Below are 110,426 nucleotides of genomic sequence, written 5' to 3'. Positions count from 1 at the left end.
GGATTGGCGACCGGAGAGATCGGGCGACAGATCGTCGGGAGGGTACGCCGGTCGCGCCGCGTCAGCGGACGATCCGCGAACAGGTGCCACAGAGGTTCTCCTCTTTCACGTCGACCTCGCGGACAGTCGGGGAAAACGACATCACGCACTTGCTGTTGTCACAGTGCTCCAGGCCGAGAGTGTGACCGATCTCGTGGACGACCTCCTTGCGGACGCGGTCGCCAAACACGTCGACCGCGGGCTTGGTGGAGACGCCGCCGTCGGAGGAGGTGCGGAGGCGGTGCGTGGAGATGACGGAGCCGCTGCCGTTGAGGTACGCGAGGCCGAACACGTAGTTTCGGCGGCGGTAGTAGAGGTCCTCGGGCGTGATGCCGATGTTCTTCTCGCCGCCGCCGACCCGAGTGACCGTCTCGATGAGGTCCTCGGCGCGGTACTGGTCCCTATCTGCCTCGAAGGCGGAGTCGGGGATCGGCTGATCGTCGTGGACCGTCACGTCGCAGTCGTATACGGAACGCAGCGCACCGGAGGCCTCCCGTTTCACTCGGGGGGTGACCTCCCCGACCGGGACGATGTCCACGAGCATGGAACCGCTTTTGAACGCCGCGGTCATAAAGGCCGCGCCGTGGTACGACCACCCCCGTCGGAGCGGGCACTCGTTGCCGCACTCGGGCGGTACGAACGATTGATCGAGGTCGGAGTCGGCCGCCGGCCGGGCGTCGCCCGTGCGCTCGCCGATCGGGGCCACGAGGTCGTCGCGATCGACGTCGAAGTGAGCGAGGCGGCGCAGGACGCGGCGGCGGGGAGGCAGGCGCCGAGCGGGGGAACGCTCCGCGTCGTCGCCGCGGACGTGACGGCGCTCGCGGCCGACGACGAGCGGGCGGCGCAGAGCGCGCTTGGGATCGGCGCGAGCGACGAGACCGCCGGTGAGGCTCCGGACGCGCCCGGCGGCGTCGACGCCGTGTACGCTCGGAACCTCCCGGCGGAGCTACAGCGGGCGACCGTCGCGCTCGCGGAGCGACTCGGCGCCGCCTGCCTGTTCACCACGCTCGGGTTCGAGGAGCCGGTCGTGGACGTCTCTCGGAAGTCGACGGAGTCGGGAACTGTCGTGTTCGTCGCGCGGTGACGGAACGGACCGGCGACCGGGACGCCGCACGGCTCGAACCGGCGACGCCGACCGCGAACCCGAACGTTCATTCGGGCGCCAGTCGGGGGTACCCGTATGCAGGTCGACGCAGTCGTCCTCGACATCGACGGGGTGTTGGTCGACGTGGCGGACTCCTACCGTCGGGCGATCCTCGAATCGGTCGACCGGGTCTGCGGCAAGCCGATCGACCCGGACGCGGTCCAGGCGTTCAAGGACGCCGGCGGGTTCAACAACGACTGGGAGCTGACCGACGCGGCGGCGTTGTTCGTGTTGGCCCGCCGCGAGGGGCTCCGGATGGACGTCGACGAGTTCACCGAGCGCGTCCGCGAGCTCGGGGGCGGGCTCGACGCCGCCAAGGAGGTCGTCGGCGACCTCCCGCGAGTCGCACAGGCCCGCGTCCGCGACCAGTGGGACCGGGACGCGCTCCGCGAGACGTTTCAGGCGCTGTACCTCGGCAGCGAGCTGTACCGCGAGTTAGAGGGGGGCGAGCCGCCGTTCGAGGCCGACGGGTACATCCACGACGAGCCGACGCTCGTCGACCCCGAGACGATCGCCGACCTCACCGGGCGGTTCGACGTGGGCGTCCTCACCGGGCGGCCGGCGGCCGAGGCCGACATCGCCTTGGACCGCGTCGGCCTCGACGTGCCCGAGGACCGGCGGTTCACGATGGACGACTGGGAAGAGGGGAAGCCGCACCCGCGGGCGCTCGTCGAGCTCGCCGAGCGGTTCGGCGCCGGGCGGGTCGCGTTCGCGGGCGACACCCTCGACGACGTGCGGACCGCACGCAACGCCGACGAGTCTGACGAGACGCGCGTCTACTACGGGGTTGGCGTCCTCACCGGCGGGCTCACCGGCGAGGCGGGGCGCGAGAAGTTCGCCGGTAACGGCGCGGACGCCGTGGTCGAAGACGTGAACGAACTGGTTGGGCTACTGGAGTAGTCGTCGTCGCGTCGGCTCGGGCACCGTGCGCCCCTCCCGCGTTAACCGCTCCGTGACGGATCTCGCCGGCGATCGCGGATACCGCCGGTATCCGGGACACGTCGGGTCCGGTGAGCGACGACCCCGCGAACGAGACCGCGACCGACGTGACGCTCCAGCAGGAGTAGACAGCCAGATACAGCGGGGAATCGGTGAAAAACCGGAATGGGCCTTGCCGGATTCGAACCGGCGATCAACTCGTTATGAGCGAGTCGCTTTAACCGGACTAAGCTAAAGGCCCGCCACGGATCGATTTGTCTCTCGGTTCCTCTTTATCCTATCGGGTTGGAACCAAGCGAAGCTAATGTTTCGTTGAGATGGTAATCCTCGTGCCAATTGATGTTTTTGATATGTTATGTTTGACCGCTCGTACCGGATAGTCATCTGTGTGTCACCAGCACCTTCGATAAGTATCAGTTACGATCGCTTCGGCCGCTTGGCCGCGCTTCTGTGGCTCCTCGAGTGAAGCAAATTGCTCGCTTCGATTCGGCATACTCAGTCAGAGCGGAAACGAGCAAAATAGGACTACGGTCTGGTGAGAGCATAGACGAGAAACGTACGAAGGGAGGCGCCGAAGCCAGGACTCGAACCTGGGACCGCCTCGTTAACAGCGAGGCGCTCTACCAACTGAGCTACTTCGGCCTGTTTTCGGGTACTCGCGTCCTTTTGATATGGCTTTCGTTTCCGCCCGACGGCGCGGAAGCCGCCGGGCCGGACCGCGGGACGGCGGCGGCGCTCCGTCGGCCCGCCGCGCCGCCGATCCGACCGACACGTTTTCAGCCGGACCGCGAGACCGTTCGGTATGGACGATCTGGAGGCGGTGCTGTCACGGGTCCGCGAGCGCGTCCTTCCCGAGCCGGAAGAGCGGGAGCGACTGCGAGCGGCGGCCACGGCACTGACCGACCGGACCCACGAGGCGATCGCCGACCTCCCCGTCGGCGCCGACGTGGTCCAAGTCGGGTCGACGGCGCGGGGCACGTGGGTCGCGGGCGACCGCGACATCGACCTGTTCGTCCGGTTCGACGCAGATCTCGACCGCGCCGAGCTGGAGGAGTACGGGCTGGCGGTCGGGCACGCGGTCCTCCCCGACGGCCACGAGGAGTACGCCGAACACCCGTACGTGAAGGGGAACTACGAGGGGTTCGACGTGGACCTCGTCCCCTGTCACGACGTGGAGACGGCGGGGGATCTGGTCTCCGCGGTCGACCGCACCCCGTTCCACGACGCGTACCTCTCTGCGCGGCTCGACGACGACCTCGCCGCGGACGTAGTCCTCGCGAAGGCGTTCCTGAAGGGGATCGGCGCGTACGGCAGCGACCTCCGCACCGAGGGGTTCTCGGGGTACCTCACGGAGCTGCTCGTCTTGGAGCTCGGCGGGTTCGTCCCGCTCGTCGAGTCGGCGCGGAGCTGGCACCCCCCGGTGGAGTTCGACCCAGAGGGGCACGCCGAGCGCACGTTCGAGGACCCCCTCGTCGTCGTCGATCCGACGGACCCGACGCGGAACGTCGCGGCGGTCCTGTCGGCGACGAACCTCGCACGCTTCCAGCACTACGCGCGGGAGCTGCTCGCGGCCCCGAGCGAGGCGCTCTTCGAGCCTGACGAACCGGAACCGCTCGACCCCGAGGAAGTGCGAGCGCATCTCGACCGACGGGGAACGACGCCGGTCGCGGTCGTGTTCGACGCGCCGGACGTGGTCGACGACCAGCTGTGGCCGCAGCTCCGCCGATCGCTGGACGGGATCGTCGGCGGGCTCAACGATCACGGGTTCGACGTGCTCCGAGCGCGCGCCATGACCGACGCAGCGGGAACGAGGAACGGCGGCGAGGGGAGCGACGCCGACGGGGGGAGCGGCGACCGGGAGGTGCCCGAGCGCGCCGCAGCCGTCGAGTCGACGCGGGCCGCGCTGTACGCGGAACTGGAGGTGACCGAGCGACCGGCGGTCGCGCGCCACGACGGGCCGCCGGTCGCGGTGCGGAAGCACGCCGCGAACTTCTACGAGTCGTACGTCGACGACGTCGACCCGGACACCTACGGGCCGTTCATCGACGGCGACCGGTACGTCGTCGAGCGCGAGCGGGAGTTCGTCACCGTCCGCGGGTACCTAGAGAGCGACGCCGCGGGCGACGTGGCGCTCGGCGCGCAGGTGGAACCGGCGTTCGCCGACCGCGACGTGTTGGTCGGCGAGGCGGTGGCGACGCTCGCCCCCGCGTTCGGTCGACCGCTCCGCGGGTTCTACGAGCCGCGGCCGTGAGACCGTCGAGGGGAGCCGTTCCCAATGAAACGGGCGAAAGCGATCCGGGCGAGGGGGCCGCTCAGCGGGAGAGGCGGTCGAGGAGCCAGTAGACGGCCGCGGCGACGACGACGACGATCAGCGCGATCGCGGTGAGGAGTCCGGCGGCGCCGGGGAACGACAGCCAGAACGCGGCGTAAAAGGCGAGCGCGAACACGAAGAGGCCGACGACCAGCAGCCCGCGCGAGGGGTTCTGCGCGGCGGCGACGAACCCGCGCTGGAGGATCGAGAGGTCGCCGAAGTCGGGGACGTCCTCGGGGGTAACGTCGTCAGCGGGACCACCCGAGTCGGCCGGAGCGGTCGACTCGCCGTCGACGGAGCGGTCGGTGTCGGTCACGCACTCGCATAGGAACCGGGGGAGCCTGTACTTGTCGCTTGTCGGGGAGGAACGGCCCGGCCGCCGTGAGCCTCCGTCAGCCGGCGACCGCGACGGCGAGAGACGAACCGAGGACAAACGCGGCCAGCGCGGCCGCGAGGTTCGAGGCCGCGAGCGTCGCGGCGGCGCGAACACCGGTCTCGCTCGCCGTCCGGACGGCCCCGACCGCGAACGAGGAGAACGTCGTGAACGCGCCACAGAAGCCGACGCCGAACAGCAGCGTCGCCGCCGATCCGATCGGCGCGGCGGAGACGGCTCCGAGGGCGAGGCTCCCGAGGGCGTTGACGAGGAGGACCGACCGGCGCCCCTCGATACGGAGCCCGACGGCGTGACGGCCGGCCGCGCCGAGCGCACCGCCGACGCCGACGAGCGCCGTCGCGAGGAGCGGCGAGACGCTCATCGCCGGCGCCTCCCGACGGCGAGCCCCAGTGCGGCCGCGGCGAATCCGGCCGCGTAGCTACCGGCGACGTATCCCGCGCCGGCGGTCGTTCCGAGCGCGACGGCGTCGGCGACGAACGTGCTGTACGTCGTGAACGAGGATAGCGCGCCCGTCCCGACGAGCAGCCGGACCCGGTCGCTCGACGCGCGAGTCAGGAGGAGACCGAGGGCGAACGAGCCGACGACGTTCGCGACCAGCGTCCCCGCGCCGGGCGGGACGCCGCCGAGAGCGATGAGGCGGTCGCCGGACGAGGCCGCGGTGAGGACGCCGGCGACCCCCGCGTCGACGGCGTGTCTGGCGACCGCACCGAGGAAGCCCCCGGCCGCGACGAGGAGAAATCCGTACGGCGTTCGGTCCATGCGCTAGCGTATTTCCGGGGCGGCTTGTGCGTTCTGGACCCGTCAGTGCGGTTCGGGGTCCGATAGCCGGCTCGCGCGCGGACTCTCGCCTTCGTGCGGCGTCCGGCGTTCCCGTATCCGGACCGTGTGGGCCGTCTCTGTGGCGTCGTCGACGACGAGCGCCTCGCCGACGCCCTCGGGAAGCCGCGATGCGAGGTCGCCGGCGAGGTACGTCGCCTCCGCCGCCGCCAGTCGCTCGACGTCGCGCGCCGCCGTGAGCCGGTGGGAGACGAGCAGGTCGGACTGCGAGACGGCGACGCTCGGGAGCGCGGCCGGACGCTGGGTCGCACAGACCAGCGAGACGCCCGGCGCGCGGCCCCGCGTGAGGAGCGTCCGGAGCGCGGGGTCGGCCACCCCGTCGAAGAAGGCGTGCGCCTCGTCGACGAGCAGCCACGGGAGCCGGGAGAGATCGCCCGCGATCCGCGCGTCGTAGAGCCCGCGAGCGACAGCGCGGACCACGGCCGCCGCGGCGGCGTCGGGCACGCCGGCGAGGTCGAGGACCGCGGGGTTGCCGTCGGCCGCCAGCGACGCGACCGGCGGCGCATCGGCGTCGAAGACTCCCCACGAGGCCGCCAGCCGGAGGTGGTTCGCGGCGGCGCGACGCGTCTCCGCCGGGGCGTCGGCCGCGTCGACCGTCTCGCGGAGCGCCGCGAGCGACGGCGAGGGGGTCGTTCCGCTCGCGGCGTTACGGTCCGTCGCCTCTCCAGATCCGTCGTCGACCGCGTCCGCGACGACTTGCCAGACGAGGGTTCCGGGGCCGCTCGCCGGGGCGAGGCCGAGGAGGTTCGGCCAAGCCGACGGCGGTATCGAGGCGGGACGGACCGCGGGGTCGACGGTCCGTCCGCCGGCCGCTTCGAGGCCGGCGAAGACGCCCATCGGGTCGACGACGACCGGGGCGACACCGCCTGCGTCCGCCAGCTCCTCGGCGAGGACGCCGAGGGTGTACGACTTCCCGGTGCCGCGCTTCCCGAACACGACGCCCGCGTGTGGGCGGTCGAGGTCGACGCCGACCGGAGCGCCGGCGCTGCCGTCGCGGGCGAGGAAAGAGCCGATCCGAGCGGTGTGAGGCGGACGGTCACCGTCGCGGTGAGCACTGTCACGGAGGTCGGCGCAGTCGCCGCGGTCAGCCCCCTCAGTACGGTCGGTCCCGTCGTCGCGGCCGAGTACGTACACGCGGCCGGGTGGCCTCGGCATCAGACAAAAAGCGCCGGGAGCCGGATCGGGTCCCGGTCGTCGGGCGCGTCTCTCGGGCGTCCGCCGCGGCGCCGCCCGGATCGTCCGATCGTTTATATCAGATACCGCGGCCAGCGCGGCGTATGTCCGATCGAACACACGACTCGCGCACCGCGAACCGCCGGACGTTCAGCACCGACACCCGCGCGATCGAGGGGCTTCCGGTCCGCCTCGTCATCGCGCTCGTCGTCGGCGTCGCCAGCCTCAGCGTGATGATGGGGATGATCGGCGACATCGACGGGCTGGCCGCGACGGAACTCGACGCGCAGCCCCAGCCGGAGGTGACCACGCCCGGCGAGCAGTCGGTCGACGTCGCCGTCGTCGACCCCGACGGCTCTCGGGTCGCGGACGCGACGGTCATCGTCCGGGGCGGCTCTGCGCAGATCGACGGCGTCGTCACCGCGAAGACGAACGAGGACGGGGTCGCGACCGTCGACGTCGAGCCGGAACTCGGGCCGAATCAGGCCGACGGGACGCTCGCGATCGACATCAAGCCGCCGGCGGAGGGCGACTACGTCGACGAGCGGGGGAACACCGAGGTGCTCGTCGTCGAGGAGTGACGCCGCGAGCGGCGGAGGAGAGTCGGTTAAAGCCGGCTGTCCCAGTCGATCCAGTCCTGTTCCCAGCCGTGCCGTCGCTGCCGGCTGCGCTCGGCGCGCTCCGCGTCCTCCCGCCGAGTTCGGTTCCGTTCCGTTCCGGGCTGTTCGCCGTCGACGAGCATCGGTTGGAGCCGCGCCGGCCCGTGCGTCTCGACCGTTTCGAAGCCGTCAGGCGCCGGATCGTCGTCCGTACCGGCGCCGGACGCGATGGCGTCGCCCGCGTCGGGACCCCCGGCGGACGGCTCGATCGCGGCGACCGTCTGGACGCCGGCGCCGCGCGGGTAGGCGATTCGCCCGTCGGGCGCGAGCTGGTCCCTGAGGGAACGCGGCGGCTCGACGACGGCGGCTTCGAGGAGGATCCGGTCGTACGGTGCGTACGCGGGGAGTCCGTCGGCGCCGTCCGCGCGGTCGACGAGGACCGCCCCGTAACCGGCCGCGTCGAGGTTCGACCGCGCGGCGGCGACGGCGGCGCGGTCGATGTCGACCGCGTGGACGCGCCGCGCGCCGGCGATCTCGGCGAGCATCGCGACCGAGTAGCCGATCCCCGCACCGACGACGAGGAGCGAGTCGCCCTCGGCGGCGTCGAGCGCGGTGACGAGACGGACCAGCGTCGGGAGCGAGAGCGAGTGCGGGTCGTCGCCGTCGACGGCGCCGCCGCGAGGCGAGTCGTCGACGAAGGGATCGCGCGGGACGCGCTGAAGCGCGGTCAGCACGGGCGGCTCGATCGGCTCGCCGATCTGGTGTTCGAGCCCCTCGATCATGTCCGCCCTGAGCGACGCGTCGTCCATGCGCAGTCTCGGGACTCGGTCCTCTAAAACCGTGCGTTCGGCGGGCCGACTATCGCATCGGGACGAACCGCACGCCGCCGTGGTCCTCGCGGTCGATGCCGCCCTCGCGGAGCGTCAGTCGGACGAGCCGCTGGCGACCACCCTCGCGAACGGGGGCGACCACGCGGCCGCCCGCCCGGACACGGTCGACGACCGCGTCCGGAACCTCCTCGGGCGCCGCGCAGGTGAGGTAAGCGGCGTCGAACGGAGCCTCGTCGAGGAACGCCTCTCGGCCGTCGGCGGCCGCGACGGCCACGTCGTAGCCGAGACGGGCAAGGCGCTCGCGGGCGGCGGCGGCCAGTTCCGGGACCCGCTCGGCGGAGAGGACGTTCCCCGGGCCGACGACCTCGGCGACGACCGCGGCGTGGTAGCCGCAGCCAGTCCCCACCTCGAAGACGCGGTCGCCGCGCTCGACGTCGAGGAGATCCGTCATCAGTGCGACCATGTGCGGCGCGCTGATCGTCTGGTCGTGGCCGATCGGGAGCGGCCGGTCGGCGTACGCCGACTCGCGATGCGCCTCGGGAACGAACTCGTGGCGGGGGACGGCTCCGATCGCCGAGAGCGTCTGCTCGCTCACGTCGAGACGCCGTCGGAGCGCGCTCACGAGGTCGCGTCGTTCGGCCGTGCGGTCGCCGTCGTTCATGTGAGTTGATAGCACAGTGTGCGTGGAGAAAGCATCGGCGGAGAGGCAGGGGTCGAGCCGGGCGGATCAGTTCACGTCGATCCGGCGTCCCTCGTCCGCGTCGAGGACATCGATCGGGACCGTTACAGTGAGGACACCGTGCCGGTACGTCGCGGTGGCGTCGTCGAGACGGGCGTTCGTCGGCAGGCCGACGGTCCGAGTGACGGACTCGTGGCGCCGCTCGCGTCGGATGTATCGCCGGTCTGCGTCCTCGCGTTCCGCGTCGCGCTCGGCGGCGATGGCGAGCCGGTCGTCGCGGGCTCGGACGTCGATCTCGTCGCGATCGAACCCCGGGAGGTCGGCCATCACGACGAACTCGTCGGCGTACTCGGCGACGTCGATGTCGGCGGTCCGGAGGTCGCGGCCCCGAGCCCGCTCGCCCCCGAAAGGGGTGCGGCCGAGGAACTGCTCAATCTCGTCGAAGGGATTCGTCGTGTTCATACCGACAGAGAGGAGCCGTGAGGTGTTAAATAGCGACTGACGCGTGCTATCTCGCGGCGGCGGATTCCGGTATCCCGGCCGCGGCGCACCCCCTGTCACACCCGACGACGCGAGCGCGGCTCAGCTGACGTCGATCGTGTGCCCGCGGTCGTCGTCGGGCGAGCGCTTGGGGAGCGTGACGGTGAGGACGCCGGCGTCGAAGGAGGCCGCCGCCGCGTCGGCCTCGACGGGTTCGGGGATCGGAACCCGACGGGAGACGGTGCTGCGCCGGCGCTCGCGCCGGTGGTAGCGGACGTCGGCCGGACCGCTCTCGCCGTCGTCCGGATCGTCGGCACCGTCCTCTTCGGCGATATCGAACTCGCTCGACTCCTCGCGGGACCCGCTGATAACGAGCGCGTCGTCGCGCAGTTCGACATCCACGTCGTCGGCGTCGAATCCGGGGAGGTCGGCGACGACGGTGATCGCCTCGTCGTCTTCGACCACGTCGACGTCGACGTCGCGGGCCCCCGGGAACCGCGGGACCTCGGGGCCGGTGCCCTCCAGCGTGCCGCCGAGTTCCTCGAACTCGCGGCCCATCCGCTCGAACAGTTCCTCTATCTCGTCGAAGGGATCGCGTCGGGTCATACAGGTCAGGATTCGTGACGGAGCGTCTTGAACGTACTGGCGGAGGCGGGGACGGCGGCGCGCCGAGACGCCGGCGACAGACACTATCCGCTGGCGCCCTTGGAGATCGTATGCGCCTGTTCTGGCACCGAGGAGACGCTCGAACGCGGGACAACGCCGGGCTCGCCGCCGCGGCTCGGGACGGTGAAGTCGTGCCGGTGTTCGTGTACGACGCCGACCTGCTCGGAACGGTCGGCGCGCGGCAGCGCGCGTTCTTCCTCCGCCACGTGAAGCGACTAGAGGAGCGGTACCGCGAACTCGGGAGCGACCTGATCGTCCGCGCCGGCGACCCGGAAGCGGTCCTCGTCGACCTCGCCGCGGAATACGACGCGGAGGCGGTGTTCTACAACGAACAGTACCGAGCGGCCCGTCGGAACCGACAGCGGGCGGTCGAGGACGCGCTCGCCGGCGAAGGCGTCGACACCGACTCGCGGACCGACATCGTGCTGGTCGACCCCGGTCGGCTGGAGGCGCGCTATCCGAACCACAGCCAGTTCCACGGCGACTGGGAGGCCGTGCCGAAGCGCGGGCCGTACGCGGAGCCGGATGCGGCCGCGCTGGCCGACGTGCGCGACGGGAAGACCGTCCCCGAGCCCGACGCCGACATCGACCTCCCCGACGCGGGGTACGAGGCCGCCCGCGAGCGGTTCGACGAGTTCCTCGACTACGGGATCACCTCGTACAACGACACCCGCGACGACCTCGCGCGGGCCGTCGAGGCCCCGACGCACGCGGTCTCGCGGATGTCTCCGTACCTCGCGACCGGCGCAATCGGGGTCCGCGAGCTGTGGGCGGGCGCGAGCGACGTGTACGACGCCGTGACCGGCGGGGAGCGCCGCAACGTCGACAAGTACCGGTACGAGCTGTCGTGGCGCGAGCAGATGTACCACCTGCTGTATTTCAACCCGGACCTCGCCGTGTCGAACTACAAGTCGTTCCCGAACGAGATCGCGTGGCGCGACGACGACGACGCCTTCGAGGCGTGGACGCGCGGCGAGACCGGCTACCCGCTCGTCGACGCCGGAATGCGACAGCTGAACGAGGAGGGGTACATCCACAACCGGCCGCGGCAGGTGGTCGCGAGCTTCCTCACGAAGCACCTCCTGATCGACTGGCGGCGCGGCGCGCGCTACTTCACGAAGCAGCTGATCGACCACGACTACGCCTCGAACCACGGCGCGTGGCAGTGGACCGCCTCCACCGGCACCGACTCCGTCGACGTGCGCATCTTCGACCCGGTGAGCCAAATGTCGAAGTACGACGACGGCGCCCGATTCGTGAAGGCGTACGTCCCGGAGCTCTCGGACGTGCCGTCCGGGAAGGTGGTCGACTGGCCGACCCTCTCGCGGGCGGAGCGCGAGGAGCTCGCGCCCGACTACGCGCACCCGATCGTCGACCGGAACGAAGGGTACGAGCGCGCGCAGCGCGTCTTCGAGGAGGCGCTCGGGAAGCGATAGCGGGCGCGGGTCGGCGCGGAGCGGTGCGGACCCGTGGGTGGTACCGGCGTTCCGTAACCGAGTCCTTTTCGTGGGGCCCCGAGAACGGCTCCGCTATGTCCCCAGTCGCGATCGACGACGTCGAGGCCGCCGCCGAGCGGCTCGCCGGCACCGACATCGTCCAGCGGACGCCCGTTGAGCGGAGTCGCTCGCTGAGCGATCGGTGCGGCGCCGACGTGCGTCTCAAGATGGAACACCTCCAGCGCACCGGCTCGTTCAAGACGCGCGGCGCGTACAACGCGATCTCGCTGGCGATAGACGGGTCCGGAGAGCGCGCCGCGGAGGTCCCGATCGAGCGCGTCGTGGCCGCGAGCGCGGGCAACCACGCACAGGGGGTCGCGCTCGCGGCGGCCGACGCCGGGATCGAAGCGACGATCGTGATGCCGGAGGCAGCGCCCGCGGCGAAGATCGAGGCGACCCGCGCCTACGGCGCCGAGGTCGTCCTCCGGGGCAGCGCGTTCCCCGAGGCGATGGCGCACGCTCGGACGCTGACCGACGACCCCGGGACGCGGTTCGTCCACGCGTTCGACGACCCCGACGTGGTCGCGGGACAGGGGACGCTCGGCCTGGAAGTGCTCGACCAGGTGCCCGACGTCGACACCGTCCTCGTCCCCGTAGGGGGCGGCGGGCTCGCGGGCGGGGTCGCAACCGCGGTCAAGGCCCGGTCGCCCGAGACGCGGGTCGTCGGCGTTCAGACCGAGGGCGCGTCGACGCTCTCGGAGAGCCTCGCGGCCGGCGAACTCGTGACGCGCGACGAACCCGACACGATCGCGGACGGGATCGCGACCGGCGGGCTGAGCGACCTCACCTTCGAACTCCTCGACGAACACCTCGACGAGGCGGTCGTCGTGAGCGACGACGACGTGGCGAACGCGATCCTCCTGCTCTTGGAGCGCGCGAAGCAGATGGTCGAGGGCGCGGGCGCGACCGCCGCGGCCGCCCTGTTGAACGACGAGGCGGTCGACGATCTCGACCTCGGCGGCGAGACCGTCGTCCCGCTTCTCTGCGGCGGCAACATCGACGTGACGACGCTGAAGGAGGTGGTGACGCACGCCCTCGTCGACCGCCACCAGCTGATCGAGCTCTCCGTCCGGATCGACGACACGCCCGGGACGATGGGGGAGATCAGCACCCTGATCGGCGCGGAGCGCGCGAACATCCGGACCGTGCGCCACGAGCGCAGCCGACCTGACCTGCCGGTCGGCGACGCCGACCTCGTCTTCGAGGTGGAGACGAACGGCCCTGCCCACGTCGACCGCGTCCTCAAGGCGGTACGCGAGGCGGGGTACGAGGTGGAGTGGACGACGCGGGAGGCGTGAGGGAGAATGTCGTCGATGTATAAATTGAACTACGGTGGCGCGCGCCTCCGAGCGGCCGCCTGCGGCGGCCGTGAGGAGCGCGTGCGAGGGAGTCGGCCGACCGCAGGGAGGCCGACGAGGCTGGGGAGGCGTGAGGTGCGGTTGCGGTGTGGGGCGGGATTCAAAGGGGCAGTCGCGAGGCCGCCGTAGGCGACGCAAGCACCGGAACGAGGGAGCGGAGCGACCGAGTGAGGAGCACAGCGAGCGTACTTCGGCCTCGCGACTGGGGCTTTGGAGGTGTTCACCGCCAAGTCACCGAAGGCGTCCACGATCGACCCGCCGACCGCGTCGGGCGGGTGGTCGTCGTCTCGCGCGATCCGACGATTTGAAACGCTCACCTCGGCAACCGTCTCGTAATGAGTCTCGTCGTTACCGACACCCTGGAAGACGAGCGCGTCGAGTTCACGGCCGACGGCGACGTCACGCTGTACGTCTGCGGCCTGACGGTGTCGGACGACCCGCACCTCGGGCACGCCCGCCTGTGGTTCCACGCGGACGTGCTCCACCGGTGGCTCGAACACCTCGGCTACGACGTACGCCACGTCGAGAACGTCACCGACGTCAACGAGAAGATCACGGCCCGCGTCGGCGAGCGCGACGACTGGACCGAGGAACGCGACGTGGCCGAGGCGTTCACCGCCACGACGTTCGACGCGATGCGCGGACTCAACCTCAGGCGGGCGGAGGTGTACCCCCGCGTCACCGAGCACGTGCCGGAGATCGTCGACCTCGTCGAGACCCTGATCGAGGAGGGGTACGCCTACGAGTCGAACGGCTCCGTCTACTTCGACGTGACCCGCTTCGACGAGTACGGGAAGCTCTCGAACCAGGAGTTAGACGCGCTCGAAGCGCAGGGCGAGCCGGACGAGCGCTCGGAGAAGCGGAATTCGGCCGACTTCGCGCTGTGGAAGGCCGACGGCGTGAGCGAGACCGCGGCGCGCGAACACGCGAAACACGACCACGGCGCGGAGACGCCCGAGGGCGAGACGTGGGCGTCGCCGTGGAGCGAGGGGCGACCCGGGTGGCACGTGGAGTGCTCGGCGATGTCGACGACGCACCTCGGGGACACCCTCGACATCCACATGGGCGGGCGCGACCTCGTCTTCCCGCACCACGAGAACGAGATCGCGCAGTCCGAGGCGGCGACCGGCGAGGCGTTCGCGCGCCACTGGCTCCACGTTGGCCTGCTGGAGATGGACGGCGAGAAGATGTCCTCGTCGATCGGCAACTTCTGGACCGTTCCGGACGCCCTCGACGAACTCGGCGTCAACGTCGTCCGCGCGTTCTACGCCGGCGCCGCCTACCGCTCCGAGCAGGCGCTCACCGAGGAGACGATCGCGGAGGCCGAGGAGCGCTGGGAGCGGCTCTCCCGCACGTACGACCGCGCCGTCGAGGCGCTCGACTCGACCGAGGCCCGAGCGAAAGCCGAGGACGCCGACCTCCGCGAGGCAGTTGCGACCGCCCGCGACGACTTCGCGGCCGCGATGAACGACGACCTCAATCTCCGAGAGGCGACCGCGGCGCTCCTCGATCTCACCGACGCGGTGAACCGACACGTGGACGCGGTCGACGAGGGGAACGATGACGGGAACGGGACCCGTGACGCAGACGCCGCCTACGACTACCGGGGCCTCCGCGAGGCGGTCGAAGCGTTCGAAGAGCTCGGCGGCGACGTGTTGGGCCTCCAGTTCGAGTCGCCGAGCGACGGCGACGTCGACCTCGCCGGCGAGCTGGTCGAACTCGTGTTGAACGTCCGTGAGGCCGAGCGCGAGGCGGGCAACTACGAGCGCGCGGACGAGCTCCGCGACGCGCTCGGCGAAGTCGGCGTCGAGATCGAGGACGGCCCGGACGGCGCGACGTACCGGTTCGAGTAATACGGAACCGCGCGTTTCACCGGGGGGATAGTCAATGTGGCGATAGCGGTGGGTGGCTCGGTCGCTCGTATATAAACAGCTGCCGACGGAACCGCGGATAACATCTCCAAAGCCCCAGTCGTGAGGGCTCGCGCGGCTCGCTGTGTTCCTCGGTCGGTCGCTACCGCCCCTTCGCTGCGGTGTCGCCGGTGGCTTCGCCGCCGGCTTCCCGCGGCGCGTAGCGCCCCGCTACTTGCGTCTCCGTGCTTCGCACTCAGGGCTGCCCCTTTGAGTCCCGCACCGCACAGCACCGCACCTCGCGCCTCCCCAGCCTCGTCGCTGGCGCCCTCCGCTTCGCTCCGGGAGCCAGCGACTCCAACGAGGGACCGAAGGTCCCTCTGGCAGCCGGCGCGTGGCGCCGGCGACCTCGCACGCGCTCCTCACGGCCGCCGTAGGCGGCCGCTCGGAGGCGCGCGCCACCGTACCGCCGCGTTCATCGATAAATAGTCGCCACCGTTAGGTCTGGTCGTTTAAATAACGGAGCAACGGGTCGCAGTCTTCCGAAGTTCAGGTCTCAGTCGAGCACGTGCTCGGTGTCGTACGATCCGAGCACCTTCACCCACCCCTTGTCCGCGATGGTCTCGACATCGTCGACCGCCTTCGCCATGTGGTCCTCGTAGAGCCCGGCGTCCACGTCGAAGTGGAACAGGTAGTCGCCGAGGCGCTCGCCGCTCGGGCGCGACTCGATCCGCGAGAGGTTGAGGTTGCGGTCGGCGAACGCCTCCAGCAGCTCCAGCAGGAGGCCGGGGTAGTTCGCGTTCGGGTAGACGATCAGCGTGGTCTTCCCGCCGGCGTCGGCCCTCGCGGACTCGGGCGCGACGACGAGGAACCGCGTCGCGTTCGACGTCCGGTCCTGGATGTCTTCCGCGAGGATAGAGAGGTCGTTGCCGGCGTTGTCCGGGTGCCCGATCCCGGCGACGCGGGCGTCCTCGCGGGCACGCTCGACGCCGCGGGCCGTGGAAGCGACCGCTTCGAGGCCGGCGTCCGGGTAGTTCGACTCCAGCCAGTTGCGACACTGCGCGAGCGCCTGCGAGTGGCTCGCGACGACCTCGAACGAGTCGTCCTGCGAGAGGAGGGCGTGGCGGATCGGCGTGACGACCTCGCGGGTGACGGACACGTCGTAGTCGGCGAGCGCGTCGAGGCTCTCCGTGACCGACCCCTCGATGCTGTTCTCGATGGGGACGACGCCGCGCTCGAACTCGCCGTCCGCGACGGCGTCGACGATGGCGGTGACCGATTCGCGGAACGACACCTCGGCGGCGACGGCGCGCGCGGCGCGGTGCGAGTACGTGCCGGCGGGACCCAACGTGACGGCGTTCATTGCCCCACCGTTTCAGGGGAGCCGAGAAAAGCCTGCGGGGCGCGGCGATGTTTCCGGTGCGTCCGATCGGGGTCGGGCTACGGAGCCGGTCACTCCTCGGCCGATTCGGTCGGCACGCGGCCGAGGTTCCCCTCGTCGTCGAACAGCTTGGCGCGGAGGAAGCGCGCCCGGTACCGGTTCGCCCCCTCCTTCGTGTCCGCCTCGCGGATCTCGTCGGTCCGGCCGTCCGCGACCGCGTCGATGATGTCCTCGACCTGCTCCTTCTCGCTCGGGGTCAGGTCGAACTCGTACGTCCGCGGCTGCTCGCTCTCCAGTCGCGTCCACTTCCGCGCGGCCGACACCACGACTGAACACGGCTCGCGGCAGGGGAACGCGCCGTCGCCGCCGTCGACGTCGAGGTCCGTCTCGTCGTCGTACTGCCACTCGCGGCGCTTGAGACACTGCGAGTCGTCGCAACAGGCCTCCGCCACCCAGTTGACGTGCTCGTACCCCTCGCCGCGGTCCCACGTCTTCACGACGCCGTAGATGCCCGACTGGCGCTCCATCGTCTCGCGCCAGTGAGTCACGTCGAGCTCCCCCTCGCGCTCGCGGTGCCAGTTGGCGACGGTCGCGGGGTAGATCGTCTCGACCGCCTCGTAGAGGTCGCGCGGGCCGAGGTCGGGGAACACCCAGCCGCCAGCGAGCGACGGGGCCGTCTTGAGCGGGCGGTACCGCCCCTGTTCGTCGAACGTCACCAGATCGCGGGCGTTGAGCGGGTCGTCGTACGCGTCCAGATCGTCGACCGGGACGCCGGCGTCGTCGGCGTGGCGCACGTCGTAGCGGCGCTCCCCGCGGTCGGTGACCGTCGCCGTGATCTTCAGTTCGCCCCACGCGCGTTCGATGCCCTCGGCGAGCGCGGCGTACCGGGTCGCGACGGTATCGCCGTCCGCGTCCTCGATCCAGCGGAGGAACGCGCGACGCGGCCCGAACTCGCCGACGACGCGCTCGAAGGTGTACCAGTCGGTGACGGCCGCGGCGCGCTCGGAGAGCGCCTCGTGGAGCTCGCGCTCGCTCAGCCCGACCGGGCGGTCGCCGTCGGCGAGGACGTACTCGCCGGGGGCGTCCTCGACGGGAGCGTCCTCGTCGTCTTCGTCGGCGCCGCGCGCCACGCTGAACCCCTCGAACCGGACGGGCTCTCCCGGCTCGCGGTCGGCGAGCGCGTCGAGGACCGCGTCGAACGCCTCGCTCGGGAGGTCGATCTCTGGCGCGTCGGGCTCGCCACCGGCGTCTTCGGATCCGTCGTCGGCCGCGTCAGCCTCCGCGGAGGTCGGGTCGCTCACGCTCAGTCCCCCGTGGCGACGCGGGTAGTCTCTCGCACGTCGTCGAGCGCCGTCCCAAGGTCGGCGCCGGCGTCGTCGGCGCGCTCTAAGACCACGTCGGCCATGAGTGGCTCCGTTCCCACCGCGCCCGCGTACCAGATCCGCGTGCCGTCGACCGTCTCGGGCACGTCGTATCCTTCGGTGTGGTCCTCACAGAGGCCCACGTCCTCCGGGATGTCCTCCTGCGTGTGGTAGCCGTCGGCGATGAAGAGGGGAACTAAGACGACGTCGTCGCTCTCGAAGTGCTCGGGGAGGTCGTCGACTTCCGGGTCCTCGTCCATGTACAGCGGCTTCACCTCGTCGAATCGGTCGCGCTCGGCGATCCGGTCGGCGTGGTACTCGATCGCCTTCGCCGAGTTCTCGTTGCGCTCGGTGCCGTGGCCGACGACCGCGAGGCCGAACCCGTCGCCCACGTCGGCGTCGTTCGTCACGGACTCCGCGCGGCGGACGATCACGTCGGTCATCGCGCGGTGGGTCCCCACCGGCCCGCAGTAGTGGACCTCCTTGTCGATGTCCTCGGCGACGAGCGTCGCCTGGTCCGCCGAGAGGCCGTCGGAGTCCCACTCCGAGACGTCCCAGCCGGCGAGGCGGAGTTCGCGGGGGATCACCTGCTCGGTGAAGTAGCCCTCCGAAATGAACAGCGGGACGACGTACACCTCGTCGCCCTCGACGGTGCGGAGCACCTCTCGGAAGTGCGGCTCCTCCTTCCAGAAGCCGGTGCGGACCTCGTCGAAGGCACCGGTGGCGCGGATCGTGTCGGCGTGGTCGTACGTCGGCGCGCTCGACTCGGGGTTGAGGTGCGAGCCGTGCGCGACGATGACGAGCGACTGCATACCCGTACTGGGGCCGCGCCGCTCTTAGGGACTTCGGAGGCTGCGGGAGTGCGAAAACGGTGCGACGCCGGGGTTCGGGGTCGACCCGCAAAGCGGCGTTGACCGCGCGACAGGCCGGAGCTGTCGTTGAACGCGCGTCAAGGCGGAGCCGGCCATCGACCGCGCGTCAAGGCGGAGCCGGCCATCGACCGCGCGTCAAGGCGGAGCCGGCCATCGACCGCGCGTCAGGTCGAGTCGGTCGTCGGCACCGCGTCGAGCGCGGCCTCGACGATCCGGACCGCGTCCGGACCGTCGCGCCGCCCGACGACGCAGACGAGCGTATTCTCCGCGACGCCGGCGGCCGGGACCTCGATGTCCCGAACGGCCAACCGGCGGAGCGACGCCCCTAGCGCCGCGGCGTCGACATCGCCGGTCGCGACGATCGCCGTGCGGTCGCCCTCCGGAGCGACGGCCGCGTCGCCGACGCGGAGGAGCGGCTCGCCGGCGTCGCCCTCGGCCGCGCCGTCGGCCGCCGAGAGCCCGACCCCGCTGCGCATCGAGACGGTCGTCCCTCGCGATTCCGTCGCGTACGCGGGCAGGTCCTCGCGGAAGCGCCGGAGAGCGGCCGCGACCGCGTCCGGCTCGCCGTCGAGGGCGGCGGCCTCGGCGAGCCACGCGGCCGCGGCGCTGTAGTTCAGGAGGCCGGCGCGGAGCGCGTCGAAGACGAACGGCCGCGAGCGGACGGCCTCGCGGGTGTCGGCTGCCAGCGACATGGACCGACTTGCGCGCGCGTCGATCAAGCCGGTTTCGATCGCCGCGTCGTCAGGGCCGGTCCGGCGTCGTCCGCGGGGGCCGGCGGTCCCGCGCGGTCAGTCGTCGTCCTCGGCGAGGCTCGCCGACGCGGGCGGCACCGGGTCGGACTCCGGCCGGGGATCGTCCGCGGCGACCGGCTCGTCGGACCGCGACAGCCAGCGCAGGAACCCGCCCATGGCGACGAGACAGACGAGCGCGAACGGGGCGCCCGTGACGATCACCGACGACCGGAGCGCGGTCGCGCCGCCGACGACCACGAGCACGGAGGCGATCGCACCCTGGAGGATCCCCCAGAAGACCCGGTTCGCGCCCGACGGCTTCCGGCTGCCGCCGGTCGTGAGCATGCCGACCGCGAGCGTCGAGGAGTCGGCGGAGGTGAGGAAGAACGTCGTCACCAGCACTAAGAACAGCAGCTGCCACAGCTCGCCGCCGGGGAACGCCCCGAAGATGACGTAGCCGGAGACGCCGTCGCCGAACTCGCCGACCGCGCCGAGCACGTCGGCCGCGCCGGACTGCTGGATCCGGATCGACGTCCCCCCGACGACGGTGAACCACAGCGCCGAGACCGCGGTCATCGTCCCGAAGGCGGTGCCGACCACCGACCGGATCGTCCGGCCGCGGGAGATCCGCGCGAGGAACAGCCCGACGAACGGCGCCCACGCGATCCACCACGACCAGTAGAAGACGGTCCACGCCGCCGTCCAGCTCGCGCCGCCCTCCACGCCGCTCCCCGTGAACAGGCTCATCTCGAAGAAGGAGGTCGCGTACGTGCCGAGCGCCGCCACGCCGATGTTCAACACGTCGACCGTCGGCCCGGCGAGGAGCGCCACGCCGAGGAGCAGGGCCATGACCGCGATGTTGAACACGGACAGCCGTCGGATGCCGCGGCTCACGCCCGCGACGAGCGAGAGCGTGAAGAGGACGGTGATGCCGACGATGACGGCGACCGTCTCGGCGTCGCCGAACGCGACTCCGGTCCGGAACGTGACGCCGGTGAGCACCTGGGTGGCGATGAAGCCGAGCCCGGTCGCGATCCCGCCGATGGTGGCGACGACAGCGAGGGTGTCGACCGTCCGGGCGACGAGGCCGTCGAGCCGGTCGGGGCCGAGGACGGGATACAGCGCGGTGGAGACGCGGAACGGAGCGTCGTGCCGGTAGGCGAAGTACGCGACCGGAATGCCGATCGCGAGGTACCCGCCCCAGGCGCTGACGCCGTAGTGGAAGACCGTGTACGCGACCGCGGGCACCGCCGCCGCGCTCGACTCCGCGGCCACCTCGCCCGCGAACAGCGGCGGGACGGTCTGGTAGTGTAACAGCGCCTCCACGGGACCGAAGAAGACGATGCCGGCCGACAGCCCGGCCGAGAAGAACATCGCCACGTACGACGCCGTCCCGTACTCGGGGTCGCCCTCGCCGAGGCGGACGCGTCCGTAGCGACTGACGAGGAGGTAGCCGGCGGCCCCGACCAGCGCGAGCACCGTGCCGAGGTAGAGCCACGCGAGCCCCTGGCCGAACGTGACGAACGCCGCGTCGATCGCGGCGGCGGCGCCTTCCGTGTCGGCCGCCGTGTACGCGAGGAACGCGAACGTTGCCAGCGCGCCGGCGGCGAAGGGCACGGGATCGACCTCGGATCTGAACGAGCGTATCGACTCGACGACGGAGCGTCCATTCATAAACGAGTGGGTATCGATCAGCAGGGCCTCAACCGGATTAAACCTGTTTCCGAGCGCTTTTACGTCCGTTTTCGTCCGCGCACCGTGGTCGGAAATCGACGGCGGACCGTCACCGTCGTCGGCCGCGCCGATCCGGCGGCGCGCGGGCGGCAGAGATTCGTGTTGCCAGCCCGTATCCGCGGCCGTGAACCACGTCCCGAACGAGGCGCTGGCCGCGATCGACGCGTTCGGCGAGGGGCACCTCCGCGGCGACCCGCCGCCGGTCCGCGAGCGGCTGCGCTCGGACCTCCGGGTCCGGATCGAGGTCAACGACGACGGGCGAACGGCGCGGTGTCGGTTCGAGACGGAGTACACCCGGACGCCGCCGACGCTCCGCGACCGGGATTCGTTCCTCGTCACGTATGTGGACGGCGTCGACGAGCGCCTCCGCGAGTGGGGGATCGAGCCCCCGCCCGCGTACGAGTACCGCGAGACTGTCGACGGCACGCACCGGTACGAGGGGACGCTGACGCTGCCGTGACGCGGAGCTCTCGGAACGCGACGGCGCGGCCTGATTATGCCGTCGTTAGCCGGACGGAACGGTGTGCTGCTCACGACCGCCTTCGTCTTCCACGTGGTCTCCGGCGCGCTGTGGACCGGCGCGACGCTGTACGTCGTCTACGCGACCCTGCCGCGGGCGACCGACGGGACGCTCGGCCGCGAGGCGTTCGTCGACGCCGCGTTGCTCGCCGGCGGGGTTCCGGGGTGACGCGGCGGCGAGAGCGAGATATATAAACGGCGTCGGATAGCCGAATTCGTCCCACCAGAGACCAATGCTAACTCTCCGCACGATCCGGAAAGAAACGGTCCGGTGTCGTGCGGTTTTCGACGGCGGCTCCCGACGGCGTCCGTCCGTGTCCGTCCGGCCGTCAACGAGACATTTATATAGAATCACAATCAATCAAACGCTGTATGAGTCAGCGAATGCAGCAGGGTCAGCCGATGATCATCATGGGCGATGACGCCCAGCGCGTCCAGGACAAGGACGCACAGGAGTACAACATCTCCGCGGCGCGCGGCGTCGCCGAGTCCGTCCGGTCGACGCTCGGACCGAAGGGGATGGACAAGATGCTCGTCAACTCGATGGGCGACGTCACCATCACCAACGACGGCGTCACCATCCTCCAGGAGATGGACATCGACAACCCGACCGCCGAGATGGTCGTCGAGGTCGCCGAGACCCAGGAGGACGAGGCCGGCGACGGGACGACCAGCGCGGTCGCCATCGCGGGCGAGCTGCTGAAGAACGCCGAGGACCTGCTTGAACAGGACATCCACCCGACAGCGGTGATCAAGGGGTTCAACCTCGCGAGCGAGTACGCCCGCGAGCAGGTCGACGAGGTCGCGACCGCGGTCGACCCCGACGACACTGAGACGCTCCAGAACGTCGCCGAGACGTCCATGACCGGCAAGGGCGCCGAGCTCGACAAGGACGTGCTCGCCGACCTCGTCGTCCGCGCCGTACAGGGCGTCACGGTCGAGGCCGACGACGGCTCCCACGTGGTCGACCTGGCGAACCTGAACATCGAGACGCGCACCGGTCGCGCGGCGGGCGAGTCCCGCCTGCTCACCGGTGCGGCGATCGACAAGGACCCGGTCCACGACGACATGCCGACCGACTTCGAGTCGGCGAACGTCCTGCTCCTCAACGACCCGATCGAGGTCGAGGAGGCCGACGTGGACACCTCCGTCAACGTCGACTCGCCGGACCAGCTCCAGAAGTTCCTCGATCAGGAGGAGGAGCAGCTCCGCGAGAAGGTCGACCAGATCGTCGACTCCGGCGCCGACGTCGTCTTCTGTCAGAAGGGCATCGACGACCTCGCGCAGCACTACCTCGCCAAGGAGGGCGTGCTGGCGGTCCGCCGCACGAAGAAGTCCGACCTGACGTTCCTGAAGAACGTCCTCGGCGCGCCGATCGTCACCGACCTCGACTCCCTCACCGCGGACGACCTCGCGGTCGGCTCGGTCGAGCGCGACGGCGACGAGGAGCTGTTCTACGTCGAGGGCGAGGACGCCCACGGCGTCACGCTCCTCCTGTACGGCACGACCGACCACGTTGTCGACGAGCTCGAACGCGGCATCCAGGACGCGCTCGACGTGGTCTCGACGACCGTCTCCGACGGGCGCACGCTGCCCGGCGGCGGCGCGGTCGAGGTCGAGATCGCGCGCCGCCTGCGCGACTACGCCGACTCCGTCGAGGGGCGCGAGCAACTCGCGGTCGAGGCGTTCGCCGACTCCCTCGAACTGATCCCGCGCGTGCTCGCCGAGAACGCGGGCCTCGACGCGATCGACCTGCTGGTCGACCTCCGCGCGGCCCACGAGGCGGGCGACCAGCACGCCGGGCTCGACGTGTTCGCCGGCGAGGTCGTCGACACGGCCGAGGCGGGCGTCGTCGAGACGGCCCACGCGAAGGAGCAGGCGATCGCCTCCGCGGCCGAGGCGGCGAACCTGGTCCTGAAAATCGACGACATCATTTCGGCGGGCGACCTCTCGACGGCGGGCGGCGACGACGAGGGCGGCGCCCCCGGCGGCGGCATGGGCGGCATGGGCGGCATGGGCGGCGCGATGTGAAGTCGGCCGAGAACTGACTTCCACCGTTCCCACCGTTTCGTCCGACGAACGCTCCGTTTTCCCCCGTTTCAACCGAGACCAGCCGAACGGCCGCCGAAGTCGGCTGGCGAGGGGCCGATCCCCGCCCGCTCGCCTTTTGCCCGCCCGTGCGCGCCGCGCACATCGGCGGCCGCACCTCTTTACGGATCCGCGCCCTACGGGGGGGCGATGGCAGATCTCACGCTCTACGAGCTCGAAGGCTGTCCGTACTGCGCGAAGGTGAAGACGAAGCTGTCCGACCTCGGCTTGGAGTACGACTCGATCATGGTCCCGCGCTCGCACAGCGACCGCACCGAGGTCGAGGAGGTCTCCGGACAGACCGGCGTGCCCGTCCTCGTCGACGAGGAGCACGGGATCGAGGGGATGCCCGAGAGCGACGACATCGTCGAGTACCTCGAAGAGACGTACGGCGGCGCGAGCTAACGCTCGGACGCGGGGACGCGAGCCACCGTCGAACGAGAGCCTATTTATTCGCCCGCGGCGAGGTGACCCGCGTGCGACTCGTACACCGTCCCGACGCGTCGGGCGACCGGACCGAGACCGTCCTCGCGAGCGACGTCGACGTCGCCCGCTCGACGCTCGAACAGGCCCGCGGGCTGATGTTCCGGCGGTCGGTCCCCGACGACTACGCCCTCGTCTTCCCCTTCGACGAGCCCGAGACGCAGTGGCTCCATATGCTGTTCGTGCCATTCGCGATCGACGCGGTGTGGCTCGTCGACGGCGAGGTGACGGCGGAGAAGCGGCTCGCGCCGTTCGTGGGACTGGGCCGCGGCCGCGCCGACACCGTCGTCGAGCTGCCGGCCGGCGCGGCGGAGTCGGTGACGGTGGGCGACGAGCTCCGGCTCGCGGAGTGAGGCGCGCGCCGTCTCGCGGAGTCGTGAGCGCCGGAGCGACCTCGGCGTCGACGGGGCGACCGCGTCACCCCCGTCCGGCTCAGTCGTCCGGGCTGAACAGTTCGGTGTCGTCGATCGGCGGCGCATCGGCGACGCGCAGGGACAGCTCGATCCGGCTTCCGCCGGCCTTGCTCTCGGCGATGTCGAGGCTCCCGCCGCCGGCGGTGGCGATCCAGTTCACGTACCAGAGCCCGAGCCCGCTCGCGTGTTCGAGCGGCGTCTCTTCGCCGGTGAGGACGGCGCGCTCGGCCGGGGGGATCCCCGGCCCGTCGTCCGCGACGACGAGGGAGGCCCACGACTCGCTCGGGAGCTCCGCGGCCGAGACCCGAACCCGCGGCTCGTCGGCGTCGTTGTGGCGGATCGCGTTGTCGACGAGCTCGGTGATCGCCTCCGGGAGGAACGCGACCGCCGAGACGACGATGTCGTCCGGGATGTCGACATCGACGGTGGCCCCGTCGAGGACCGCCGGGTCGACCGATTCGAGGGCGGCGTCGACCGCGGGCGCGAGCGCGATCGGTCGCGCCGACGGGCGCTGGGAGAGCAGCCGCTCGACCTTGCGAGAGGTCTCGCCGAGGCGCAACAGCCGCTCGGCGGTGGCGACGACCCGTTCGAGCTGCTCGGTGAGCTCGGGGTCGTCGACGGCCTCGATGGCCTGTCCGGTGAACCCCGTGACCACGTTGAGATCGTTCCGGAAGTTGTGCCGCAGCACGCGCGTCAACACGGCGAGCCGCTCCTCCCTGAGGGACGCCTCGGTGACGTCCTCGCCGACGCCGACGGCCCCCACGACGCGGTCGCCGTCGGTCACCGGACCGACGGAGAGCCGATAGGGGACGCGTTCGCCGGAGCGGGTGAGGAGGCGCGCCTCGCGGGAGACCGCCTCGCCGTCGCGATACACCCGAGTGAGGGCCTCGCTGATCGCGTCGCGCGTCGCCTCGTCGAACAGCGACGTGAGCGCCCGTCCGGAGAGCGCGTCGGGTGCGTACCCCGTGTCGGCCGCGAGCTCGTCGTTCCACCGCGAGAGCGTTCCCTCCTCGGTACAGCGGAACAGCGCGAGCGGGACGGTGTCGGCGAGCGCGTCGACCAGTCGGCGCTCGGTGTCCCGCTCGGACTCGGCGGCGACGCGGGCGGTGGCGTCGGAGAGTCCGACGACCAGCCACTCGGACCCGGCGATCGTCGCCGTGTGGAGCGCCGCGTCGACCCGGAGCCTCGGATCGCCGAGACGGAGGTCCCACTCGAACCACTTGGCCGCGTCGGTCGCGCCGTCGGAGCCGGGCGTCTGGGAGGCCGCCGCGGCGGCGACGTCAGCGATCGGCTCGCCGGAGACGGTGACATCGGTCTCGCCGAGGTCCGGGAGGCCCATCAGCGTCAGCGTGCCGCGGTCGTGGCCGACGAGGTCGGCCGCCGGCGCGTTCGCGGCGCGGACGGCCAGCGTGTCCGGATCGCAGGCGAGCGTCGGGGTCGGAACCGCCTCGACGAAGGCTCGGAGGATCCCCGACGGAGCGGCGTCGCCGCTCGACGGCGATCGGTCCTCGGCCGACGAGTCCGGGTCGCGGTCACCCATCTGTCGGTAATCGAGACACTCCGCGCATATGTGTTTGTGGATTTATGAATTGCGGCGGAATCGAACCGGGCGCGGCGCGCCGGCGGTCAGTCCGCTCTGGCCTGCCAGTCGCGAACGGTGTCGGGCCCAACACCGTCGACGTCGGCCGCCAGACTGTCGGGATCGGCGGACTTGAGCTCGTCGACGCCGTCGACGCCGGCGTCTTTCAGCTTCGCGGCGGTCTTCTCGCCGATCCCCTCGACGGCTTGGAGCTCCGACCCCTCCTGCCGGGCCGTGAACTCGCGGTAGTTACAGATCGGACAGCCCAACTCCCACGGCTCGTCGCCGGAGTGGACGCGGAGGTGCGGGAGGTCGTGTTCCTCGCAGGTCTCGTCGGTGACCTCGATCTCGCCGCGCCGGGGGAGCGGCAGCGAGTAGTCGCAGTCGGGGTAGCGCGTACAGCCCACGAGCCGCGAGCCGGAGCGGAGCCGCTTGACCGCGAGCTCGCCCCCGTGTTCCGCCCCGCAGTCGGGACACGTCCCGATCACCTCGTCCTCCTGCTCGTCGGCCTCGTCCGCCTTACACTGCGGGCAGCCGTGGACGAACGTCTTCCGGCCGGCGAGCATCTTCACGTGACGGAGGTCGTGTTCGTCGCAGGTCTCGTCCAAGAGGAGCGGCTTTCCGGTCGACGGGAGCGGGAGGGTGTACTCGCAGTCGGGATAGCCGTCGCAGCCGACGAAGTACGACCCCTGCCGCGACTTGCGGACGAGGAGATCGGACCCGCACTCCGGACACGGGCCGAGAGTCTTGTCCGCCTTCAGCGAGGTCTGGAGGTGGTCGCCGACCGCCTCGCGGGAGTCGGTGAGGTCGTCGAACACGCGCGAGAGCAGCTCGCGGGACTCCGCGGTCACCTCGTCGTACTCCTTCTCGCCGGCCGCGATGGCCGCCATGTCCTGTTCGAGCTGGGCGGTCATCTCCTCGCTCACGATCCGGTCGGCGAACTCCTCCGCGGCCTCGACGACCGCCTCGGCGAGCCGCGTCGGGCGGGGCGGGTCGCTCTCGACGTAGTTGCGGTCGTACAGCTTCTCGATCGTGCGGTGCCGGGTCGCCTTCGTGCCGAGCTGCCGCTTCTCCATCTCCTCGATGAGCCGGGACTGCCCGTAGCGGCGCGGGGGTTGGGTCTCCTTCCCCTCGGTGGAACGGTCCGACAGCGATAGCGTCTCGCCGACCTCGACGTCCGGGACGATCCGCTCGTCGCTGGAGCGGTACGGATACACCTCGTGGTAGCCCGCCTCCAGCAGCCGCTTCCCGTTGGCCTTCAGCCGCAGCCCGCCGTCGGCGGCGAGGTCGGCCGGCTTCGCCGCGTCGTCGGTGTCGCGGAGCGCGGCGAGCCCGTCGGCGCCCGCGGCGATCGGCGTCGCCTCGCCGTTCGCGAGCGCGACCACGCGCAACCGCTCCCACGTCGCGGGGTCGGCGCAGGTTGCCAGGAACCGGCGGACGATCAGCTCGTACACCTCCCACTCGTCGTCCGAGAGGTCGGCGGCGGCGGGCAGCTCACCCGTGGGGTGGATCGGCGGGTGGTCCGTCGTCTCCTCGTCGCCCTCGGTCGGTTCGATCTCGCGGTCCTCGTCGAGCAGACTCGCGGCGTCCTCGCCGAATGTCGGCGAGTCGCCGAGGTCCGCGATCAGCTCCTCGGGCTCCAAGTCCTCCGGGTACACCGTGTTGTCGGTCCGCGGGTAGGTGACGTAGCCGGCCGTGTAGAGGTCCTCCGCGAGCGACATGGCGCGCTGCGCGGAGTAGCCGAGCGACCCCGCGGCGCGGATGAACGCGGTGGTGTTGAACGGCGTCGGCGGGTCGTCGGTCTGTGTCCGCCGGGTGACGTCGTCGACGGTCGCCCCGTCGGCCGCGTCGAGCGCCTCGGTGAGCGTCTCCGCGACCGCCTCGTCCCAGACGCGCTCGCGCTCGTTGCCCTCGTCGTTCAGGTAGAAGTAGCGCGCCTCGAACGGGTCGCCGCTCGACTTCGCCAGCTCGCCCGTCAGCTCCCAGTACGACTCGGGGTCGAACGCCTGGATCTCCCGCTCGCGGTCGACGATCAGCTTGAGGGTCGGCCCCTGGACCCGACCGACGGAGATGAAGTCGTCTCCAAGCTGGCGCGCGGACAGCGAGAGGAACCGGGTGAGCGCCGCGCCCCAGGTGAGGTCGATTGTCTGTCGCGCCTCGCCCGCGGCCGCCAGCTCAAAGTCGAGGTCGTCGGGGTTCGCGAACGCCTCCTGCACCTCGTTCTCCGTGATCGAGGAGAAGCGGACGCGGTCGACGGGCACGTCCTCGTTCACCTCGCGGACGAGCTCGTACGCCTCCTTGCCGATCAGTTCGCCCTCGCGGTCGTAGTCGGTCGCGATGACGACCCGCGAGGCGTTGCGGGCGAGCCGGCGGAGCGCGGCGACGATCCCCTCCTGCGTCGGCGTCTTTGTGACGGGCGCGTCGATGAGTTCGACCGGCTCCACGTCGCGCCAGTCGTTGTACTCGGCGGGGAAGTCCACGCCGACGACGTGGCCGGAGAGCCCGATACACCGCTTGCCGCCCCACTCGTAGACGTTGACGTCGTTCATCCGCTCCGCGGTCGCGGACTCGCCGCTCAGGATGTCGGCGATACGCCGCGCCGCGTTGTCTTTCTCCGTGATGATTAGTTCGGGGCCGCGACTCATTGCGGCGAGATACGCCGCTCCCGGGTCTAAAGCTTTCGCGACGCGAAATCAGCGGCAGGCGAGGGGTCGAACGACCGGTGAGAAGGGATCGGGACGCGACCGGTCACCGGGCCGCGTCGTCGGACTCGGCGAGGAACTCCGCGTCTGTCGCCTCCCCGTACGGTTCCGGCGGTTCGTCGTCCGCGTCGAGTTCGCGCCGTGCGAGGTGGTTCTCGAGTTGGCGGCGCTTGTTCCTCCCTTTCCGCTCGCGACCCGATTTCGTGTCTGGCATCGTCACCCGTGTCAACAATACCCACACATATGAATCTTGTGTCGGTGTGCGGACGTGTCGAGGCGGGCCGAACCGGACGCTTTCGAAGCAGATTCGGCCGACAGCAGCGGTGTGATAATCAAACACCCACTATATCTGCCAGAGGCTCTCACGAGTTAGTTGCGGTGGCGCGTGCCGACGAGCGCCCGGAGGGCGCGATGTCGCACGCGCGAGGGACGCGGTGAGCGACGGGCGACCGAAGGGAGCCCGGAGTGAACCGCGAGGCTGGGGCGGTGTGAGGTGCGGTGCTGTGTGGTCGCGGCCGCCCCTGTGGAGGTAATCGTCGGCGAGCAATAGGTGTCTGCGTAGAGCCGAGCGGCTGGGGCTTTGGAGGTGATCGTCGCGGCCAGACCCGCCCGTCGCTGTCGCTCCTCGCTCGTTATTGCGACAGTGGAGCGCCAAGAGAGGGATTTGAACCTCAGTCGTTCCGCTCGCTGCGCTCGCTTCACTCCCTGGTTCAAATCCCTCCATCAGGCTTTTCGACGAACAGGTCGCTTCGCTCGCCGTGTCGTTCGTCGAAAACGCCAGGAGAGGGATTTGAACCCCCGATCCCGGATGGGAACACGCTTTCCAGGCGTGCGCCTTACCACTCGGCCATCCTGGCTCACTCCGTGCTACTCCGGTGCGACTGTTAAGTCCTTCTTTTCGCTCGCAGTCGGGCCTCGGCGAGGTAGGAGAGACCGGCCGACGCGGCCGCGACCCCGAGCGCGACGAGCGCCAGTCCGCCGATCCCGACCGGCAGCGACCCGGGGCCGACGAGCCGGTACCCCTGCGCGAGCACGAGGAAGGCGAACCCGCCGACGGCGCCCCACAGCGCCGCGGACCGCAGGCGAGCACGCAGCGTGGCCGGGGCGCCGGGCGCGCGGCCGCCGCCGCCGGAACCGGAGGGGTCGTCCCGGTCCGTCTCGGCCCCGCGCCCGCCCTCGCCGTCGGACATCTACTCGACGACGGCGACGGCCTCGATCTCGACGCCGGCCCCCTTGGGGAGCGCGCCCGCTTGGACCGCCGAGCGGGCGGGAGGCGCCTCGTCAAAGTAGTCGGCGTACGTCTCGTTCATCTCGTCGAAGTCGTCGATGTCGGCGAGGAACACCGTCGTCTTGAGCACGTCCTCGGGCCCGGCCCCCGCCTCGTCGAGCACCGCGAGGAGGTTGTCCAGCGCCTGCTCCGTCTGGTCCGCGATCGACGCGTCGGCGAGGAGTTCGCCGTCGGGCGTCAGGGGTATCTGCCCGGCCGTGAACACGAGGTCGCCGTCCGTCGTCGCCTGACTGTACGCGCCCACCGCCGCCGGGGCGTCGTCCGTGTGGATCGTCTCCTTCATGCGGGTGCGCCTTCGACCGGCGGCCTCAAGAGTACTCTGGAGCGGCCCGCCGACGGGCCCGTCGGAGCGCGGCCGGTGGACCCACCGTCAGACACAAGACTCCGGGATGGTAACATGACACGTATGACGGGTGATCAGCTCGTGCCCCTCGCCGCGATATTCGTCGGCGTGGCGGCGCTCAACCTCGCGGTGACGTGGCTGCTCGTCCGCCGGAACCGCGACCCCGCGGAGCTCTTCGGCTCGGTCGCGGCCCGTTCGTCGGAGCCCGACGGCGACGGGGAAGCGGCCGGTTCGGCGGTCGCACGCGACCGCGGCGCGGCCGGGGGTCCGACGGTCGAGTCAGCCGACGCCGGTGACCCGCCGCCGCTCGACGCCGACGGGGAGACGGTCGTCTGCCGGCACTGCGGCGCTGAGAACCGCGCCGGCTACCGGTACTGCCGGTGGTGCGTGCGGTCGGGATTCGTCGACGACGGCGCCGGCGTCACCGCGGGAACAGCGATGACCGACCGGTCGCTATAAGCTGTCGCGACGGGCGCCCCGACCGCGACGACGAGGAACGGGCCACGTAGACGGCGTCGATCCGGAGTGGACCGCTCAGGCCGCGTCGATCCGACAGCCAGCGGCGTAGTCGATCCCGTCAAGCGTGTCGATTCCGTCGTCGCCGCACACCGGGCAGTCCGGGTTACGCGCGTACGGGACCGTCTCGAACGAGAGGTCCATGGCGTCGTAAAACAGCATGCGACCGACGAGCGGGTCGCCGACGTCTATGATCAGTTTCACCGCCTCCGTCGCCTGGAGACACCCGACCGTCCCGGGGAGGACGCCGAGGACGCCGGTGCTGGCGCAGTCCGGTACCGTTCCCGGCTCCGGCGGCTCCGGGAACAGACAGCGGTAGCAGGGGCCGTCGGGCGAGAGCGTCGTCACCTGCCCCTCGAACTTGTAGATGGCACCGTGCGAGACGGGGACGCCCTCGATTCGGGCGGCGTCGTTCACCACGTACCGGGTTGCGAAGTTGTCCGAGCAGTCGACGACGACATCGTAGTCCGAGATCAGTTCGCGGGCGTTACCCGCGTCGAGTCGCAGGTGGTGGCGCTCGACATCCACGTCGGGGTTGAGGTCGGCGACGAAGTCGGCGGCCGAGTCGACCTTCTGGCGTCCCACGTCGCCGTCGCCGTGGATGACCTGTCGCTGGAGGTTCGAGCGCTCGACGGCGTCGTCGTCGGCGATCCCGATCGCGCCGACGCCCGCCGCCGCGAGGTACTGGACGACGGGCGCGCCGAGCCCGCCCGCGCCGACGACGAGGACACAGGCGTCGAGCAGTCGCTTCTGCCCCTCCGGACCGACGCCGTCCAAGATGACGTGTCTGGAGTAGCGGTCGAGTTGGGTCGCGTCGAGCGAGAGGCTCATGACTTCGACCAGTGCTGGCGCGAATATAATCGTGTTCCCGGCGGCGACAAAGACGCGACGCGGCCGACACTCGCTCCGTCGGCGACGGCTCTGGACCCGACGCCGACGCTTACTCCCCCGACGCGGTCACGGCGTCGGTCATCCAACAGTCGTCGACGCTGCCCAGCGAACTGTTCGTGGTCGCGCTCCCGCCGCCGACCCGGACGAGGCGGAACTCGTAGCGCCCGGTCACGGTGCCGTCCTCGCGCGTGACGACTTCGACTGCGGCGGTCCCGTCGGCGGTCTCCGGCACCGAGTACTCCGCGGTATCGTACGTGAGCATCGGGCCGTACCGGGCGGTCTCGAACAGCTCGACGTACTCGCCGACGGGTCCGACGACCTGCCTGTTCTCCGGCGACGCGAACGCCCGGAGGGTCCGGATGCCGTCGTTCGTCGCGTTGTCGTTGTACCGGAGCGCGTTCATCTGGATCTGGACGACCTGAAGCGCGGACCGCTCGCAGGTCGGGGACAACGCCGTGTTCCGCGCGGCCTCACCGGTCGGGTCGCCGTCGGCGGCCGACACGGTGTTCCCGCCGTCCGAGTCCGTGCCGCTCGCGTCGCTGCCGTCGTCCGTCGACCCTCCCGCGTCGGACGGCGAGTCGATCGCCCCGTCGTCGCCGGCGATCCCGCCCGGCCCGCCGATCCCGGCGGCGCCGGCGGCGAACCCGGCCCCGGCCGCCGCGACGAGGAGCGCGACGACCGCGATCGCGGCGACGACGGTCCGGCGGGACGGTCGATCGCTCGCGGCGTCGGCGGTCGAACCGTCGCCCGGCTCACCGCTCTGGGGTGGATCGGGGTCGGAGTCGCTCGGCCGGTCGTCAGCTCGCGACGCGCCGGGCGAGTCGGCGACGTTCCGATCGGTGCGATCGGCGTCGCTGCGGCCTACCGGTCCCGACGCGCCGGCGGCCGTCGCCCCGCCGGCGAGATCGCTCGCGTCGCCATCGCCCGAGGCGTCGTCGCCGCTCGCGCTGTCGACGGTCCGGACATCGTCGGTCGCCTCGTCGTCGGTGGCTAGCGATCCGTCGCCGGAATCGGTCGCAGCGCCGGGCTCGGGAGCGACCGCGTCGTACGATGCGGACCGAACGGGGACGCCGAGAATCCGGTCCGCGATCTCGTCCGCCGCCGCCGGCGGGACGGCGTACAGGAGCCGCCGTCGGAGGTCCGCCGGAGAGACGACCGTCGAGTCGTCGAGCGTCCCCTCGTCAAGCAGTGAGTCGCTCGCGACGACGACGGCGTCGGCCGGGCCGTCGGGGACGCGGCCGTCGGCGGCCGAGGCGACGAGCAGTTCGGTCCGCTGGTCCCCGTTTCGCACGGTCACTCGGGGCGGATCGGCGTCGGCCGCGTCGGCGGTCGCCGCGTACGCGTCGGCGACGAGCGTCGCGAGCGCGTCCGTGTCGAGCGACCTGAGCGCGGTCGCGAACGCGTCGGGCGGAATCGGGGTGGTCCCGGTCACGTGGCGATCGCCATGACTACAGTTGGTATGTGACGCGGTGTCTTTGCTCTTGCGCCGCCGGCGTCCGGGGCGCGACGGCGGAGAGCGTCGGGAGCGTTAGACGACGAGCCCGTCGGGGGACGGGGGCGACGAGCGGCGCGTCCGCTCGGCGACGCGGTCGGTGAAAAACGAGAACTGAACGTCGACGGCGGCGTTACTTGCCCTGCCGGTCGTTCGAGGTGACGCTCGGGCGCGTCTTCTCGGTGCCCTTGCCGCGCTTGCGCTGGCCGCGGCCCTTGGTGCCGGCGGAGGTGAGCCCGCGGTACGCGCGACCCTTGTGGTCGTCCGAGCAGATCCAGTTCAGGTCGTCGTCGTTCTCGATTGCGGGGTGGGCGGGGTCCACGAGGATGACCTCGTGCCACTTCTGCGAGCCGTCCTCACCGACCCAGTAGGAGTTGAGCACGCGGAGGTTGCGGTACTTCCGCGAGGCGCGCTCCTCGGCGATGCGCTGGATCGACTTGCGCCGCGAGACGCGGTTGACGCCCTGGCGCTTCGAGCGGCGGCCGGCCTTGAAGCGCTGCTTGCGCGAACCGCCCTTGCGGACGCTCACGCGGGCGACGATGACGCCCTGCTTGGCCTTGTAGCCCAGCTCGCGGGCCTTGTCCAGCCGGGTGGGGCGCTCGATGCGCTCGATGGCGCCCTGGTCGCGCCACTCCTGTTTGCGCTGCCACTGCAGCTCAGCTAGTTTCCCCTCCTTGGGGGACCGCCACGCCTCCTTGATGTGCGAGTAGAAGCTTCGTGCCATTGTTGTCCGCGGACGGTTGCGATTCAGCCGCGAGGGGCCACATGTCGTCTCGTCCCGGGGCGCGCGGCGGTCGGTCCGACCGCGGCCCCGGCGGCGAGTGCCCGCTGTGTCCGCACCAGCGAGTTGACGGAAATATCCGCGGTTCACTCTTAACCGCTTCGCTCCGCGGGTCGCGTGGGTTGCGGTCGCACGGGTTCGGCGAGACGTTCGGTCCGAACTGACGGGCGAGATATTCGGTCGGGACGCACAGTCGACGGGCGCGGTCGGAACGCTCGAACCGGCCGCCGCTCGTCGATCGATTAAAGTTCAATTGTATCGATGAACCGCTAGTGGTACACATCGACGCCGCGCCGGCGGCACGCGGGCGCGACGGAGGGAGGTACCGGTGGGAGGTATGAGACTCCTCGTCGTCGCGGGAACGACCGCGACCGCCGCCATCGACGGAATCAGCGCTGCGGGCGCCGACCCGGAGCTACGCGTTCACACGCCGAGCGCCGACCTCGAAATCGTCGAGGCGGGGCGCCCCGCGCCCGACTCGCCCGTGCCGATGAGTCCGACGGGCTGCGCGACGCCCGCGGTCGTCACCCGCGCGGTCCGCGAGCTGCTCGGCCCGGAGACCCTTCCCGTCGAGTTCGTCGACGCCGGACTCGGCGCGCCGACCGCGGCGAGCGTCCGCGAGGTCGGCGCGTCCCCGGGCGGCGACGTCCGCGACCCCGAGCCGGTCCCGGAGGCGGCAACCGTCTTCGAGCGCGCGCGCTCGCTGGCGCCCGACCTCGCCGTGTCCGGTGAGGGAGCCGGCCCCGAACGCGACGGCGACGGACCCGCCGAGCTGCTCGTCGCCGAGACGATTCCCGGCGGGACGACCACCGCGCTCGGAGTCCTGACCGCGCTCGGCGAGCGCGCCGCCGTCTCCTCGTCGCTACCGGCGAATCCGATCGAGCGCAAGCGGCGCGTCGTCGCCGAGGGGCTGGACGCGAGCGGCCTCGACCCGGGCGGCGCGGCGGACGACCCGATCGAGGCGGTCCGGCTGGCCGGCGACCCCGTCCTCGCCGCCGTTTCGGGGCTGATCGTCGGCGCGGCCGACGCCGGGATCGACGTGACCCTCGCGGACGGCACACAGCTCGCGGCCGCGGCGGCGCTCGCCCGGCACGCGGGCGTGGAGCGACCACTCCCGTTGGCGACCACGTCGCTCGTCGCGGACGACCCCACCGCGGATCTCCCGGCGCTCGCCGGCGACCTGGACCTGACGCTCGCGGCGGCCGACCCCGGGTTCGGCGAGAGCGACCACCCGGCGATGGCGGCGTACGCCCGCGGCGAGGCGAAGGAGGGCGTCGGCATGGGCGGGGCGCTCGCGCTCGCGGAGCGCGCCGGGGTCGGCGACGACGCCGTCCGCGAGCGGGTCGCCGCCGTGGCCGACCGCCTGCTCGCGGATCGGACGGAGTCCGACGGGGGAGACGGGACTACCCCCGCGAACGGAGGCGACCGACGGTGAGGGGACTCGTCCTCGCCGGCACGGCGTCGGGCGTCGGCAAGACGGTGGCGACCCTCGCGACGATCCGCGCGTTCGAGAACGCCGGCCGGACCGTCCGGCCCGCGAAAGCGGGGCCGGACTTCATCGACCCGAGCCACCACGCCCGGGTCGCCGGGCGGCCGTCGCGCACCCTCGACCCGTGGCTTCAGGGGAACGACGGCCTCCGGCGGAACTACGCCCGCGGCGACGGTGACGTCTGCGTCGTCGAGGGAATGATGGGGCTGTACGACGGCAGCGCCGCGAGCACGGCCGAGGTGGCCGCCGCGCTCGACCTCCCGGTCGTCCTCGTCGTCGACGCGAGCGCCGGGATGGAGAGCGTCGCGGCGACCGCGCTCGGCTTCGCGACGTACGCCGACCGGACCGACCACGACCTCGACGTGGCGGGCGTCGTCGCACAGCGCGCGCACGGCGGCCGTCACGAGTCGGGGATCCGCGAGGCGCTCCCAAACTCGCTCGCCTACTGCGGCCGGATCCCACCCCGCGAGGATCTGGAGATCCCCGACCGCCACCTCGGACTACGGATGGGCGAGGAGGCACCGCTCGACTCGGCGGCGCTCGACGCCGCCGCCGAGACGCTCCGGACCGACCGGCTGCTCGATGTCGCGGGCGAACCGACGCTCCCCGCGACCGGCCCGGAGGCGAGACCGGCGGGCGGCGACAGCCGAGCGAGCCCCGGAGACGGCGACGACCGCCCGCGGGTCGCGGTCGCGGACGACGCCGCCTTCCGGTTTGTCTACCCGGCCACCCGCGAGCGGCTCGCCGAGCGCGCGACCGTAGTCCCCTTCGCGCCCGCGGCCGGCGACGACCTCCCGCCCTGCGACGGCGTCTACCTCCCCGGCGGCTACCCGGAGCTCCACGCCGCGGCGCTCGCCGACGGGCCCGCGCTTGCGTCGGTCGCGGACGCCGCGGCCGAGGGGACGCCCGTCCTCGGCGAGTGCGGCGGGCTAATGGCCCTCGCGGAGACGCTGACGACGGCCGACGGCGACAGCCACGAGATGGCGGGCGTCCTCCCCGCGAGCGTCGAGCGCCGGGAGCGGTATCAGGCGCTCGACCACGTCGAACTCCGCGCCCGCCGCGGCGCGCTCACAGCGGCCGCCGGGGATCGGCTCCGCGGCCACGAGTTCCACTACTCCGCGGCCGAGGTCGCCCCCGACGCCCGGTTCGCGTTCGACGTGGAGCGCGGGACCGGCATCGACGGCGACCGGGAGGGGCTGACCGAACACCGCACGCTCGGGACGTACTGTCACGTCCACCCCGAGAGCGGGGCGTTCGACGCGTTCCTCGACGAGGTGACGGGATGACGGGAGCCGCCGCGCCCGTCGGGGCCACCGAGCCGGCCGTCGCCGCGCAGGTCGCTGAACCCGCCGCCGCGCTGATTGCTCCGGCTGCCACGCTCCTCGCGCCGGTCGCGCTCGCCCTCGCGCTGGATCTCGCGGCCGCGGAGCCGCCGCACCGCGTCCACCCGGTCGCGCTGTTCGGGACCCTCGTCGGCCGGTTCGACCGGGAGTGGGGCCGCCCTCGGCTCGTCGGCGTCGCGGTCGCGGCCGGCCTCCCTCTCGCCGCGGCCGCACTCTGCGGCGGGGTCGTCTGGCTGGCCGCCGCGCACGGCCCGCGACCCGGCGGCGTCCCGGTCGCCGCCGTCGCCGCTGCGGCGGGCGTCTGCTTCTCGGTCGCGAGCCTCCGCATGCTGCTCGACGTGACCGGCGAGGTCGTCGCCGAGACCGAGACCGATCCCGACGCCGCCCGGGAGTCGGTCCGGGCGCTCGTCGGGCGCGACCCGGCCGACCTCTCTCCGGCCGCGCTCCGTAGCGCTGCGGTCGAGAGCGCCGCGGAGAACCTCGCGGACGGGTTCGTCGCACCGCTCGTCTGGTTCGCCGCCGGCGCGACCGGCGCCGTCGCGGTCGCGGCGGTCGGTGGGAGTCCCGGGGCCGGCACGACCGGCGTGACGGCCACGGTCGCCGGGAGCGCCGCGACCGTCGAGAGCGCGCTGGCGGCGGGGGTCGCGGCCGCGGCCTGGGTGAAGGCGGTGAACACGCTCGACTCGATGCTCGGCTACCGGTCGAAGCCGGTCGGCTGGGCCAGCGCCCGGCTCGACGACGCCGCGATGTTCCTGCCGGCGCGGGTCGCGGCGTGCTGTCTCGCCGTCGCGGCCCGGTCGCCCGGGAGCCTGCGGCGCGCCCGGTCGCTGGCCCGCGAGCCGGCGTCGCCGAACTCGGGCTGGCCGATGGCGACGGCCGCCGCCGCGCTCGGCGTCCGCCTAGAGAAGCCGGGGGCGTACGTCCTCGACGGCGGTCCGGAGGCGCCGTCGCCCGCGGCCGCCCGCGACGCCGTGCGGCTCGTCGGCGTCGCCGGCGGGGTCACCGTCGCGGCCGCGGCGGCGTGGGTCCTCGCGCTCGCGGGGGTGGTCGCGTGGTCCTGACCAGACCGGTCGCGGCGCTCCGCGGCGCGCTCGGGTTCCTCTCCCGGATCCCCGTCGGCCGCACCGACCGCGCCTGGGAGGCGTTCCGGCGGACGCCAGCGGCGATGCCGGCGGTCGGGTACGCGATCGGGGCGCTCGTCTCGCTCCCGGTCGTCGCGGCCGCGCTGGTGCCGGTTCGGGTGCCGCCGCTCACGGTCGGCGTCGCGTCCGCCGCGTGGCTCCCCCTCGTCACCGGGATCACCCACCTCGACGGCGTCGCGGACCTCGGCGACGCGGCGGTCGTCCACGGCGACGCCGAGCGGCGGCGGGCGGTCCTGAAAGACTCCGCGCTCGGCGTGGGCGGGACGGTCGCGCTCGCGCTCGTCGTCGCCGGGCTCGTCGCCGCGGGGGCGGCGGTCACGGGCGTCGCGGCCCGCTCGCTCGGCGACGCGGTCGCCCTCGTCGTCCTCGCGGAGGTGGGCGCGAAGGCCGCGACGGCGGCGCTCGTCTGCGTCGGCGACGCCCCGCACGAAGGGCTCGGGTCGGCGCTGACGGCGGCCTCCGGCCCGCGGGCGCTCGCCGGCGTCGCACTCGTGACGACGCCCGCGGCGCTGGGCGCGCGGGCGGGCCTCAGCTCCGGGGGCGCCGGCGTCGTCGCGGCCGCGATCACCGCCGCGGTCGTCGTCGCCGCGCTCGCGTTCGCGTGGGCGCGCTCGCGGCTCGGCGGGGTCAGCGGCGACGTGCTCGGCGCGACGAACGAGCTCGCCCGCGTCGTCGGGCTACACGCGGGGGTGATCGCGTGGACGCTCTCGTGATGTGCGGCGGCCGCGGCACGCGACTCGACCGCGAGGGCGAGAAGCCGCTCGCGCCGGTGGCCGGGCGGTCGATGGTCGACCGGACGCTCGACACCCTCGCCGCGAGCCGGGTCGAGACCGCGTACGCGGCCGTCTCGCCACACACGCCGCGGACCCGCGAGCGACTGGGCGAGCGGGCGAGCGGGGGCGGACGGGTCGCCGACGGCGCCGAACGAGGGGCGGGCTCGGTCGAGGTGACCGTCGTCGACACGCCAGGCGACGGGTACGTCGCGGATCTTCAGGCGGCGCTGGCCGAGGGTCCGGAACCGCCGGTCCTCACGGTCGCGGTCGACCTCCCGCTGCTTGACGGGCCGGCGGTCGACGCCGTCCTCGACGCCCACGCCGCGGCCGGGGGGGAATCGTTGTCGATCCGCGTCCCCGCCGCACGCAAGCGCGAGTTAGGCGCGAGCGCCGACGCCGCGACGCGGTACGACGGAGCGGGAGGCGAGTGCGGAGGAGGCGACGAGGCGGCCGACGGAGACGCACCCGACGAGCGCGTCCCGGCCGGCGTCAACGTCGTCGGAGCGATCGACGGCGCGGGCGACGAGGCCGTCCGCGCGACCCGCGACGCCCGCCTCGCGCTCAACGTCAACCGCCCCGGAGACCGTCGGCTCGCCGAGCGGATCCTCGCCGGCGAGTGCGACGCCCCGACCCTCCCGACCGGCGGGGTCGAGTGGCTCGGCGAGCCGGGAGCCGCCGAGGGAGGTGACCGGTCGTGAATCGCGAGCGCGCGGCGGCGCTCGGACGCGAACCCCACGGAAGTACCGACGACCCGGACCTGCTGGACTTCAGCGCGAACACGAACCCGGTGGTCCCGGCAGGCGTCGAGCGCGTCTACCGTGCGGCCTTCGAGACGGCGCGGACGTACCCGCCGGAGCCCCCGGAAGCGTTCCGGGCGGCCGCGGCCGACTACGTCGGCTGCGACCCCGAGTGCGTGGTCCCGACGCCCGGCGGGCTGGCCGCGATCCGGACGGCGATCGCGCTCGCGGTCGACCCGGGCGACTCGGCCCTGCTCCCCGCGCCGAGTTTCGGCGAGTACGCCCGCGAGGTCCGACTTCGGGGCGGCGATCCCTCGTTCGTCGACGCCGAGCGCGTCCTCGACGCCGACCCGCGCGGCCACGCCCTGGCGGTCGTCTGTACGCCGAACAACCCGACCGGGGCCGGCTACGACCGCGAGGCGCTGCTCGCGTTCGCGGAGCGTTGCCGCGCGGCCGACACCGTGCTGCTCGTCGACGAGGCGTTCCTCGGGTTCACCGAGCGCGAGTCGCTCGCGGGCACCGACGGCGTCGTCGTCGCGCGGGCGCTCACCAAGCTGTTCGGGCTCCCCGGGATCCGGGCCGGATTCGCGGTCGCGACGGGCGACCTCGGCGCGGCGATGCGGGGCGCGCGCCGGGCGTGGAACGTGAGCGCCCCGGCGCTCGCGACCGGGGAGTACTGCCTCCGGCAGACGGAGTTCGTCCGCGAGACCCGCGACCGCGTCCGCCGCGAGCGCGGGCGGCTGCGGACCGGCCTCGGCGAGCGGTACGACGTGGCGCCCTCCGAGGCCCCGTTCCTGCTCGTCGACGTCGGCGACCGCGACGTGGACCGCGTCGTCGCGCGCGCCCGGGAGCGGGGCGTCGCCGTCCGCGACGCGCGGACGTTCCGGGGCCTCGACTCGCACGTCAGGGTCGCGGTCCGCCGCCCGGCGGAGAACGACCGACTCCTCGCGGCGCTCGGCGTCGACGGCGAGGAAGACGACGACGAAGCGGACGCCGAGACGGGAGACGGCGGCGGAGGTGGGGACGCCGATGTTTGAGGCGACCGTCAGCGAGGGCGTCCTCCGGCTCCGGCGGCCGGGGACGCGCTGGCTCTCGACCGGGTGGGACGGCGGGCGGTCGCGGGCGGCGACCGCGTACAACGTCACCGTCCCGAAGGGGTTCGCCCGGACCGACCTCGGGACCTACCGCGACGAGCGGCTGGCGCGAGCGGGGTTCGCCGCCGAAGCGGACGGGCGGAGCGCCGAGGGGAGCGACGGCGACCGCGACGCGCCGCCGACGCTGTTCACGGGCGTCTCGATGGAGCACGCCCGCGGCGCGCGGCTCGGGCCGGTCGTCGCGTACGCGACGGTCGGCCTCTCGAACCCCGCGATGCTGCCGATGGAGCCGACGGACGAGGGCGAGCCGGTCGATTCGGGCGCCGACGCCGCCGGCTCACCGGTCGACCCCCCCGGAACGGTGAACCTGATCGTCGGCGCGACGCGGCGGCTCGCCCCCGGGGCCGCGGCGAACCTCGTCGCGGTCGCGGCCGAGGCGAAGACGGCGACGCTGCTCGCGGGGGCGGGGATTCCGGGGACGACGAGCGACGCCGTCGTCGTCGCCGACGATCCGGAGGGCGAGCCGGCGGAGTTCTCCGGGAGCGCCACGGCGGTCGGCGGGGCGGCCCGCGCCTGCGTCCGGGACGCGGTCCGCGCGAGCCTGCGGTCGCGGTACCCGGACGGCGACGTGCCCGGACCGGCGGTCGACGCCGAACACGGCGTCGTCACCGGCGACCGGGCGGAGGTTTTCGACCCATGACCACGAACCACGACGACACCGACGACGAGGAACCGACCGACGCGCACGAGGAAACACCGACCGACGCCGGCGAGGGAGCCGCAGGCGACCGCGCCCGCACCCCGGGCGGCGGCGCGGCCCCGGAGCCGGAGCCGATCGAGCCGGCCGCCCCCGAGGAGTTCGGACTGGTCCAGGCGTTCTGGGGCGACGGCAAGGGGAAGACCACCGCGGCGATGGGGATGGGCTTCCGGGCCGCGGGCCACGGCTACCGCGTCCACATGCTCCAGTTCATGAAGGGCGGCGCGGACAGCGTCGAGGGCGTCAGGGGCGAATACAACGCGATCGCGGCCGTTCCGGGCTTCACCTACGAGAACGCCGGTCACTACGGCTGGCACGGCCTGCTCGACGGGTCGGCCGACGACGAGCACGAGGCGAAGGCGGCGGCCGCCTTCGACCGCGCGGAGGCGCTCGTCATGGGCGCTGCGGAGGCAGACCTGACCGAGCCGCTCGCACTCGACGGGGCGCCCGAGGCGGGCGTCCACCTGCTGATACTCGACGAGCTGCTGTACGCGGCCGACCGCGGGCTCGTCGCCCCCGACGAGGTTGTCCGCCTCGCCGAGTCGAAGCCCGAGGACCTCGAACTCGTCCTCACCGGAAGCCACGCCGAACCGGACTATCTTGACGGCGTCGCCGATCTGATCTCGAACGTCCGCAAGGTCGCCCACCCGTTCGACGACGGCCAGCGGGCGCGCAGGGGGACGGAGTACTGACGATGAGGGCCGCGCGACCGTGACCGACGCCGGCGCGGACGAGGGCGGCGGGGCCGAGGCGGACCCGGAGAGTAACGCCGACACGGTGCTGATCGCGGGTACCGCGAGCCACGTCGGCAAGAGCACGCTGGCGGCCGGGCTCTGCCGACTGCTCGCGCGGCGCGGCGTCTCGGTCGCACCGTACAAGGCCCAGAACATGAGCAACAACGCGCGGGTCGCGCTCGCCCCGGACGGCGAGTGGGGCGAGGTCGGCGTCTCCCAACACGTCCAGGCCCGGGCGGCCGAGACCGTGCCGACGACCGACGTGAACCCCGTCCTGCTCAAGCCGCGCGGCGGCGGCGAGAGCCAGGTGATCGTCGACGGCGAGGCGGTCGCGAACGCTCCGGCGTCGACGTACTACGACGACCACTGGGCGACCGCCCGCGACGCCGCGGTCGCCGCCCACGAGCGCCTCGCGGCCGACCACGACGTGATCGTCGCCGAAGGCGCGGGGAGCATCGCCGAGATCAACCTCCACGACCGCGACCTCGCGAACGTCGAGTGCGCGCGGTTCGCGGACGCGGCGATCCTGATCGCGGTCGACATCGAGCGCGGCGGCGCGTTCGCGAGCCTCTACGGGACCCTCGAACTGCTCCCCGACGACCTCCGCGAACGCGTGTGCGGCGCCGTGATCACGAAGTTCCGCGGCGACCCGGCCCTCCTCGAACCCGGGATCGACGAGATCGAGGCCCGAACCGGCGTGCCCGTCGTCGGCGTCGTCCCGCACGACGACCCGGGGCTCCCGGCGGAGGACAGCCTCTCGCTGCCCGACGCGGCGACCGCCGAGGACGGAAGCGGTGGCGGCGGGACCGGCAGCGGCGGCGTCCTCGGCACCGACGACGGCGTTCCGGACGACGAGGCCGTCCGGGTCGGGGTCCCGCGGCTGCCGCGCATCTCGAACTTCACCGACCTGGAGCCGCTCGCGCGCGTGCCGGGAGTCCGCGTCGCCTACCTCCCGCTCGACGCCGCGCTCGACGGGGTCGACGCGGTGGTCCTCCCGGGGTCGAAGAACACCGTCGACGACCTGCTCGCACTCCGCGAGGCCGGCTTCGACGGCGCGCTGCGCGCGTTCGACGCCCCCGTGGTCGGCGTCTGCGGCGGGTACCAGCTGCTCGGCGAACGCCTCCTCGACGCGGCCGTCGAGGGCGTCGGCGACCGCGAAGCGGTTCCGGGGGTCGGCCTCCTGCCAGTCGAGACGCGGTTCTCGACGGAGAAGCGCGTCGAGCGCGTCACCCGGGCGGTCGACGGCGTCGGCCCGATCGCCGGCGCCGAGGGGCGCGCGACGGGCTACGAGATCCGCGCCGGGCGGACGCGGGTCCTCGACGACGGGGAGCGGGACGCCGCGGCGACGCTGCTCGCGACCGAGCCGCTCGGTGCCGAGGGCGTCGCCACCGACCGCGTCCTCGGGACGTACCTCCACGGACTCTTCGAGACGGCGGCCGTGCGCGACGCCTTCGTCGAGACGGTCTTCGCGAGCGCGGGCCGGACGCGCCCGGACGCGACGACCGCCGACCGGTCGCCGTACGAGCGCGCGGCCGACCTCGTCGCGGACCACGTGGACCTGGCCGCCGCCGGGCTCGACGAGCTCCTCGGGTCCGCGGAGTGAGGCGACGGGGGATCCGAAGGCGGAAAGTATATTGTCCTAAATACCCAATACTGGCGCATGAGCGACGCAGCCGAAGCGAACGAATCGACGGGAGACGACGCGAAGACCGAGCGCGAGCGGATTCGCGAGCAGAAGCGCCGAGAGCTGGAAGCGCGCCTCGGCGACGGCGACGCGCTCGACGAGGGCGCCGGAACCGAGACGGGCGACGGCGGGGCGGCGACCCCGGACGAGCCGATCCACGTGAACGGACCGGACGAACTCCAGCGCACGGTCGACGAGCACGACGTCGTCCTCGTGGACTGTTACGCCGACTGGTGTGGCCCCTGTCAGATGATGGAGCCGACGATCGAGGCGCTCGCGGCCGAAAGCGATGCCGCGATCGCCAAGGTCGACGTCGACGCGAACCAGGCGGTCGCCCAGCAGCTGGGCGCGCGCAGCATCCCGACGCTCGTCCTGTTTGCCGGCGGCGAGGCGGTCGACCGGTTCGTCGGCGCGCAGGACCGGGCGACGCTCGAATCCGCGATCAACGAACACGCCGCCTGACGCGGCGGGGGAGCAGAGCCCTCAGTTCTCCGCCAGCGTCTCCTCCAAGAGCTTCCGCTGTGCGGTCGCGAGGTGCTCGGCGAACGTCGAGGGAGAGATGTCGAGCGCGTCGGCGACCGCGCTCGCGTTGGCGTCGCGGGGGCGTTCGAAGTAGCCCATGCGGTAGGCGGTCCGCAACACCTCGCACTGGCGATCGGTGAGGCGGCCGCGGTCGACGAGGGTCCGGTCCGACACCTCGTCGCCGCGCGCCGACCCCTCGACGAGGTAGCGGACCTCGACGCGCTCCGCCGTCCCGTCGAGCGCCGAGACGATGTCGCGCAGGCGTTCGAGGTCGGGGAGGTGGAGCGTCAGGAGGAGGACGCCGTCCTCGGCGCGGGCGTCCGCGATCGGGCAGTCGAGCTCCTCGATTATCCGGCAGGCGCACGCCCCGTCGCGCGGGCGGTCGTACCGGTACACCCGCTCGTCGCCGAGGTCGACGACCGAGGTGGGCGTCGGGACCCCCTCCGCGCGGTCGACCGCGTCCGGGTCGCGGGCGCGGAACTCCTCGGTGTGCGTGTCACCCACGTGCGTCCAGTTGACGCCGGTTATCGGTCCGTCGTGGACGGTCGACGCGGCGACGACCGGACACCCCTCGGTCCCGTGGATCGCGACGCCGGCGCGAACGCCCCCGTGCGCGGCCGCGACACCGTCGTCCGCCGGCTTCCCTCCGGTTCCCATCAGATCGGGGTTAGCACGACGGGTACAAATGCCTGATCCACGATACACCGGTCCCGTGACCGGGTCTCGCAGAGAACACCCGCAATACTGAGGGCCGGTCGGTATCGGTCCGCGCCCCGGAGTCGCAGCCGTGACACGAGCGATCCACGCACTCGGAGCGATCGCCCTGGCCGGCGCCGGGGGCGGAATGAGCGTCGCGGCGGCCGCGGGGTTGGCCGGCGGCGCCGCAGGCGGACCGAACCTGCTGGCCGGCGCGGTCGTCCTCGCGGTCGGCGCGGTGAGCCTCGGCGCCACCGTCGCGAGGGAGACCCGGGACGCGCTGCGGACGGACGACTTCGGCGTCACGCGGACCGACCTCGGCAACGCGACCGCCGTCGCCGCCGCGGCGCCGGTCACGTACGCCCTCTCCGTGCGGGTGGGCGTCGGCGCGGTCGTCGCGTCCGCGCTCGTTGGGCTCTGCGCGCACCTCCTGACCGAGACGTACGGCGCCCCCGCCTACTGCGGTTCGTTCGTCGGGATGGCGACCCCCGCGGCCGACGCCGAACTCGGGTCGGTGGCCGCCGCCGGCCTCGTCGCCGCCGGCGTCTTCGTCGCCGCCAAGCGCGCGTTCAACGGGTTCGGCGGGAAGCTCGGCACGACGGCGTTCGTCGGCTGCCTGTCGGTGGCGGCGCTCGGCGGGCTGACTCCCGGCGCGGGGACGGTCCCGGAGCCGGCCGTCGCGACGGGGCTCGTCGCCGCGGCGGCCGTCGCCGCGCCCGTCACGTACCTCGTGAGCGTTCAGCTCGACCACGGCCCGGTCGTCGCCTCCGCCGTCGTCGGGCTCGCGGCCGGCCTCGTCTGTCCGCCGCTGTTCGCCGCGGGCGACGCGGTCGCTGCGGCCGCCTTCTGCGCGTCGTTCGCCGGGATGGCCACCCCGGAGCGGATCCCAGGGCCCGGCGCGATGCTGTTGGCCGGCGGGACAGCCGGCGTGGCGTTCGTCGGCGCGGCGCCGTACTTCGTCGGCTTCGGCGGGAAGCTCGGCACGATCGCGTTTGCCGCCTGCCTCGTGACCGCGGGCGCCCTGTCGCTCGGCCGCCTGCTCGCGCCGGCGGAGAGCGACGCCGTGACCGGGTGACTCGCCGCCGCGTCGGGGGCGCGAAGACGGCGGACGAACACCGTCGACCGGCGCGAGAGGCGGGCGGACATCGAGGCGAGGGGACGGATACCGAGACGGGAGGGCCGGCACCGAGACGAGAGGGTAATTAAAACACCACGCTACGCCGGGGGTGTTCGGAGGGTGCTGGGGCTCCTACGTGGGACCGATGCCCGATCCGACCGAACGGAGCTTCGAGTCGAGCCCCACCGTCTGTCCGTTCTGCGGCGTCGGCTGCCAGATCGAGTACGCCGACCGCGGCGGCGCGACCGGCGTCGAGGGGGCGGTGAACGCCAAGGGAGAGATCTGCCCGAAGGGGGCGGCCGCGTTCGACGTGGTCGACCACGAGGACCGCCTGACGGAGCCGCTGGTCCGACACGACGGGCACTTCGTCACCGCGCCGTGGGGGGAGGCGCTCGACCGCGTCGCGAGCGGAATCGGGCGCGTGGTCGACGAGCACGGCCCCGACGCCGTCCAGTTCTTCGCGTCGTCGAACTGTACGAACGAGGAGAACTACGTCCTCCAGAAGCTCGCGCGCGTCCTCGGGACCAACAACGTCGACAACTGCGCGCGGCTCTGTCACTCCTCGACCGTCGCGGCGATGAGCGAGCGGTTCGGGGCCGGCGCGATGACGAACACGCTCGACGACCTCCGGGAGACGGACTGCCTGTTCGTCAACGGGGCCAACCCGGCCGAGCAACACCCCGTGGCGTTCCGGTCGTACCTCCTCCCGGCGATCCGCGACGGCGCGACGCTGGTCCACGTCGACCCGCGCGCGAACGACACCACCGAGGCGGCGGACGTCCACCTGCCGCTGCGCCCCGGCACCGACATCGAGGTGGCGAACGCGGTCGCGGCGGTCCTCGTCGAGGAGGACCTCGTCGACGAGTCGTTCCTCGACGAGCGCACGACCGGGTTCGACCGCCTTCGCGGCCACCTCGCCGGCGTGGACGTCGCCGCGAACGCCGAGGCGGCCGGCGTCGACCCGGAGGCGATCCGGGAGGCCGCCCGGGCGTACGGCGAGGCCGACCGCGCCGCGATCGTGACGGGGATGGGGACGAGCCAGCACCGCTGCGGCACCGACAACGTCCACGCCCTGCTCAACCTCGCGCTGCTGACCGGCAACGTCGGCCGCCCCGGGACGGGCGTGAACCCGCTGCGGGGCCAAAACAACGTTCAGGGCACGAGTGACGTTGGAGGACTGCCAGGCGTGCTCCCCGGGTACGAGCCCGTGACGGACGCGGCCGCCCGCGAGCGCGTCGCCGAGGTGTGGGGGGTCGAGCCGCCGGCGGAGCCCGGCCTCACCGAGGTGGAGGCGACCCACCGGTTCGGCGACGAGGTGCGCGCGGCGGTCGTCTTCGGCGAGAACCCGGCCGTCACCGAGCCGAACGCGACGGCGGTCGCGTCGGCGTTCGACGACCTCGACTTCTGCGTCGTCATCGACCTGTTCGAGACGGCGACGGCCAAGCACGCGGACGTGGTCCTCCCCGGGAGCGCGTGGGCCGAGAAGGCCGGGACCGTGACGAACACCGACCGGCGCGTGATGCGGATGCGGCCGAACGCGGACCTGCCGGGGAACGCGCGACGGGACTTCGAGATCCTCACCGACCTCGGCCAGCGGCTGACCGACCGGCCGGACGCGTTCGACCACGACGGCCCGGAGGCGGCCTTCGAGGAGCTGACCCGCGTCGCCCCGATCTACGAGGGGATGAGCTACGCGGAGATCGGCGGCGGCTACCAGCGGTGGCCGTTCTCGGCGAGCGACGGGGCCGGCACCGGCGTGTTACACGCGGAGACGTTCGCGACGGGCGAGCGCACCGCCCCGCTCGCGGTCGTCGACCCGGTCCCGCCCGCGGACGAACTCGACGCCGGCGAGCTGACGCTGACGACCGGTCGCGTGATGCAGCACTTCAACAGCGGGGCGCTCAGCCGGCGCTCCGACCGACTCGTGGCGATGCGGGGCGAGGACGCGCTCCAGATCCACCCGGCGGACGCCGCCGATCGCGAGATCGAGGACGGCGACCGAGTGACCGTCTCGAACGAGCGCGGGAGCGTCGAGGTCGCCGCCGAGGTCACGCCGGCGGTCCGCGAGGGCGTCGTGTTCTGTACGTTCCACTACCCGGACCCGCTCGCGAACGCGCTGACGGGCGACGCGCTCGACCCGGCGGCGAAGATCCCCGAGTTCAAGCACTCGGCGGTCGCGGTCGAGCCGGTCGCCGACGGGGACGCGCCCGCGGAAGGCGACGCGGCCGGCGCCGACTGAACGGGCGCCGACGCGGGGTCGGCCGTCCGTCGCGGATAGGCGGCACGAATCGCCGGTATCAGCCGTGAGACCTGGGGGTGGCCGTTTATATAACCCAAGCGGAGAGGTCTCAGCATGGCTACATCGGGAGAGTACGGCCGGCACGACTTCGGTCAGGGCGGCTTGAACGACGGGCTCGACGTGGGTGAGCTGGTCGACGAGATCGGTCTCGACGGGGACGAGATCGCGTGGCGAAAGGAGTTCGTCGGCTTCGACGCAGAAGACGAGCGGCGACTGAGCCGGTACGAGGACGCGTTCGCGGAGAACGCGGAGCAGATCGCGGACGACTTCTACGAGAATCTCACCGAGCACGAGCAGACGACCGCGGTGATCGGCCGGTCCGACAAGGGGCTCGAACAGCTCAAGCGGACCCAGTCGGCGTACCTCGTGACGCTCGCGGGGGGCGAGTACGGGACGGAGTACTTCGAGGACCGGGCGCGGATCGGCAAGATCCACGACATGCTGGAAATGCCGATGAAACACTACATCGGGCAGTACGGCGTCTACTACGACCTGATCCTCCCGCTTATCGGCGACCGGCTCGTCGACTCGCTCACCGACCGGCTGGCCCCCGACGACGGCGGGACGGTCGACGACGAGACCGCGGCGGCGGTCGAGGCGGAGGTCGACGACGCGATCGAGGACCTGCTCTCCGTCCTCCGGATCGTCAACCTCGACATGCAGGTCGTCACGGACACGTACATCCACTCGTACAGCGAGAAGCTCTCGGCGGCCGTCGAGCGGAACGAGGAGCTGATGGCGGAGGTGGAGGCGGAGGTCGAAGACCCGATCAGCGACCTCCGCGAGTCGGCGGGCGACGTCGCCGAGAGCGCCGCCGAGGTGGGCGACGCGGCCGAGGAACAGTCGCGGCGGGTCGCCGAGGTCTCCTCCGAGGTCGCGAACCTCTCGGCGACCGTCGAGGAGGTGGCGTCGACGGCCGACGAGGTCGATCGGACGAGCAGCCGGGCAGAGACCCTCGCGGAGGACGGCCGTGACGCGGCCGACGACGCCGCGTCGGCCATGGACGACATCGGCGACGCGGTCGACGAGGTGGCGGCCGACGTGGAGGCGCTTCAAGAGCGGGTCGAGGAGATCGACGAGTTCGTCGACGCGATCGACGGGATCGCCGACCAGACGAACCTGCTCGCGCTCAACGCCTCGATCGAGGCGGCCCGGGCCGGCGAGGCGGGTGCCGGGTTCGGCGTCGTCGCCGACGAGATCAAGTCGCTCGCGGAGGAGTCGCAGGGGCACGCGAGCGACATCGAGTCGATGGTCGACGGCATCCGCGCCGACACCGAGGAGACGGTCGAGAGCCTCTCGGAGACGACGGTGCGAGTCGACGAGGGGAGCGAGCGCGTCGGCGACGCGGCGGAGAGCCTCACCGACATCGCCGAGGCAGTCACCGAGACGGCCGACGGGATCGACGAGGTCTCCGACGTGACCGACGAGCAGGCCGCGGCCGCCGAGGAGATCGCCGCGACGATCGACGGGGTGGTCGAGCAGTCGAATCAGATCTCGGAGCGGATGGGAGAGCTCGCGGAGGAGAGCGAGTGCCAGTCCGCGGCGGTCGAGGAGGTCGAACGCAGCGTGCGCCGGCTGTCCGCCGACGGCGGCGACGACGGATTCCAAGCGGCGTCGGTGACGGACGGCGGCCGGTCGATCCCGGCGGGGCTACCGGAAGGGATGCCGGAGTTCGTGATCGACCGCCTCTCCGACGAGGAGTTACAGGCGATCGCGGCCGGCGACCTAGAGATGGACGACCTCCGGTGAGCCGGTCGGCGTGACCGGCGCGTCGGAGGCGCAGGAGTCGCGGCCCGAGCGGTCGGACTCATAGTGTTTAAGGAAGACATTTACCGATAGACGTAGTAGAGCCGGTAATGGGTCGGCTTGACGAGGTTGCGCTTGAGGAACTCTACGAAGTTAAAGAGGAGATTGACGAGGGAAAGCCGCGGGAACGTGTTCTCGCGGCGATAGGGCGCAAACAGGGCGATCACTTGGATACATTGGCTGAACGCCATGACGTCGTCGAGAAAACGATCCGCAACTGGCTCGATCGGTTCGAAGAAGAACCGATCGAGCAAGCCCCCTACGACGCTCCTCGACCAGGACACCCAGGAAAAATCAAGGGACAAGACCGCGAGCAGCTGTTCGAACAGCTACAACAGCCGCCAACCGAACTCGGCTACGATCAGCAAGCGTGGTCGGCGAAGCTCCTCCTTCACCACGTCAAAGAGGAGTACGGCGTCGAATACCACGAAAACTACGCCTACGAATTGCTGAGAGAGGCCGGGCTGTCCTTGCGGACAGCACGGCCTCAACACCACGAAGCTGACCCCGAAGAGAAGGCTGAGTTTCAGCAGACAGTCAAAAAAAACGAGCCGAACTGAGCGAGAAAACCGTCGTTGTCGTCGATCAATTCACCAAGCACGTCGGAACCGTTCAGCGGCGTGGCTGGTACCCGATCGGGTCAAATCCGACGATAGAGACAGCAACGTCTTGGGAGTCGGTGACAGTGCTTGGCGCTGTCACCGACGACGGTGACAGCTTCTACTGCTGGACAGAAGAGAACTTGACCAGATTCCACGGGATTCGGCTGTTAGAGGCATTGAAACACAAGTTTGGCGAGGAGTTAGTGGTGTTTCTGGATCGAGCGGGCTACTTCTACGCGAGGGATCTCTGGGAACACGTGAGCGGAGAACGCGAGACCGAAACTGTCGGAGACAGTTCGGTCTCGTGCGTGCGTGGGGACGATCTCGAAGTGTGGTACTTCCCATCGAAACTCCCCGAGTTGAACGCTGTCGAAGGGTGCTGGGACCAACTACAGGAGTGGTTCAAGTACCGCCTTATGCCAGATCTCTCGACGCTGAAAGATTACATTCTGCGAGGACTAAGCGCGATCACCGAACCGAACATCTGGCCGTATCTCACCGGTAAAGATTCGAATTAAACACTATCAGGGGACGAAGTACGCGTCCGGTCCTCGAACGCCGGAGAGCTCGCGGAGCGCGGGGGCGCCGCACCGGTCGCAGGCGTCCGGCTCCGCAGCGGCGTCGGCCCGGGCGAACACCGTCTCGCAGGCGTCGCAGGCGACGTAGCGGAGCGCGAGCGACGGGGTGTCGGTCATGGGCGGGGTAGGCGGCCGACGCACTTGAACCGACGCCCGGGGCGGGTCGGTCTTGCCCGGACCCGGCATCGCCGGTCGGGTCACTATTGCCCGGACCCGGCGTCGCCGGAGGACGCGATCCGCGCCTCGTACTTCGCCAGCGACTCGTCGAGCGCCTCGGCGGCGTCGGCGTCCGCCGCCTCGGCGAGCGCGAGCAGCGCGAACAGCGCGTCGCCGATCTCGTCGGTCGCGATCGCGGCGGCGTCCGGCTCGCTTCCGTAGTCGGTCGAGGTCGCCACCTCCTTGGCGATCTCGCCGACCTCGCTCTCGAGGTCGAGGACCCGGTGCGCGAGGTCGGTCTCTAACCCGTGCTCGGCGACGAAGGCGGCGACGCGGTCCTGCTCGTCCATACGCGTGGCCTCCCTCGCCTCGGTAAAGAATCCTCCCGCTTCGGTCGCCCCGAGACCGCGGGCTTCGGTGGTGGCGAGGACGGCCGGTCGCGCAACCCCTAAGACGCGAGCGACCCCAGTGTTCGTATGCGAATCGCGATACTCGGCGGCACCGGCGACATCGGCGAGGGGCTCGCGCTCCGGCTGGCGGCGGACACCCCGCACCGGATCGCGGTCGGGTCGCGGGAGGCCGAGAAGGCCGAGACCAAGGCCGAGGAGTACACGACCGAACTGGAGAGCCGCGGGCTCGACGCCGCGGTGACCGGCGGGGAGAACGCCGCTGTCGCCGCCGACGCCCGCGTCGTCGTCCTCGCGGTGCCGCCGTATCACGTCGGCGACACCGTGGAGGCGGTGGCGGGGTCGCTGGACGACGGCGACGTGCTCGTCTCGCCCGCCACGGGGATGAAACGCGACGACGAGGGGTTCCACTACCACAAGCCCGGCGCGGGCTCAGTGACCGCGATCGTCGCCGACGCGGCGCCGGAGGGCGTCGCCGTCGTCGGCGCGTTCCACAACCTCGCCGCCGCGCGGCTGGCGAACCTCGACGCCGACCTCGGCGTCGACACGCTCGTCATCGGCGACGACGGGGACGCGAAGCGAACGGTCGCGGACGTCGCCGAGGGGATCGAGGGGCTCCGCGCGCTCGACGCGGGCGGGATCGCCAACGCACCCGAGATCGAGGCGCTGACGCCGCTTCTGATCAACGTCGCCTCGAACAACGACGGGCTCAACGACCTAGGCGTTCGGTTCCAGTAGGACCGGAGGCGGACCGTCGCCGGGCGCTATGACGAACGGATGACCGCCCGCGGATCGGCGGCGAACGCCGCCGGAGTCCCGGCTCGGCGGTGAGGTTCCGGGGCCGCGAACCACGGGAGAGATCCCCGGGCGAGCGTCGGCGCAGTCGTCCGGATTTCCGCCGGCACGGCGTTCCGTTAGGCCTTTGCGCGCCGGGGCCCTCCGGTCGGTAGATGGAGTACTTGCAGCGTCGGGTCGGGCTGGTCGAAGACCGGATCGAGTCGGTCATCGACGACGTCGAGCCCGAGGAGCTGTCCGGTGAGGTGGGGCACGTCGTCCTCGCGGGCGGCAAGCGCGTCCGCCCCGCGGTGACCGTCCTCGCCTGCGAGGCGTTCGACGGCGACCCCGAGGAGGCGGTCGACTTCGCGGCCGGTATCGAGTTCGTCCACAACGCCTCGCTCGTGATCGACGACATCATCGACCGCTCCGAGGTCCGCCGCGGCACCCCCGCCGCGTGGGCGGAGTTCGGCTACGGCCCGGCGATCATCGCGAGTGACGGCCTGCTCGGCGAGGCGTTCGCGCTGTTCTCCGCCGAGCCGCGCGCGATGCGCACCGTCGCCGAGGCGATGGTCGAACTCGGCGAGGGCGAGGCGACCGAGCTCGCCGCGCGCCCGACCAACGAGGCCGAGTACATGGATCTAGCGCGCCGGAAGACGGGCGCGCTGTTCCGCGCCGCCGCCGAGTTGGGCGCGGTCGCGGGCGGCGCCGACCCCCACGCGATCGACTCGTTCGGCGAGTACGCGGAGCGCGTCGGCGTCGCCTTCCAGATGCGCGACGACGTGTTGGACGCCACCGCCGACGCTGACGACCTCGGCAAACCGACCGGACAGGACGCTGAGATGGACCGCCCGAGCGTCCTCCAGGTCACGTCGCTGTCGCCCGAGGAGATCAACGAGCGTGCCCGCGCCGAGTCGGAGCGCGCGCTCGCCGCCCTCGACGACGCCGATCCGCCCGAGACCGAGGCGATCGAGTACCTGCGCGACCTCGCAGAGTTCGTCGTCGTCCGCGAACGGTGATCGGAAGAGAGCGTTCGTGCGGTCAGATCCCGGCGCTCAGATCTCGTACTCCGCCTTCTCCATGAGGTCCGCGAACACCTCGGTCCCCATCGCCTCCTCGTAGACGATGGCAGTGAGCATCCCGCCGGGGTAGACGCCGCCGTTCTGGACGTGGTCCACCTTGTGGCAGTGCATCGGGTAGATGCCGGGGTCCGCGTCCGCCGCGAACTCGACGGTGTACCGCTCCGCGGGCGCGACGTTCACCACGTCCTCAGGTAATTGCAGTACCTCGGGGTACGGCGCGCCGTCCTTCTCCACCGTGCGGAACCGGTGGTTGTGCGTGTGCATCGGGTGCGACATGAACCCCGCGTTGACCAGGTGGAGCCGCACCGTGTCGCCCTCGCTGACGACGACCGGCGAGCCGTGGTCGGGGTTGAGCGTGTACGGCGCGACGCGGCCGTTGATCGTGAACGCGTCGGGGCGACGGTCCTGAACGTCGTAGCTGGCGTCCGCGCCGCCGTACGACCGGGAGAGCCGCGTGTCCCAGTCTTTCAGCGTCATGAACTGCTCGACGTCGGCTTCCTCGTACCCCTCGGGGTCGATCCGGAGGATCCCGTACATCCCCATGTCCATGTGCATCGGGGTGTTGAAGTGGCAGTGGTAGAGGTGGGTGCCGGGCACGTCCGCGCCGATCTGGTAGGTGTGCTCCTCGCCAGGCATCACGGTGATCCCCGTCGTGGACGGGACCCCGTCGTCCTTCCATGACTTCGAGACGCCGTGGAAGTGGAGCGTGTGCGGCATCTCCCCGCCGGTGTTGTCGAGGGTGATCGAGAGGTCGTCGCCCTCGGTCGCCCGGAGCACCGGGCCGGGGACGCTCGGCGTCCCGTCGTCGGCCTGGAACGCCCACGTCACCGGCATCTCGACCGGCCCGCCCAGCGATCTCCCGGGGTGGGCCGCGTGTCGGGCGTGGACCGAGCGCAGCGTCACCTCGCGGCCGCGCTCGTCGAGGTCGACGACCTCCGGCGACCCCGTCTCCGGGAGCGTCGGCCCGTCGTCGGTCGCCGGCGGGTCCGCGTCGTCGCCGGCGCTCGCGGTGGTGGTGGCCTCGTTCAGACAGCCCGCCAGCCCGGCGACGCCCGAGAGCCCCGCGGCCTGAAGGATCGTTCGTCGCGCGAAGCCGCCGTCGGAGACGGAGTCGTTCTGCGACATGTCTCAAGCGAGGGGGTGGGGAGAGATAACCCGGACGCGGCTTCCCGGTTCGAGACACGACGAGCGAACCAGTTCGTCCGCGAGCACATAAATGCGGCAGCGACCGCGGCGACCGGATCGCTCAGTCGTCCGCCGGCTCCTCGGCGGCCGCGTTCTCGCCGATGGGCTCGCTGTCCCAGTAGGCGTGGTCGTCGTCCGTCCGGAAGCAGGTCGCCGTGCGCTCCTCGCCGAGGTCGTACCCCGGGGGGGTCGACTCCCGGCAGGCGGCCCGCGCCTCCGGACATCGGGTGTGGAACCGACACCCGCTCGGCGGGTTCCGCGGCGAGGGCACGTCGCCGCGGAGCGTGGTGAACTCCTCGTCTCGCGCGTCCGTGCTCGCTCGCGGGACGCTCGACAGGAGCGCCTTCGTGTACGGGTGGGCGGGGTCGTCGAAGATCTCCTCGACCGGCCCGATCTCGACGATCTCGCCGAGGTACATCACCGCGACGCGGTCGCAGACGTGGCGGACCACGCCGAGGTTGTGCGCGATGAAGAGGAACGTGAGCCCGAAGTCGTCCTGAAGGTCTTCGAGCAGGTTCAGGATCTGGGCCTGAACGCTCACGTCGAGGGCGGACACCGGCTCGTCGAGGACGACGAAGTCGGGGTCCAAGGCGAGCGCGCGGGCGATCCCGATCCGCTGTCGCTGCCCGCCGGAGAATTCGTGGGGGTACCGGTCCATCTGGTCGGCGGACAGCCCGACGCGTTCGAGCAGGTCGCGGGCCGTCTCGCGCCGCTCAGCCCGGTCGGCCACGTCGTGGATCCGCAACCCCTCAGTGACGATGTCGCCGGTGGTCATCCGCGGGTCGAGACTGGAGAACGGGTCCTGGAACACGATCTGGGCGCGCCGGCGGAACTCCGTCAGCTCCCGCGACCCCATGCCCCGCACGTCCTCGCCGTCGAAGGTGATCTCGCCGGCGGTGGGCTCGCGGAGCCGCAACACCGTCTCGCCGGTCGTCGACTTCCCGCAGCCGGACTCGCCGACGAGCCCGAGCGTCTCGCCCTCGCGCACGTCGAAGGAGACGCCGTCGACCGCCTTCACGCTCTCCGACTCCTGTCCGAGCAGGCGGTCGACGAGCGACGGGTCGTCCGCGTAGTACTTTTTCAGCCCGTCGACGGAGAGCAGCGAGTCGCTCACTCGCCGTCACCTCCGTCGGCCGCGACCCCGTCGTCGGGATCGGCGGCGTCGCCCCCGTCGAAGTAGCCGTCGGGGAGCGCGTCGGCCGGGTCGTACTCGCGGTCCGCGAGGACGCACTTGGCGCCGTGGTCGGCGGCGGCGTCGACCGTCGCCTCGGGCGGCTTGTCGAGGCACGCCTCCATCGCCTTCGGGCACCGGTCCGCGAAGTAACACCGGTCGCCCATCTCGGCGTCGATCAGGCTCGGGACGTTGCCCGCGATCGGTTCGAGCCGCGCCCGCGGGTCGTCCACGTCCGGGATGGAGCCGAGCAGCCCCCGCGTGTACGGGTGAACGGTGTCCTCGAAGACGGAGTCGAGCGTGCCGCGCTCGACGATCTCGCCGGCGTACATCACGCAGACGCGGTCGCACATCTCGGCGATGACACCGAGATCGTGGGTGATGAGCACGATGCTCATCCCGCGGTCCGCCTGGATCTCTTTCAGCAGGTTCAGGATCTGCGCCTGGATCGTCACGTCGAGGGCGGTCGTCGGCTCGTCGGCGATCAGCACGTCCGGCTCGCCGGCGAGCGCCTGCGCGATCATCGCGCGCTGGAGCATCCCGCCCGAGAACTGGCCGGGGTACTCGTCGACGCGCTCCTCGGGGTCGGGGATCCCGACCTGCCCGAGCAGCTCGACCGCCCGGTCCATGCTCTCCTCGCTGGTGTAGTCGCGACCGGGGACGATCCCGTCGAGGAGGTACTTCCCGAGTCCGTACCCCTGCGTCCGCGAGCGGGTCGAGCGGGGGTTCGCCCGCGCCCGCCGCTGCACCTCGACCGCCTCGGCGATCTGTTCGCCGACGGTGATCGAGGGGTTGAAGCTGCTCATCGGGTCCTGGAAGATGACGCTGAACGAGGGGCCGCGCAGCGACCGCCGGACGCTGGGCGGCACGGTCCGGAGGTCGACGTGGTCGCCGTCGACCCCGACCCCCTCGGTCCCGCGGAACTCCTCGGCGAGGTCGGGGTCGCGGTACCACACCTCGCCGGCGGTGATCCGGCCCGGGGTCTCGACGAGGTCGACGAGCGACAGCGCCGTCACGGACTTGCCGGAGCCGGACTCGCCGACCACGCCGAGGATCTCGTCCTCGCGGAGGTCGAACGACGCCGACTCCACCGCGTTGATCTGCCCCTCTTCGGTGAAGAAGCGGGTCGAGAGGTCCCGGACCGACAGCACGTCGCCGGGCGCGGGCGCCCCGCTCGGCGTCGCCGCGCCGAGGCGTCCGGCGTCGGCGGTCGCGGCGGGGTCGCTCGCCCCGCCGTCGGTCGCCGCGGTCGGCTCGCTCCCCGCCGGGTCGTCGTCCGGCCGCTCGGCGTCGCTCATGCGGCACCCCCTTCGCCCTCGATACCGGGGTCCAAGGCGTCACGCAGCCAGTCGCCGAGCAGATTGATCCCGATCACCGACAGCATGATCGCGAGCCCGGGGATGGAGGCGATCCACCACTGGCCGGAGGAGACGTAGTCGCGCCCCTGCGCGATGTCGAAGCCCCACGACAGCGTGGTCCCGGAGAAGCCGAGGAACGACAGCGAGCTCTCCAAGAGGATGATCGCCGCCACCTGTACCGTCCCGAGGACGATGATCGGCGTGATCGCGTTCGGGAGGACGTGCCGGAGGATGATCGTGTTGTCGCCGGCGCCGAGCGCGCGCGACGCCTTCACGTACTCCTGCCCGCGCAAGGAGAGCGCCTCCCCGCGGGCGACGCGGGCGAACCACACCCAGTTGACGAGGCCGACGACGATCACCACCGTTATCGGCAATACGAAGCTGCTCGGCATCTCCGGCGCGAGGCCAGCGACGACGAACGGGTCGGGGACGTTCACCGCCGCGCGGCCCCACAGCCCGATCAGCGCGACCGCCAACACGAGCGAGGGGAACGCGAGGCTGATGTCCGCGATCCGCATCAGCGCGTCGTCGACCCGTCCGCGGTGGTAGCCGGCGAGCAGGCCGACCGGCACCCCGATCGACGCCGCCAAGAGCGTCCCGAGGACGCCGACGACGAGCGAGGTCCGGGCGCCGTACACCACTCGCGAGAACATGTCGCGACCGAGCCCGTCGGTGCCGAACACGTGGGCCGGGTCCGCGGTGATCTCGACCTCCTCGGTGACGGTCTGGATCTCGCCGTCGACCATCTGCGAGGAGGTCCGCTCCTCCGTCTGCGAAAAGCCGATCGGCGGCAGCTCGCTCTGGTTGAGCTGTTGGTCGTTCGGGTTGTGGGGCGCGATGAACGGGGCGAACACGGCGGCCAACACGATGATCACCACCAGCGCCAGCCCGAGCTTCGCGAGCCCGCTCTGTCTGAACTCCTTCTTGAGATTGCGAATGACACGTGAAGAGACCATGTTAGTCGGTCACCACCTCCGGGTCGAGGTAGGCGTACACAACGTCGACGAGGATGTTGACGAGGACGAAACTCGTCCCGATGACGATGAGGCTCCCCTGGAGCGCGGGCCAGTCCCGCTGGTTGATGCTCTCGATGACCAGCGTGCCGAGCCCGGGCCAGGAGAACACCGCCTCGGTGATCACGGCGCCGCCGATCAGCGTCCCGAGCTGGAGTCCGAGGACGGTGATCACGGGGATGAGGGTGTTCCGGAGCGCGTGTTTGTATCGGATCAGCGTCCGCGGGAGCCCCTTGGCGCGCGCGGCCTGGACGTAGCCCTGGCTGAGTTCGTCCAGCATCCCGGACCGCGTCAGCCGGGTGATGAGCGCCATGAAGTAGGTCCCCAAGGCGATCGCGGGCAGCGTGATGTACGCGAGCCACGTCAGCAGCGTCCCGACGAACGGCTCGGCGTTGACGACCGAGAGGGCGACGTCGCCGACGTCGACCCCGCGGCCGCTGGTGTTGAAGATGTTGAACTCCACCGCGAAGATCAGGATGAGCATGATCCCGAGCCAGAAGTTCGGCGTCGAGATGCCGCCGAGCGACAGCAGTGTCGCGCCGTAGTCGACCGGGTCGTTCCGGTTCGTGGCGCTGATCACGCCGAGCGGGATCGCCAAGACGATCGCCACGACGCTCGCGGCGACGGCGAGTTCCACGGTGGCGGGGAGGCGTTCGAAGACGAGGGTCGTGACCTCCTGTCCGCGGATGTAGGACCGGCCCATGTCGCCCTGGAGCAGCTCGAAGACGTACCGTCCGTACTGGACGTACAGCGGCTGGTCGAGCCCCAGTTCGGCGGCGATCGCCTGCCGCGTCTCCTGTGACGCGTCGAGCGGCGCGACCGCGTTGATCGGGCTCCCGGGGGTGACGAACCGGAGCGCGAACACGACCGTGATGACGCCCCAGACGACGCCGATCCCCTGGAGGCTTCTTTTGAGTGCGAATCTGCCGAGTGACATTACTAACGATATGGAGAGGTGAGTCGCGTTACTGCTGGGTCGCCGTGTCCGGGTCGATGAACTCGTCGGCCCGCGGTTCCCAGGAGATGTCGCTGGAGACGCCGTAGACGCTGAACTGCTGGTGCATGAACACCCACGGCGCGAGGTCGTGGGCGAGCTGGTTCGCCTCCTGGAGGATGTCGACGCGCTCGTCGGGGTCCTCGGTCGCCTCGGCGTCCGTGAGCAGCCCGTCGAGCTCGTCGTTTTTCAGCACCGTCAGCGCGCCCTCGGAGGAGAGCAGCGGCGTCAGCGTCTGGCTGCCGTCGAACTCCGCGTTCCCCCACCCGAGGAGGTTGAAGTGCGGGCGGTCCTCGATGTTCGGCGCAGTGACGTCCTGAACGAGCGAAGAGAACTCACGCTGTTCGACCTCACAGGAGACGTTCGACAGCGAGTCGATCTGGCTGGCGGCCGCCTGCGCGATCTGGACGTCGCGGAGGTACCGGCCGATCGGCGTCTCAAGCGTGATTTCGACGCCCGCGTGCCCCGACTCCTCGACGAGCCGCTCGGCCTCGTCGGGGTCGTACGGATACGGGTCGATGTCGGGGTTGTAGCCGACGTGGCCGTCGAGGGTCGGCTGGGAGGTGATGTTGCCGAAGCCGTTGAGCACGTTCTCGATGATACTCTCGACATCGACCGCGTGGTTCATCGCCTGCCGGAACTGCTGGCTGGAGAACGGCTCCACGTCGTAGCGCATCTGGAGGAAGATGATCCGCGCGCTCGCAACGGAGTTGATCGTCGCCACGTCGGAGCTGTTCACCCGCGACACCTCGTTCGGCGGTACGTTCGTCACGATGTCCGTCTCCTCCGCGAGCAGCTGGTTGACCCGCGTGCTCGACTCGCTGGAGGCGGTCATGGTGAGCTCGTCGACCTCGGGCGCGCCGTCCCAGTACTCCTCGTTGGGCTCGTAGACGACTTGGTTCCCCGACTCGTAGTTCGTGAGGCGGAACGGCCCCGTCCCGTTGGCGTTCCGGTTGATGTAGTCGCCGCCGTTCTCCTCGACCCACGACTGCTGCATGATCGGGCCGTTCGTCGCGAACAGCTGGAAGGCGATCGGGTTGAACCCCTCGAAGGAGACCGTCACCTGCCCGTCGCCGGTCGTCACCTCGTCGACCAGGCCGAGGTCGTTGGACTGCGGGCTGACGATCCCGACGTCCTCGAAGACGATCCGGCGGATGCTGTACCGGACGTCCTGCGGCGTGACCTCGTCGCCGTTGTGGAAGGTGATCCCGTCGCGCAGCATAAACTGGACGCTACCGTCCTCGGTGCGCTCCCACTCGTTGGCGAGGCCGGCGATGATGCCGCCCTCCTTGTCGCGGTCGAGGAGGCCCTCGTACAGCTGGCCGACGATGATCTCGGTGTTCGTCTCGGCGTGGTCCTGCGGGTCGAGCCCGGAGTCCATCTGGCCCATGGTGACGCCGAGTTCGAAGCTGTCGCCGCCGCCGTCGCCACCGTCACCGCCGTCGCCGCCACCGTCGCCGCCGTCGCCGCCGTCGCCGCCTCCGGAACAGCCTGCGAGACCGACAGCACCGGCCGTTCCGGCGTACTTGAGCACCGTCCGCCTGTCGACATGATCGTCGTTGTCAGTAGGCATAGGCGATCCCATACGATAGAGAGTTATGAACCTACCGGCAGACCCGGCCCCTTTCGGCCCGACTGCCAACGGTCCGTCGACGGTAGCGCAGACGGGTCGGGGGCGAGCGCGGGTACGCGGGACAGGCACGATACGAGTCGGAAACCGACGCTTATGTACGGACGTGGGCGGTAGCCGCGCGACATGGACGTACCCGATCCCGGACCGCGGTGGGGAGCGGTCGAGGAGGACGCGGAGTCGACGGCAGCGGCGTACCGAGAGCGCGGCTGGACCGCCGTCGCCGGACACCCCGGACAGGTGAACCCGGTCGCCGACGCGGCCCGCGTCGACGTGTTGTTACCGGAGTCGGAGTTCGAGGCGGCGCTCGAGGCGGTCGACGAGGCCGCGATCGACGGCGTCGACGTGTACGCGGGCGCCGCGGACGGCGTCGCGTACCGGCTGGTGGTCGCGACCGACGAGGCGGCGGAGGTGGCGCTCTGTATTCCGACGTACATCGGCGACGAAGACCTCGCCTCGCTGCGCGCGGCCGCGGCGGCGAACGGCGCGCTCACGGTCCGGCTGCGCCCGCTCGACGACCGCGACCACGTCGCGATCGCGATCGACGACCCCGCGGTGTTCTTCGACGCGCCCGAGTCGTGAGAACCACACTCGTGGGGTGTTCTCCCCGCGTGTGACTTCGACATGTTCATACTTGTGCGATCGCGATCATTAGTATGAACCGCGCAGAGAAGGCGGCCCTCCAGCTACAGGCGGTCGCCGTGTTGCGGATGCTGAAGGAGACGCGAACGTACGAGGAGCTGTCCGCGGTGACCAGGCTGCCCGCTGGCGACCTGAACCGGTACGTGAACGGGCACGTCCTGCCCGGCACCGACCGCGCGAGCGAGGTGGTCGAGTCGGTCGGGCGCGAGGCGCTCGCCGACGAGCTGGTCGCGCGCGTCGAGTTCGACGACGAAGGCTACGTCGACAACTCCGGCGTCGTCTTCGACCAGTCGTTCCTCGACCTCGTGGCGCCTGTGGCGGCGGAGACGTTCGAGTTCGAGTCGCCGGACGTGGTGTTGACGGCCGCGACGGACGGGATCACGCTCGGCGCGGCGATGGCCTCCTTCTTCGACGCGCGCCTAGCGTACGCGAAGAAGTCGAAGGAGACCGCCGTCGAGGAGTTCATCGAGTCGCGCCAGCGGCTCGCTTCGGGCATCGAGCTCACCTACTACCTCCCCGCGAGCGCCATCGACGCCGGCGACACGGTGTTGGTCGTCGACGACCTGATCCGGTCGGGCGAGACTCAAGAGCTCCTCTTGGACATCGCGCTCCAAGGCGACGCTGACGTTACCGGCGTGTTCGCGCTCATCGCCGTTGGCGACGAGGGGATGGACCGCGCGCGAGCGATCACCGACGCGCCGGTCGGCGCGCTGACCACGTTCGAGTAGCCACGTTCGCGCATACTCTTCGAGAATAAACAGGACTTTTTCGCGTTTTAATGCGCGTTTGTGTATATCTGAGCGCTTCGTTCAGCAAAGCTTATCACTCGATCCCGGGGAACATCTACCCGTTCAATGGGCCTTTCAGACACGCTCGCCGAGCGGTTCGACGTGGAGTCGCACGGGTCGGACGTCCGCACCGAACTGGTCGCCGGGCTCACGACGTTCCTCGCGATGTCGTACATCATCGTCGTGAACCCGTTCATCCTGGCCGACGCGATCCAGATCCCCGGGTACGAGTTCTTCGAGGTGGTCCAGATGATCGCCATCGCGACCGTCCTCTCGGCGGCGGTGGGGACGGCCGTGATGGCGCTGTACGCGAACCGGCCGTTCGGGCTCGCGCCCGGGCTCGGGCTCAACGCCTTCTTCGCGTACACCGTCGTGCTGGGGCTCGGCGTGCCGTGGCAGACGGCGCTGGCCGCCGTCTTCGTCGAGGGGGTCCTGTTCATACTCCTGACCCTCGTCGGCGCGCGCGAGTACGTCATCCGGCTGTTCCCGGAGCCGGTGAAGCGCTCGGTCGGGGCCGGCATCGGCCTGTTCCTGCTTTTCATCGGGCTTCAGGAGCTCCAGATCGTCGTGCCGGACGAGGCGACGCTGGTCACGCTCGGCGGCGTCTTCGCGAACCCGTGGGCGATCCTCGGGGTCTTGGGGCTGGTGCTGACGTTCGTGCTGTGGGCGCGGAACGTCACGGGCGCCATCGTCATCGGCATCGCGACCACATCGATTGCCGGCTGGGCGCTCACTCTCGGCGGCGTCTTCGCCCGCGGGACGGTCACGCCGGAGACGCTGCCGTCGGCGCAGTACGACATCACGCCGCTCGCGGGCGCGTTCGTCGACGGGCTGGCGAACATCGACCCGCTCACGTTCGTGCTGGTCGTGTTCACGTTCTTCTTCGTGGACTTCTTCGACACCGCGGGGACGCTCATCGGCGTCTCGCAGTTCGGCGACTTCCTCGACGATGACGGCGACCTCCCCGACATGGACAAGCCGCTGATGGCCGACGCCGTCGGGACCACCTTCGGCGCGATGGTCGGCACCTCGACGGTGACGACGTTCATCGAGTCGTCCGCGGGCGTCGAGGAGGGCGGTCGCACCGGGCTCACCGCCCTGGTCGTCGCCGCGCTGTTCCTCGCGTCGCTCGCCGTGATCCCCGTCGTCGCCGCGATCCCCGAGTACGCCTCCTTCATCGCGCTGATCGTCGTCGGCGTGATGATGCTTCAGGGGCTCGTCGAGGTCGACTGGGACGATCCCGCGTGGGCCGTCTCCGCCGGGCTCACGGTCACCGTGATGCCGTTCGCCTACTCCATCGCCGACGGGCTGGCGGCCGGTATCGTCGCGTACCCGATCATCAAGCTCGCGGTCGGCGAGGGCGACGAGGTCGCGCTCGGGCAGTACGCCATCGCCGCGCTGCTGGCGGTCTACTACGTCCTCTCGACCGCCGATCTCATCCTCTGAGCGGGGCCGGGCGGGGCTCCTCCGGGCGCCTCGGCGGAGTCCTCTTGAAGCGTCGGAACGCAGACGGGAATGAGCGATCCGACCCATGTCTGACGCACCCGACGACGCCGACCGTTCCGTGACCGTCGCGGACCGCGAGGGACACGCGGGCGATCCGGTCCGCGAACTCGCGCTCGACTGCGTCGTGGCCGGCATCGAGGCGGCGCACCCGGCCGGAGTGGTCGACGACGCCCTCGCGCTGGACGGCGACCGGCTGACGGTCGCGGGCGTCGAGGACGCGAACACGGCCCACGACGACGCGACGGCCGCCTACGACCTCGCCGCGTACGACCGCGTGCTGGTCGTCGGGGCGGGCAACGCGGCGGGCCACTTCGCGGCCGCGGTCGAGCGGCTCCTCGGCGGCCGGATAGCTGAGGGCGCGGTAGTCACGGACGACCCCGTCGAGACCGAGCGGGTCGCCGTCCTCCCCGGCGACCACCCGACGCCGAGCGAGACGGGCGTCGAGAGCGCCCGTCGGGTGCGGGCGCTCACGGCCGACGCCGGCGCCGACGACCTCGTGATTGGCCTGCTCACGGGCGGCGGGAGCGCGCTGCTGGCCGCGCCCGCCGACGGGATCGGGCTTGACGACCTGCGCGAGACGACCGAGGCGCTGCTGGCCAGCGGCGCGACTATCGACGAGATTAACGCGGTCCGCAAACACCTCTCGGCGGTGAAGGGGGGACGGCTGGCCCGGGCGGCCGCCCCCGCCGACGTCCTCGGCCTCGCGATCAGCGACGTGACCGGCGACGACCCGGCGGTGATCGCGAGCGGCCCGCTCTCGCCCGACCCGACGACCTACGCGGACGCGAACGCGGTCCTCGACCGGTACGGGGTCGACACCCCGGACGCCGTGACCGCGCGGCTCGACCGCGGCGCCGCAGGCGAGGTCGCGGAGACCCCCGAGACGGGCGACCCGGCGTTCGACGGCGTCGGGGTCCGGATCGTCGCGAGCGCGCGGACGGCCCTGAACGCGGCCCGGGAGGTCGCCGCGGCGCGGGGGTACGACCCGCTCGTGCTCTCCTCGCGGGTGCGCGGCGAGGCGCGGGAGGCGGCGAAGACCCACGCGGCGGTCGCCGAGGAGTGCCGGGCGGCGGGCGACCCGGTCGCTCCGCCCGCGGTCCTCCTCTCGGCCGGCGAGGTGACGGTGACGCTCGGGGCGGACCCCGGCGAGGGCGGGCCGAACGGGGAGTTCGCGCTGTCGGCGGCGGCCGAGCTCGACGCGTCGGGGCGCGACAGCGAGGGGATCGCCGTCGCGAGCGTCGACACCGACGGTATCGACGGCGCGACGGACGCGGCCGGCGCGCTGATCGACGACCGCCTCGTCGGCGACGGCCCCGAGGCCACCCTGAGCCGCGATGCGGCCGCGGCCGCGCTCGACGAGCACGACGCGTACCCGCTGCTCGACGGGGCGGACGCGCTGGTCCGCACGGGACCGACCGGGACGAACGTCAACGACCTGCGCGCGGTGGTGGTCGGCGGACGCGTTGCGGGGTCTGAGGCGAGCGGATCGCGTTCGGAAGGGACTAAGTGACGGCCGGCGAATTTTGCGGCATGCAGACGCTGCTCCTCAACGCAGACGACGTAGACGAGAACGCCGAGATGGACCGGGTAATCGACGCGGTCCGCGGCGCGTTCACCGCCTACGAGCGCGGCGACGCCAAGATGCCGGCGAAGTCGTACATCGACCTGCCCGAGTACAACGGCGACTTCCGGTCGATGCCCGCCTACCTCGACGTCCGCGAGGAGGACGTCGCCGAGGAGACGGCGACCGGCGACGGGTGGGACGCAGCCGGGATCAAGTGGGTGAACGTCCACACCGACAACCCCGCCGACCACGACCTCCCGACCGTGATGGGGACGATGATCTACTCCGACCCCGAGACGGCGTTCCCGCTGGCGGTCCTCGACGGGACGACGCTGACGATGAAACGCACCGGCGCGGCCGCCGCGGTCGCGACCGACCACCTCGCCGTCCCCGACGCGAGTTCGCTCGGGATCGTCGGCGCCGGCGTCCAGTCGTACACCCAACTCGAAGCGATCTCGACGGTGCGGGACATCGAGGAGGTCGTCGTGAGCGACCTCGACGAGGAGCGCGTCGCCGACTTCCTCGACGCCTTCGGGGGCCGGTTCGACGTGCGCGCGGGCTCGGTCTCGGAGGCGGGCCACTGCGATATCCTCTCGACGGTGACGCCGGTCGAGAGTCCGATCGTCGGTCCCGAGGACGTGGGCGACTACACGCACGTCAACGCGATGGGCGCGGACGCGGAGGGGAAACACGAGCTCGCGGACGACCTCCTCGTCGACGCCACGGTCGTCATCGACGACCACGAGCAGTGCACCCACTCGGGCGAGATCAACGTCCCCTACGCCGCGGGGACGCTCACCGACGACGACATCTACGGCGAGATCGGCGAGATAGTCGTCGGCCGTCGGGCGGGCCGTCCCGGGACGCCGGGGACCCCCGCCGACGCCGACGGCGTGAGCGGCGTCAGCGTCTTCGACTCGACGGGGCTCGCGATTCAGGACGTGGCGGCCGCGCGCGTCGTCTACGAGCGCGCCGACGAGCTGGACAACGGGTACCCGTTCGACCTGCTGGGCCTCGACGGCTGAACGACGGGCCGCTTTTGTCTCCTCGCCGCGTACGCCGGCCGTGAGACTCGTCAGCGTCGCGGCGCTCGCGGAGAACCGGGTGATCGGGAGAGACGGCGAGGTGCCGTGGCCGCACATCGAGGCGGACGTGCGGCAGTACCGCGAGCGCGTCGCGGAGTCACCGGTGATTCTCGGCCGACGCACGTTCGACTCGATGCGCGGCGACCTGCCCGGACGCCGCCAGATCGTCGTGAGCCGGAGCGTCGACGCGGTCGACGCGCCGACGGCGCTCGTCGCGAGCGGCGTCGAGGAGGCGCTCGCGGCGGCCCGCGACGTCGTCGGGGACGCCCCCGCCGAGCGGGAGCGCGTGCCCGCCGAGACCAGTCCGGCGTCGGGGCCGGTCGAGGCGTCGGACGAGGGGGACGAGACGGTCTACGTCCTCGGCGGCGGCGGCATCTACGAGCTGTTCCAGCCGCACCTCGACGGGATGGCCCTCAGCCACGTCGAGGGCGCGTTCGACGGGGACACGTACTACCCGGCGTGGGACGAGGCGGAGTGGGACGTTGCCGAAGAGACGGCGTACGACCGGTTCACGCTGCGCGAGTGGGTCCGTCGGGCGCGCTGAGCGGGTTTCTCTCGGCCTTTTCGATCGCCCGCGACAGCGACTACGCCCCGCCGTCGCGCTCGGCCGCGTAGCGTTCGAGCTGGACGGCGGTGCTGTCGGCGAGGCGCTCGACCGCGGACTCGACCCCGTGCTCGCGGGCGTCGACCGACGCCTCGGCGGCGAGCGTCCGGACCGTGTCGAACGGACCGATCCGCGCGCCCGTCGTGGCCGCCGCGTCCTCGGCGTCGAGCAGCTGGTCTATCGCGGTGCGGTAGCCGGGGTTCTCGTTGAACCACCCCTGGCGGTCGAGCCGGTCGATCGCGCCCTCGTGGACCGGGAAGTAGCCGGTCTCGCGGTGCCAGCGCGCCTGCCGTTCCGGGGCCGCGAGCCAGGCGAGGAACGCCGCGGCGGCGCGCTGCTCCGCCGGCGACGCGCCGTCCGCGACCCACAGCGATCCCCCGCCGACGACGACGCCGTGCCGCTCGTCGGCGACCGGGAAGTAGCCGACGCCGACCGGGAAGGAGGCGCCCTCCCGCACGTCGACCATCGCGGAGGTGGAGCCGATGAGCATTCCGGCGCGCCCCTCCTGGAACGCCTCGCGGGCCTGCCCGCGGGCCTCGATGCCGGGGTCGTGGTACAGGCCGTCGGCGGCCATCTCGGCGATCCAACGGTAGATCCGCTCGCCGACGGGTCCGTCGAACCGGCTCTCCTCCGGCGTGCCGCCCCGACCGTTGTCGGCGTCGACGAGGGGTTCGCCGGCCTCGGCGAACCACTGCTCGATAAACCACGAGTACGTCGCGAACGTGATCCCCGTCTCGGTCGCGCCGCGCTCGACGAGCCGCTCGGCGCAGCGCCGGACCTCGTCGAACGTCTCGGGCGGGTCGTCGGGGTCCAGTCCGGCCCGCTCGAACGCCGCCCGGTCGTAGTACAGCACGGGCGTCGACGCGTTGAACGGCATCGAGTGGAGCACCCCGTCCGTCCGGTAGTAGTTCGCTACGGGGTCGAGCAGGTCGTCGGCGCCGAGGGCGACGCCGGAACCGCTCGCGGCGGCGGGCCCGCCTCGGGCGACGCGCCCGGATTCGGCGTCGAGGAGGCGCTCGACGGGCGTGAACGCCCCGCTGTCGAGCGCGCGCTGGGTGCCGATCTCGTAGAGGTGGGCGATCGCCGGCGGCTCGCCCCGGTCCGCCGCCGCGAGCGTCGCCTGGAACGCGCCGCGGTAGCTTCCCTTCGAGGCGGGGCGGACCGCGACCCCGTCGGTCTGAGCGGCGAACTCGGCGGCGAACTCGTCGAGGAGCCGCGCCTTTCGGCCGCCGAACGCGTGCCAGAAGTCGAGGACGACCGCATCGTCGTCGGCGGTCCCGTCGGCGTCGTACGCGTCGAGCGCGTCGTCTAAGGTCCCGGTCCGGTCGGCGAGCGTCGACGCGCCGGCGGCCACCTCCGCCAGCGACGTCTTCTGCGCGTGCGCGACCGCGGTGGCGTCGCCCGCGTCCGCGGCCGTCTCCTCGGCGAGGTCGCCGACCGACTCGACGGCGTCGACCACCGCCTCGATCGAGGTCGCCTGGTCGTCGGTCGCGTCGCGGATCTCCGCGACGCCGCTCGTCGTCTCCGAGACGTCGTCGGCGAGGTCGGTGAACGCCTCCAGCGCCGCCTCGGCCGTGCGGATCCCCTCGTCGGCGCGCTCGCGCATCTCGGCCATCTCGTCGACGGTCGCGTCCGTCTCCGCGCGAACCGACCGTATCGACGACTCGATCTCGCCGGTCGCCTCTCGCGCCTCCTCCGCGAGGCCCTTGACCTCCTCGGCGACCACCTCGAAGCCGGCCCCGGCCTCGCCGGCGCGGGCGGCCTCGATCGAGGCGTTGAGCGCGAGGATGTTCGTCTCGTCGGCGATGTCCTGGATCAGGTCGGTGACGTCCTCGATCGCCGCGACCTCCGACTCCAGCGTTTCGACCCGTTCGAGGGCCTCCTCGGTCCGCTCGTCGACGACGCGGAGGTCCTCGATCGCGGCCGTCGCGGCGTCGGTCCCCTCGTCGGCCCGCTCGGCGACGTCGGCCGCGGTCTCGGCCACCTGGTCCGCGGAGGCGGCGACCTCCTCGGTGGCGGCCGAGACGGTCTGGAGCTCGCTCGTCGCGGCCGCGATGTCGTCGCGCTGGCGGGTCGCGGCCGACTCGATCTCGTCGACCGCGGCGTACACCTCTTCGCTCTGGTCTTTCGCCCGGTCGACGTTCGACCGGACGTGCTCGGTCGCGCCAGCGACCTCGTCGCCGAAGCCGTCGGCGTCGGACACCGTCTCCGCGACCCCCTCGACGAACTCGTTGAGCGTCGCCGCGAGCGCTGCCGCCTCGCCGTCGGTCTCCGCGGCCGGGAACCGGGCCCCGAGGTCGCCGTCGGCGAGCCGCTCCGCGACCTCCCGGAACGCCTCGGCCGGCACGTCGCAGTCGGACGTTCCCGACGGGTGCGCCGCCTCCGACGAGACGCCGCCGTCGGTGGTCGCGTCTGGCTCTGTCGTCGAGCGGTCTCCGTCGGCGGCACCGCGATCGGACGTGCCGCGAGCGGAGCCTGTGCGTGCGTCGTCACTGTTCATTTGTCGTCACTCTCCGGCCGGGGTACATAAGATCGAGAGTCAGATTATTCCGACTGATAGCGACCGCGCGGACGGGAGGGGCGGGCGGGAGCGAGCGCGACGGCGATGCCTGCTCAGGCCGACGGCTCCGCGTCGTCGACGGGCTCCGCGAAGCCGAACCGCGGCTTGACGTCGGTGACCTCGACCGCGAGCGTCTCGCCGACGTCGGCGTCGACGAACAGGGTGTAGCCGTCGACGTAGGCGATGCCGTCGCCCTCGTCGCCCTCCTCCTCGACGGTCACCTCGATCCGCTCGCCCTCGGCGACCGGCGAGGTGGTGTACCCCTTCGCGACGAGGTACACCTCCGAGGAGGCGTCCCGCGAGGCGGGCGGCGAGACGGTCCGGACGTACTGGAACGACTCGCTCACGTCGTCGCGGAAGGCGTCGAGGTCCTCGCCCTGGAACACCTTCACGACGAAGTCGCCGCCGGTCGCGAGCAGTTCGTCGGCGGTGTCGAGCGCCTGCCGCGCGAGGTGGACCGAGCGGGCGTGGTCGAGGGAGTACTCGCCGGTCATGTTCGGCGCCATGTCGCTCGCGACGACGTCGGCGCCGCGCTCGCCGACCGCCTCGCGCAGGTAGTGCCGGGTGCGCTCCTCAGTCATGTCACCGCGGATCGTCTCGACGTCGCCCTCGTCGAGGTCCTCGATGCGCTGGAGGTCGACGCCGACGACGGTGCCGCCCTCCCCGACCTCCTCGGCGGCGACCTGGAGCCACCCGCCGGGCGCGGCCCCGAGGTCGACCACGGTGTCGCCGGGGGCGAGCAGGTCCGCCTCCTCGTCGAGCTGTTTCAGCTTGTAGGCGGACCGGGCGCGGTACCCCTGCTGTTTGGATCGGTTGTAGTAATCGTCTTTCCCGCTCATGGCGTCATCACCGCAGGCGGACGCGGGGCCACCGAGATCGGGGTGGAGGTAGCGCTCATACCCGTAACGACGGGGGCGACCGGGAAATGAACGTCGGATGCGGGCGACGGCGGCACAGTGCGACTCGACCGAGATCCGCCGCGGCGTCTCCCCCGGAATTTCGCCGTGATGAGCGGAGACACATCGGTTGCGGGCGTCAATTGTTTTTTCAGCATCCGGTCTTTACGATGGCCGTTCAGATGACCACCGCAGGCGAGTCGACCGGCTCCACGGCCCGGCCGCGGGCGGACCTGCGCGCCGAGTTCGCCGACCGCGACCTCGACCGCCACCTCGCGCTGTTTTACGAGTCGGCGGCGACGCAGCTCGACACCGTGGCCGCGTTCCTCTCGTACGGGCTCGAGACCGGGCATCGGTGCGTGTACCTCGTCGACGCGAACCCCCGATCGCGGATCGAGAACGCGCTGCGCGCGGAGGGCGTGGACGTGGCGGCGAAGCTCGACGCCGGGGACCTCGCGATCCGCGACGCGTCGGAGGTGTATCTCGACGAGGGCTTCGAACGCGACGGAACCGTCGCCGAGCTGCGGTCGGAGGCGGAGCGGAGCGCCGCCGAGGGGTACGAGGGGTTGTGGGTCGCCGGCGAGAACACGTGGGCGTTCGACGGCGAGACATCGTTCGACGAGGTCGTCGACTTCGAGGTCGCGTTCGACGCCGCGTGTCCCGACTTCGCGGTGACTGCGCTGTGCCAGTACGACCTCCGTCGGTTCGACGAGGCGGCGGCCGCGAAGGCGCTTCGAACCCACCAGCAGATCGTTTACGACCGCACGCTGTGTGAGAACCCGTTCCACGTCTCCCCCGAGGAGTACCGCTCCGAGGAAGGGGGGGCCGACGCCCGGATCATGCTGAAGCAGGCTCGCGGGGTCGCGGAAAGCAACCGAGAGCTTCGTCGGCGCGAGCAGCGGCTCAGTGTGCTCAGCAGAGTGTTACGCCACAACATCCGGAACGACCTCAACGTCGTTCGTGGGGCACTCGAAGACTTGACGGGAAGCGAGTCGCTGACCGCCGCGGAGGCCGACCTCGTCGCCGCCGCCGCGAGACACGCGGACGCCGTCATCGAAACGGCCGAGAAGGCCCGGTACATCCAGCAGACCATCGGGAGTTCGGAGGTCGAGCCAACCCCTCTCGGGCCGGTGATCGAGCGGGCGGTCGAAGAGGTGCGGTCGGAGCACCCGAACGCACGGATCCGGACCCCCGACTCCTCGGATCAGGTCGTCCTCGCGGACGTGAACCTCGACATCGCCCTCGAAGAGGCGATCCGGAACGGAATCGTCCATCAGGACGATCCGGCGCCGACGGTCTCCGTCGCGGTGTCGACCCCAGCGAGCGAGCGGGTTCGCGTCGAGGTTCGGAACCCCGGGTCGATACCCGACCACGAGCTCCGGTGTTTCCGCGAGAGGGGTGAGACGCCGCTGGCCCACGGGAGCGGGCTGGGGCTCTGGCTCGTTCGATGGATCGTCGAGTCGGCTCACGGGACGGTCGAGTTCGCCAACGACGACGACCGAACGCGGGTCCGGTTCGACCTGTACCGGGTCGCCGACTGAACGCCGATCAGCCACCGTCGACCCGGGTCCGGCCGACTCGCCGCCCCTCGTCCGCGCCCGCGCCGTCGACCGCGAACCCCAACGCCGCGTAGAACTCGGCTAGGTCGGCGTCGAACCGGGCGGTGACGGTCTCGACCGCGGGGTCCGACTCGGCCCGATCGACCGCGGCCGCGACGAGCCGGGAGCCGATCCCCTCTCCTCGGCGCACCTGCCTGACCGCGACGGCGTCGACGTGGAGCCGGTCGGGATCGGGCCGCACGGCGACCAGCGCGCCGACGACTCCGCCGGTGCGCGTCGAGCGCGCGACGATGACGTCTCCGGCCGCGATGCGGTCGTCGACGGTGGCGGCGTCGGTCTCCAGCATCGCGGCGTCGAGGATCCGGAGGACGTCGAGCCGGTCGGCCGCGGTCGCCGGCTTCACGGTCACGTCCTCCGGCGCGGTCGGAAGGTCTCGGTCTTCGGTCACGCGTCGCCCGTCGCGCCGCCCTTGATCAGCCGGAGCACTCGGACCTCCTCGGCGTCGACGACGCGGTCGCCCGGGACCGGCGAGCCGTCGACGAGCGCCGACGCCTCCTGCGGGTGGTAGCCCGCGGCGCGGATCAGGTCGTTGTACGTCGCGTCGGCGGCGAGGCTGTACTCGTCGACCCCCTCGCCGACGACCTCGACGGTCACGTCCATGAGCGCGGTAGCGGGCGGGCGGGCGTCAATCGCACGGTTTCGGCGGGGCGCGTCGAACGCCTCAACCGGCGTCGGGGGCGCGGCCGTTCCACCTCCAGAGGAACCACCCGACTGCGGCGGCGATCGCGACCGTCGCCAGCGCGCCGGGGCGGGGGACCGCGCCGGTCCACGCGTTAACGACGATCAGGCCGCTCGCGGCCGCCGAGACGCTGAGGACCGCGGCCGCGTCGCGGGCGAGGTCCGCCTCGCGCTCCGGCGGGAGGTCGCCGTCGTAACCGGCGATCAGGTCCACGGCGCCGCGGCGACAGATCGCCCACGCGAGGAGGAGACAGAAGCCGGTGACGTGGCCGACGACGACGGTTTCGACGATTGCCATGGCGGAGGGAAATGCTGCGGCGTGGCGGGGGAGTTGATCCGGCGGGAGCGATTCGAGCGGTCCGGCCGGCTCAGCCGTCCAACTCTTCGCGGAGCAGCCCGTTCACCTGACCGGGGTCGGCGCTGCCGCCGGTCGCCTGCATCACCTGGCCGACGAGGAAGTTGATCGCGCCCTCGTCGCCGTCGTGGTAGTCGCTCACGGCGTCGGGGTTCTCGTCGATGGCGGCCGCGACGGCGGCCTCGACCTCGCCGCTCTCGGCCTTGCCGAGGTCCTCGCGGTCGATGACCGTCTCGGGGTCGTCGCCCTCGTCGAGCATCTCGCGGAGCACGACCTCCTCGGCGTTCTTCACCGTCAGCTCGTCGGCGGCGACGAGCTCGATCAGGCGGGTGAACTCGTCGAGCCGCCCCTCTACGTCCGTGATCGCCATCTCGCGGTAGTTGAGCTCGCCGAGCAGGTTGTCGGCGACCCACGTCGCGGCGAGGTCGGGGTCGAACTCGCTCGCCACGTCCTCGAAGAAGTCCGCGACCGCCTTCGTGGAGGTGAGCTTGGAGGCGGCCTCGCGGTCTAACCCGTACTCCTCGCGGAAGCGCTCGCGGCGGGCGTCGGGGAGCTCCGGGATCGCGATCTGTTCCTTCCAGTCGGCTACCTCAAGCGCGGGCAGGTCGCCCTCGCGGAAGTAGCGGTAGTCCTTCTCGGCCTCCTTCGACCGCATGCCGACGGTGACGCCGCGGTCCTCGTCCCAGTGACGCGTCTCCTGTTCGATCTCGCGGCCGCGCCGGAGGACGTTCTCCTGTCTGGTGACCTCGTAGGCGAGCGCCTGCTCCGCGCCCTTGTGGCTGGAGATGTTCTTCACCTCAGCGCGGTTCACGTCGTCGAGCGCGTCGCCCGTGATCGACCCGTCGTCGGCAACGTGCTCGGCGGGGACGAGCGAGACGTTAGCGTCGACGCGCAGGCTCCCGTCGCGGCCGGGGTCGAACACGCCGAGGTACTCCAGAACCTCCTCCAGCTTCGCGAGGAACGCGCGCGTCTCGGCCGGCGAGCGGAAGTCCGGCTCCGTGACGATCTCCATCAGCGGCGTGCCGGCGCGGTTGTAGTTCACCAGCGTGTGGGTGGCCGACTCGATGGAGCCGCCGGCGTGCTGGAGGCTGCCGGGGTCCTCTTCGAGGTGCGCGCGGGTGATCCCGATCGTCCGCGGGTCGCCGTCGACGCGGACCTCCAGCTCGCCGTCGGCGCAGATCGGCGCGTCGTACTGGGTGAGCTGGAAGTTCTTCGGGAGATCGGGGTAGTAGTAGTTCTTCCGGTGGAACGTGGTCGTCTCGGGGATGTCGGCGTCGATCGCCTTCCCGACCTTCACCGCGGCCTCGACGGCGGCCTCGTTGAGGACGGGGAGCGCGCCCGGTAGCCCGAGGCAGGTCGGACAGGTGCGCGTGTTCGGCGCCTCGTCGTCCTCGGGCTCCGTCGAACAGCCGCAGAAGATCTTCGTGTCGGTCTCGAGCTGGACGTGGACCTCCAACCCGATCACGACCGTCCGGTCCGTCGTCGCGGCCTGCGTACTCATTACCCGCCCGTTGTGAGCGGGTCGCCTAAATCGTGTCGGGACAACGGCCGCCGGGGCGAACGCCCGACGACGCTCTCAGATCCGAAAACCCGGTGGGAACGATTATCAGGAGGCCGCTCGTACCTTGCGCGATGAGTGAACCGACGACCTTCGCGGGCCCCGGCCGGGCCAGTGCGACGACGCGCCAGCGGCCGCCGCTCGGTCGCGCGAGACGAGCGGCCAACAGGGTGGATGGCCGCTGAGGGACCCGCCGGCCGCGGGCGACCGCCGCGGTGCCGTTCCGTAACGGATGTCTGCTGAGCCGACGCTCCACCTCGGCGAGCCGGTGGACGCGGCGTGGGGAGAGCTCCCCGCGGAGACGCGCGTCCGCCGAGCGAGCGAGGTCGCGAGCGACGCGGACCGGGACCCGGACCGGAGCGTCGATCCGGCGAGGGTCGTCGTCAGGCTGTTCGACGACGAGACCCGAGGTGACCGCGACGCGCCGGAACTGAACGGCGACGGGGCCGCGAGCCGGGGGATCTCGGTCGAGCGCGACGCGGCCGCGCTCGACCGCCTCGAATCGGTCCGCAACCGCTACCCGGACGCGGCCGTGCTCGCCTACTCGGCGGGCGACGACGCGGACGCGGCCATCGACGCGAGCCGGCTCGGGATCGAGTACGTGTCCGGGCGACGGCTCGCGGCCGATGGCGAGACGCTCGCCGACCGCGTGGAGGCGATCGATGGCGGACGCGACGACCGCGACGGAGCGGGGACAGAGCCGGCACACGACGGACCCGGACCGGAGTCACCGGACGCAGGCGGACCCGAACCGGAACCGACGACCGCGGGCGGGCCCGAACCGGAACCGACGACCGCGGGCGGGCCCGAACCGGAACCGACGACCGCGGGCGGGCGGGAGTTCCTCGAACCGTTCGTGCGGATCGTCTCGGACCGGTGCGCCGACCTCGACGAGCAGGTCGACGCCCTGCTCGACCTCGGGCGAGACTACCTCGACCTGTCGATCGGCTACTCGTCGCGGGTCGAGGGCGACTGGATCGAGATCCAGCGGTACCGGGACTCGACCGGGCTTGTGGAGTCGATCGCGGCGGACGAGCTCGACGACGACGGGACGCTCCCGCTGGAGCTGACCTACTGCCGGCGAACGGTTCGCGGCGGTGCCGGCGCGGGACCGGAAAGCGACGGGGCGCCCGGAAGCGGCGAGGAGAGCGGAGGCGACGGAGCGACCGAAGGCGGGTCGGAGACCGGAGGCGACGGCGCGGCCGAGGGCGACTCGGGCGTGGTCACGATCACCGACCCAGAGGCGGCGGGGCTGGCCGGCGATCCGGCGTACGAGCGGTCCGGCGTCGGCAGCTACGTCGGCGGTCGGGTCGTCGTCGACGGCGAGGTATACGGGACGCTCTGTTTCCTCGACGTCGGGCCCCGCGACCGCCCGTTCGACGCGTCGGAGCGGCTGTTCGTCGAACTGCTCGCGGAGTGGCTCGGCGGCGCGATCGAGCGCGAGGTGGTCCGCGAGGAGCGGGCTGCGGCCGTCGACCGGTTCGAGGAGACGCTCGACCGGATCGAGGACGGGTTCTTCGCGCTCGACGACGAGTTCCGGTTCACCTACGTGAACGAGGCCGCCGCGACGCTGCTCGACCGCGACGCCGACGAGCTGATCGGCGCCGACATCTGGGCGGAGTTCCCGGCGGCGCTCGGGCGGAAGTACGAGCGGAACTACCGACGGGCGATGGAGACCCAAGAGGTCGTCTCCTTCGAGGACCGGTACGAGCCGCTCGACCTGTGGACCGACGTGACCGCCTACCCCTCGCCCAACGGGCTCTCCGTGTTCTTCGCCGACGTCTCCGAGCGGAAGCGCCGCGAGCAGACGCTCGAACGGCTGCTCGGGACCGTCGAACGCGTCCAGCGGGAGAGCGACGCGGACGGGGTCGCCGAGCGGCTGGTCGAGGCCGCGGACCAGATCCTCGGCTACCAGATAAGCGGCGTGCGGCTCTTCGACGAGGACGCGGACCTGCTCCGCCTCGCCGCCACGAGCGAGGGGATCGGCGACGCGTTCGCCGCCAGCCGGGACCCGCGACCGCCGAGCGAGGGGATCACCGGTGCGGTGTTCCGAGACGGCGAGACGTGGGTGTGCGACGACCTCGCGACCGACGAGCGGCTCGCGTCGATCGGCGGCGGCCCGTCGAACGGCGACCGGACCGAGTACCACGGGATGCGGTCGTTCGTCGCGGTTCCGCTCGGGGACCACGGCGTGTTCATCGTCGGGTCCAGAGAGCCGGACGCCTTCGGCGAGAGCGACGTCAGCGTGCTCGAACTGCTGGCGACGAACGCCGTCGCCACGATGGACGCCAACGACCGGCGCCGGCGGCTCCGGACCTACGAGGACGCGCTGAAGAACGTCGACGACATGGTGTGCGTCCTCGACGGCGACGGCGCCGTCACCTACGCCACCGGGCCGTTCGCCGAGTGGGTCGGCGCCGGCGGCACCGGGGACATCGTCGGTCGGCGGCTCGACGCGCTCGTCGCCCCGGACGACGCGGAGCGCGTGGTAGACGCGGTCGGCGCGCTCACCGGCACACCGGCCGAGGTCGCGGGCGGTCGAGAGCCGACGAGGACGGTCGACCTGAGCGTCGAGCGCGACGGCGATCGCGGACCGCGGCACGGCCGACTCCGGCTGTCGTCGCTGTCCGACCGCGGGGGCGGCGTCGTCGGATCGCTGTCGGACACGACCGACCTCTTCCGGACGCGGACCGAGCTGTCGGCCGAGCGCGACCGCTTCCGGCGGCTGTTCGACCGCATTCCCGACCCGGTGATAGAGGTCGTCTTCGAAGACGACGAGACGGTGATCGACGGCGCCAACCCGGCGTTCGAGGCGCAGTTCGGCGTGGACGAGGCGGCGCTGCGCGGCCGGACGATCGAGGCGTTGGACATCCACGACTACCGGCTGGGAGACAGCGTCGAGGCGAGCGCCGTCGAGGCGGCGGACCTCGACGCGCTGGTCCGCGAACACGGCTTCGCCGCGGAGGAGATCAGACGACAGACCGTCGAGGGGCCGCGGGAGTTCCTCTTCCGCGGCTTCAGCTACGAGACCGAGGGCGACCGACGCGCCTTCGGCATCTACACCGACATCACCGACCGGAAGCGCCGCGAACGCTACGTGCGGATCGTCAACCGGATCCTCAGGCACAACCTGCGGAACGAGCTGAACGTCGTGTTCGGCTTCGCCGGCGAAATCGCCGATCGGACCGACGACGACCGGATCCGCGACTACGCCCGGCGGATCGAGACCACGGGCAAGCGGCTGACCGACGTCGCCGAGGGGGCCGGGACCCTCCGGGGGATCGTCGAGGAGGGGTACGCGACCGACCCCGAGCCGGTCGACGTGGGACCGATCGTCGAGGCGGTCACCGCGCGACACGCGGCCGATCGGCCGGACACGCGGATCACCGCCGACGTGCCGGCGGGGATCGCGGTGCGCGGCGACGACCGCCTCTCGGTCGCGATCGATCACCTCGTCGAGAACGCGGTCGAACACGGCGGCGACGCGCCGCGCGTCGCGGTGAGCGCCGAGCGCGACCTGGACGGCGGGGTCGTGCGTGTGAGCGTCGCGGACGACGGGCCGGGGGTGCCGACCGCGGTACGGGAGGTGATCACCGGCGTCCGCGAGGTGACCCAGCTACAGCACAACACCGGCGTCGGGCTGTGGATCGCCGCGTGGGTCGTGGAGGCGTACGGCGGCGAGATCCGGTTCGACGACGGCCTCGGCGGCGGGGGAACGACCGTGACGCTCGTCCTGCCGGCGGCGGAGTGAGCGGGGCGGGAGAGAGACGAGCCCCTCCGCGTTCCGACCCGTTTATTGTCGGCCGCGGCCCTTCTCGGCGTATGACCGACGACGACCGACGACGCGAGCTGATCGCGGCGCTCACCGCCGCCGACGCCGTCCGGTTCGGCGAGTTCGAGCTGTCCCACGGCGGGACGAGCGACTACTACGTCGACAAGTACCTCTTCGAGACCGACCCGGACGCGCTGACGCTCGTCGCCGAGGCGTTCGCTGACCGGCTGGCCGACGCCGACGCGAAGCTGGCGGGAGTCGCGCTGGGCGCGGTCCCGCTGGTGGCGGTGACGGCCGCCGAGCTCGGTCGTCCGTACGTCATCGCGCGCAAACAGGCGAAGGAGTACGGCACGGGCAACCGGATCGAGGGGCACCTCGGCGACGGCGAGGAGGTCGTCGTGATCGAGGACATCGCCACCACGGGGCAGTCCGCTGTCGACGCGGTCGAGGCGCTGCGGGAGGCGGGCGCGACGGTGGACCGCGTGCTGGTCGTCGTCGACCGCGAGGAGGGCGCGGAAGCGCTGCTCGCCGAGCACGACATCGAGCTGGAGTCGCTGCTCACGGCGACCGAACTGCTGGCGGAGCGGGACGAGAACGCGGAGTAGCGGCGATAGCGGCGGTCGTCGCGGGAGCTACGCCTCGGCCGCGTCCACCGTCGGCACCGCGACGCGGTCGAGCACGTCGGCGATCACGTCGCGCTCGTCGACGTCGTTGACGGCCGCGTCCGGCGTCAACACGAGCCGGTGGGCGAGCGTCGGCTGCGCGACCCGCTTCACGTCGTCGGGCGTGACGAACTCACGGCCGGCGATCACCGCCGCCGCGCGGGCGGTCTCGAAGAGGCGCTGTGTCCCCCGCGGGGAGACGCCGGCCTCGACGCGGCGGTCCTCCCGGGTCGCCCGCGCGAGCGCCGCCGCGTAGCGGAGCAGATCGTCCTCGACGCGGACGGACTCCGGCACCTCCCGCAGCGCCGCCACGGAGTCGGGATCGAGGACGCGCTCGACCGTCGGCGACTGCTCGACGCGGCCGGCACGCCGCCGGAGGAGCTCTAACTCGCCGTCCTCGTCCGGGTAGCCGATCGAGGTCTTGATCGTGAAGCGGTCGAGCTGGGCCTCCGGCAGCGGGAACGCGCCCTCGCTCTCGACCGGGTTCTGCGTCGCGATCACGTAGAACGGGCTCGGCAGGGCGTGCGTCTCGCCGTCGACGGTCACCTGCCCCTCCTCCATCGCTTCCAGGAGAGCGGCCTGCGTCTTCGGCGGGGCGCGGTTGATCTCGTCGGCGAGCACGACGTTCGCGAAGATCGGCCCCGGCGAGAAGCTGAAGGAGCCGTCGCGCTCGTCGAACACGTTTGTGCCGGTGACGTCGGCCGGCAGGAGGTCCGGGGTGAACTGAATCCGCGAGAACTCCAGACCGAGCGCGGTCGCGAACGAGCGCGCTGAGAGGGTCTTTCCGGTGCCCGGCACGTCCTCCAGGAGGACGTGGCCGCGGGCGAGGATGCCGAGGGTGACGCGGTCGAGGAACTCGCGGTCGGCGACGACCGCGCCGCCGACCTCGCTCACGACGCGGGCGCAGGCGTCGGCCGCTTCGGGGACGTCCATATCCACCGCACGGGAGCCGGGCCGAAAAGCGTTGTCGGCGGAACGGTGGGGTGACGGACCGGCGGTCCGAGACCGCGCCGCGACCGCGATCGAAACGCATAACAGCGGAACCGGCCAACGTCGAGTCGAGCCGAGGTAGCCTAGCCTGGCCAAGGCGGTAGATTCGAAATCTACTGTCCATTCGGACACCGGAGTTCAAATCTCCGCCTCGGCGCTTCTCTCAGTTTCGCCCGGCGAGCGACAGCGCCGCCGTTGCGCTCCGGGCGATGCGCCTACCCGATCAGCGCGGCCGCGAGGAACATGCCGCCGGCGGCCGCCGGCGGGATGGTGAGGTTGTCGTCGACCGCCACGCCGCGGATGAGCGGCGGGAGCCCGTCGGCGATCGCCGCGGGGATCGCCCCCGCGAGCGCGACGATCACGCCCGGATCGGGGCCGAACTCGGGGATCGCGTACGGGACGGCGATCCCGAAGCAGACGAACACCATCGCCGCCACCACCGGGAGGCGCTTCGGCTCCGTCGCCGCGTTCTCGCCGAGCCCGCCGCTTATCGGGTCGCCGACGGAGAGCATCCACATCGCGGGTACGGCGAAGACGGGCGCGAAGACGAGCGCGGTCGCCGCCATCCCGGCCTGATACAGCGCGTACCCAGCGATCCCGTCGGCCTCGTAGTCGCGGACGAGCGCGTCGTACAGCGGGGCGAGCGGGCCGACGGAGTCGGCGAGCCGCAGCGCTTCGAGAGCCCCGGCGATCGCGACGCTGAGGATCAGCAGTCGCCCGGTGGTCTCCCAAGAGATCCAGCCAAGTAAGAACGGGACCGGGTACAGCGTGCCGCTGGCGTGGACCAGCCGCCGCTCGAACTCCACGCGCTCGCGCCACGCGGCGGCCGGGAGACGCACGCCCTCAGTTCCCCGCCGTCTCGACGTCGGTGTCGACCGCGTCGTACCGGTCGGCGACGGACGCGAACGGCTCGCCCTCCCGGAGCGCCGTCAGCTCGTCGGCGAGGTGCGCGACCGGGATCCGGACCTGCGCCGCGGAGTCGCGCTCGCGGAGCGTGACGGTGTCGGGCCCGTCGCCCTCGATCCCGTCGCGGTCGACGGTGACGCAGAACGGGGTGCCGACCTCGTCCTGCCGGCGGTAGCGGCGGCCGATCGAGCCGGAGTCGTCGTACGCGACCGCGAGCCCGGCGGCCCGCAGGTCGGCCGCCACCTCGTCGGCGAGCCCGGTCAGGCGGTCGTCGTTGGTGACGAGCGGGAAGACGGCGGCGTCCTGCGGCGCGACCTCGGGTTCGAGCGAGAGGTAGGTGCGCTCCTCGCCGTCGACCTCGTCCTCGCTGTAGGCGTGCGCGAGCAGCGTCTGGACGGTCCGGCCGACGCCGAACGACGGCTCGACGACGTGGGGCGTGATGTGCTCGCCGCTCTCGGTCACCGCCTCGACCGAGAAGTCCGCGACGTCGACGTCGACCGCGTGCGTCTCGGCGTCGTCGCCCTCGCCGACCGTCACCTCGACCGTCTCGCCGTCGAACGCGTCGGGGTCGCGCTCCGCGAGGGCTTCGAGCGCCTCGGCGACCGCGGCGGCGTCGCCGCCGAACTCCGGGCCGAGGACGGACATGTCGGGGTCGACGGTCGCGCGCTCGACCGTCTTCGGCTCGTCGTACCGTTTGAACACTGTAAACGAGTCGTCGCCGTACTCGTCGTGCTTCGAGAGGTCGTAGTCGCCGCGGTACGCGAAGCCGGCGATCTCGATCCAGTCGCCGTCGACCTCGCTCTCGGCGTCCCAGCAGTCGGCGGCGTAGTGGGCGCGCTCGCCGGCGAGGTGCTGGCGGAAGCGGAACCGGTCGAGGTCGACGCCGACGCGCTCGTACCACTCCTGCGCGACGCCGAGGTAGTAGCCGACCCACGGGGAGCCGATGACGCCCTCGTCGACCGCCTCGCCGACCGTCGTGTCGAGGTAGTCGCCGTCGTCGGCCTCCTGCTCCGTCGCGGGGTAGAGGCAGACCTCCACGTCGCGCACGCGGTCGAGCGGCGGCTCGTCCGCCTCGGGGTCGATGAACTGCTCCAACTCGGCCTGCGTGAACTCGCGGAGGCGGAGGAGCCCGCCGCGCGGCGAGATCTCGTTGCGGTAGGCCGGGCCGATCTGGGTGATCCCGAACGGGAGGTTCCCGCGGGCGTACTCCTTCAGCCGCGGGAACTCCACGAAGATCCCCTGGGCCGTCTCCGGCCGGAGGTAGCCGGGTTGGGCGTCGCCGGGGCCGATGTCGGTCGCGAACATGAGGTTGAACGCCTCGACCGGCTGGCCGGCGAGTTCGGTGCCGCAGGCGGGACAGGCGATGTCGTTGTCGGCGATGAGCTCGGCGACCTCTTCGCCGGGCAGCGCCTCGGCGTCCTCGATCTCCGTGACGTCCTCGACGAGGTGGTCGGCGCGGTGGGACGCGCCGCACTCGGGGCACTCGACGAGCATGTCGTCGAACCCCTCCAGGTGGCCGGAGGCCTCGAACACGGCCTCTGGCATCACCGTCGGCGCCTCGATTTCGCGGTTCCCCTCGCGGATGGTAAACCGGTCGCGCCACGCGTCCTCGACGTTCCGCTTGAGCGCCGCGCCCTGCGGGCCGAACGTGTAGAAGCCGGCGGTGCCGCCGTAGGCGCCGTTCGATCCGAAGAAGAAGCCCCGGCGCTTCGCGAGCTCGGCGAGCACGTCCGCGGCCATTATAACCCCTCCAGCAGGTCGACGTCTCGGACGATCCCGTCCAGATCGGTGCCGGAGACGAGCGGGACCTGCTCGATGTCGTTGCTGATGAGCTCTTGAGCGACCTCCTTGGCCGTCCGCGTGGCGTTGACGGTGATGAGGTCCTCGGTCATGAAGTGGCGGACCGCCTCCGCGGGGATCTCGACGTTCCGGGTCGGGAGGTAGCGCGCGCCCGTCGCCTTGATCCCCTCCCACGACCAGTCGGAGTCCTGGTCGGCGATCGAGTCGCCGGTGCTCGCCTCGCCCTCGACGACGCGGGCGACCTCCAGGATGTCGACCTCGGTGAGCATCCCCGCGGTCGCGGCGTCGTCGTCGAGGACGACCGCGTACGGTACCCCCGAGAGCGCGATCTCGCGCTCGGCGACCGGCAGCGGCGTGTCGGTGTGGGTCGCGTTGACCGCCCGGGTCGCGAGCTCGCCCACGCGCGTCTCGCCGTCGACCTCGCCGCGGGCGATCGCCCGCACCACGTCGGTGACGGTGACGATACCAACGAGCTCGTCGCCGTCGACCACGGGGAGCCGGCGCGAGCCCTCGGCGGCCATCGTCCGGGCGGCGTCGACGATGTCGGCGGCGGCCCCGACGGTGGGGACCTCGCGCATCAGCAGCGCGAGCTGGTCCTCGTCCGGCTGTTCGATCAGGTCGTCGCGCGTGACGAGCCCGCGGTACACCTCGTCGCCGTCGACGTCCTTCACGACGGGCACGGACGAGAAGCCGTGCTCTTGGATGTACTCTAACACGTCGTTGCGGCTCCCGGGTATCTCGACGACGACGAGCTCCGAGCGGGGCGTCATGGCGTCTGCGACGTTCATGCCCGTCTTTCAGCGTGACACCTCTTGTATACTGCGAAGGTGTGCGGAGCCGGACCACCGGCACGCGAGGCCGGGCGGCGACACGCGGGAGCGGTCAGCGGCACGCAGGGTCTAGTCAGCGACACGCGGAGCTGGACCGCCAGCGCGCGGGGCCGGGTCAGCGGCGATCGGACCCGGTCAGGCGGGGCCCTACAGGATCCCGCGAGCCGATGTAGAAACCGACACGTTTCGGCGGATCGTCGTTCGGCGGGCGCTCCGCGGAAAGAACCGTCGGCAGAGCGTCCCCGGAATCTCCGATCCGACGGCCGAATTCGATCGCGTTCGCAACTCTTATACGTACTGTGAACTATTCACAACCATGTCACGGAGTTCCACTCCATGGGACGACCCGGACCCCGACCGCCGCCGGACTGCGCTCCCGACGGACCCGGCGCTCGACGCCGCCGACGCGCCGGACGTGATGGCGTCCGTCGACTCGTCGGCGTCGCGGCCGGAGTTCGTCATCGCGGACGTCTCGCGAGAGGACGCGTGGGTGTCGGTCGACGAGACCGACGCGACCGTCCTCAAGGAGTGGTGTTGAGCGCGTAGCCGTCGCCGAGCAGAGCCGCCGTCTCGTTTTCCCGAATCGGTCCCGCATTACCGGAGCCCGCGGGCCGCTTCCCAGCCGCGGATCAGTGACCCGACCGTCCGGCAGGTCGGCGCCGACACGCCGCGCCGGTCGCCCCGGTCGACGACCGCGCCGTAGATAGCGTCGACCTCTGTGCGGCGTCCGTTCGCCACGTCCTCGTACATGGACGACCGGTTCGCCGCGGTGTCGGTGGCGACGCGCTCGACGGCGTCGGCCGCCCGTTCGTCGGACAGGTCTACCCCGACCGCACGGGCGACGCGGGCCGTCTCGCGGGCGGCCTCGCGGGCGACCTCGCCGGCGGGGCCGTCGAGCGTCGGGCCGTTCGCCGTCCGCGCGAGCGCCGACGGTCCGTTGATCCCGGCGTTGACGGCGAGCTTCTCGAAGCGCCGGGCCGGCATGTCCTCGGCCACGACCGCCTCGACGCCCGCCGCGTCGAAGGCGGCGCCGACCCGCGCGGCCTCGGGGCTCGCGCCGCCGGAGAGCGCCCCGACGACGACCTCGCCGACGCCGGTACAGGTGACGCGGCCCGGCTCGGCGAACCGGGCACCGTAGCTCGCGGTGCCCGCGAGGACCGTCGCGTCGAGCGCGGCGACCAGGCGCTCCTCGGTGAGGCCGTTCTGGAGCGAGCAGACGGCGTCGTACTCGCCGGTCGCGAGCGCGCGAGCGGCCGCGTCAGTGTCGTACGCCTTCGTCGTGACCAAGGCGAGGTCGGCTCGCCGGTGCGTCGCGTCAGTGAGCGCGCGCGGCGCGACCCGGGCGTCGACCTCGCCGTCGATCCGGAGCCCGTCCTCCCGAATCTCCCGCATGTGCGGGTCGCGCCCGACGAGCGTCACGTCGTGTGTACGCGCCAGCAGCCCGCCCACGAGGCTTCCGAGCGCGCCGGCGCCGTAGACGAGCACCTCCATGCGCAAAGGGAGGGGCGCCGGTAGAATAGTGGTAACGGTGAGGTCGGTCCGCCTCGCCCGAGAGCCGACGACCCCGCTCGCCTCAGCCCTTCAACCCGCTCCCGGTCAGCGGGACGACCACGTCCTCGTCCGGGCGGATCTCGCCGCGCTCGCGGAGGGTCCGCAGCGCCGCGGGCGCGACCGCGCAGGTCGGCTCCGTGTAGAAGCCGGCGGCGTGGAGGCGGTCGAGTTCGCGCGTCGCGGCTGCCTCGGTGACCGCGAGCGCGTCGCCGCCGGTGGCGTCGATCGCCGCCCGGATCTGGCGGTCGCGGACCGGCTCGGCGATCTGGATCCCGTCGGCCGCGGCGTTGACCGTCCCGTCCGGGTCGGCGGCGTCGGGGCCGCGGAGCGCTCTGACGATCGGCGCGACGCCGGCCGCCTGCGCGCCGTAGAGGCGGGGGACCTCGTCGATCCAGCCGGCCCGTTCGAGCCGACGGAATCCGCGATAGGCGCCGAGGAAGAGCGTCCCGTGGCCGAGCGGCGTCACGACGGCGTCCGGGGCGTTCCAGTCGCGACGGAGCGCGATCTCGTACGCGACCGTGGCGGTGCCCTCGAAGAACGCCGGGTTCCAGGCGTGGCTGGCGTACCAGGCGCGTTCGCGGTCGTCGAGCGTCGCGACGCACGCGTCCGTCACGTCGCCTCGGCTCCCCTCGACCCAGACCGGCTCGGCGCCGGCGCGGCGGATCGCGCGGAGCTTCGACTCCTTGGCGTCGGCCGGGACGTAGATCTCGGCCGCCATTCCGGCCCGGGCGGCGTATGTCGCGATCGCGGCGCCCGCGTTGCCGGAGGAGTCCTCGACGACGCGCTCGACGCCCAGCTCGCGAGCCCGCGTCAGCGTCGCGGTCGCGCCGCGGTCCTTGAACGAGCCGGTCGGGAAGACGTACTCCAGCTTGAACGACGCGTTCCACGGTGCGACTTCGCTCCCCGCGTCTCCCGAGAGCTCGCGGCCCGCGTCCGCGTCGACGAGCGGGGTCATCCCCTCGCCGAGCGTCACCCGGTCGCGGGGGTCGTCCCCGGCGGCGAGCAGGTCGTCGAACGCCCACAGGCCGTCGCGCGCGTCGAACGATTGGGGGTCGGGCGCGGGACCGTCCGGAACCGGGGGATCGGCGAAATCGAGGGGTTCGCCGCACCGACAGCGCCAGCGGTCGCGGTACGTCTCGCCGCACGCGGAACAGCGGAGTCGCCGGGGGTCTCGCCCCCTCGGCGACGGAGCGTCGGGAGCGCCCATCAGTACGTGTCGACGTTCGTCCCGATCGAGCAGACGTACTCCCCCGCGGCCACCTGCGGGAGCCGGCGCGTCCGCCAGAAGATGCCGTCGGTGTCGGCCGTCACGCGCCCCTCCAGCGCGCCGAAGGTGTCGGTCACCTCGAAGAGGACGTCGCCCGCGGAGACGCGCTCGCCGAGCTCGCACTCGAAACGGACCAGGCCGCCGGCGGGCGAGCCGTACTGATCGAAGCCGCGCGCCCGAGTCTGCGATTCGAGCGCGGCGTCGCCGTCGAGGAAGCCGTAGTGGCGGAGCACGTTGAACACGCCCTCGACGCCGTATCGGATCGACTCCTCGTCCCAGCCGACGCAGCCGCCGAGCTCCGGGTCGACGGTCGGGATGCCGTGCTCCGGGCCGGCCCGCGCGAGCTGGCCGTCCGGGCCCTTGATGTCGAGGACGTGCCCGCAGCCGAACGCCTTCGCGAGCTCCAGGCAGTCGCCGTGGAGCCGGTGGCGGACGCCGCAGCGCACGCGCGTCTCGTTTATCATCCGGCTCGTCGACCCCTGGTGGAGGTCGAGGATGTAGTCCGCGCGCTTGGCGATCTGGAACGTCTCGTGGGCGATCCGCTCGCTCGTCGTCCCGTCGGCGTCGCCCGGGTACCCGCGGTTCATCTTGCGGTCGTCGACCGGGTTCCGGTGTTCGGCGGCCTGGAACGCGAAGTGGTTCACGATGCCGACGACGAGGACCGAGCCGGACAGCTCCGCCGGGTCGAGCCGCGGAACGACGCGGTTGACGACGCCCAACCCGTTCAGCTCGTCGCCGTCGCTCACCGCCTGGACGTACAGCGTCGGCCCGTCGGCCGCGCCGTTGATCGCGGCGACCGGCAGCCGGACGGGGCTCCCGTCTCGCATCTCCCCCACCTCGAGACGGCCCGTGTCCGTCTCGCCCGGAGAGGCGCGGGCCGTTCCCAGCGTTATCATTACGCGAAGGTGGGGCGGCCGGGACTTTATCCGTTCGGTCCGCGGCGATCCGACCGACACAACCTTTATCGCCGCTTTCGCTCAACGGACTGGTACCACCCCCGCGGCGTCGGTCGCCGTCTCCCCGACCGACGGCCGCGGTGAGCCCGCTAATGAGTATCGACATCGACCCGCTGCGCGAGACCGACGGGATAACCGTCACCGACCACATCGAGAACACCCAGTTCGAGGTGTACACCGACCGGCCGGTCGACCCGCGCCGGCGTCCGGAGTCGGACCACTACTTCCCGGTCGACGCCAGCGTCGCAGTCGAGACCGGGGCGATCGAGATCCCGCGGGTCGCGGTCGTTCAAGCTCGTGACGCTGACGGGGTACTGTTGACCCGGGGCGACTGCTACGAGATGCCACGGGACACGTACCACGTCGGGATCGACCCCGCCCCGACGAAACTGTACCTCACCTTCGATGCCGGGTTCTCCGTCTCCACGACCGACCGGACCACCCGGATCGATCTCGACACGCCGGGCACCGTCGGGCTCGGCTTCCGGTCGCTCCACCAGACGCCGGCGGGGACGATCACCACCCCCACGGACCCGGAGTCGCTGATGGACGCCGTCTCCCTGCTCGGCTCCGCGCTTCAGACGACGAGCCCGGAGCGGTCGTTCCCCACTCTGCGGGGTCACCCACCGCTGATCGAGCCCGCCGAGGAGTTCCGCGTCCCGGAACGTGTCGAACCCGTCGAAAGCGGCGTTCGGATCGTCGTCCCGCCCGAGTACCGGTTCCTCTACCCGGTCGTCTCGCTGGCGTACTACTTCGCGGCCGACGTGGTTCCCGGCGACGCCCCGCGGATCGAGGGCGACGGCTGGACCTACCCGCTCGAACCGGGGTTCGAGGAACGGACCGCGCGGGTGCTCCGACAGTCGTTCCACATGGACTGTCTCGCCCGCACGGAGGGATTTTACCCGGTCGACCTCCACGAGCGCGAGACGACGGGCCTCGACCTCGACTGGAAGCGGCTGTACAACCTGCCGCTCGCGGAGCGACTCGGCGAGTACCTCGAAGTCCCCTTCGAAGATATCAAGCCCGAACTGCCGCAGTGGACACTGACGACGGACGTCCGTCCCGACCCGGAGAACGTGGAGATGCTCCCGTTCGTCGCCGGCGAGCTGTCGATTGTCCGCTCGCCGGAGACCGTCACACCGGTTGACGACGACGGCGGTGTCGGCGTCGGCTTCTTCGGCGGCGCGGACCGAAGCCCGTCGGCGGCCACGAGGCGAGAGGTCCCGGTCGGCGGCGTCGCGCCCGACGGCGGCGCCCTCGGCGACGCCGAGTTCGTGCGCGGCGGCGCGAGCGCTGGCGCCGAGAGCACGGCCGACACGAGCGCGGGGACTACCCGCGGCGCCGACGCCTCCGCCGAACGCGGCGGCGTCTCGGCCCAGACAGAGTTCGTCCGACCGGAGCCCGTCGACACCGTCGAGCACGCGTGGGTCGGCGACGGCGTCCCGCTCGACGCGAACAAGGCGACGCTCGACGCGTACCACCGCCGGCTCGAAGCGGGTCAGGTCGAGCAGTCGCGCATCTCCGTCCTCGTCGTCTGTAACGACGAGCAGATGCGAGAGGAGGGGAACGTCGCCGACCTCTACGGGCTCCGCGACATGGTCCAGTTCGACATCGAGGTGCGCCACGACCTCACGCGCACGGAAATGCGCGAGACCCTCGAATCCGACGTGGACTTCCTTCACTACATTGGGCACGTCGACGACCGCGGGATGCAGTGCGCGGACAGCTACCTCGACCTGACGGACGAAGACCTCGAAATCGGCGTCAGCGCCTTCCTGCTCAACGCCTGCCAGTCCTACCAGCAGGGCGAGGCCTTGGTCCACCGCGGCTCGCGCGGCGGCATCGTCACCCTCTCCGACGTGGCGAACTCGCCCGCGACGACACTCGGTCGGATCATCGCCCGCCTGATGAACAGCGGGTTCAACCTCCGCACCGCGCTTCACGTGGCGAAGCGCGAGCTGATCACAGGGCACCAGTACATCGTCGTCGGCGACGGGGGAACGACGATTTGTCAGAGCCGGAGTGGAATTGCCGTTGTTATTGACATAAAATCGAATGATGAGTCATTGGACTTCAAGATGTGTGCCTTTCCGAATGGCCCCTACGGAGTTGGCAGTCTATATGTTCCAAATATAACTAACACGACAAAAAACTATGTCGTACCCTCAAACGCGGTGTTCAATTCTGTAAGTGACAATCAAGTCCGAGAGTCACTTGAGTTAGAGACAGTCCCTGTTTTTTATAATGGAGAACTTGACTGGAGTGACAATTTGAACTTTTTATAGGCTTCTATTACGGACCCGGGTCCGCTGCAGCGATATTCGCCGCCGCGGGCGCCGCCTGCGTCAGCAGCAGCAGCGCGGTGAACAGGACGCCGGCCATTTTCGGGTGCTCTGCCACGTATTCCGCCACACTTTCGTGCATATTCGAAAAGTATCAGGATAAATAAATATTAAGATTGTTCTGCGGTTGTATTATAGAGATATTTGAAGTATAAATAGTTTGTATTAAATTGACATGGCCGCTGAACGCCGAGAAATCGCTCGTTCTGCTCCGATCGACAGCGGCTGAGAACCGGCGCGGTCGCGGGATCCACCGAGGACCGCGTTTTTTCACCGCGCGGCGCGGAAAGGACGGTGCCATGACCGACATCGAAGCGGCGATCCAGGAGGCGTTCGAGCACACGGAGTACGACCTCGGAAACGTCGCGGTCAACCGCCGACAGGTCCGCGTACCGGTGATTCAGGAGGGCGCCGATCCCGACGCGCTCCGGGCGGTGATCGAGGAGGCGCTCGGGGCGGACGCGCTCGCGACCGTGACCGTCACGACGGAACGTATCGCCGGCGAGGACACCGTCGGCACCGTCGTCTCGTTCCGCCATCGGGACTGAGCCGACTGAGGGGCGATTCAAGGGCCAAACGGGGGATTCGGCTCGGACACTTCCGACCGCGACGCGGTACGGTTAACAGGGCGGTACCCGTACACACGGATCACACGATGAGGGCCGAGGACGGACACGACGGCGCACAGTACCTCGCCGGCTCGCCCGTTCGGGTCGCAATACTCCGGGCGCTGCGCGACGACCCGCGGCGCCCGGCGGAGTTGACCGACGCGGTCGACGCGACCCGAACGACGGTCCAACGGATCCTCGGCGGGTTCCGCGAGCGGGACTGGGTGGTGAAACGCGACGCCGCCTACCGGGTGACGCCGACCGGCGAGCGCGTCCACGACGCCTACGAGACGCTCCTGACGGAGGTCGAACGCGGCGAGCGGTACGGCGGGTTCGCCGAGACCCTCGAACGGGCCGGCGTCGACTTCCCGCCGGAAGGGATTCCCGACAGCGACATCACCGTCGCGTCCGAGAAGAACCCCCTCGCGGTCGTCGACCGGCTGACGGAGCTCCTCCACGAGAACCACGGCGGCGAGATCCGGGCCGTCTCCCCGGTCGTCATCCGGCAGTTCAACGACGCGGCGGCCGCGGCGCTCGACGACGGCGCGAACGTGGAGCTGATCATCGACCGCGACGCGGCCGACACGTCGGTCGCGGAGTTCGAACCCGCGACCGACCGCGCGCTGGACGACGACGCCGCGGAGGTGTACGTCAGCGCCGAGCCGATCGAGTACGGGCTCTTCCGCTGCGGTGACGTGGCCTGCGTGGCCGCGTACGACGAGCAGAACAACCCGCGATGCGTCATCGAGTCGACCGACGACGCAGTCGTGGACTGGGTCGACGACGCGTTCGCGTCGCTGCGAGCCGACGCGACGCGGCTCTCGACGGTCGTCGAGCGCGCCTGAGAAGAGACGCAGAGGTCGCTACGCGTCGTCGCCGTCCTCGGCCGCGTCGTCGGCGTCGTCGTCCGGGTCGAAGTTCGCGGGAACGACCGTCGGGTGGTCGATGCCGACGGAGGGCGTGGTGGCGCTCATGGCTCTATTAGATGCTAGGCGAACGACACCCTAAAAATTACCCATAGGCATAACGCATCCGTGTGCGGACGTCGGATGCGCTACAGTTATACAGCGTTACGCGATCTGTTCGTCGTACAGGTCCTGCGCGTGTTCGATGGCGTCCTTCGCGGCCTGTTTGTCCTCCCAGCCGAGCGTTTCGACCTCCTTGCCGGCCTCGAGGTTCTTGTAGGTCGCGAAGAACTCGTCTATCTCGTCGAGGGTCTGCTGGGGGATGTCGTCGAGGTCCTCGATGTGGTCGAATCGGGGGTCCTCGGTCGGCACCGCGATCACCTTGTCGTCCTGCTCGCCGTCGTCGTCCATCTTCATCAGCGCGACGGGGCGGGCCTCAACGACGCAGCCGGGGAACGTCTGGTCCTCGACGAGCACCATCACGTCGAAGGGGTCGTCGTCGTCGTAGTACGACTGCGGGATGAAGCCGTAATCGTACGGGTAGTGGACGTTCGAGTGGAGCACCCGGTCTAAGACGACGCCGGGAATGTCCTTGTCGTACTCGTACTTGTTCCGCTCGCCTTTGAGGCACTCGACGACGGCGTAGATCTCGTCCGGCGCGTTCGGTCCCGTCTCGAGATCTTCCCAGAGGTTGGCCATGTGCCTGATGATGGGTGGATGTCGGGCAAAGTCCTTTCGGGATCGCACGGGCGCACGCCGTCCGAAGCCGTCCGGAGTCGTCATCGGCGGATCGGGCATCACCGGCCCGGAGCGGGCCGAGCGCCGGATTTGGGGGTTTCGATCGGACGCCGAACACCAATTCTGGCTGACGGATCGTCGGCGTACCAGCGGACGCGGAATCGATCGGTCGAACGCCCCGAGCCGCCGGATCGAACGCGCATCCACCGAGAGAGCGCGCCTACCGACGCACTCGGATAAATCCGGGAAGTGACGCATCGCAATGATAGTGACTGTTGAGAAGGATTATAAGTTCGAGCGCCCTCCCTACTACCATGTCAGAGGCACAATCAGTCCCTGATGAGTCGACAGCCGCGAGCGATCTCACCGCGTTCCAGCAGAACATCCTCAGTATCCTGGCCGAGGAGCCCATGTACGGTCTCGCCATCAAGCGGGAGCTCGAGGCGTACTACGGCTCCGAAGTGAACCACGGTCGCCTGTACCCCAACCTCGACGACCTCGTCGACCACGGGCTCGTCGAGAAGAGCGAACTCGACAAGCGGACGAACCAATACGAGCTCACCGACGCGGGCCACGACGTCGTCCTCGACCAGATCGAGTGGGTCCTCGACCGGTTCGTCACCGACGAGGAACGCGCAGACGAGGTCCGGGCGCTGCTCGAGTAACGAGATCCGGACGCGACGCCGGCGCGACGAGCGGCACCGAACACCGAACGAACATTTTGGCACACGGCGCGGCGAAAGCCGCGTTCTCTTTCCGCTGAGTCGCCGCTACGTCGAATGGTCGTCTCCGCGACCGCCGGCCTCGTCGCCGCCGTCAGCGCCGTCGGGATCGGCGGCGCCCGCGTCCGCGGCGGGACCGTCGACCCCGGCCGCGACCGACTCGATCACCGACAGCGACTCGTCGACCGCGGCGAGCTGCTCGTCGGTCGGCCAGCCGTTGCGGACCAGATACTCCTCTCGGAACTCGGTACGCATCGCCGGCGTGGCGTCGTCGACGGGGCGGACGTAGTGGTTGCTCATGAACGCCGCGAACGTCTCGGCGGTCCGGGCGTGGACGTCCGCCTCCCGCTCGGCGACGGCCTCGGCGACCGCCTCGTTGTACGCAGCCACCTCGCGGTAGCGGTCGGCGTCGCCGGGGCCGGACAGCGACACTTCGACGGCGCGCTCGGTGTCCTCGACGCGGTCGAGCTGGACGGTCCCGTCGTCCATCCACTCGTCGGGGTACAACACGAGCGCGTCGTCCTCGTCGCGGACGCGCGCGGTGTAGCCGTACTCGGCAGCGAGGGCGTCGCGCCGCTCCCGGTACTGGTCGGCCGCCTGCTCGATCTCCGGCGTCGGCTCCGCGGACTCGGCCTCGCGGGCGAGCCGCGTGAGCCGCTCCGCCTCGTCGACCGCCTCGACCGGGACGTCCGGGACGCGCTCGTCGTCGGGTTCGGGCGTTTCCGCGGTCGCGGAGTCGTCCGCCCCCTCGCCCGCCGCCGCGTCCATCATCTCCCGCGCGCGCTCCTTCGCCCACTCCGGCGGTTCGTCGTCAGTTCGCGTCATCGAGTGCCTCGTTCGCCAGATCGTCGGCGCGTTCGTTTATCTCCCGCGGTACGTGCGCGATCGACCACCGGTCGAACCGCTCCAGCAGCTCCCGGGCCCGGACGCGACGCTCGCGGAGTTCCGGGTCGTTGGTGTTCCACTCGCCGCGGACCTGCCTGACGATCAGCTCCGAGTCGCCGCGGACGTCGATCGCGTCGAAGCCGTACTCGTCGGCCGCCTCCAGCGCACGGACCAGCGCGGCGTACTCGGCCTGGTTGTTCGTCGCGCGGCCGATCGGCTCGCCGCCCTCGGCGACGACCCCGTCGGACGTGACCAGACACCAGCCGACCGCGGCCGGACCGGGGTTGCCGCGGGAGGCGCCGTCGAAGTAGACGTGCGCGCGCCCGCCGCCGTCGCGCAGCAGGGCGGTCAGGCGGGTGGGGTCGCTCCCCTGGACGACGACCTTGTCGTCGTACGCGACCGCGACGGCCCCGTCGCGGTCGGCGCGCCACCGCTCGTGTGGCGTGTTGCCCTCGTCGATCCGAACGCCCGCGTCGGCGAGGCGCTCGCGCGCGGCGGCCGGGTCGCAGTCGATCGTCGGCATTCGGCCGGACTCCGCGCTCGCCGGACAAAGGGCTGTCCGTCCGCCGCCGGAAAAAAGCCCGAACGGATGAGGCGCAGCCGACACGGGCGGTGCGTCCCTCGATCACGACGCGATGACCGCGTCGGACGTCGAGTCAAACCTGCTGGCGTCGCTCGACGCCGTCCGAGAGCGGTGCGGCACGGTCGTCGTCACCTGTCGCTACCGGTGCGCGACCGGGTCCGAGTTCGGCGGCGAGTGGCGCGGCGTGCCGGTCGGGCCGCTCCTCGACGGGGCGCCGCCGGATACGACCCACCTCCGCGTCGAGTCCGCGGACGGGTACCGCGCGCACGTCGCGGTGCGAGAGGCGCTCGACGCCGTCGTCGCGACGGAGCGCCTCGACGGCCCGGCGGACGGCCTCCCGCGGCTCGTCGGCCCGGGATTCGACAGTTCGCAGGCCGTCAGGGACCTCGCGGCGCTCGCGCCGGTCGCGCTCCCGCCCGACGCCGACCCCGTGCCGGGGACCGTGGGCGGAGACGGGTCGGAGCCGGGCGGCGAGTGAAACGCGAGGGCATAGACCGGGTACCGACGCATGAGTCCCGCGACGCGAGACGCTGGCGCGACGGACGGGTCCGCGGCCGGAGAGTCGCGGGCGGCCGACGACGCGCGGGGAATCGACCGCACCCTCCTGACCGTCGTTGGCGTCGCGGGCCCGCGCGGGTCGGGGAAGACGTCGCTGATCGAGCGACTCGTCGACGCGTTCGCCGCGGTCCGCGAGGCGGTCGACGCGGTCGATCCGCCGGAGTCGCTTGACCGACTAGACGGGCCGGGGGGCGAACCCGCGGCGTCTGGGGGGCGTTCCGACGAATCCGCGTCCGACTGGACGTCGCACGAGGGTATGGCAACAACCCACACGGTAACGAACTTTTAAGTTAAACGGATTGGATAGCATATAAATGCGATGACACGGCCCACCCGGCAACGGGATCACGACCGGCAGCGCGTGGGGGACGAGGACGCCGAGGAAGACGAGATCGACGTCGAGGCGATCGAAGACATCGACGAACTGGACCCCGAGGACTTCGATCCGGAGGATCTCACTCGGACGGCCGACGGGGAGCTGATACACGAGGAGACGGGGATGATCATCGAAGACGAGCAGATCGATCCCGGCCCGGAGTGGCGGGCGTTCAACCACTCGGAGCGGCAGGAGAAGTCGCGCGTCGGCGCCCCGACGACGAAGACGATGCACGACAAGGGGCTGACGACGACGATCGACTGGAAGGACAAGGACGCGTACGGGCGCTCTATCTCGTCGAAGAAGCGCTCGCAGATGCACCGACTGCGAAAGTGGCAGGAGCGAATTCGAACCAAGGACGCGGGCGAGCGCAACCTCCAGTTCGCGCTCTCGGAGATCGACCGCATGGCGAGCGCGCTCGGCGTCCCGCGCTCGGTGCGGGAGGTCGCCTCGGTCATCTATCGACGCGCGCTCAACGAGGACCTGATCCGCGGCCGCTCCATCGAGGGCGTCTCCACCGCCGCCCTCTACGCCGCCTGCCGCAAGGAGGGCATCCCCCGGAGCTTGGAGGAGATTTCTGAGGTGTCTCGTGTCGACCGAAAGGAGATCGGCCGGACGTACCGCTACATCTCCCAGGAGCTCGGGCTGGAGATGCGGCCGGTCGACCCGAAGAAGTACGTCCCGCGGTTCTCCTCGGAGCTGGAGCTGAGCGAGGAGGTCCAGTCGAAGGCGAACGAGATCATCGAGACGACCGCCGAGCAGGGGCTGCTCTCCGGGAAGTCCCCCACCGGCTACGCCGCCGCCGCCATCTACGCCGCGTCGCTGCTCTGTAACGAGAAGAAGACCCAGCGCGAGGTCGCCGACGTGGCGCAGGTCACCGAGGTCACCATCCGGAATCGGTACCAAGAGCAGATCGAGGCGATGGGGATCCACAGCTAACGGCCCCGCGGAAGCGGCACGGTTTTTCTCCTCGACGTTCAATCGCGAGACATGCTGGTCTGCGGAACCCACCGCGGACTGTATCGGCTCGACGGACCGCACGACGACCCGACGCGGACGGCCGAGTGCGGCCGCGTCCACGAGGTCGCACCGAGCGGCGACGCGCGGCTCGCCGCGACCGCCGACGGGCTGTTCCGGTCGCCGGACGGCGAGGACTGGCGACCGCTCGACGGCCCGGACGACCCCGTCTCCGTGCTCGCCGGCCCCGAGACCGTGTTGGTCGGGACCGGCGACGCCGACGTGCTGCGCGCGCGACCGGCGACCGACGGGTGGCGCTTCGACCCGGTCGGCGACCTCGGCGCGCACCCGCACGGCGACCGCTGGCGGGACCGCGCGCCGAGCGGGGCGCCGAGCGTCAGGACGCTGGCCGTCCACCCGGACGACGGCGTCCTCGCAGGGTTAGAGCCCGGCGGCGTCTACGCGTTCGCTGGCGACTTCTGGCGGCGGTACGGGGAGGGCGTCCACGACGACGTCCACGACCTGCGCGTGCTCGGTGACGGGGGCGTGGTCGCCGCCACTGGGAACGGGCTCTATCGGACGGACGGCGGCGACCGGTGGTACCGGCTCGATATCGACTTCCGCGACTTCTGGGCGAACTACTTCCGGGAGTCGGTCGTCCACGACGGCCGCCTCTACGCCAGTGCGAACCGCTGGGGACCGGAGGCGCCCGCGGGCGTGACCCTCTCGGCGGCCGCGGGCGACCCCGCGTTCGACGCCGTCGCCGATCCGTTGCCCGCCGCCGATCCGGCGTTCGCGATCTCCTGGGCGGTCGTCGACGGGGCGCTCGTCGGCGGGACGATGCGGGTCGACGAGGACGGGTTCGCGCCCGAGACGTCGGCCCCGCTGATCCGCCGCGAGGGCGACGAGTGGACCCTCGGGGCCGAACTCCCGGCCGGCGTCACGTCGCTCTCGACCTGACCGTCCCGCGCCGCGGGGCCACGGCGGCGACACCGTCAAGTCCGACTCGCCCCTACGGTCGGCGAATGCGGCTCGACGAGTTCATCGAGTACGAGGCGAACGAGCGGGCCGAGCGGCGGCGCCTCGCGAGCGAGAAGGACTACGGCATCCTCGATCATCTCGACTCCTTCGAGCGGCGCTTCGACGAACACGTCTCCGACGACGCCGTCGTCGGGAGCGTCTCGCCGTCAATCTTCGTCGGCCGCGCCGACTACCCGAACGTCTCGACCGGCCTGCTCTCGCCGGTCGGCCGCGAGGAGCGGGCCGAGGCGTTCGAGACCTCCGCCGCGTGGTACGAGGAGGGCGTCTCCATCTCTGACGTGTTCGACCGTCGGACGAGCCTGCTCAACTCGACGCGGGGGGTCGACGTGGCGGATGCGGGGGCGAGCGGCGGGGTGAAGTCGGTCGGCGGAGGCGGACCGGCCGAGAGCGTTCACGACGCGTGGGACGGTTGGCTGGGCGTCCAGCGCGAGATCGCCATCGCGGACCGGCCGGTCGACGTGGAAATCGGGCTCGACGGCCGGCCGGACCTCGACTTCGAGGTCGGCACGGAAGACATCAAGACGCCGACCGGGCCGCGCGCGGCGGCGCGCACGGCCGACCTCGGCGAGAACCCGCACGTCCCGCGGCCGGTGAAGAAGACGCTCGAAGACGACGACTGGCGCGCGGAGGGGGCGATGACGTACCTCTACCGCCGCGGGTTCGACGTGTACGAGATCAACACGATCCTCTCGGCGGGGGCGCTCGGGCGCGGCGAGAACCGTCGGCTCGTGCCGACGCGCTGGTCGATCACGGCCGTCGACGACACGGTCGGCCAGTTCCTCCACGGGTCGATCCGCGACAACCCGGCGGTCGATCGGATCGAGGTCCACCGCAACGAGTACCTCGGCAACGCCTTCTGGGTGATCTTAGTGCCGGGGCGGTGGGAGTACGAGCTCGTCGAGATGAAGTCGCCCGGGTCGATCTGGAACCCAGACCCCGAAGCGGGGGTTTACCTCGCGGCCGCGAGCGAGGGCCGCGAGGGACGGACCGGCTACGTCGAGGAGACGGCGGGCGCATACTACGCGGCGCGGCTGGGCGTCTTGGAACACCTCGACGACCGCGGCCGGCAGGCGAAGGCGCTCGTCGTGCGCCACGTCTCCGACGACTACTGGGGTCCGGTCGGCGTGTGGCAGGTGCGCGAGGCCGTCCGCGACGCCTTCGAGGGGGAGCGGGGGACGGCGGAGACGTTCGGCGAGGCGGTCCGCGGCGTCGCCGACCATCTGCCCGTCTCGCTCGGCCGGCTCCGCCGGAAGTCGACGCTGGCGGCGGGGCTACAGGCGAACCTCGCGGACTTCGTCGACGCGGAGTGAACCGGCGGGCGAAGGGCCCTCGCCGCCGATCCGTTTTAGTCGCGGGCCCGAGTGGGCGGCGTATGGTCCCTCTCGCCCTCGCGTTCGGCGGCGTCCCCGGCGGTCCGGAGCTGGTGATCGTCCTGATAATCGCCGTCCTCCTGTTCGGGGTCCCCCTCGTTCTCGTCGGGGGAGCGGTGCTCTACCTCACGACTCGGTCTGACGACGGGTCCGAGGACGGTGCGTCCGGAGCGGGAGGGCCCGACGCCGAGCGGATCGCGGATCTGGAAGCGGAGGTCGAGCGGCTCCGCGAGAAGGTGGATGACGGGGCGCACGAGGAGGAGAGCGAGCGGGCCTGAGCGGCGCCGCCGCGTCGACGCACTCGCGGCGCGTCGATCAGTCCTCTGCCCAGTAGTACAGTTGCTCGCGCGGCGCGTCGCAGTTCGGGCAGTTCGCCGGGAGCTGGTCGCCGATCTCGCCCATCTCGCCGCACTCCCAACAGCGCCACATCACGTACGCGGTGCCGAACACGTCCCTGGCGTCGGTGAGCGCCAGCGTGTCGGTGCTCGACGGCGACGCGACGTAGAAGCCGTCGTCGTCGACGCCGCGGATCGACCCGAGCCGCTCGCCGTCCTCGTTGTACACCGCCTGTCCGATGCTCACGTCGGCGAATACGGGTTCTTCCGAGGCCATACGCGGCAATAAGTGCCGGTAGTACATAAGTGTGGTACCAAATGTCACGAAGCGTAGCGAGGAGAGTGGCGGCGAGGGGGCCGGAGCGCGGCCTCGGAGTCGGGACCGGCGGGACAAGCGATTCAACCGGAACAGGAGGTGCGACGGGGGTGGGGAGTCGGCGGAACCGGTCAGGCGACCGGCGTGCGCTCGACGACGGTCCCGTCGACGGTCGGGTACTGTTCGACGATCTCGCCTTCGTCGAGGTCGCCGTCCTCGATCATCTCCTCGAGGAGCCACCACGCGACCTCGACGTGGTTCGACTTGACGGTGTAGAACTCCTCGGGCACGCCGAGCGCCTCGAACCGCTCGGGGTCGGCGAACGCCTTCCCGTAGACGAGCGTCCCGTCGTCGGTCACCTCGTCGAACTCGCGGCGGATGTTCTTCGCCATCCGCTTGAGGCGGTTGCGGTGTTGGGCGGCGTCTTTGAACACCGACGTACAGAAGTACACCTTCTCGTGGCTCGCCATCTCTTCGAGGATGGCGTCGTCCTTCGACCCCTCGACGGCGGACATGTGGCCCTCCTGTAGTTCGAAGCCCTCCTCTTGCATCCGGCGGTAGTTCCCGTCGGACATCTCGAACTCGTTGATGTTACAGAACTCGGCGGCGCCCTCGTCTAAGAACTCCAAGAACTCCGGCTCCGCGCGGATGCCGGGGATCTCGAAGGCGGGGGTGAGCCCCTCCTCGCGGGCGATGTGGAGGATCTCCTCCCACTCGGTGCCGTGCATGTCGCCCCACATCTCCAGCGGCGGGTGGAAGCGGATCTCGTTGAGGCCGGCCTCCGAGAGGCGGCGCATGTTCTCGCGGCCGCCCGTGATGCCCGTGTAGAGGTGGGTGTGGTGGTCCTCGCCGAACTCGTCTTTCAGCAGTTCGAGGTACCGGGTCGTCTTCGCCATCGCCTCCTGCGGTTCGCCGCCGGTGATCGAGGTGCCGAGCGCGCTCATGCGCTTGGCCTCCTCGATCACGTCGGAGTCGGACTCGACCTTCCGCTCGTTGGCGTACACGTCGGTGACGTTCTTCCGGTTCTCTCCGAGGGGGCAGTAGAAGCAGTCCCGCTGGTCGCAGTAGCCGTAGACGAAAAGCACCATCTTCCCGCCCTTGGCGCACTGTTCGCAGCCCTTGGAGATCATCTACCCCATCCTACCGGCCGCGGCCTCAAAAAGCGTCCGAACCGCGCGCTCCCGAGAGAGCCGTTGGCACGGCGGAGCGGCACCGAACACGAAGTATCTACCCCCGCACGGTGTCAGTAACGGCCATGAACCGGAACCCGAACGCCGAGAACGCCGCGGAGAACAGTAACGCGAGCGACGCGGTCACCCGTCGCCGGGCGCTCGCGGCCGGCGGTGCGGTCGGCCTCGCAAGCCTCGCCGGCTGTACCGCGCTCGACGTCGCGACCGGCGACGGGCCCGCGGAGTTCGCCGCCGGCACCGCGACGGTGGCCGACGCGACGCTCTCGGAGAGCGGGTACGAGCTCAACGAGGTGTCCGACGAGACGATCTCTCGAGAGGTCTAGGCGGCCGGACAGACCCGAGAGGTTCGGGTGACGAACACCGTCGCGGAGTACGACAAGGCGGTCGAACTGCTCGGCGAGCGCTGCCAGGCCGCCGTGTTCGCCGCGGTGACGACGCCGCAGATAGAGGTCCTCGGCCGGGCGCTCAACCCGATCGCGGAGATGGGAACCCACGAGCGCGCCGAGCTCATCCTGAGCCGCTTCGAGAACGCGGCGGCTTGGAGCGCGGCTCGGAGTACTCGACGAACGTCCTCGACACCGACGCGGCGGTCGTCGTGTATACGGTCGACGGGGAGGTTGAGGGGACGGGCGTGACCACCGAGCTGGAGCTCCACATCGGCGAGCCGGTCGGCGTTGAGGACGACTTCGTCCTCCCGCTGGCGGCGTACCCGGCCGCGTTCAGCGACGGCGAGAACGTCCGCCGGATGATGAACGGGGTTGAACACGAGCCGACCGACGAGAGCTGACGGCGAGGCGACGTAGTCGGCGGATCGCGTACGACGCGGAGGGGCGACGCGAGCCGAAAACATATGTCGTCCCCTCGCGTAGCCCCGTTCGATGCTGCTCGTCCTCTGCGTCGACCTCGACGACGACCTCGGCCGCAAGACGGGGATCCCCACGCCCGTCATCGGTGACGAGGACGTCACCGAGGCCGCGGTCGCGCTCGCGACCGCCGACCCCGAGGACTCCGACGTCAACGTCCTCTTCCAGGGCGTCAACGTCCACGATGAGCTGGCCGCCGACGGCGAGGGCGTCGAGGTCGCCGCCGTCACCGGCGTCGACGGTCCCGACGTGAAGGCGAACCGCGCGGTCGGCCAGGAGGTCGACCGCGTGCTCGCCGAGCTGTCGACCAGCGAGGAGGTCTCCGCGGTCGTGATCACCGACGGCGCACAAGACGAGTCGGTCCTCCCCGTGATCCGGTCGCGGATGCCGATCGACGGGATGCGGCGCGTTGTCGTCAGACAGGCGCAGGACCTTGAGTCGCTGTACTACACGATCAAGCAGGTCCTCGCCGACCCGGAGACCCGCGGCACGATCCTCATTCCACTCGGCGTCCTGCTGTTGATCTACCCGCTCGTCGTGGTCGCAAACCTCTTCGACGTGGCGGGGGCGGCCGTGCTGGGGATCCTCTCCGGCGCGGTGGGGCTCTACTCGCTGTTCCGCGGGCTGGGGCTTGAAGACAGCGTCGACGGCGCCGCGGAGAGCGTCCGGAACGTCCTCTACACCGGCCGCGTGACCCTCGTCACCTACGTCGTCGCGCTCGCGCTGGTCGTCGTCGGCGGCGTACAGGGAGTCGAGACCGTCGACGCCGTCGGCGGGGTTCAGGGGAGCTCGCTCGCCGCCGGCACCACCCTCGCCGCGTTCGTCCACGGCTTCGTCCAGTGGCTCGGCGTCGCGGGCGTCACCTCCAGCCTCGGGCAGATCACCGACGAGTACCTCGCCGGCCGGTTCCGGTGGCGCTACCTCAACGCCCCCTTCTACGTGGTCTCCATCGCCGTCGTGCTGTTCGCGGTGTCGGGGTTCTTCCTCCCGGACGCGCCGGGCGTGACGGCGCTCGGGCTCTCGGAGCTGGCGATGGCGCTCGCGGCGGGGACGCTCATCGGCGTGTTGAGCACGCTCGCGTTCGCGGTCGCCGAGTCACAGCTCCCGTCGGCCGAACCGGTGTGACGCCGCCACGGCGGCGCCGAGGGCGATCCGCGGCGCCCGCCGCCGGACGGGTCAGGCCGGGCCGGTCTGCCAGCCGATGAATCGGTCAAATCCGTACGTGAACCCGAGGGACAGCGCGGCGAACACGACCCAGCGAAACACGTCGAACGCGCCGGTGAACGCGAGGACGTTGAAGACGTACGAGAGCGACGCTCCGACGAATCCGGCGACGAGGAGGGTACGGCGGTCGTCCATGGGGTCCGCTCGACGCTCCGCAGGTTAGCCCTTCTGTCGGGAAACCGCCCCGACCCGACCGTCTCTCGGTGTCGCCAGCGCGCTCGCGACGACGTGGCAGACTATCGCGGCGTCCAATCGTCGCAGGCTTCCATGTCGTCCATCAGCTCGTCGTAGTGGCCGCAGTAGGGGCGCATCCCGTCGTCGGTCCGGACGTAGTCGAACTCCGCGCAGTTGCCGCAGTAGGCGTCTCCGGGCCCCTCACGCGCGGCAGGAGAGCCGGGCGAGGGCGCGGACTCCGGCGTGGTCGGGGACTCCGGCCCGTCCGTCGGCCCCGCGTCGTCCAGCGGCGAGGTGATGTCGCTGTCGGCGCTGCCGCCGTCGCTCACGCCCGGCGACCCGGGGACGGAGCGACCGCTCGCCCCGGAGCGCCCCCCGCTACTTGTTCGTCCCGGACGGTCCGAGCGCTCGGCGCCGCTCGGCGTTCCGGACGAGTTCCCTCCAGAAGGCGGGCTCGAACGCGACGGCGCGGCGCCCGGGGAGTCACTCTCGGCGTCGTCGGGGCGGTTTGTCTGCGTCTCGATCTCGCCGTCGGGGGTCCCGCCGAGGAGGCCGACGCCGCCGCGGCTCCCGAGCTGGTCGCGGGAGACCTCGACGACCTTCGTCTCGCCCTTATGGGTCACCTCCATCGTGACGGTGCCGCCGGGGTCGTTGCGGGTCTTGAAGTTGGCGACGCCGACGAAAACGCTCCACAGCGTCGTCGCGGCGCCGAGGAAGTAGACGCCGGCGGTGGGGAGGGTGAGGTTGGTCAGCTCCGGGCGCGGGCCGCCGACCCACTGCTGGGGGTACGCGTGCGCGAACAGCGCCACGCCGAGGCACATGACGGCCGCGCCGACGACGGCCGCGGCGTAGGTGTTGCGGTCGGCCGGGAGGACCGCCATCACGCCGAGCAACACGAGGGGAACGCCGACGCCGCCGAGGATTCCGCCGAGCTCCCGGGCCGCGCCGGAGCTGTAGCCCGCCGGCACCGCCACCTCCGCCGCCACGAGGATGCCCGCGACGACGAGCAGCGCGCCCGCGGCGAACGCCCCCACGCCGAGGTACAGCCGTCGCGGGTCGACCCCGGAGCGTCCCCGTCCGCCGTACGCCTCCGAGAGACTGGTCATGGGTGGGGTACGTCGTCCACCCTGAAAACAGTACGTCAGACGATCACCCGCGGAAGCGGGCGAGGGCGCGGACCGCGAGCGATCGCGGCTCGCGGAGCGGTCGGAGTCGGGGAGCCGCGCCCGCCGTCAGACGAGCGCGTCGACGTCGACGTGGTCGCCGAGCAGCTCCGCCATCCGGTCGACCGTGCGGACGTCGCGCGTGCGGCCGCCGCGGACGACCTCCTCGGCCCGGTCGATGGCGGTGACCGTGTCCGTGTTCACGGCGAGGACGGGCGTGCCGGCGTCGGCGGCCTTGCCCAGCACCGCGCCGGAGGGGCGGTGCCCGCCGGTGAGGACGAGGCAGGCCACGCCGGAGGCGTCGAGCGCCGCGGTCTGGACGTCCGCGCGGTCGCCGCCGGTGATGACGGCGGCGTCGCGGGCGCGCCGGAAGTAGCGGAGCGCCTCGTCGCCGCCCATCGCGCCGACGAGGAAGCGCTCGACGAAGGCGTCGGTCGGCGCGTCGGTGAGGAGCTCGGCACCGAGCTCGTCCGCGAGCTCGCCGACCGTGACGCCCGCGAGCTCCTTCTCGTACGGGAGCGCGCCGAACACGGTGACCCCCTTCGATTCGAGGAACGGGATGCCGTCCTGATCGAGCGACTCGAAGGCGTCGTCGGACACCTTGTTGAACACGACGCCGGCGAGGCGGTCGCCGAACGCGTCGGCGGCCGCCAGCACGTCGTCTAAGTCGTTCGGCGAGCCGTACTCGGCGACGAGCACGACGTTCGCGTCGAGCAGCTCCGCCACGTCGACGTCGGTGAGGTCGACGACGCCGCCGGTGGTCCAGCTGCCGCCGCCCTCGACGAACACCTGGTCGTGGTCGGCCGCGATGTCGTCGTACTCCTCGCGAATGCGGTCGCGCAGGGCCTCGGAGTCCTCGGTGCCGCGGATGGCGCCCTCGACGAACGTCGGCGAGTAGACGACGGGCTCCATCTGGTGCATCTCGGCGTCCAAGCCGAGCACCTCGCGGGCGAGCATCGGGTCTTGGTCGAGCGTCTTCCCGACGTTCGACTGGAGCCGGGTCCCCTTCGGTTTCATGTAGCCGACGCTGCTGTCCTGGTCGGCGGCGAGCCGCGCTAAGGCGACGGTGATCGCTGTCTTTCCGGCGCTGTCTCCGGTCGCGGTGACGAGTGTGGTGGGTGTGTCAGTCATTGGTGGGTTCCTCCGCGTCGAGCGGCTGTTGTTCGGTCTCCGCCGGATCGAGCTCCTGCGGGTCGACGGTGAGTCTCACGTCGACGGCGGCGGCGTTCGTGCCGCCGTCGCCGTCGGGCAGTGCGACGAGGGGGTTGATGTCGAGTTCGAGGATGGCCGGGAAGTCAGTGACTAGCTGCGAGAGCCGGCCGATCGTGTCGATCACGGCGTCGACGTCGACCGGGTCGCGGCCGCGGGCGCCCCGGAGCAGGGGCGCCGACTGGATCTCCTCGGTCATCTCCCGCGCTTCGGGCTCGGAGACGGGCGCGACGCGGAAGGTGGTATCCTCCATCACCTCCACGAAGATGCCGCCCAGCCCGAACATCAGCAGCGGGCCGAACTGCGGGTCGCGGTTCATCCCGACGATGGTCTCGACGCCGTCGTCGAGGTCAACCATCTCCTGAACCTGGACGCCGAGGACGGTCGCGTCCGGCTGGTAGTTGCGGGCGCGGGTGATCAGGTCCTCGTAGGTGTCGGCCACGTCGTCGTTCGCGACGCCGACGGCGACGCCGCCGATGTCGGACTTGTGGAGGATGTCCGGCGAGACGATCTTCATCACCACGTCGCCGTCGACTCCCTCGGCGACCTCGCGGGCGCGCTCGGGCGAGTCGACGATGGCGCCGTCGGGTGTGGGAATGCCGTACGCGTCGAGCAGTTCCATCGCCTCGACGCCCAAGCGGTTGTCGTCGCGGTCGCGCACCGCTCCGAGGATCTCGCGGGCGCGCTCGCGGTCGACGTCGAACGACATCGGGTCGGCGTACTCGCGCGCCTTGATGTCGCGGTAGGTGGCGAGCGTCGCGAGACTGTCGATAGCGCGCGCAGGATCGAAGTAGCAGGGGATCCCCCGCGCCTGAAGCTGCTGTTTCGGCTCGCGGGTGCGGTCGCCGCCCATCAGGCAGGCGGCGACGGGCGCGTCCATCTCGTCGCTCACGTCGGTGATCGCGTCCGCGAGCTCGTCGAAGTCGATCGTCGCGGTCGGCGCGGCCAACACGAGGGCGGCGCCGACGTTGTCGTCGGTGACCGTGATCTCCAACGCCTCTCGGAACCGGTCGACGTCGGCGTCGCCGATCACGTCGACCGGGTTGTGGATGTTCGCCTCGTCGGGCATCGACTCGGCGAGCGCGTCGCTCGTCTCGCTCGTGAACGACGCCATGTCGAGGTCGGCGTCGCCGACCGCGTCGGTCGCCATCACGCCGGGGCCGCCGGCGTTCGTGACGATGGCGACGCTGTCGGTGTCGGGGAGGGGCTGACTGCCCAAGATCCCCGCGGCGTCGAACAACTCGTCGACCGACTCCGCGCGGATCACGCCTGCCTGATCGAGCCCCGCCTCGTACGCCTTGTCGGAGCCGGCGAGCGTGCCGGTGTGCGAGGAGGCGGCCTGCGCGCCGGCACTTGTGCGCCCCGACTTCACCGCGACGATCGGGGTGTCCTGCGAGGTCTCGCGGGCGGTCTCGATGAACTCGCGGCCGTCCTCGATCCCCTCGAGGTAGCCGATGATCACGTCGGTCTCCTCGTCGTCACCCCAGTGGTCGACGAAGTCCGTCTCGTCTAAGACGGCCTTGTTGCCGAGCGAGACGACATCCTTGAATCCGATCCCGTTGTCGTTGGCCCAGTCGAGGACCGCGGTGACGAACGCGCCCGACTGGCTCATGAAGGAGAGCCCGCCGGGGAGCGCGTTCTCGGGGCCGAACGTGGCGTTCATCCCCGAGGGCGTCGACATGATCCCCAGGCTGTTTGGGCCGACGAGGTTGAGGTCGTACTCGTCGGCTAGCTCCGCGAGGCGACGCTCCCTCGCCGCTCCGTCCTCTCCGGTCTCCCCGAACCCGGCGGTGATCACGACGACGTTGCGGACCCCCGCCTCCCCGCACGCCTCGATGGCGTCCAACACGATCGAGGGGGGGACGACGACGACCGCGACATCGGCGTCAGCGTCGGCGACGTCGTCGACACAGGGCGTGTCGAGCACCGCGTCGTAGTTCGGGTTGACGGGGACCGTGTCGCCGTCGAAGTCGTCGAGGAGATTCGACGTGACGGCGCGGCCGACGGCCCCTTCGCGGGCGGTCGCGCCGACGACGGCGACCCGGTCCGGGTCGAACAGCTCGTTGAGCGTACCCATCAACCCGGGAGTACGCGAAGCGACGGCTTAAGATCGGTGGGATGTTCTTCGGAATCGGAGTCAACGGTGAACGATCGATCGGGTTTCGGTCAACCGTTCGTCGATCCCGGCGGTGAGTCGGGGGGGCCGTCGAGATCCGCGGCAGTCTCGGACGCGGAGAGGCCGGAGTCAATCGGCTCCGAGCCGGTGGGCTCCGGATCGGCCGACTCCGCGCCGCCGGCTTCGGATTCGGGCTGGGTGGTCCCGGCGTCGGAGGGGGGCGACTCGGCGGTCTCGGCGTCAGCCGAGGGCGACTCGGCGACCTCAACATCGGACGGTGGCGAACTGACGATCGGCGTCATCTCCCCCGCGTCCGGTCCGGCTGGCGTCGGGCGGGCGTCCGGCGCGACCGGATGGGTCCGATCCACCGTCGAGTCGCCGGGGTCACAGTCGGCGTCGGGGACACAGATCGTCACCTCGTTGCCGTCGGCGCCGGCGTCGAACGCCAAGTCGCCGCCGGACCGATCGGCGATCCAGTAGACGAGCCACAGCCCCATCCCGCCGGTGTGTCTGAGGTCGTCCATCTTCCACCGGTCGGTGATCGGGTCCCGCTCGGCCGGGGGGATCGGCGGCGCGTTGTCGCGGACCGCGATCTTGACCCGGTCGACGGGCGCGGTGACCTCGATCTCGACGCTCGGCGCCGCCTCGGCGTGTTCGATCGCGTTCTCGATCAGTTCGGCGATCGCGTAGTCGAGCTCGGGGTGCGTGAACGCCCGCACGTCGCCGGGGCAGGAGACCGATATCTCCGCGGTCGGACTTGACCGGTCGTCGACGGCGTCCGCCACCGCGCTCTCGACGAGCGGCGCGACCCGGAGGGGTTGCGGGTGTTCGTGGTGGCGGAGGAGGTCGATCACGCCGCGCTGTTTCTCGGCGGTCGTCAACAGGTCGTCGGCGACCCGGCGAACCGTCTCCGCGTGGTCGATCAGGTCGGCGGCGAGTTCGGCTAGGTCGAGCTCATCGGGAACGATACCACGTTCCTCGGTCGCCGTCGCGCTGACGGCGTCTTCGACGCGGTCGGCGATGCGCTCCGCGGTGCCGTCGACGATGTTCATGTCGTTGCGGATCGTGTGTCGGAGGAGGTTGTCCATCACCGTGAGCTGACGCTTGCGGCGGTACTCGTCCGTGACATCGCGGGCGAAACCGGTGACGGCGACGACCTCGCCGTCCTCCCACACGGGGCGCGAGGGCACCCTGACCCAGGTGGTCCGCCCGTCGGCTGGCCCGATCCGGTAGTCGAGGTTCGTCGGCTCGCCGTCGGAGAGCCGCTCCATCGCGTCCTCGACGGCCGGACGGTCGTCGGGGTGAACCGCGGCGAGGAACATCTCCGGGCGCCGTTCGAGCGCGTCCGGCTCGATCCCGAACACGGATTCGAGCGCGCCGTTGACGAACAACAGGTCCTCCCAGTCGGCGCTGAACATCCAGAGCACGTCCGGCGACGTCGACGCGATCGTCTCCAAGCGCCGGCGCGACTCGACCTCAAGGGTGACGTCGCGCGAACTCAGCGCGTAGCCGTCGAGGCCGGTCTCCGACGGCGGGAACACGCGGGTGCGAAACCACACCCAGTCGCCGTCGGCGGTCGCGTAGCGGTACTCCAGCGGCGATTCCGGGGCGGTTCCGTCGGCGACGAGGGCCTCGAACGCCGTTCGAACGCGGTCGGCGTCGTCGGGGTGAATCAGGTCGAAGGCGTCGGTCCCGACGAGCGCGTCGGGGTCGAACCCGAGCAACTCGCGGGTGGCCGCGTTGAGGTACCGGAACCGGCCCTTCTCGTCGATCACCGCGACCTTGTCCTGCGCGAGGTCGACGAGGGTTTCGGGTTCCGGTGAGCGAGACATACGGAACACCTTCGAGAACTGGCGTATAAGCGTGGCCGTATGATTATCAGGTTCGAAAACGATCGTCGACGAACCGCCGGGCGAGCGCGCCCTGATCGCACCTCCGGGAGGCCGGTCCGTCGCGCCGCGGCAGATCAGTCGGCCGAGACGCCGGGGGCGTTGAGCGCGGCGGCAAGCGGGTCGGCCCCCTCGTCGTCGACCGCGAGCGAGACGCCGTCGTCGCCGAACTCGATCGCGGCCTCGGCGGCGTCGCGGACGTACTCGGCGGCGTGGTCGCCGTCCGGGTCGAACCGAACCCCCTCGGCGAGCAGCGGCGTCTCGCTCAGCAGCTCGACCTTCCGGTAGGCGGTCGAGAGCGCGATGTCACAGTCGTCGGCGAATTCGCTCGTCGTCTTCGGCGTCGCCGCGGCGGCGAGGATCGCCCGACAGTCGGCGTCGGCGAGCGCCTCGAACGTCGCGTCGAGCGCCGCGTCTCCCTCGGTCGTCGTCGTGGCGTCGGTCGTGCGCGGGGGGCGTTTCATACCTGTACGTTACGGCTACAGCCTCCCGAACTGTGGCCCCTCATATGCGGGGGGTTTTATACCCGACCGCGCGCCCGCCAACGTTTTTGCCCGGCGCGGGCACGGACTAACGAGATGGGATCGGGAATCCGGGCGGAGGTCTCGCTGCCGACCGCGGCGGCCTCGCCGTTCGACGGCGTCGTCGACGGAACGACGCCCGTCACGGGCGTCACGCGGTGTACGCCCGCCGACGACCGCGAGCGAGTGGTCGTGGAGTTCATCGCGGACGCGGACCTCTCGGTCGCCGAGGGAGTCGAAGTGGTCTTCGACTACGGCGGCCGAGCGGCCTACCGGTTCGAGGCGGCTGTCGACCCGGACTCGCCGTTCGCCGTCCTCGACCGCCACGAGACGCCCGTCTCGGAGGCGGTGGTCCGCGACGGGCGGCTGCGCGTCACCTTCCACGCGAGCGACTTGCCGACACTGCGGTCGGTGTTGGAGGCGTTCCGCGACGCGTGTCCGGAGATGGAGGTGAAGCGCCTGCTCCAGTCGTCGACGACGCCGACGGAGTCGGACTTGGTGACCGTCGACCGGAGCGAACTGACGGAGCGCCAGCGCGAGGTGCTCGAAGCCGCCTACGAGGCGGGGTACTTCGACCACCCGAAGGGCGCCAACGCCAGCGAGGTCGCGGAGTCGCTTGGCATCGGTCGGTCGACGTTCA

108 protein-coding genes, 4 tRNA genes and 2 pseudogenes (1 of these 114 running past the window's edge) are annotated in these 110,426 nt (G+C 71.2%); 55 read left to right on the top strand and 59 right to left on the bottom strand.

Annotation, left to right across the window (positions count from 1 at the left end; all coding sequences use genetic code 11):
• Window positions 1–61: 61 nt before the first annotated feature.
• Window positions 62–583: an archaemetzincin family Zn-dependent metalloprotease gene (locus EO776_RS03035; RefSeq protein WP_049931446.1), complete on the bottom strand. Its 522-nt coding sequence runs from the start codon at window positions 581–583 to the stop codon at window positions 62–64.
• A 39-nt stretch (window positions 584–622) separates the two neighbouring features.
• Here EO776_RS03035 and EO776_RS03030 point away from each other — a divergent pair, with 39 nt between their 5' ends.
• Together EO776_RS03030 and EO776_RS03025 are read left to right on the top strand one after the other, a co-directional pair.
• Window positions 623–1,123, top strand: coding sequence for a UPF0146 family protein (locus EO776_RS03030; protein WP_086216289.1), 501 nt, complete (start codon window positions 623–625; stop codon window positions 1,121–1,123).
• 96 nt (window positions 1,124–1,219) lie between these two features.
• On the top strand, window positions 1,220–2,083 hold the full coding sequence (locus tag EO776_RS03025) for a TIGR01548 family HAD-type hydrolase (RefSeq protein WP_089308022.1): 864 nt from the start codon (window positions 1,220–1,222) through the stop codon (window positions 2,081–2,083).
• A gap of 205 nt (window positions 2,084–2,288) precedes the next feature.
• Here the strand turns inward: EO776_RS03025 and EO776_RS03020 are convergent.
• Together EO776_RS03020 and EO776_RS03015 are read right to left on the bottom strand one after the other, a co-directional pair.
• A tRNA-Ile gene (locus tag EO776_RS03020) sits at window positions 2,289–2,363 on the bottom strand.
• Between the two features lie 328 nt (window positions 2,364–2,691).
• A tRNA-Asn gene (locus EO776_RS03015) sits at window positions 2,692–2,764 on the bottom strand.
• 160 nt (window positions 2,765–2,924) lie between these two features.
• Here EO776_RS03015 and cca point away from each other — a divergent pair.
• A complete protein-coding gene (gene cca, locus EO776_RS03010; protein WP_049931443.1) occupies window positions 2,925–4,373 on the top strand; it encodes a CCA tRNA nucleotidyltransferase in 1,449 nt (482 codons plus the stop codon).
• 61 nt (window positions 4,374–4,434) lie between these two features.
• Here the strand turns inward: cca and EO776_RS03005 are convergent, their stop codons facing one another.
• The 4 genes from EO776_RS03005 to EO776_RS02990 form a co-directional block, all read right to left on the bottom strand.
• Window positions 4,435–4,749, bottom strand: a complete 315-nt coding sequence (locus tag EO776_RS03005; RefSeq protein WP_049931442.1) for a hypothetical protein — start codon at window positions 4,747–4,749, stop codon at window positions 4,435–4,437.
• Between the two features lie 76 nt (window positions 4,750–4,825).
• Entirely contained in the window at window positions 4,826–5,188 is a 363-nt protein-coding gene (locus EO776_RS03000; protein ID WP_049931441.1) for a CrcB family protein, read from the bottom strand.
• The gene (locus EO776_RS02995) at window positions 5,185–5,586 is read right to left on the bottom strand and encodes a fluoride efflux transporter FluC (RefSeq protein WP_089308024.1); all 402 of its coding nucleotides are present in this window, start codon (window positions 5,584–5,586) and stop codon (window positions 5,185–5,187) included. Before EO776_RS02995 ends, EO776_RS03000 begins: the two co-directional genes overlap by 4 nt.
• Before the next feature lie 42 nt (window positions 5,587–5,628).
• A complete protein-coding gene (locus EO776_RS02990) occupies window positions 5,629–6,798 on the bottom strand; it encodes an ATP-binding protein (RefSeq protein WP_394338383.1) in 1,170 nt (389 codons plus the stop codon).
• 143 nt (window positions 6,799–6,941) lie between these two features.
• On the opposite strand from EO776_RS02990, the gene EO776_RS02985 reads away from it, so the two are divergent.
• A complete protein-coding gene (locus tag EO776_RS02985) occupies window positions 6,942–7,418 on the top strand; it encodes a DUF7382 domain-containing protein (protein ID WP_049931438.1) in 477 nt (158 codons plus the stop codon).
• 26 nt (window positions 7,419–7,444) lie between these two features.
• Here the strand turns inward: EO776_RS02985 and EO776_RS02980 are convergent, their stop codons facing one another.
• The 4 genes from EO776_RS02980 to EO776_RS02965 all read right to left on the bottom strand — a co-directional run bounded on the left by EO776_RS02980 (window position 7,445) and on the right by EO776_RS02965 (window position 10,031).
• Complete coding sequence (locus EO776_RS02980; RefSeq protein WP_094519976.1) at window positions 7,445–8,245, bottom strand: protein-L-isoaspartate O-methyltransferase family protein; 801 nt, start codon at window positions 8,243–8,245, stop codon at window positions 7,445–7,447.
• 49 nt (window positions 8,246–8,294) lie between these two features.
• Window positions 8,295–8,927 (bottom strand): protein-L-isoaspartate(D-aspartate) O-methyltransferase, encoded by a 633-nt coding sequence (locus EO776_RS02975; protein ID WP_094519977.1) that lies wholly within the window; start codon window positions 8,925–8,927, stop codon window positions 8,295–8,297.
• Window positions 8,928–8,993: 66 nt separating this feature from the next.
• Entirely contained in the window at window positions 8,994–9,407 is a 414-nt protein-coding gene (locus tag EO776_RS02970) for an Hsp20/alpha crystallin family protein (RefSeq protein WP_086216297.1), read from the bottom strand.
• A gap of 120 nt (window positions 9,408–9,527) precedes the next feature.
• Complete coding sequence (locus EO776_RS02965) at window positions 9,528–10,031, bottom strand: Hsp20 family protein (RefSeq protein WP_094519978.1); 504 nt, start codon at window positions 10,029–10,031, stop codon at window positions 9,528–9,530.
• Window positions 10,032–10,141: 110 nt separating this feature from the next.
• Here EO776_RS02965 and EO776_RS02960 point away from each other — a divergent pair, with 110 nt between their 5' ends.
• From EO776_RS02960 to cysS, 3 genes are all read left to right on the top strand, one after another.
• Window positions 10,142–11,527, top strand: a complete 1,386-nt coding sequence (locus EO776_RS02960) for a cryptochrome/photolyase family protein (protein WP_094519979.1) — start codon at window positions 10,142–10,144, stop codon at window positions 11,525–11,527.
• A 95-nt stretch (window positions 11,528–11,622) separates the two neighbouring features.
• Window positions 11,623–12,885: a threonine ammonia-lyase gene (gene ilvA / locus EO776_RS02955; RefSeq protein ID WP_049931432.1), complete on the top strand. Its 1,263-nt coding sequence runs from the start codon at window positions 11,623–11,625 to the stop codon at window positions 12,883–12,885.
• Between the two features lie 395 nt (window positions 12,886–13,280).
• A complete protein-coding gene (gene cysS / locus EO776_RS02950) occupies window positions 13,281–14,798 on the top strand; it encodes a cysteine--tRNA ligase (protein ID WP_094519980.1) in 1,518 nt (505 codons plus the stop codon).
• Window positions 14,799–15,351: 553 nt separating this feature from the next.
• Here cysS and pheA read toward each other — a convergent pair.
• The 5 genes from pheA to EO776_RS02925 all read right to left on the bottom strand — a co-directional run bounded on the left by pheA (window position 15,352) and on the right by EO776_RS02925 (window position 20,814).
• Window positions 15,352–16,158 (bottom strand): prephenate dehydratase, encoded by an 807-nt coding sequence (gene pheA / locus EO776_RS02945; RefSeq protein ID WP_094519981.1) that lies wholly within the window; start codon window positions 16,156–16,158, stop codon window positions 15,352–15,354.
• Window positions 16,159–16,247: 89 nt separating this feature from the next.
• On the bottom strand, window positions 16,248–17,477 hold the full coding sequence (locus EO776_RS02940) for a DR2241 family protein (protein WP_094519982.1): 1,230 nt from the start codon (window positions 17,475–17,477) through the stop codon (window positions 16,248–16,250).
• Window positions 17,478–17,479: 2 nt separating this feature from the next.
• Complete coding sequence (locus EO776_RS02935; protein WP_049931428.1) at window positions 17,480–18,349, bottom strand: CbiX/SirB N-terminal domain-containing protein; 870 nt, start codon at window positions 18,347–18,349, stop codon at window positions 17,480–17,482.
• 224 nt (window positions 18,350–18,573) lie between these two features.
• Entirely contained in the window at window positions 18,574–19,101 is a 528-nt protein-coding gene (locus EO776_RS02930) for a DUF7523 family protein (RefSeq protein ID WP_094519983.1), read from the bottom strand.
• 96 nt (window positions 19,102–19,197) lie between these two features.
• Window positions 19,198–20,814 (bottom strand): BCCT family transporter, encoded by a 1,617-nt coding sequence (locus tag EO776_RS02925; protein ID WP_094519984.1) that lies wholly within the window; start codon window positions 20,812–20,814, stop codon window positions 19,198–19,200.
• A 184-nt stretch (window positions 20,815–20,998) separates the two neighbouring features.
• Between EO776_RS02925 and EO776_RS02920 the strand changes: the two genes are divergently transcribed.
• The 5 genes and pseudogenes from EO776_RS02920 to EO776_RS02900 all read left to right on the top strand — a co-directional run bounded on the left by EO776_RS02920 (window position 20,999) and on the right by EO776_RS02900 (window position 24,317).
• Window positions 20,999–21,334, top strand: a complete 336-nt coding sequence (locus EO776_RS02920) for a hypothetical protein (protein ID WP_049931425.1) — start codon at window positions 20,999–21,001, stop codon at window positions 21,332–21,334.
• Window positions 21,335–21,397: 63 nt separating this feature from the next.
• Window positions 21,398–21,535: pseudogene (locus EO776_RS02915) on the top strand (copper resistance protein CopD); the annotation flags it as partial.
• 242 nt (window positions 21,536–21,777) lie between these two features.
• Window positions 21,778–23,424, top strand: coding sequence for a thermosome subunit beta (gene thsB / locus EO776_RS02910; RefSeq protein ID WP_049931518.1), 1,647 nt, complete (start codon window positions 21,778–21,780; stop codon window positions 23,422–23,424).
• Between the two features lie 207 nt (window positions 23,425–23,631).
• Window positions 23,632–23,886: a glutaredoxin family protein gene (locus EO776_RS02905; RefSeq protein ID WP_049931424.1), complete on the top strand. Its 255-nt coding sequence runs from the start codon at window positions 23,632–23,634 to the stop codon at window positions 23,884–23,886.
• 62 nt (window positions 23,887–23,948) lie between these two features.
• A complete protein-coding gene (locus tag EO776_RS02900) occupies window positions 23,949–24,317 on the top strand; it encodes a DUF192 domain-containing protein (RefSeq protein WP_086219665.1) in 369 nt (122 codons plus the stop codon).
• Window positions 24,318–24,396: 79 nt separating this feature from the next.
• Here EO776_RS02900 and EO776_RS02895 read toward each other — a convergent pair whose 3' ends face one another.
• The 6 genes from EO776_RS02895 to EO776_RS02875 all read right to left on the bottom strand — a co-directional run bounded on the left by EO776_RS02895 (window position 24,397) and on the right by EO776_RS02875 (window position 30,229).
• On the bottom strand, window positions 24,397–25,917 hold the full coding sequence (locus tag EO776_RS02895) for a PAS domain S-box protein (protein WP_099288925.1): 1,521 nt from the start codon (window positions 25,915–25,917) through the stop codon (window positions 24,397–24,399).
• A gap of 86 nt (window positions 25,918–26,003) precedes the next feature.
• Window positions 26,004–28,601, bottom strand: a complete 2,598-nt coding sequence (locus EO776_RS02890; protein WP_089308035.1) for a DNA topoisomerase I — start codon at window positions 28,599–28,601, stop codon at window positions 26,004–26,006.
• Window positions 28,602–28,704: 103 nt separating this feature from the next.
• Complete coding sequence (locus EO776_RS18845) at window positions 28,705–28,872, bottom strand: hypothetical protein (protein WP_167373069.1); 168 nt, start codon at window positions 28,870–28,872, stop codon at window positions 28,705–28,707.
• A 561-nt stretch (window positions 28,873–29,433) separates the two neighbouring features.
• Window positions 29,434–29,515, bottom strand: a tRNA-Ser gene (locus EO776_RS02885).
• A gap of 27 nt (window positions 29,516–29,542) precedes the next feature.
• Window positions 29,543–29,848 (bottom strand): hypothetical protein, encoded by a 306-nt coding sequence (locus EO776_RS02880; protein ID WP_186279050.1) that lies wholly within the window; start codon window positions 29,846–29,848, stop codon window positions 29,543–29,545.
• On the bottom strand, window positions 29,849–30,229 hold the full coding sequence (locus EO776_RS02875) for a Rid family detoxifying hydrolase (RefSeq protein ID WP_086216840.1): 381 nt from the start codon (window positions 30,227–30,229) through the stop codon (window positions 29,849–29,851). It lies immediately after the preceding gene.
• A 123-nt stretch (window positions 30,230–30,352) separates the two neighbouring features.
• Between EO776_RS02875 and EO776_RS02870 the strand changes: the two genes are divergently transcribed.
• On the top strand, window positions 30,353–30,748 hold the full coding sequence (locus tag EO776_RS02870; RefSeq protein ID WP_086219669.1) for a DUF7577 domain-containing protein: 396 nt from the start codon (window positions 30,353–30,355) through the stop codon (window positions 30,746–30,748).
• 75 nt (window positions 30,749–30,823) lie between these two features.
• Here the strand turns inward: EO776_RS02870 and ubaA are convergent, their stop codons facing one another.
• The 3 genes from ubaA to EO776_RS02855 form a co-directional block, all read right to left on the bottom strand.
• Window positions 30,824–31,636 carry an SAMP-activating enzyme E1 gene (gene ubaA, locus EO776_RS02865; RefSeq protein WP_094520126.1) on the bottom strand — a complete coding sequence of 271 codons (813 nt, stop codon included), beginning with the start codon at window positions 31,634–31,636 and terminating at the stop codon, window positions 30,824–30,826.
• 109 nt (window positions 31,637–31,745) lie between these two features.
• Complete coding sequence (locus EO776_RS02860) at window positions 31,746–33,128, bottom strand: DUF4864 domain-containing protein (RefSeq protein WP_094520125.1); 1,383 nt, start codon at window positions 33,126–33,128, stop codon at window positions 31,746–31,748.
• A gap of 193 nt (window positions 33,129–33,321) precedes the next feature.
• Complete coding sequence (locus EO776_RS02855; RefSeq protein WP_049931415.1) at window positions 33,322–33,912, bottom strand: 50S ribosomal protein L15e; 591 nt, start codon at window positions 33,910–33,912, stop codon at window positions 33,322–33,324.
• Between the two features lie 385 nt (window positions 33,913–34,297).
• Here EO776_RS02855 and EO776_RS02850 point away from each other — a divergent pair, with 385 nt between their 5' ends.
• The 10 genes from EO776_RS02850 to trxA are packed head-to-tail and all read left to right on the top strand — an operon-like array spanning window position 34,298 to window position 44,184.
• On the top strand, window positions 34,298–35,404 hold the full coding sequence (locus EO776_RS02850; protein WP_094520124.1) for a nicotinate-nucleotide--dimethylbenzimidazole phosphoribosyltransferase: 1,107 nt from the start codon (window positions 34,298–34,300) through the stop codon (window positions 35,402–35,404).
• Window positions 35,401–36,744 (top strand): cobyrinic acid a,c-diamide synthase, encoded by a 1,344-nt coding sequence (locus tag EO776_RS02845; RefSeq protein ID WP_094520123.1) that lies wholly within the window; start codon window positions 35,401–35,403, stop codon window positions 36,742–36,744. Before EO776_RS02850 ends, EO776_RS02845 begins: the two co-directional genes overlap by 4 nt.
• Window positions 36,741–37,862: a CobD/CbiB family cobalamin biosynthesis protein gene (locus tag EO776_RS02840; protein ID WP_080508577.1), complete on the top strand. Its 1,122-nt coding sequence runs from the start codon at window positions 36,741–36,743 to the stop codon at window positions 37,860–37,862. Before EO776_RS02845 ends, EO776_RS02840 begins: the two co-directional genes overlap by 4 nt.
• On the top strand, window positions 37,853–38,656 hold the full coding sequence (gene cobS / locus EO776_RS02835; protein WP_094520122.1) for an adenosylcobinamide-GDP ribazoletransferase: 804 nt from the start codon (window positions 37,853–37,855) through the stop codon (window positions 38,654–38,656). Before EO776_RS02840 ends, cobS begins: the two co-directional genes overlap by 10 nt.
• Window positions 38,656–39,414, top strand: a complete 759-nt coding sequence (locus EO776_RS02830) for an NTP transferase domain-containing protein (protein ID WP_094520131.1) — start codon at window positions 38,656–38,658, stop codon at window positions 39,412–39,414. The genes cobS and EO776_RS02830 overlap by 1 nt, the downstream gene beginning before the upstream one ends.
• The gene (locus EO776_RS02825) at window positions 39,411–40,490 is read left to right on the top strand and encodes an aminotransferase class I/II-fold pyridoxal phosphate-dependent enzyme (RefSeq protein WP_094520121.1); all 1,080 of its coding nucleotides are present in this window, start codon (window positions 39,411–39,413) and stop codon (window positions 40,488–40,490) included. Before EO776_RS02830 ends, EO776_RS02825 begins: the two co-directional genes overlap by 4 nt.
• Complete coding sequence (locus EO776_RS02820) at window positions 40,483–41,247, top strand: adenosylcobinamide amidohydrolase (protein WP_086219810.1); 765 nt, start codon at window positions 40,483–40,485, stop codon at window positions 41,245–41,247. Before EO776_RS02825 ends, EO776_RS02820 begins: the two co-directional genes overlap by 8 nt.
• Window positions 41,244–41,996, top strand: coding sequence for a cob(I)yrinic acid a,c-diamide adenosyltransferase (locus EO776_RS02815; RefSeq protein ID WP_094520120.1), 753 nt, complete (start codon window positions 41,244–41,246; stop codon window positions 41,994–41,996). The genes EO776_RS02820 and EO776_RS02815 overlap by 4 nt, the downstream gene beginning before the upstream one ends.
• 19 nt (window positions 41,997–42,015) lie before the next feature.
• Window positions 42,016–43,641, top strand: a complete 1,626-nt coding sequence (locus tag EO776_RS02810; protein WP_094520119.1) for a cobyric acid synthase — start codon at window positions 42,016–42,018, stop codon at window positions 43,639–43,641.
• A gap of 57 nt (window positions 43,642–43,698) precedes the next feature.
• Window positions 43,699–44,184, top strand: coding sequence for a thioredoxin (trxA, locus tag EO776_RS02805; protein WP_049931408.1), 486 nt, complete (start codon window positions 43,699–43,701; stop codon window positions 44,182–44,184).
• Between the two features lie 21 nt (window positions 44,185–44,205).
• On the opposite strand, the gene EO776_RS02800 is transcribed toward trxA, so the two are convergent.
• Window positions 44,206–44,901, bottom strand: coding sequence for a helix-turn-helix domain-containing protein (locus EO776_RS02800; protein ID WP_086216790.1), 696 nt, complete (start codon window positions 44,899–44,901; stop codon window positions 44,206–44,208).
• A 187-nt stretch (window positions 44,902–45,088) separates the two neighbouring features.
• Here EO776_RS02800 and EO776_RS02795 point away from each other — a divergent pair, with 187 nt between their 5' ends.
• The 5 genes from EO776_RS02795 (at window position 45,089) to EO776_RS02775 (ending at window position 51,282) form a co-directional block, all read left to right on the top strand.
• Window positions 45,089–46,015 (top strand): hypothetical protein, encoded by a 927-nt coding sequence (locus EO776_RS02795; RefSeq protein ID WP_094520130.1) that lies wholly within the window; start codon window positions 45,089–45,091, stop codon window positions 46,013–46,015.
• Window positions 46,016–46,202: 187 nt separating this feature from the next.
• Window positions 46,203–48,296: a formate dehydrogenase subunit alpha gene (fdhF, locus tag EO776_RS02790; RefSeq protein WP_094520118.1), complete on the top strand. Its 2,094-nt coding sequence runs from the start codon at window positions 46,203–46,205 to the stop codon at window positions 48,294–48,296.
• 114 nt (window positions 48,297–48,410) lie between these two features.
• Window positions 48,411–50,105: a globin-coupled sensor protein gene (locus EO776_RS02785; protein ID WP_241897913.1), complete on the top strand. Its 1,695-nt coding sequence runs from the start codon at window positions 48,411–48,413 to the stop codon at window positions 50,103–50,105.
• A gap of 107 nt (window positions 50,106–50,212) precedes the next feature.
• Window positions 50,213–50,722 (top strand): IS630 family transposase, encoded by a 510-nt coding sequence (locus EO776_RS02780; RefSeq protein ID WP_049932884.1) that lies wholly within the window; start codon window positions 50,213–50,215, stop codon window positions 50,720–50,722.
• Entirely contained in the window at window positions 50,719–51,282 is a 564-nt protein-coding gene (locus EO776_RS02775; protein WP_080508605.1) for a transposase, read from the top strand. Before EO776_RS02780 ends, EO776_RS02775 begins: the two co-directional genes overlap by 4 nt.
• A 6-nt stretch (window positions 51,283–51,288) precedes the next feature.
• Here the strand turns inward: EO776_RS02775 and EO776_RS18840 are convergent, their stop codons facing one another.
• Together EO776_RS18840 and EO776_RS02770 are read right to left on the bottom strand one after the other, a co-directional pair.
• Entirely contained in the window at window positions 51,289–51,459 is a 171-nt protein-coding gene (locus EO776_RS18840; protein WP_155120035.1) for a hypothetical protein, read from the bottom strand.
• 83 nt (window positions 51,460–51,542) lie between these two features.
• Window positions 51,543–51,848, bottom strand: coding sequence for a MazG-like family protein (locus tag EO776_RS02770; RefSeq protein ID WP_049931405.1), 306 nt, complete (start codon window positions 51,846–51,848; stop codon window positions 51,543–51,545).
• 126 nt (window positions 51,849–51,974) lie between these two features.
• Between EO776_RS02770 and npdG the strand changes: the two genes are divergently transcribed.
• Window positions 51,975–52,643 carry an NADPH-dependent F420 reductase gene (gene npdG, locus EO776_RS02765; RefSeq protein ID WP_100050353.1) on the top strand — a complete coding sequence of 223 codons (669 nt, stop codon included), beginning with the start codon at window positions 51,975–51,977 and terminating at the stop codon, window positions 52,641–52,643.
• 212 nt (window positions 52,644–52,855) lie between these two features.
• Window positions 52,856–53,698, top strand: coding sequence for a polyprenyl synthetase family protein (locus tag EO776_RS02760; protein ID WP_049931403.1), 843 nt, complete (start codon window positions 52,856–52,858; stop codon window positions 53,696–53,698).
• 36 nt (window positions 53,699–53,734) lie between these two features.
• Here the strand turns inward: EO776_RS02760 and EO776_RS02755 are convergent, their stop codons facing one another.
• The 6 genes from EO776_RS02755 to EO776_RS02730 form a co-directional block, all read right to left on the bottom strand.
• Complete coding sequence (locus EO776_RS02755) at window positions 53,735–54,886, bottom strand: multicopper oxidase domain-containing protein (protein ID WP_094520117.1); 1,152 nt, start codon at window positions 54,884–54,886, stop codon at window positions 53,735–53,737.
• A 121-nt stretch (window positions 54,887–55,007) separates the two neighbouring features.
• The gene (locus EO776_RS02750) at window positions 55,008–56,060 is read right to left on the bottom strand and encodes an ABC transporter ATP-binding protein (RefSeq protein ID WP_049931402.1); all 1,053 of its coding nucleotides are present in this window, start codon (window positions 56,058–56,060) and stop codon (window positions 55,008–55,010) included.
• Window positions 56,057–57,415, bottom strand: a complete 1,359-nt coding sequence (locus tag EO776_RS02745) for an ABC transporter ATP-binding protein (RefSeq protein WP_241897912.1) — start codon at window positions 57,413–57,415, stop codon at window positions 56,057–56,059. Before EO776_RS02745 ends, EO776_RS02750 begins: the two co-directional genes overlap by 4 nt.
• Window positions 57,412–58,431, bottom strand: coding sequence for an ABC transporter permease (locus tag EO776_RS02740; protein WP_049931401.1), 1,020 nt, complete (start codon window positions 58,429–58,431; stop codon window positions 57,412–57,414). Before EO776_RS02740 ends, EO776_RS02745 begins: the two co-directional genes overlap by 4 nt.
• A 1-nt stretch (window position 58,432) precedes the next feature.
• The gene (locus EO776_RS02735; protein ID WP_049931400.1) at window positions 58,433–59,425 is read right to left on the bottom strand and encodes an ABC transporter permease; all 993 of its coding nucleotides are present in this window, start codon (window positions 59,423–59,425) and stop codon (window positions 58,433–58,435) included.
• Between the two features lie 28 nt (window positions 59,426–59,453).
• Window positions 59,454–61,055, bottom strand: coding sequence for an ABC transporter substrate-binding protein (locus EO776_RS02730; RefSeq protein ID WP_086216183.1), 1,602 nt, complete (start codon window positions 61,053–61,055; stop codon window positions 59,454–59,456).
• A gap of 183 nt (window positions 61,056–61,238) precedes the next feature.
• Between EO776_RS02730 and EO776_RS02725 the strand changes: the two genes are divergently transcribed.
• The 6 genes from EO776_RS02725 (at window position 61,239) to EO776_RS02700 (ending at window position 67,241) form a co-directional block, all read left to right on the top strand.
• Window positions 61,239–61,694, top strand: a complete 456-nt coding sequence (locus EO776_RS02725) for a DUF7529 family protein (RefSeq protein ID WP_049931398.1) — start codon at window positions 61,239–61,241, stop codon at window positions 61,692–61,694.
• A 74-nt stretch (window positions 61,695–61,768) separates the two neighbouring features.
• Complete coding sequence (locus tag EO776_RS02720) at window positions 61,769–62,482, top strand: phosphoribosyltransferase family protein (protein ID WP_094520115.1); 714 nt, start codon at window positions 61,769–61,771, stop codon at window positions 62,480–62,482.
• Window positions 62,483–62,608: 126 nt separating this feature from the next.
• Entirely contained in the window at window positions 62,609–63,988 is a 1,380-nt protein-coding gene (locus EO776_RS02715) for an NCS2 family permease (protein ID WP_049931397.1), read from the top strand.
• Window positions 63,989–64,073: 85 nt separating this feature from the next.
• Window positions 64,074–65,558: a glycerate kinase type-2 family protein gene (locus tag EO776_RS02710; protein ID WP_099288921.1), complete on the top strand. Its 1,485-nt coding sequence runs from the start codon at window positions 64,074–64,076 to the stop codon at window positions 65,556–65,558.
• A gap of 20 nt (window positions 65,559–65,578) precedes the next feature.
• Complete coding sequence (locus tag EO776_RS02705; RefSeq protein WP_099288920.1) at window positions 65,579–66,637, top strand: ornithine cyclodeaminase family protein; 1,059 nt, start codon at window positions 65,579–65,581, stop codon at window positions 66,635–66,637.
• Window positions 66,638–66,677: 40 nt separating this feature from the next.
• The gene (locus tag EO776_RS02700; protein WP_089308050.1) at window positions 66,678–67,241 is read left to right on the top strand and encodes a dihydrofolate reductase; all 564 of its coding nucleotides are present in this window, start codon (window positions 66,678–66,680) and stop codon (window positions 67,239–67,241) included.
• Window positions 67,242–67,281: 40 nt separating this feature from the next.
• On the opposite strand, the gene EO776_RS02695 is transcribed toward EO776_RS02700, so the two are convergent.
• Together EO776_RS02695 and EO776_RS02690 are read right to left on the bottom strand one after the other, a co-directional pair.
• Window positions 67,282–69,801, bottom strand: coding sequence for an extracellular solute-binding protein (locus tag EO776_RS02695; RefSeq protein WP_099288919.1), 2,520 nt, complete (start codon window positions 69,799–69,801; stop codon window positions 67,282–67,284).
• Window positions 69,802–69,914: 113 nt separating this feature from the next.
• Entirely contained in the window at window positions 69,915–70,700 is a 786-nt protein-coding gene (locus EO776_RS02690) for a 23S rRNA (uridine(2552)-2'-O)-methyltransferase (protein WP_094582718.1), read from the bottom strand.
• 239 nt (window positions 70,701–70,939) lie between these two features.
• Between EO776_RS02690 and EO776_RS02685 the strand changes: the two genes are divergently transcribed.
• On the top strand, window positions 70,940–72,298 hold the full coding sequence (locus tag EO776_RS02685; RefSeq protein WP_186279049.1) for an MEDS domain-containing protein: 1,359 nt from the start codon (window positions 70,940–70,942) through the stop codon (window positions 72,296–72,298).
• Window positions 72,299–72,305: 7 nt separating this feature from the next.
• Here the strand turns inward: EO776_RS02685 and EO776_RS02680 are convergent, their stop codons facing one another.
• The 4 genes from EO776_RS02680 to gatB all read right to left on the bottom strand — a co-directional run bounded on the left by EO776_RS02680 (window position 72,306) and on the right by gatB (window position 74,910).
• Window positions 72,306–72,764 (bottom strand): GNAT family N-acetyltransferase, encoded by a 459-nt coding sequence (locus EO776_RS02680; RefSeq protein ID WP_100050351.1) that lies wholly within the window; start codon window positions 72,762–72,764, stop codon window positions 72,306–72,308.
• The gene (gene samp2 / locus EO776_RS02675) at window positions 72,761–72,976 is read right to left on the bottom strand and encodes a ubiquitin-like small modifier protein SAMP2 (protein ID WP_099288916.1); all 216 of its coding nucleotides are present in this window, start codon (window positions 72,974–72,976) and stop codon (window positions 72,761–72,763) included. The genes EO776_RS02680 and samp2 overlap by 4 nt, the downstream gene beginning before the upstream one ends.
• Before the next feature lie 61 nt (window positions 72,977–73,037).
• Window positions 73,038–73,352: a hypothetical protein gene (locus tag EO776_RS02670; protein ID WP_099288915.1), complete on the bottom strand. Its 315-nt coding sequence runs from the start codon at window positions 73,350–73,352 to the stop codon at window positions 73,038–73,040.
• A 70-nt stretch (window positions 73,353–73,422) separates the two neighbouring features.
• The gene (gene gatB / locus EO776_RS02665) at window positions 73,423–74,910 is read right to left on the bottom strand and encodes an Asp-tRNA(Asn)/Glu-tRNA(Gln) amidotransferase subunit GatB (protein ID WP_049931386.1); all 1,488 of its coding nucleotides are present in this window, start codon (window positions 74,908–74,910) and stop codon (window positions 73,423–73,425) included.
• Between the two features lie 289 nt (window positions 74,911–75,199).
• Here gatB and EO776_RS02660 point away from each other — a divergent pair, with 289 nt between their 5' ends.
• Together EO776_RS02660 and pyrE are read left to right on the top strand one after the other, a co-directional pair.
• The gene (locus EO776_RS02660; protein ID WP_129452356.1) at window positions 75,200–78,718 is read left to right on the top strand and encodes a PAS domain-containing protein; all 3,519 of its coding nucleotides are present in this window, start codon (window positions 75,200–75,202) and stop codon (window positions 78,716–78,718) included.
• A 71-nt stretch (window positions 78,719–78,789) separates the two neighbouring features.
• Window positions 78,790–79,344 (top strand): orotate phosphoribosyltransferase, encoded by a 555-nt coding sequence (pyrE, locus tag EO776_RS02655; RefSeq protein WP_129452355.1) that lies wholly within the window; start codon window positions 78,790–78,792, stop codon window positions 79,342–79,344.
• A gap of 27 nt (window positions 79,345–79,371) precedes the next feature.
• On the opposite strand, the gene EO776_RS02650 is transcribed toward pyrE, so the two are convergent.
• Window positions 79,372–80,334, bottom strand: coding sequence for an AAA family ATPase (locus EO776_RS02650; protein ID WP_049931384.1), 963 nt, complete (start codon window positions 80,332–80,334; stop codon window positions 79,372–79,374).
• 129 nt (window positions 80,335–80,463) lie between these two features.
• Here EO776_RS02650 and EO776_RS02645 point away from each other — a divergent pair.
• Window positions 80,464–80,548 (top strand) — tRNA-Ser (locus EO776_RS02645).
• A gap of 58 nt (window positions 80,549–80,606) precedes the next feature.
• Here EO776_RS02645 and EO776_RS02640 read toward each other — a convergent pair.
• Genes EO776_RS02640 through EO776_RS02630 form a run of 3 tightly spaced genes read right to left on the bottom strand, consistent with a single transcriptional unit; the run spans window position 80,607 to window position 83,885 of the window.
• Entirely contained in the window at window positions 80,607–81,230 is a 624-nt protein-coding gene (locus EO776_RS02640) for a hypothetical protein (RefSeq protein ID WP_049931383.1), read from the bottom strand.
• Between the two features lie 4 nt (window positions 81,231–81,234).
• A complete protein-coding gene (glyS, locus tag EO776_RS02635; RefSeq protein ID WP_049931382.1) occupies window positions 81,235–83,037 on the bottom strand; it encodes a glycine--tRNA ligase in 1,803 nt (600 codons plus the stop codon).
• Entirely contained in the window at window positions 83,037–83,885 is an 849-nt protein-coding gene (locus EO776_RS02630) for a CBS domain-containing protein (RefSeq protein ID WP_049931381.1), read from the bottom strand. The genes glyS and EO776_RS02630 overlap by 1 nt, the downstream gene beginning before the upstream one ends.
• Before the next feature lie 358 nt (window positions 83,886–84,243).
• On the opposite strand from EO776_RS02630, the gene EO776_RS02625 reads away from it, so the two are divergent.
• The gene (locus EO776_RS02625; RefSeq protein WP_094494408.1) at window positions 84,244–84,465 is read left to right on the top strand and encodes a DUF7556 family protein; all 222 of its coding nucleotides are present in this window, start codon (window positions 84,244–84,246) and stop codon (window positions 84,463–84,465) included.
• A 56-nt stretch (window positions 84,466–84,521) separates the two neighbouring features.
• Here EO776_RS02625 and EO776_RS02620 read toward each other — a convergent pair whose 3' ends face one another.
• The 3 genes from EO776_RS02620 to EO776_RS02610 all read right to left on the bottom strand — a co-directional run bounded on the left by EO776_RS02620 (window position 84,522) and on the right by EO776_RS02610 (window position 87,641).
• Window positions 84,522–85,418, bottom strand: coding sequence for a ketopantoate reductase family protein (locus EO776_RS02620; protein WP_049931379.1), 897 nt, complete (start codon window positions 85,416–85,418; stop codon window positions 84,522–84,524).
• Window positions 85,419–85,500: 82 nt separating this feature from the next.
• On the bottom strand, window positions 85,501–86,685 hold the full coding sequence (locus EO776_RS02615; RefSeq protein ID WP_100050350.1) for a pyridoxal-phosphate dependent enzyme: 1,185 nt from the start codon (window positions 86,683–86,685) through the stop codon (window positions 85,501–85,503).
• Window positions 86,685–87,641: a succinylglutamate desuccinylase/aspartoacylase family protein gene (locus EO776_RS02610; protein WP_094494406.1), complete on the bottom strand. Its 957-nt coding sequence runs from the start codon at window positions 87,639–87,641 to the stop codon at window positions 86,685–86,687. The genes EO776_RS02615 and EO776_RS02610 overlap by 1 nt, the downstream gene beginning before the upstream one ends.
• 152 nt (window positions 87,642–87,793) lie before the next feature.
• On the opposite strand from EO776_RS02610, the gene EO776_RS02605 reads away from it, so the two are divergent.
• On the top strand, window positions 87,794–89,986 hold the full coding sequence (locus EO776_RS02605; RefSeq protein ID WP_129452354.1) for a caspase family protein: 2,193 nt from the start codon (window positions 87,794–87,796) through the stop codon (window positions 89,984–89,986).
• Between the two features lie 7 nt (window positions 89,987–89,993).
• On the opposite strand, the gene EO776_RS19585 is transcribed toward EO776_RS02605, so the two are convergent.
• The gene (locus EO776_RS19585) at window positions 89,994–90,125 is read right to left on the bottom strand and encodes a DUF7503 family protein (protein ID WP_256948684.1); all 132 of its coding nucleotides are present in this window, start codon (window positions 90,123–90,125) and stop codon (window positions 89,994–89,996) included.
• A 217-nt stretch (window positions 90,126–90,342) separates the two neighbouring features.
• Between EO776_RS19585 and EO776_RS02600 the strand changes: the two genes are divergently transcribed.
• Complete coding sequence (locus tag EO776_RS02600; RefSeq protein ID WP_100050348.1) at window positions 90,343–90,591, top strand: hypothetical protein; 249 nt, start codon at window positions 90,343–90,345, stop codon at window positions 90,589–90,591.
• Window positions 90,592–90,698: 107 nt separating this feature from the next.
• On the top strand, window positions 90,699–91,496 hold the full coding sequence (locus tag EO776_RS02595) for a helix-turn-helix transcriptional regulator (RefSeq protein WP_089308061.1): 798 nt from the start codon (window positions 90,699–90,701) through the stop codon (window positions 91,494–91,496).
• Window positions 91,497–91,721: 225 nt separating this feature from the next.
• On the opposite strand, the gene EO776_RS02590 is transcribed toward EO776_RS02595, so the two are convergent.
• Entirely contained in the window at window positions 91,722–92,255 is a 534-nt protein-coding gene (locus EO776_RS02590) for an inorganic diphosphatase (protein ID WP_100050347.1), read from the bottom strand.
• A gap of 353 nt (window positions 92,256–92,608) precedes the next feature.
• Here EO776_RS02590 and EO776_RS02585 point away from each other — a divergent pair, with 353 nt between their 5' ends.
• Window positions 92,609–92,959, top strand: coding sequence for a PadR family transcriptional regulator (locus EO776_RS02585; RefSeq protein WP_049931372.1), 351 nt, complete (start codon window positions 92,609–92,611; stop codon window positions 92,957–92,959).
• A gap of 105 nt (window positions 92,960–93,064) precedes the next feature.
• Here EO776_RS02585 and EO776_RS02580 read toward each other — a convergent pair whose 3' ends face one another.
• Entirely contained in the window at window positions 93,065–93,841 is a 777-nt protein-coding gene (locus tag EO776_RS02580; RefSeq protein ID WP_233125179.1) for a DUF7108 domain-containing protein, read from the bottom strand.
• Window positions 93,828–94,424, bottom strand: coding sequence for a ribonuclease HI (gene rnhA, locus EO776_RS02575; RefSeq protein WP_049931370.1), 597 nt, complete (start codon window positions 94,422–94,424; stop codon window positions 93,828–93,830). Before rnhA ends, EO776_RS02580 begins: the two co-directional genes overlap by 14 nt.
• 112 nt (window positions 94,425–94,536) lie before the next feature.
• On the opposite strand from rnhA, the gene EO776_RS02570 reads away from it, so the two are divergent.
• From EO776_RS02570 to EO776_RS02545, 6 genes are all read left to right on the top strand, one after another.
• The gene (locus EO776_RS02570; protein ID WP_100050346.1) at window positions 94,537–94,962 is read left to right on the top strand and encodes a molybdopterin-binding protein; all 426 of its coding nucleotides are present in this window, start codon (window positions 94,537–94,539) and stop codon (window positions 94,960–94,962) included.
• A 30-nt stretch (window positions 94,963–94,992) separates the two neighbouring features.
• On the top strand, window positions 94,993–95,331 hold the full coding sequence (locus EO776_RS02565; RefSeq protein WP_100050345.1) for a P-loop NTPase family protein: 339 nt from the start codon (window positions 94,993–94,995) through the stop codon (window positions 95,329–95,331).
• A gap of 30 nt (window positions 95,332–95,361) precedes the next feature.
• The gene (locus EO776_RS02560) at window positions 95,362–96,357 is read left to right on the top strand and encodes a transcription initiation factor IIB (RefSeq protein ID WP_049931367.1); all 996 of its coding nucleotides are present in this window, start codon (window positions 95,362–95,364) and stop codon (window positions 96,355–96,357) included.
• Between the two features lie 51 nt (window positions 96,358–96,408).
• Window positions 96,409–97,335 (top strand): beta propeller repeat protein, encoded by a 927-nt coding sequence (locus EO776_RS02555; RefSeq protein ID WP_129452353.1) that lies wholly within the window; start codon window positions 96,409–96,411, stop codon window positions 97,333–97,335.
• A gap of 65 nt (window positions 97,336–97,400) precedes the next feature.
• Window positions 97,401–98,726, top strand: a complete 1,326-nt coding sequence (gene nreA / locus EO776_RS02550) for a DNA repair protein NreA (protein WP_099288894.1) — start codon at window positions 97,401–97,403, stop codon at window positions 98,724–98,726.
• Window positions 98,727–98,788: 62 nt separating this feature from the next.
• A complete protein-coding gene (locus EO776_RS02545) occupies window positions 98,789–99,064 on the top strand; it encodes a preprotein translocase subunit TatA (RefSeq protein WP_100050343.1) in 276 nt (91 codons plus the stop codon).
• A 37-nt stretch (window positions 99,065–99,101) separates the two neighbouring features.
• On the opposite strand, the gene EO776_RS02540 is transcribed toward EO776_RS02545, so the two are convergent.
• Together EO776_RS02540 and EO776_RS02535 are read right to left on the bottom strand one after the other, a co-directional pair.
• The gene (locus tag EO776_RS02540; RefSeq protein ID WP_049931363.1) at window positions 99,102–99,398 is read right to left on the bottom strand and encodes a DUF7130 family rubredoxin-like protein; all 297 of its coding nucleotides are present in this window, start codon (window positions 99,396–99,398) and stop codon (window positions 99,102–99,104) included.
• Between the two features lie 170 nt (window positions 99,399–99,568).
• Window positions 99,569–100,567 (bottom strand): radical SAM protein, encoded by a 999-nt coding sequence (locus EO776_RS02535; protein ID WP_100050342.1) that lies wholly within the window; start codon window positions 100,565–100,567, stop codon window positions 99,569–99,571.
• Between the two features lie 125 nt (window positions 100,568–100,692).
• Between EO776_RS02535 and EO776_RS19735 the strand changes: the two genes are divergently transcribed.
• From EO776_RS19735 to EO776_RS02525, 3 genes and pseudogenes are all read left to right on the top strand, one after another.
• Window positions 100,693–100,950, top strand: coding sequence for a DUF6517 family protein (locus EO776_RS19735; RefSeq protein WP_394338229.1), 258 nt, complete (start codon window positions 100,693–100,695; stop codon window positions 100,948–100,950).
• A 27-nt stretch (window positions 100,951–100,977) separates the two neighbouring features.
• Window positions 100,978–101,414 (top strand): annotated as a pseudogene (locus EO776_RS19730) (DUF6517 family protein).
• Between the two features lie 91 nt (window positions 101,415–101,505).
• Complete coding sequence (locus EO776_RS02525; protein ID WP_094580393.1) at window positions 101,506–102,615, top strand: DUF373 family protein; 1,110 nt, start codon at window positions 101,506–101,508, stop codon at window positions 102,613–102,615.
• A 51-nt stretch (window positions 102,616–102,666) separates the two neighbouring features.
• Here the strand turns inward: EO776_RS02525 and EO776_RS02520 are convergent, their stop codons facing one another.
• The 6 genes from EO776_RS02520 to EO776_RS02495 all read right to left on the bottom strand — a co-directional run bounded on the left by EO776_RS02520 (window position 102,667) and on the right by EO776_RS02495 (window position 109,729).
• Window positions 102,667–102,849 carry a hypothetical protein gene (locus EO776_RS02520; protein WP_094580392.1) on the bottom strand — a complete coding sequence of 61 codons (183 nt, stop codon included), beginning with the start codon at window positions 102,847–102,849 and terminating at the stop codon, window positions 102,667–102,669.
• A gap of 101 nt (window positions 102,850–102,950) precedes the next feature.
• On the bottom strand, window positions 102,951–103,994 hold the full coding sequence (locus tag EO776_RS02515) for a DUF7139 domain-containing protein (RefSeq protein ID WP_094580391.1): 1,044 nt from the start codon (window positions 103,992–103,994) through the stop codon (window positions 102,951–102,953).
• Between the two features lie 126 nt (window positions 103,995–104,120).
• Entirely contained in the window at window positions 104,121–105,182 is a 1,062-nt protein-coding gene (locus EO776_RS02510) for a phosphotransacetylase family protein (RefSeq protein ID WP_099288892.1), read from the bottom strand.
• Complete coding sequence (locus EO776_RS02505; protein ID WP_099288891.1) at window positions 105,175–107,337, bottom strand: acetate--CoA ligase family protein; 2,163 nt, start codon at window positions 107,335–107,337, stop codon at window positions 105,175–105,177. The genes EO776_RS02510 and EO776_RS02505 overlap by 8 nt, the downstream gene beginning before the upstream one ends.
• An 89-nt stretch (window positions 107,338–107,426) precedes the next feature.
• A complete protein-coding gene (locus tag EO776_RS02500; protein ID WP_129452352.1) occupies window positions 107,427–109,208 on the bottom strand; it encodes a PAS domain-containing sensor histidine kinase in 1,782 nt (593 codons plus the stop codon).
• Between the two features lie 134 nt (window positions 109,209–109,342).
• Window positions 109,343–109,729 (bottom strand): winged helix-turn-helix domain-containing protein, encoded by a 387-nt coding sequence (locus EO776_RS02495; protein ID WP_129452351.1) that lies wholly within the window; start codon window positions 109,727–109,729, stop codon window positions 109,343–109,345.
• 114 nt (window positions 109,730–109,843) lie between these two features.
• On the opposite strand from EO776_RS02495, the gene EO776_RS02490 reads away from it, so the two are divergent.
• Window positions 109,844–110,426: the 5' portion of a helix-turn-helix domain-containing protein gene (locus tag EO776_RS02490; RefSeq protein ID WP_094520102.1), read on the top strand. 53 nt of this gene lie beyond the right edge of the window; the window shows 583 of its 636 coding nt (coding positions 1–583); its start codon is at window positions 109,844–109,846; its stop codon lies beyond the right edge, outside the window.

Origin of the sequence: Halorubrum ezzemoulense (assembly GCF_004126515.1) — an archaeon.
Taxonomy (GTDB): domain Archaea; phylum Halobacteriota; class Halobacteria; order Halobacteriales; family Haloferacaceae; genus Halorubrum; species Halorubrum ezzemoulense.
The sequence above is the reverse complement of the archived record's forward strand: the minus strand, read 5'-3'. Positions and strand labels throughout refer to the sequence as shown.

Excerpts from the sequence above, each read along its gene's own strand:
- EO776_RS03035 (WP_049931446.1), bottom strand. The coding sequence starts at position 583 with ATGCTCGTGGACATCGTCCCGGTCGGGGAGGTCACCCCCCGAGTGAAA.
- EO776_RS03025 (WP_089308022.1), top strand. The coding sequence starts at position 1,220 with ATGCAGGTCGACGCAGTCGTCCTCGACATCGACGGGGTGTTGGTCGAC.
- cca (WP_049931443.1), top strand. The coding sequence starts at position 2,925 with ATGGACGATCTGGAGGCGGTGCTGTCACGGGTCCGCGAGCGCGTCCTT.
- EO776_RS03000 (WP_049931441.1), bottom strand. The coding sequence starts at position 5,188 with ATGAGCGTCTCGCCGCTCCTCGCGACGGCGCTCGTCGGCGTCGGCGGT.
- EO776_RS02995 (WP_089308024.1), bottom strand. The coding sequence starts at position 5,586 with ATGGACCGAACGCCGTACGGATTTCTCCTCGTCGCGGCCGGGGGCTTC.
- EO776_RS02985 (WP_049931438.1), top strand. The coding sequence starts at position 6,942 with ATGTCCGATCGAACACACGACTCGCGCACCGCGAACCGCCGGACGTTC.
- EO776_RS02980 (WP_094519976.1), bottom strand. The coding sequence starts at position 8,245 with ATGGACGACGCGTCGCTCAGGGCGGACATGATCGAGGGGCTCGAACAC.
- EO776_RS02975 (WP_094519977.1), bottom strand. The coding sequence starts at position 8,927 with ATGAACGACGGCGACCGCACGGCCGAACGACGCGACCTCGTGAGCGCG.
- EO776_RS02970 (WP_086216297.1), bottom strand. The coding sequence starts at position 9,407 with ATGAACACGACGAATCCCTTCGACGAGATTGAGCAGTTCCTCGGCCGC.
- EO776_RS02965 (WP_094519978.1), bottom strand. The coding sequence starts at position 10,031 with ATGACCCGACGCGATCCCTTCGACGAGATAGAGGAACTGTTCGAGCGG.
- EO776_RS02960 (WP_094519979.1), top strand. The coding sequence starts at position 10,142 with ATGCGCCTGTTCTGGCACCGAGGAGACGCTCGAACGCGGGACAACGCC.
- ilvA (WP_049931432.1), top strand. The coding sequence starts at position 11,623 with ATGTCCCCAGTCGCGATCGACGACGTCGAGGCCGCCGCCGAGCGGCTC.
- cysS (WP_094519980.1), top strand. The coding sequence starts at position 13,281 with ATGAGTCTCGTCGTTACCGACACCCTGGAAGACGAGCGCGTCGAGTTC.
- pheA (WP_094519981.1), bottom strand. The coding sequence starts at position 16,158 with ATGAACGCCGTCACGTTGGGTCCCGCCGGCACGTACTCGCACCGCGCC.
- EO776_RS02935 (WP_049931428.1), bottom strand. The coding sequence starts at position 18,349 with ATGCAGTCGCTCGTCATCGTCGCGCACGGCTCGCACCTCAACCCCGAG.
- EO776_RS02930 (WP_094519983.1), bottom strand. The coding sequence starts at position 19,101 with ATGTCGCTGGCAGCCGACACCCGCGAGGCCGTCCGCTCGCGGCCGTTC.
- EO776_RS02925 (WP_094519984.1), bottom strand. The coding sequence starts at position 20,814 with ATGAATGGACGCTCCGTCGTCGAGTCGATACGCTCGTTCAGATCCGAG.
- thsB (WP_049931518.1), top strand. The coding sequence starts at position 21,778 with ATGCAGCAGGGTCAGCCGATGATCATCATGGGCGATGACGCCCAGCGC.
- EO776_RS02905 (WP_049931424.1), top strand. The coding sequence starts at position 23,632 with ATGGCAGATCTCACGCTCTACGAGCTCGAAGGCTGTCCGTACTGCGCG.
- EO776_RS02895 (WP_099288925.1), bottom strand. The coding sequence starts at position 25,917 with ATGGGTGACCGCGACCCGGACTCGTCGGCCGAGGACCGATCGCCGTCG.
- EO776_RS02890 (WP_089308035.1), bottom strand. The coding sequence starts at position 28,601 with ATGAGTCGCGGCCCCGAACTAATCATCACGGAGAAAGACAACGCGGCG.
- EO776_RS18845 (WP_167373069.1), bottom strand. The coding sequence starts at position 28,872 with ATGCCAGACACGAAATCGGGTCGCGAGCGGAAAGGGAGGAACAAGCGC.
- EO776_RS02880 (WP_186279050.1), bottom strand. The coding sequence starts at position 29,848 with ATGTCCGACGGCGAGGGCGGGCGCGGGGCCGAGACGGACCGGGACGAC.
- EO776_RS02875 (WP_086216840.1), bottom strand. The coding sequence starts at position 30,229 with ATGAAGGAGACGATCCACACGGACGACGCCCCGGCGGCGGTGGGCGCG.
- EO776_RS02870 (WP_086219669.1), top strand. The coding sequence starts at position 30,353 with ATGACGGGTGATCAGCTCGTGCCCCTCGCCGCGATATTCGTCGGCGTG.
- ubaA (WP_094520126.1), bottom strand. The coding sequence starts at position 31,636 with ATGAGCCTCTCGCTCGACGCGACCCAACTCGACCGCTACTCCAGACAC.
- EO776_RS02855 (WP_049931415.1), bottom strand. The coding sequence starts at position 33,912 with ATGGCACGAAGCTTCTACTCGCACATCAAGGAGGCGTGGCGGTCCCCC.
- EO776_RS02840 (WP_080508577.1), top strand. The coding sequence starts at position 36,741 with ATGACGGGAGCCGCCGCGCCCGTCGGGGCCACCGAGCCGGCCGTCGCC.
- EO776_RS02830 (WP_094520131.1), top strand. The coding sequence starts at position 38,656 with ATGTGCGGCGGCCGCGGCACGCGACTCGACCGCGAGGGCGAGAAGCCG.
- EO776_RS02820 (WP_086219810.1), top strand. The coding sequence starts at position 40,483 with ATGTTTGAGGCGACCGTCAGCGAGGGCGTCCTCCGGCTCCGGCGGCCG.
- EO776_RS02815 (WP_094520120.1), top strand. The coding sequence starts at position 41,244 with ATGACCACGAACCACGACGACACCGACGACGAGGAACCGACCGACGCG.
- trxA (WP_049931408.1), top strand. The coding sequence starts at position 43,699 with ATGAGCGACGCAGCCGAAGCGAACGAATCGACGGGAGACGACGCGAAG.
- EO776_RS02800 (WP_086216790.1), bottom strand. The coding sequence starts at position 44,901 with ATGGGAACCGGAGGGAAGCCGGCGGACGACGGTGTCGCGGCCGCGCAC.
- EO776_RS02795 (WP_094520130.1), top strand. The coding sequence starts at position 45,089 with ATGAGCGTCGCGGCGGCCGCGGGGTTGGCCGGCGGCGCCGCAGGCGGA.
- fdhF (WP_094520118.1), top strand. The coding sequence starts at position 46,203 with ATGCCCGATCCGACCGAACGGAGCTTCGAGTCGAGCCCCACCGTCTGT.
- EO776_RS02785 (WP_241897913.1), top strand. The coding sequence starts at position 48,411 with ATGGCTACATCGGGAGAGTACGGCCGGCACGACTTCGGTCAGGGCGGC.
- EO776_RS02780 (WP_049932884.1), top strand. The coding sequence starts at position 50,213 with ATGGGTCGGCTTGACGAGGTTGCGCTTGAGGAACTCTACGAAGTTAAA.
- EO776_RS18840 (WP_155120035.1), bottom strand. The coding sequence starts at position 51,459 with ATGACCGACACCCCGTCGCTCGCGCTCCGCTACGTCGCCTGCGACGCC.
- EO776_RS02770 (WP_049931405.1), bottom strand. The coding sequence starts at position 51,848 with ATGGACGAGCAGGACCGCGTCGCCGCCTTCGTCGCCGAGCACGGGTTA.
- npdG (WP_100050353.1), top strand. The coding sequence starts at position 51,975 with ATGCGAATCGCGATACTCGGCGGCACCGGCGACATCGGCGAGGGGCTC.
- EO776_RS02760 (WP_049931403.1), top strand. The coding sequence starts at position 52,856 with ATGGAGTACTTGCAGCGTCGGGTCGGGCTGGTCGAAGACCGGATCGAG.
- EO776_RS02755 (WP_094520117.1), bottom strand. The coding sequence starts at position 54,886 with ATGTCGCAGAACGACTCCGTCTCCGACGGCGGCTTCGCGCGACGAACG.
- EO776_RS02745 (WP_241897912.1), bottom strand. The coding sequence starts at position 57,415 with ATGAGCGACGCCGAGCGGCCGGACGACGACCCGGCGGGGAGCGAGCCG.
- EO776_RS02740 (WP_049931401.1), bottom strand. The coding sequence starts at position 58,431 with ATGGTCTCTTCACGTGTCATTCGCAATCTCAAGAAGGAGTTCAGACAG.
- EO776_RS02735 (WP_049931400.1), bottom strand. The coding sequence starts at position 59,425 with ATGTCACTCGGCAGATTCGCACTCAAAAGAAGCCTCCAGGGGATCGGC.
- EO776_RS02730 (WP_086216183.1), bottom strand. The coding sequence starts at position 61,055 with ATGCCTACTGACAACGACGATCATGTCGACAGGCGGACGGTGCTCAAG.
- EO776_RS02725 (WP_049931398.1), top strand. The coding sequence starts at position 61,239 with ATGGACGTACCCGATCCCGGACCGCGGTGGGGAGCGGTCGAGGAGGAC.
- EO776_RS02720 (WP_094520115.1), top strand. The coding sequence starts at position 61,769 with ATGAACCGCGCAGAGAAGGCGGCCCTCCAGCTACAGGCGGTCGCCGTG.
- EO776_RS02715 (WP_049931397.1), top strand. The coding sequence starts at position 62,609 with ATGGGCCTTTCAGACACGCTCGCCGAGCGGTTCGACGTGGAGTCGCAC.
- EO776_RS02710 (WP_099288921.1), top strand. The coding sequence starts at position 64,074 with ATGTCTGACGCACCCGACGACGCCGACCGTTCCGTGACCGTCGCGGAC.
- EO776_RS02705 (WP_099288920.1), top strand. The coding sequence starts at position 65,579 with ATGCAGACGCTGCTCCTCAACGCAGACGACGTAGACGAGAACGCCGAG.
- EO776_RS02695 (WP_099288919.1), bottom strand. The coding sequence starts at position 69,801 with ATGAACAGTGACGACGCACGCACAGGCTCCGCTCGCGGCACGTCCGAT.
- EO776_RS02690 (WP_094582718.1), bottom strand. The coding sequence starts at position 70,700 with ATGAGCGGGAAAGACGATTACTACAACCGATCCAAACAGCAGGGGTAC.
- EO776_RS02685 (WP_186279049.1), top strand. The coding sequence starts at position 70,940 with ATGACCACCGCAGGCGAGTCGACCGGCTCCACGGCCCGGCCGCGGGCG.
- samp2 (WP_099288916.1), bottom strand. The coding sequence starts at position 72,976 with ATGGACGTGACCGTCGAGGTCGTCGGCGAGGGGGTCGACGAGTACAGC.
- EO776_RS02670 (WP_099288915.1), bottom strand. The coding sequence starts at position 73,352 with ATGGCAATCGTCGAAACCGTCGTCGTCGGCCACGTCACCGGCTTCTGT.
- gatB (WP_049931386.1), bottom strand. The coding sequence starts at position 74,910 with ATGAGTACGCAGGCCGCGACGACGGACCGGACGGTCGTGATCGGGTTG.
- EO776_RS02660 (WP_129452356.1), top strand. The coding sequence starts at position 75,200 with ATGTCTGCTGAGCCGACGCTCCACCTCGGCGAGCCGGTGGACGCGGCG.
- pyrE (WP_129452355.1), top strand. The coding sequence starts at position 78,790 with ATGACCGACGACGACCGACGACGCGAGCTGATCGCGGCGCTCACCGCC.
- EO776_RS02650 (WP_049931384.1), bottom strand. The coding sequence starts at position 80,334 with ATGGACGTCCCCGAAGCGGCCGACGCCTGCGCCCGCGTCGTGAGCGAG.
- glyS (WP_049931382.1), bottom strand. The coding sequence starts at position 83,037 with ATGGCCGCGGACGTGCTCGCCGAGCTCGCGAAGCGCCGGGGCTTCTTC.
- EO776_RS02630 (WP_049931381.1), bottom strand. The coding sequence starts at position 83,885 with ATGAACGTCGCAGACGCCATGACGCCCCGCTCGGAGCTCGTCGTCGTC.
- EO776_RS02625 (WP_094494408.1), top strand. The coding sequence starts at position 84,244 with ATGTCACGGAGTTCCACTCCATGGGACGACCCGGACCCCGACCGCCGC.
- EO776_RS02620 (WP_049931379.1), bottom strand. The coding sequence starts at position 85,418 with ATGGAGGTGCTCGTCTACGGCGCCGGCGCGCTCGGAAGCCTCGTGGGC.
- EO776_RS02615 (WP_100050350.1), bottom strand. The coding sequence starts at position 86,685 with ATGGGCGCTCCCGACGCTCCGTCGCCGAGGGGGCGAGACCCCCGGCGA.
- EO776_RS02610 (WP_094494406.1), bottom strand. The coding sequence starts at position 87,641 with ATGATAACGCTGGGAACGGCCCGCGCCTCTCCGGGCGAGACGGACACG.
- EO776_RS02605 (WP_129452354.1), top strand. The coding sequence starts at position 87,794 with ATGAGTATCGACATCGACCCGCTGCGCGAGACCGACGGGATAACCGTC.
- EO776_RS19585 (WP_256948684.1), bottom strand. The coding sequence starts at position 90,125 with ATGCACGAAAGTGTGGCGGAATACGTGGCAGAGCACCCGAAAATGGCC.
- EO776_RS02600 (WP_100050348.1), top strand. The coding sequence starts at position 90,343 with ATGACCGACATCGAAGCGGCGATCCAGGAGGCGTTCGAGCACACGGAG.
- EO776_RS02595 (WP_089308061.1), top strand. The coding sequence starts at position 90,699 with ATGAGGGCCGAGGACGGACACGACGGCGCACAGTACCTCGCCGGCTCG.
- EO776_RS02590 (WP_100050347.1), bottom strand. The coding sequence starts at position 92,255 with ATGGCCAACCTCTGGGAAGATCTCGAGACGGGACCGAACGCGCCGGAC.
- EO776_RS02585 (WP_049931372.1), top strand. The coding sequence starts at position 92,609 with ATGTCAGAGGCACAATCAGTCCCTGATGAGTCGACAGCCGCGAGCGAT.
- EO776_RS02580 (WP_233125179.1), bottom strand. The coding sequence starts at position 93,841 with ATGACGCGAACTGACGACGAACCGCCGGAGTGGGCGAAGGAGCGCGCG.
- rnhA (WP_049931370.1), bottom strand. The coding sequence starts at position 94,424 with ATGCCGACGATCGACTGCGACCCGGCCGCCGCGCGCGAGCGCCTCGCC.
- EO776_RS02570 (WP_100050346.1), top strand. The coding sequence starts at position 94,537 with ATGACCGCGTCGGACGTCGAGTCAAACCTGCTGGCGTCGCTCGACGCC.
- EO776_RS02565 (WP_100050345.1), top strand. The coding sequence starts at position 94,993 with ATGAGTCCCGCGACGCGAGACGCTGGCGCGACGGACGGGTCCGCGGCC.
- EO776_RS02560 (WP_049931367.1), top strand. The coding sequence starts at position 95,362 with ATGACACGGCCCACCCGGCAACGGGATCACGACCGGCAGCGCGTGGGG.
- EO776_RS02555 (WP_129452353.1), top strand. The coding sequence starts at position 96,409 with ATGCTGGTCTGCGGAACCCACCGCGGACTGTATCGGCTCGACGGACCG.
- nreA (WP_099288894.1), top strand. The coding sequence starts at position 97,401 with ATGCGGCTCGACGAGTTCATCGAGTACGAGGCGAACGAGCGGGCCGAG.
- EO776_RS02545 (WP_100050343.1), top strand. The coding sequence starts at position 98,789 with ATGGTCCCTCTCGCCCTCGCGTTCGGCGGCGTCCCCGGCGGTCCGGAG.
- EO776_RS02540 (WP_049931363.1), bottom strand. The coding sequence starts at position 99,398 with ATGGCCTCGGAAGAACCCGTATTCGCCGACGTGAGCATCGGACAGGCG.
- EO776_RS02535 (WP_100050342.1), bottom strand. The coding sequence starts at position 100,567 with ATGATCTCCAAGGGCTGCGAACAGTGCGCCAAGGGCGGGAAGATGGTG.
- EO776_RS19735 (WP_394338229.1), top strand. The coding sequence starts at position 100,693 with ATGAACCGGAACCCGAACGCCGAGAACGCCGCGGAGAACAGTAACGCG.
- EO776_RS02525 (WP_094580393.1), top strand. The coding sequence starts at position 101,506 with ATGCTGCTCGTCCTCTGCGTCGACCTCGACGACGACCTCGGCCGCAAG.
- EO776_RS02520 (WP_094580392.1), bottom strand. The coding sequence starts at position 102,849 with ATGGACGACCGCCGTACCCTCCTCGTCGCCGGATTCGTCGGAGCGTCG.
- EO776_RS02515 (WP_094580391.1), bottom strand. The coding sequence starts at position 103,994 with ATGACCAGTCTCTCGGAGGCGTACGGCGGACGGGGACGCTCCGGGGTC.
- EO776_RS02510 (WP_099288892.1), bottom strand. The coding sequence starts at position 105,182 with ATGACTGACACACCCACCACACTCGTCACCGCGACCGGAGACAGCGCC.
- EO776_RS02505 (WP_099288891.1), bottom strand. The coding sequence starts at position 107,337 with ATGGGTACGCTCAACGAGCTGTTCGACCCGGACCGGGTCGCCGTCGTC.
- EO776_RS02500 (WP_129452352.1), bottom strand. The coding sequence starts at position 109,208 with ATGTCTCGCTCACCGGAACCCGAAACCCTCGTCGACCTCGCGCAGGAC.
- EO776_RS02495 (WP_129452351.1), bottom strand. The coding sequence starts at position 109,729 with ATGAAACGCCCCCCGCGCACGACCGACGCCACGACGACGACCGAGGGA.